Source organism: Micromonospora sp. M42, from assembly GCF_000568915.1.
GTDB lineage: Bacteria > Actinomycetota > Actinomycetes > Mycobacteriales > Micromonosporaceae > Micromonospora > Micromonospora chalcea.
On the sequence record NZ_KK037233.1, the window covers coordinates 1,631,109 to 1,726,001 of the forward strand.

Genomic DNA, 94,893 nt, shown 5'->3' on the forward strand with positions numbered 1-94,893 from the left:
AGACGACCTTCCTGACCTTGCCGGCGGCGCAGAGCAGCCCGACGTCCGGCCCGCCGTAGCTGACCACGGTCAGGTCCTTGAGGTCGGAACGCAGGATCTCGCGCACGAGGGCCATGGGCTTGCGCCGTGAGCCCCAGCCCCCGATGCCGATGGTCATCCCGGATTCGAGCCGCGACACGACGTCGCGGGCGGTCAGAGTCTTGTCGGCCATGTGTCCCTCATCGTTGCGTCTGTCGGAGCACTGCCCGAGCGGTGGTGAGCAGCGCGAAGGGCGAGTCGCGTGCCGGGCATCCACGGCCGGGTCGCCATGTAGCAAGCGCTTGGTTGGTACACTAACAGCCCCAGGGGAAGGGTCAAGACCCTGTGGCCAAGGAGGGCGGAAGATGGACACCGTGGTGCGCGAGCGCGTCGACGCGGTGGGAGTCGTCAGGATCAATCGGCCGCAGGTGCGCAACGCCCTCGATCCCGACACCCTCCTGGCGATGACCGACGCCCTGCTCCGGTACGACGCGGACCCGGGCGTACGCGCGATCGTGCTGACCGGCACCGGCGAGTTGTCCTTCAGCGCGGGGATGGACCTGCGCGCCGCGGCCGAGGGACGCCTGGTCGACGTGGCCCGCAGCCCGCTGACGCTGCTGCGCGGCGGCTACCGCAAGCCGGTCATCGCCGCGGTCAACGGGCCCGCCGTCGGCGGCGGCTTCGAACTCGCCCTCGCCTGCGACCTCGTCGTCGCGGCCGAGCACGCCTACTTCGCGCTGCCCGAGGTGGGGCGCGGCATCGCCGCCACCGAGGGCGGCACCGACCTGCCGCGTCGCCTGCCGGTCGCCGTGGCGCTGGAACTCGGACTGACCGCCGAACCGCTTGCCGCGGCCCGGGCCCACGAGCTGGGGCTGGTCAACGCCGTGGTCCCGGCCGACGAGGTCCTGCCGCGCGCGTTGCAGCTGGGCGCCCGGATCGCGACCCACTCCCCCGCCGCGGTGCGGGCGACCAAACGGCTCATGCACCTGAGCCTGGACCCCCGCGTGGGCGATCTCGCCGCGGTCAACCGGCTCACGACCCTCGAACTGCTCGCCGGCCCGGACGCGGCCGAGGGCGCGGCCGCGTTCGTCGCCAAACGCGCGCCGCGATGGGCGGACGCGCCCTGAGCGCTCAGGGACGCGCCGCCGCGATCTGCGCACGCGTCCACGCGACCGAACGGGTCAGCGCCGGCTCGGCGCCCTCGGCCTCGACGGCCGGGCCGAGCAACTCGACGTCGACGACGCCGGTGTAGCCGGCCCGCAGCACGCTCGCCAGCAGACCGGCCATCGGCAGGTCGCCGTCCCCGGGCACCCACCGGTTCGGGAAGGTCGAGGTGCCGACCCGGAAGTCGGACACCTGCAGAATCTCGACCTGGCCGACCCGGTCGCGGATCAGCTCCGTCAGGCCCCGCTCCTGCCAGCAGCAGTAGAGGTCGAGGCAGATGCCGATGCCGCAGAGGTCGGCCAGGGCGACGGCGTCGCGCGCGGTGTGGGTGAAGCTGAGGTCGCACTTGACCGGCAGCGTGTTCTCCACAGCGAGGCGTACCCCGTGTTCGCGGGCGGTGGCCACGACCGGAGCGATCCGCTCGGCGAACCGGCCGGCCGCCTCCTCCCACGTCAGGTGAGCCGACGGGCCCGAGGTGAGGTAGACGAGGTCGGCCCCGAGCCGGCCGGCGTCCACGACGCCCTGCCGCAACGCCGCGACCTGCTGCGCCCAGCCCGGCTCGTCGTCCGGGTGGGCGGTGAAGCTGTGCACGAGGTAGCCGAGCCGTACGTCGTGCCGGGCGAGCAGGTCACCGAGAGCGGCCACGCCGAAGGAGGCGACCTTGCTGCGCTGCAGGCCGACGAGGTCGGCACCGGTACGCCGGTACATCGCGATCTCCTCGGGCAGGGCCCAGGACATCGCGGCCATGCCGCTGACGCAGACCGGGTTGGTCGTGGCGGACATCGGGCTCCTGTCGGCTCGGCGGTCGTCCGGAGGGTCGGACGTCGGGTCGCTCTCGGACGTCGGGTCGGCCTCGGACGTCGGGTCAGTCGAGGTAGACGATGCGCGCCCGGCGTACCCCGAGGGGCGCCAGGTGCGGTCGCAGCCGCGCTGTGACGGCCTCGGCGATGCGCTCCGGGGTCCACGCCGTGTCCCGCAGCACGGGCTCGGCGAGCGCCGGGTGGGTCGTCAGCATGAGTTCGGGACCGTAGGAGCGCAGCACCTGGCCGGTCAGTTCGGCGCTGAGGTCGGAGAGCAGGTAGAGCAGCAGCGGCACGTTGGCCTCGGGCGCGATGCCCGCGTTCTGCCCGCTCGGTACGCCGCGGAACCGTTCGAGCACCTCGGCCATCCGGGTCTGGGCGTTCGGGGAGATCGCGTTGACGCGGATCCCGACGTCGGCGAGTTCGGCCGCCCAGGCGTAGGTGAGCGTGGCGATCGCGGCCTTCGTCGCCCCGTACACGGCCGTCTCGGCACGGCCCATCTGCTCGCCCGAGGTGACGTTGACCAGGACCCCGCGCCCCTGGGCGCGCATCGCCGCGATGGCGGCGTCGCCCCAGGCGACGGCGCCGAGCACGTTGACCTCGAGCATCCGGCGCACAGTGGCCTCGGACTCGGCGCCGGCGCGGGCCATGGCGAAGACGCCGGCGTTGTTGACGAGGCCGTCGAGCCTGCCGTGCTCGGCGAGGCAGTCACGCACGACGTCGTGCGCGCTCGCCCAGTCCGCGACGTCGGCGACCCGGATCGAGCCCCGGCCGTCCGCCGCAGCGATCTGCCCGCTGAGCCGTTCGAGTCCGTCCGCGTCGACGTCGACCGCGACCACGTGGCCTCCGGCCGCGGCGATGCCGCGCGCGTACGCCGCCCCCAGCCCGCCGGCGGCGCCGGTGACGAGGACGACACGGCCGGCGAGCAGGCCGGCTGCCCGGTCGGGCCGGGCGGCGGGCGGACGCCCGGACGGGACGGCGGGAATCGGGTCGGGCATCGGGCAGCCCCTCTCGGCTGATCGGGATCCGCAGCGAGCTCCGGGCACCGAACGAGCGCTTGGTTGGCCGCCACCCTAGGCATTGCGAGCACCCCGGTCAAGGGAGGCTGGCTTTATCATGCTGAAGGCATCGAAGTGATATAAAGCAAGCGCTTGACCAACACATTGCTCGAGGAACCGGGAGCACCCATATGTCGACGACCCAGGACCGACGCTCGGTCATCCTCGACAACGCCGCCCACCTTTTCGCAGCCAAAGGAATCGATGCCACGACCGTCCGCGAGATCGCCGATTCGGTCGGGATCCTCTCCGGCAGCCTGTACCACCACTTCAAGTCCAAGGACGAGATGGTCAACGCGATCATCTCGGACTACCTGACCGACCTGACCTACCGCTACGGCGAAGTCCTGGCGTCCGAGGAGAAGCCGGCGACCCAGTTGCGCAAGCTCGTCACCAGTTCGCTGGCCAACATCGAGGCCCACCCGCACGCGACCGAGATCTACCAGAACTCGAGCGGCTACCTGCCCAAGATCGAGGGCTACGAGCACATCCGCGAGGCGGCCGCCACGATCCAGCGGGCCTGGATCCAGGTGCTCGAGGCCGGTATCGCCACTGGCGACTTCCGCAACGACATCCCGGTACGCGTGCTGCACGGCATGCTGCGCGACGCGCTGTGGCTCTCGGTCCGCTGGTTCAAGCCGACCCCGTCGTACTCCATGGCGAACTTCGCCGACGACTTCGTCTCGGTGTTCCTCGACGGCATTCTCGCCCGCGACTGAGCGCGGACAAACCAAGCGCTTGCTAGGGTGATGCCCGGAAGAGGAGGCGCCCCCATGACGGCAGCAGGTCACGCCCGGACAGGTCCGGCCCCGATCGAGCCCACCCGGCACGCCGGGCTCCCGGCGGGCGTCGACGCCTGGCTCGGCCGCGCGGTGCCCGAGCTGCAGGGCAACCTCCGGCACGAGGTCATCGCCGGAGGGCGCTCCAACCTGACCTACCGGACCACCGACGCGGCCGGCCACGTCGTCGTGCTGCGCCGTCCACCGCTCGGAAACCACCCGGCCACCGCGCACGACGTCCTGCGCGAGGCGCGAATCCTGCGCGGGCTGCACGGCCACCTCCCGGTGCCCCGGGTGCTCGCGGTCGAGGAGACGGGCGAGGTGGCCGGCGCGCCCCTCGTCGTACTCGAGCACCTCGACGGCGTGATCCTGCGCAGCCCCGCCGACGTCGAGCGGCTCACCACCGAGGCCGACCGCGCGCTCATCGGCCCCACGCTCGTCGACGCTCTCGTGGCCCTGCACCGACTCGCCCCGGAGGTCATCGGACTGGGCGGCCTGGCCCGCCGCCGTGACTACCTCCCCCGGCAACTCGGACGCTGGCACGAGAACTGGCGGCGGAGCAGGATCCGCGACCTGCCCGACCTGCAGACCGCGCACGAGCACCTGGTGGCCGCGGCGCCCGGGCAGTCCCGCTCGGGGATCGTGCACGGCGACTTCCGCCTGGACAACTGCATGCTCGACTCCCGGTGGCGGGTCCAGGGCGTACTCGACTGGGAACTCACCACCGTCGGCGACCCGCTGGCCGACGTCGGCCAGTTGCTCGTCTACTGGGCGCAGGCCGGCGACACGGCCCGCGCGCTGCACGACCCGGCCACGGTCCGGCCCGGCTTCTCGACCCGGGACGAACTGCTCTCCCGGTACTGCCTCGCCACCGGCACCGACCCGGGGCGGATCGACTACTTCGTCGCCTACAACTGGTGGAAGACCGCGTGCATCCTCGAGGGCGTGTACACCAGGGTCACGCAGGGCGCGATGAGCGGCGGCGACCGCACCGCGGCCTCGTTCGCCGAGCAGGCGGCCGCCGTCGCCGGCCGGGCGGCGGCCCTCGCCGCGGCGCTGCCCCGGCACTGATCCGCGCCCGGCCGTACCCACTCGGCGTGGGTGGCATGAACCGGCTGTCGACGTCCCCGGTTCGACCGGGGACGTCGACACACCCGCCTAGGAGAGCCGCTCGATGACCATCGCCATGCCCTGGCCACCGGCCGTGCACATGGTCTCGAGGCCGAACTGGCCGTCCCGCGCCCGCAGCCCGTTGATGAGCGTCGTCGTCATCCGCGCTCCGGTCTGACCGAACGGGTGGCCCAGGGCGATCGCGCCGCCGTGCACGTTGACCTGCTCGGGGTTGGCCTTGAGGTCCGAGATGGAGGGAACGACCTGAGCGGCGAACGCCTCGTTGAGCTCGACGAGATCGATGTCGGCCATCGAGAGCCCGGCAAGCGCGAGGGCCCGCCTCGACGCCTCGACCGGGCCGAGACCCATGATCTCCGGCGAGATCGCCGAGACACCGGTGGACAGGATCCGGGCCAGCGGCGTGACGCCGAGTTCGGCGGCCTTGCGGCTGGACATGATGATGAGGGCGGCCGCGCCGTCGTTGAGCGGGCAGCAGTTGCCCGCGGTCACCGTACCGTCGGGCCGGAAGGCCGGTTTGAGGCCGGACAGCGACTCGGCCGTCACTCCGGCGCGAGGGCTGTCGTCGGTGGCCACGACGGTGCCGTCGGCGAGGGTCACCGGCGTGATGTCGGTGGCGAAGAAGCCCGACTCGATCGCGGCCTGGGCCCGCTGCTGGCTCGTGGCGGCCCACTCGTCCTGCTCGGCGCGGCTCACACCACGGTGGCTCGCGACGTTCTCCGCGGTCTCGCCCATCGCGATGTAGACGTCGGGCAGTTCATTCGCGTCGCGCGGGTCGGTCCACGGGCCGGCGCCACCCCGTCCGCGGGCGGCGGTGCGCTCCCCCGCCGCGGCGAAGATCGGGTTCTTCGTGTCCGGCATGCCGTCGGACTTGCCGGCGGCGAAGCGCGAGACGGCCTCGACCCCGGCGGAGACGAGCACGTCCGCCTCACCGGAGCGGATGGCGTGCAGCGCCATCCGGGTCGTCTGCAGGCTCGACGCGCAGTACCGCTGCACCGTCGTCCCGGGAACCCGGTCGAGCCCGAGTTCGACAGCGACGACGCGCGCGAGGCCCCAGCCCTGCTCGCCGGCCGGCTGCGCGCAGCCGAGCATGAGGTCGTCGATCTGGGTCGGGTCGAGCGCCGGCACCTGGGCCAGGGCCGCCTGGACCATCTGGGTGGCCAGGTCGTCGGCCCGCATCGAGGCCAACGACCCCTTGAAGGCCCGGCCGATCGGCGAGCGCGCCGCGGCGACGATGACTGCGTCCTGCATTGGTGTCCTCCGGTTCTCGGGCTGGCGCCCGTGACGGCGGTGCCGTCGGTGTCAGGTCTGGTCGGGGCGTCGGGCCTGCCGGCGAGCAGGGCACCGGGGCCGGTGCGCCCGCACGAAGCGCAACGCCGGGCTCACCCGGTGAGCTTGAACTTCTGGATCTTTCCGCTCGCGGTTCGTGGCAGCGCCGCAACGACGGTGAAGCTGCGCGGACGCTTGAAGTTGGCCAGCCGCTCCCGGCACCACGCCTCGAGCTCGTCGGCGAGCGCCGACTCGTCACCGGTCCAGGCGGGAACGGTCTGCACGAAGGCGCTGCCGACCTCGCCCATCCGCGCGTCGGGGACCCCGACGACCGCGACGTCGAAGACGGCGGGATGTTCGGACAGCACCCGCTCGACCTCGGCGGGGTAGACGTTGAAGCCCCCGACCATGTAGACGTCCTTGATCCGGTCGGTGATGCGCAGGTAGCCGTCCTCGTCGACCCAGCCGACGTCACCGGTGTGCAGCCAGCCGTCCTCGTCGATGGCCTGCGCCGTGGCGTCCGGGTCCTCGAAGTAGCCCGCCATCACGTTGTAGCCGCGCACGAGGATCTCGCCCGACTCGCCGGCCGGCAGCGGCTGTCCGTCGAGACCGGCGATCCGCAACTCGGTGCCCGGGATCGCCCGCCCGCAGCTGGTCGAGATCCGTTCGAGGCCGGCGTCGGGCGGGCACACGGTAGCGGTGCCGCACGTCTCGGTCAGACCGTAGGCGGTGATGACGTCGCGGAAGCCGAGTTCCTCGCGCATCCGGCGCAGCAGCGGCACCGGCACGATCGTGGCGCCGGTGACGGCCAGGCGTACCGAGCTGAGGTCGTACCTGCCGAGGTCGGGGTGTTCGAGCAGGGACGTGTAGACGGTGGGCGCGCCGGGGAAGACCGTGACCCGTTCCTGCTCGATGAGACGCAGCACGGTCTCGACGGCGAACACGGCGACCGGGATGATCGTGGCGCGTGTGAGGAGGCAGGCCAGGATGCCGGCCCGCCAGCCGAAGCTGTGGAAGAACGGGTTGACCATGAGATAGCGGTCGCCTCGCCGCAGCCCGACGAGTCGGGCCCACTCCCGGTCGACGCGAAGGTTCGAGGCGTGCGAGACCATCGCGCCCTTGGGGTAGCCGGTGGTGCCGGAGGTGAACAGGATGTCGGACACGTCCTCCGGGGCGAGGGCGGCGATCCGTTCGTCCACGACTCCGGGGTCGACCTGGTCGGCCAGCGCGGTGAAGCCCGCCAGGGACCACACGCCGTGATCGGTCTGCTCGCGGCCGGTGGCGGACAGGTCGACGACGGTACGCACCGAGGGCAACAGTGGCACGGGGCGGCCGACCGCCGGTGACGGCCCGTCGCCGCGCAGCGCGGCCAGGTAGTGGGTGTCCAGGAAGGCGTCGTCCAGGACGACCATCGTGGCCCGGACCTTGGCGATGACGGACCGTGCCTCCGCACCACGGAAGCGGGTGTTGACGGGGCACAGCACGCCGCCCGCAGCCAGCACGCCGAGGGCGCTGACGACCCAGTCGGCGCTGTTCGGGGCCCAGACGACGACGCGGTCCCCCGGCTCGAGACCGTGCGCGACAGCGGCCCGCGCGAACCGGTTGACGGCCGCGTCGAGCTCGGCGAAGGTCATCCGCACGTCCCCGTCGACGAGGGCCTCCAGCTCGGCGGCGTCCTGCGCGGCCTGCCGCAGCAGGGCGGGGATCGTGGTCAACACGTCACTCACGCACATCTCCTCACGCGGAGCCGGTCACTTGTCGGAAACGAAGCACAGACTACCAACCAAGCGCTTGCTAGACTAGCGGCAGCGACGCCGGCGGCACCGACCGGTGAGGCATCTGAAGGAAGGGAACCCGGTGGCAGAGGCATACATCGTGGACGCCGTCCGCACCCCCGTCACGCGACGCGGCGGCGCGCTCGCCAAGATCCACTCCGCCGATCTGGGAGCCGCCGCGCTCACCAGCCTCATGAGTTCCTCGGGGATCGACCCCGGCGCCGTCGAGGACGTCGTGTTCGGCTGCGTCGACACCATCGGCCCACAGGCCGGTGACATCGCCCGCACCGCCTGGCTCGCCGCCGGCCTCCCGCAGCACGTACCCGGCGTCACAGTGGACCGGCAGTGCGGCTCGAGCCAGCAGGCGGTGCACTTCGCGGCCCAGGCCGTCATGGCCGGAGTCAACGACGTCGTCGTCGCCGGGGGCGTGCAGAACATGAGTGCCATCCCCATCTCGGCCGCGATGCTCACCGGCCAGCAGTACGGCTTCGACGACCCCTTCTCCGGGTCGATCGGCTGGCGCGAGCGCTACGGCGACGAGCAGATCTCGCAGTTCCGCTCGGCCGAGATGATCGCCGAGAAGTGGGGCGTCAGCCGGGAGGACATGGAGCGCTTCGCCCTGCGTAGCCACGAGCGGGCCCTGCGGGCCATCGCCGAGGGCCGCTTCAGCCGCGAGATCCGCGCCGTCGGCGACGTCGACACCGACACCTGCCCGCGCGCCGACACGAGCCTGGAGAAGATGGCCGCCCTCGACCCGCTGACCCCCGGAGGCCGGGTCACCGCCGCCGTGGCGAGCCAGATCTGCGACGGCGCGGCGGCCCTGCTCGTCATGAGCGAGCAGGCCGTGGCCGAGCACGGCGTGACCCCGCGCGCCCGGATCCACCACCTGTCGGTACGCGCCGACGACCCGGTGCTGATGCTCACCGCCCCGATCCCCGCCACCGCCCACGCGCTCGAACGCACCGGAATGTCGATCGACGACATCGACCTGTTCGAGATCAACGAGGCGTTCGCCTCGGTCGTGCTCGCCTGGCTCCAGGAGACGGGGGCCGACCCGGAGCGGGTCAACGTCAACGGCGGCGCGATCGCCCTGGGCCACCCGCTCGGCGCCACCGGCGCCCGGCTGATGACCACCCTCCTGCACGAGCTCGAACGCACCGGCGGCCGCTACGGCCTGCAGGTGATGTGCGAGGGCGGCGGCCAGGCCAACGTCACGATCATCGAGAGGCTCTGATGACCCACTCCCCCGCGACGCCCGGCGGCGTCGACCTGACCGGCCAGGTCGCCGTCGTCACCGGAGGCACCCGTGGCATCGGCGCCGAGATCACCCGCGCCTTCCTCCGGGCCGGGGCGCGGGTGATCGTGTGCGGCCGCAGCGAGCCCGAGGAACTGCCCGGGATCGACGGACGCACGCCCGTCTTCGTCCAGTCGGACGTACGCGACCCGGAGCAGGCCAAGGCCCTCGTCGCCGCGGCGGTGGACCGGTTCGGCCGGCTCGACATCCTGGTCAACAACGCCGGTGGCGCACCGAGCGCCGACACCGCGACGGTGTCCCCCCGCTTCGTCTCGGCGGTCGTCACGCTCAACCTGCTCGCCCCATTCTACGTCGCCCAGCAGGCCAACGAGGTCATGCAGCGTCAGGGCAGCGGGACGATCATCAACATCGGCTCGGTCGCCGGAGCCAACCCGGCCCCGGACACCGCCGCGTACGCCGCGGCCAAGGCGGGCCTGACGATGCTGACCCGGTGCCTCGGACTCGACTTCGCGCCCGCCGTACGGGTCAACCAGGTGACTGTGGGTCTCGTGCAGACCGAGCTGTCGCATCTCTACTACGGCGACGAGGCGGGGCAGGACCGCGTGGCGCGGACCATCCCCATGCGGCGGATGGCCACCCCGGCCGACATCGCCGCGGCCTGCCTGTTGCTCGTCTCGCCGCTGTCCGCCTACGTCACCGGCACGGAGATCGTCGTCGACGGTGGTGGGGAGATCCCGTCGCGGCACCTGGCCGCCCAGCCGCCCGGCGCCGGTCCGCTCGGCTGAGCGCGCGGGGCATGTACGGCGGAGGGGCCGCACCGGTTCGGTGCGGCCCCTCCGCTCCTGCCTGCCGTGGAGTTCGGCGCCTCGCTCAGAGGCCGGCGAGCGCCACCACCTCGGCGCGGACCGCCGCCGCAGAGCCGGCCAGCAGCTGGGCCGACTTGCCGCGCTTGAAGAACAGGTGTGCGTGGTGCTCGAAGGTGAACCCGATGCCGCCGTGCAACTGGATCGCCTCGGCCGCGACGGTCATCAGCGTGTCGGCGCACACGAGCTTGGCCAGCGCCGCGTCGTGCGAGCGGGTGGCGGCCCCGGTGCGCAACGTCGTGACGAGGTGGTCGGCGGTGGCCCGCGCCCCGGCGACCGCGACGGCGAGGTCGGCGCAGCGGTGCTTGAGGGCCTGGAACGACCCGATCGGGCGGCCGAACTGCTCCCGCACCTTGAGGTAGTCGACGGTGAGGTCGAGGCAGGCGCGGGCGGCGGCCGCCGACTCCAGCGCGAGCATCGCGCGTACGTGGTCCAGCAGCACCCGGGCACCGTCGCCGCCGGGGGCGTCGACCCGGGTGGCGGCGGCCTCGCGCAGGTGCACGGTGCTCAGCCGCCGGGTCTGGTCGAGCGTCATGTGCGTCCGCACGTCCACCCCGTCGGCGGCCCGGTCCACCGCGTAGACGCCGAGCTCACCGCCCTCGTTGCGGGCGGTGACGAGAACGACCCGGGCGGCTTCGGCCCCGGGGACGAGGGTCTTCGTCCCGGTCAGCGCCCACTCGTCCCCGGCGCCGGTGGCCCGGGTGGCGGTCTGCCCGAGATCCCAGCCCGCGCCGTCCTCGGCGAGCGCGACGGCCAGGGTCAGCTGCTCGTCCACGACGCGTGCCAGCAGGGGCTCGGCGCTCGGGCCGAGGGCGCGGGCGGCGAGGATCGCGGTGAGGCTCGTCGCGAGCGCGCCCGGCACGAGCCGGGCCCCGAGCTCCTCGATGACGGCGGTCGCGGCGGGCACGTCCAGGCCGAGGCCGCCGAGGTGCTCCGGTACGACGAGGCCGAGCAGGCCCAGCTCGGCCGTGAGCAACTCGTGCAGCAGCGGGTCGTAGCCCCGCTCCCCGACCATGACCTCGTGGGTTCGGCGCAGGTCGGCCTGCCCGTCGAGCACCTCGGCCACGGAGGCACGGATCTCGGCGAGGTCCTCGGGCGTTCCGGTCATCGTCCTCACCTCATCGGGGCAGGCCGAGCAGGCGCTCGGCGATGATGTTGCGCTGGATCTCGTTGGAGCCGCCGTAGATCGTGTTGGCGCGGCTGAAGAGGAAGTGGGTCTGGGCGTCGTCCAGCTCGTACCCGGGCCCGGTGAGCAGCGCCCCGGCCCCCTCGACGTCGACCGCGAGCTCACCCAGCGAGCGGTTCCACGTGGCCCACTGGAGCTTGGAGATCGACGCCTCCAGACCGGACAGCCCCTCACCGGCGGACGCGAGCAGCCGCACCGCCGAGTGCCGCATCACCTCGAGCCCGATGTATGCGTCCACGAGGCGGTCACGCAGCGCCGGCTCCTGCCAGGCGCCGTTGGAGCGGGCCCGGGCGATGACGGCGTCGAGGCGCCGGCGGAAGCCGATCTGCTGGCCGAGGGTGGACACGCCCCGCTCGAAGCCCAGCGTGCCCATGGCGACCTTCCAGCCCTCGCCCTCGGCGCCGACACGGTGCTCGACGGCGGCGACCGCATCGTCGAAGAAGACCTCGTTGAACTCGCTCGTGCCGGTCAGCTGGGTGATCGGGCGCACCGTCACGCCGGGCTGATTCATCGGCACCAGCAGGTACGACAGGCCCGCGTGGCGGGTCGAGCCGGGATCGGTGCGGCACAGCACGAAGCACCAGTCGGCCAGGTGCGCCAGCGAGGTCCACACCTTTTGCCCGGTGATGACGTAGTGGTCGCCCCGGCGTTCGGCGCGGGTGCGCACCCCGGCGAGGTCCGAGCCCGCGCCGGGCTCGGAGTAGCCCTGGCACCAGATGTCCTCGCCGCTGGTGATGCGGGGCAGGAAGCGGGCCTTCTGCTCCGGCGTGCCGAACGCGAGCAGGGTCGGGCCGAGCAGTTGCTCGGACATGTGCCCGAGCCGGCCGGGCGCGCCGGCGCGGGCGTACTCCTCGTGGAAGATGACCTGTTGGGCGAGGGTCGCCGGGCGACCGCCGTACTCGGTGGGCCAGGAGAGGCCGATCCAGCCGGCCCGGCCCAGGTGGCGCTCCCACTCGCGGCGCAGCTCGTGCGCCTCGTGCTCGCGTCCCTCGCCGCCGGTGCCGACGGCCTCGGCGAACGGTCCGGTGAGGGCCTCCTGGAGCCAGCCGCGGATCTCGGCCCGGAACTGCTCGTCGCTCACCGGCGCACCCATGTCAGGCACCGTAGACGGGGGTCGGCGGCTCGGAGCGGGCGATGAGGTCGGCGACCACGTCGGTGAGCTCCTCCGGTTCCCATCGGCCGCCCTTGTCGGCGGCCAACCCGTGGCGCCAGCCGTCGGCGAGCGAGACCTCGCCGCCGGCGACCTCGAAGACGGCGCCGCTGACGGCCCGCGCAGCGTCGGAGCCGAGCCAGACCACGAGCGGGGAGACGTTTGCCGGGTCCATCGCGTCGAAGCCCGTCGCGGGGGCGGCCATCGCCTCGGCGAAGACGGCCTCGGTCATCGGGGTACGGGCCGAGGGGGCGATCGCGTTGACGACGATGCCGTAGCGGGCCCACTCGGCGGCCGCGATCTGGGTCAGCGCGGCGATCCCGGCCTTGGCGGCGCCGTAGTTGCCCTGTCCGACGCTGCCCATGAGCCCCGCGCCGGAGGACGTGTTGACCACGCGCGCGGCGACCGGGCGGCCGGCCTTGGCCTCGTCCCGCCAGTAGGCGGCGGCGTGGCGCATCGGGACGAAGTGTCCCTTGAGGTCGACCCGCAGGACCAGGTCCCACTCCTGCTCGCTCATGTTGACAAGCATCCGGTCGCGGTTGATGCCGGCGTTGTTGACGAGGGTGTGCAGCCCGCCGAAGGTCTCGATCGTCTCGCGCACGAGGCGCTCACCGTAGGCCCAGTCGCTGACGTCGCCGGTGCTGACGACCGCGCGACCGCCCAGCGCGCGGATCTCGTCGACGACGGCCTGGGCCGCCGCCCGGCTGCTGTCGATGTCGTTGACGACGACGTTCGCGCCCTGCCGGGCGAACTCGAGGGCGTGGACCCGGCCCAGCCCCTGTCCGGCACCGGTCACGATCACCGTTCGTCCTGCGCAGAAGCCGCTCACGGCACGCCCTTTCACTCGAGGTACGGGAAGAAAACCACATCCGGCACTAGCTATGCAAGCAAGCGCTTGGTAGGGTCCCGGAAACGACAGAAGGATGGCGAAAGACGTGAAAATGTTCTCGGCCCTGCAATTCCGAGACTTCCGCTTCGTACTCCTGACCCTGGTGTTGTCCCAGGCCGGCTACTGGGGCTGCAACATCGCCTTCCAGTCGGTGCTGATCGAGAGCGACGCCACCCCGGCGACGATGGGGGCGCTCTTCTTCTGTCTGCTCGTGCCGTTCACGCTCTTCTCCATCCCGGCCGGGGTGCTGGCCGACGCGGTCGACCGGCGGCGGCTGCAGATCGGCGTGCTCCTGGCGACCACCGTCCTGGCCGGGGTCTGCGCGGCGACGATCGCGGCCAGCATCGTCGCCCTGCCCGTGATGCTCGGGCTCGCCTTCCTCGCCGGCACCGGAATCAGCTTCCTGTCCCCCGTGACCCAGGCCCTCGTGGCAAACACCGTCCCGGCCGAGGCGCTCGGCCATGCCGTCCCGATCCAGGCGGCCGGGCTCAACCTCGCCCGCTCGATCGGCCCCGCGGTCGCCGGGCTGATCCTCGTGGCCTGGGGACCGCTGGGCACGTTCGTGATGTACGCGACGCTCACTCTCGCCGCGGCCGCCGCCGCGGTAGCGGTCCGCACCCGGCGCATCCCGCCGGCCGTCCGGGTGGCCCGGGAGAGCCTGGCCACCCAGGTACGCGCGGGGATCCGGCACGCCCGCGAGCGTCCCCCGGCCGCGCTCTGCCTCGTCATCGTCGCGGTGAACGCGTTCTTCGGGTGCGCCTTCACCACCCAGCTCCCCGTCCGGGCGGCCGCGACCACTGACAACCCGGACCCGGTCTTCCCCGTGCTCGTGGCGCTGACCGGGCTGGGCTCGCTCCTCGGCATCCTCGTCGTGGCCCGTCTGTCCGAGCGCATCGCCACCGTGTGGCACGCCGCTGTCACCCTCGTTCTGCTCGGCCTGAGCAACGCCCTGCTCGGCGCCGCCACGACGGTGCCCGTGCTCGCGGCGGCCGCGCTGCTGTGCGGCACGTTCAGCATCGGCGCCATGGTGACCCTGCAGACGGTGGTCCAGAAGGTCGTCGACGACGCGCAGCGCGGCCGGGTGATGAGCCTCTACTTCCTCGGCTGGGGTGGCATGCCGTTCGGCGCCCTCCTGCTCGGCGGGCTGAGCACGTGGCTCGGCTCCACGACCGCGTTCCTGCTGTACGCCGCCGCGTGCCTGGCCACGGCCGCCACGGTGCTCCTGTGGTTGCGTCGCGGACGCGCCGACCCCCTCCCCGCGACCTGACCTCCCCCGGCCCTCCCACCTCCTCAGGAGTTGTCGTGACCGATCAGTCCTCCCCGACCGCACCCGCGGCGGCGCTGCCCGTGCCCGCCGACTTCGTCCACCGCGCCGGCGTCGCGCTCGTCACCGGCGGCACCGGCGGCCTCGGCCGGGTCATCGCCCGCGAGCTGGCGCGCCGAGGGTCGGCGGTGGCGATCACCTACCGCAGCGACGCCGACGCCGCCCGGCAGGTGCTCGACGAACTGCCGCCCGTCGCGTCCGGCACGCACTCGGCGCACCACCTCGATCTCACCGACGCCGAGGCCACCGCCGCGCTCGTGGCGCAGCTCACCGGACGCGGACCGCTGCACACGGTCGTGCACGCGGCCGGGCCGCACGTGCCCATGCGGCACCTGTCCACAGTGCGCCCCGAGCAGTTCGCCACGCAGGTCGCAAACGACACGACCGCCTTCTTCACGCTGGTCTCGGCCTGCCTCCCGGCCCTGCGGCAGAGCCGTGGCAACGTCGTGGCGATCACGACCGCGGCGACGACGCGCTATCCCGCCCGGGACGGCCTGTCCGCCGCGCCGAAGGCGGCGGTCGAGGCGCTCGTACGGGCCTTCGCCAACGAGGAGGGCCGCTTCGGCATCCGGTTCAACTGCGTCGGCCCAGGCATGCTCACCGACGGCATGGCCGAGCGGCTGATCTCCTCGGGGGACCTCGACGAGCGCGCCCTGGCCGTCGCCCGGTCCTCGACTCCACTGCGGCGGTTCGGTAGTGCCCTCGACATCGCCGAGGCCGCCTGCTTCCTGGCCAGCGACCGGGCCGGCTTCATCTCCGGGCAGAAGCTCGACGTCGACGGAGGCTTCGGTGTCTGAACCGTCGCGGTCCCTCCCGGTCGAGCTGGACGCGCTGCTCGCCGAGCGGGCCGTCGAACGGGCCCTGCTGCGCTATGCACGCGGGATCGACCGGATGGACCGGGACCTGGCCGCGAGCGCCTTCCACCCGGACGCCCGGATCACCCTCGGCGGGACCACCGCCGACCGGGACACGATGCTGGACACGGTCTTCGCGCTCGTGGCGCGGCGCACCATGACGATGCACTACCTGACGAACATCCTGGTCGAACTCGACCCGGCCGACCCGGACCGCGCCCGGGCCGAGACGTACGGCATCGCGTTCCAGCGCAGCACGTCCGAACCGCCCCGCGGCAACATCATCAGCGGGTTCCGCTACGTCGACCTGGTCACCCGGCGCGCGGGCGAGTGGCGCGTGCAGGAACGCCGCACCGTCTCCGAGTGGCAGCGGGTCGACGACCTCGCCGGCCAGTGGCCGATCCCCGAAGCGGCACTGCGGGGAGCCCGCGACGCCTCCGACCCGATCAGCAGCCCGTGGCCGCCCGGCGGCCCGGCTGCGGAGGCCGGGCCGGACCCGGCCCGCGAGCCCGGGCGCCCCTGTGGGTGACCCGCGGCCGGGGGTCGGCGCCGGCGCGCCGCGGCTCGGCTTCCGTACGGGCGACGTCGTCGTCGTGACCGGGGCCGGCAGCGGGATCGGCGCGGCGACCGCGGCAGCAGCCGCCGCCCAGGGACTCGTGGTGTCCGCCTGGGACCTCGACGCCGCCGCACTCGCGGCGGTGAGCGCCGCCGTCCGCGCGACGGGCGGGGTGGTCGACCCGCACGTGGTCGACGTCGCCGACGAGGCGGCCGTGCGCGCGGCCCTGTCCGGGACCCGCTCGGCGTACGGGCCGGTGCGCCACCTCGTCAACAACGCCGGCCCGTCCTCGGCGACCGAACTCGACTTCGACCACGCCGTACGGCTGTGTGTCGGCAGCGTACGGTCGGTGACCCGGGCCTGGCTCGAACAGGCCCCGCCCGGGGCGACCCTCGTGAACACCGCCTCGGTCGCCGGCACCGTCGTGGGCACCGCCTCCGACTGGTACAGCGCGGCGAAGGCAGCGATCGTCGGCTACACCCGGCACCTGGCCGCGCACCGGGCCGACGTCGTACGGGCCAACGCGGTCGCACCCGGCATGGTGGACACCCCGAGGTTGCGGGGCTTCGCCGAGTCCCCGACGGGGCAGTCCGTGCTGGCCCGGGTGCCGAGCCACCGGATGGCCACACCGGACGAGATCGCCTGGCCGATCCTCTTCCTGCTCTCGCCGCTGGCCTCGTACGTCAACGGGCGGTGCTCGTCGTCGACGGCGGGTGGAACCGTCACGCAGTGAAACGCGGCCGTCAGCTCGGGTCGGGGCCCGGCCGCCGAGCATCGCCCGCATTCCCCCTGGTTGCCGGCGACGAGGCGGCCCGGTCCGGGCCGGAGCGCCGCGCGGCGGACCTCGGCCTGCTGGCGCACCACGTGCACCGGGCCGGCGCCCAGGGCCGCCAGCCCCTCGGCGGCGACGTCGGCCCGGGTCGGCCGCGCCGGTCAGGTCGAGGCCGGCGCGCGCCATGGCGGGGGTGGCAGTGAGCCCGAGCACCAGGTGCAGCACGTCGACACCGACCTGCCGCAGCTCGAGCCAGAGGCCCTCGGTGAAGATCCGGGTGAAGGCCTTGGCGGCGGCGTAGACGCCGATGTCGGCGTGGCCGAGGTAGCCGGCCGAGGAGCCGACGACGAGGATGCCGCCGCGGCCGCGTGCGGCGAGCCGGGCGCCGAGCTCCCGGCAGAGTTCGAGCGGGCGGGTGACGTTGAGATCGATGACGGCCTGGATCCGGGCGAGGTTCGCCTCGACGAAGCGGCTGCGGTAGGTGTTCGCGCCCGCGTTGAGGACGAGCAGGCCGAGGTCGAGGTCGGCGACGGCCTCGACGATCCGGGCGGTCGCGTCCGCGTCGAGCAGGTCCAGGGCGAGCACGCGGCACGGGACCCCGTGCGCCCGGACCCGGTCGGCGGTCTCCCCGAGCGGCGCGGGCTTGCGGGCGACGAGCACGATGCCCAGGCCGGCCCGGGCCAGCTGCTCGGCGAACGCGGCGCCGACCCCCTCGGAACCGCCGACGACCAGGGCCCAGGGCCCGTAGCGCTCGAACAGTCCGGCGGTGGCCTCGCTCATGCCACGCGGTCCGTCGCCGTGGCGGGCTCGTCGAACCAGTCCCACTCCCAGGGTGTGATGGTGGCCAGGGGCCCGGTGAACAGCGGGGTGGCCGTGCCGGCGAGCGCCGTGGGCGGGGCCGCCGGCGGGTCCGCGGCCAGGGCCCGCGCGAACTCGACCGGGTCGGCTTCGAGGTAGGTGAGCCGGATCCGCACGACGGGTCCGTCGGGGCGGCTGCGGCTCGGGGCGCTGCGGAAGGTCCACACGCCCGCGACGCCGTCGCGCGCGAGCAGGTCGGGCACCTGCGTCTCGTGCTCGAACCGGGACAGGTCGGCCACGTCCGGGCGCTGGGACGTCTCGACCCGGCTCACCTCGACGTACACCCCGCGGTGGGGCCGGAACGGCAGCGCGGCGAGGGTGACCAGGGCCCGGGGGGCGACGTGGCCCTGGACGGGCCGGAACATCCGGGTCATCGGCCGTTCGGTCCAGGCCAGCTCCGGACGCCGGCCCTGGTGGATCGCCCGGTCGCCGAGGTCCGTCCACTCGGCGACCGCGTCCGCGGCCGGCTCGGCGAACCAGTACATCGCCATGTACTGGCTGCCGGCGAGGGCGGGATCGGGGTAGCTGCCGAGCCGCTCGCACGCGGGCGTACGCACCCAGCGGTCGCCGTGCACGACACCGGGCAGGGCGAGGTTCTCGGGGCGGTGGTCGAGCTGATGCCACGCGTTGTAGTCGCGATGGCGGGCGGGGTCGGTCACCTTCGGAAACGAGAAGAAGGCTCGGGTGGCTGTCGCTGGGGTGCTGGGGAGCATCTCGGCCCTCTTCGCGGGTCGGGGCGCTGGTGACGCACGATCGGTCCGGTGTCGCCGCCGGGGCGCGGCCGGTGTTTCGAGCCTTGACCCTAGGGCAGCGCCGGTCATATGGTCAAGCAAGCGCTTGGTTGACACCGTTGTCCGCAAGAGGAGCCCCATGACCGGCAGTGACGCGGATTTCCGCGCCCGACTCGACGCTCTGATCGGCCTCACCGACCCGCCCCGCCGGGCCAAGGACGCGATCACCGAAGCAGCCATCCGCGTCTGGTGCGACGCCGTCGGCGACGAGAACCCCGCGTACCAGGACCCCCGGTGGGCCGCCCGCTCCGTCTGGGGCGGCATCGTGGCCCCGGCGACCTCGCTGAACATGTGGACCCTGCCGGGCAACAGGCGCGCTCACCGCCACGCCGAGAGCCTCGACCGGGTCAACGAGGTCCTCGCCACGCGCGGGTTCACCTCGGTGGCCGCGGTGCAGACGGAGCACACCTACGTACGCCCGCTGCGCCCCGGCGACCACCTGGAGCAGTTCCCCTCCATCGGCGCGGTCTCCCCCGAGAAGTCCACCCGGCTCGGCCGGGGCCACTTCGTCGACCTCGTCAGCGACTACCGCACCGTCGAGGGCGAGCCGGTCGGCCGCGTCGTCCTGCGGATGCTCCGCTGGAACCCGGCGACCCGGACCGAGGGCCCGGCGACATCAGGGGACCGCCTCGCCCGCCCGGTACGCCCGGCCGCCGCCCCGGTCGACCTGCCGCCGGCCGGCACCACCGGCACCCTGACCGCGCACCTGCAACCCGGCTACGCCGCCGCCCCGCTCGACGAGCGCCCCTACCTCGTCGGCAGCGCCGAACTCGCCGACGGGACCCGCTTCACCGGGGATGTCGCGTACCTGCGCCCCGACCTCGTGCACGACGGCATGCCGGTCGTCGTGGCGCACCGGCGCACCCGCGACGGTGCGATCCTGCCGGTGCTCACCGCCCCCCGGCCGCAACGCCGCACGAGCACCCGTACCGGGGCCGAGGTGAGCATCGGGCAACGCCTCGCGCCCTGGCCGATCCCCGTCACCCAGCTGTCCATCGCGGCGCTGGCGACCGCGACCTTCGACTTCAACGACGTGCACCTCGACCGCGACGCGGCCCTGGAACGGGGCGCCCGCGACGTCTACATGAACATCCTCGGCTCCAGCGCGCTGGTCAACTGCTACCTCACCGACTGGGCCGGACCGGAGGCTCGCGTCGTCGACTTCCGCACCCGCCTCGCCGCGCAGAACCACCCCGGCGACACCTGCACGCTCGACGGCGTCGTCACCGGCCTGAATCCGGCGGACGGGGGAACGCACGTCACCGTCGACGTCCGCGGCACCAACAGCCTCGGCGACCACGTCATCGCCTCCGCCACCATCGCCCTGCCCTGAGAGGAATCGCGTGCTCGCCAGCTACGTCGTCGACTCCGGCTCCCCCGACAGCCTGCGCCTCGGCCAACTCGACGCCCCGGCGCCCGGCCCCGGTCACGTGCTCGTGCGGGTCCAGGCGGCAAGCCTGGACCGGGTCGACACCTACATCCGTCGCGGCACCCACGGGATGGCGGTCACCGGCCCGACCATCCTCGGCCGGGACGTCGCCGGCACCGTCGTGCGGACCGGTCCGGGCGTCACCGGCTTCACCGCCGGCGACGCGGTCGTCGGGCTGACCACCGGCGCCCACGCCGAGTACGCCGTCGTCCCGGCCACGCACTGCTTCCCGCGACCGGCCGCGCTCGACGCCGTCCACGCCGCGGCGGTGCCCACCGCCGGACGCACCGCCTACGACGCGGTCGTCAACCTCGCCGGCGTACGCCCCGGCGACCGGGTCCTCGTCGTCGCCGCCGCGGGCGCGGTCGGCACCTTCGCCGTCCAGTACGCCCACCACCTGGGCGCGCGCGTCTTCGGCACCAGCGCCCCGGCGAAGGCCGACGCGGTACGCGCCCTCGGCGCGCTCGACGTCGTGGACCACTACCGCCCCGACGTCGTCGAGTCCCTGCGCGCCGCGCTGCCCGGCGGCGAGGTGGACGTCATCGTCGAGTCGGTCGGCGGCACCCTCTGGTCCGACGTGCTCAAGGTCCTCGCCCCCGGCGGCCGGCTGGTCACCTGCGGCGTCACCGCCGACAGCCACGCCCACCTGCACCTGGGTCGCCTCATGGTCAAGGGCTGGACGCTGCGCGGCATCGGCCGGCCCGGGCCCGAGGCGGTGGCCGGCCAGCTACGCGAGGCGCTCACCCTCTCGGCCGTGACCGCCGCCCCCGCGATCGCCGCGACGTACCCGCTCGAGCAGGCCACTGTCGCGCACGACCGGCTGGAGGCGTCCGAGTTCGTCGGGCGGATCGTCCTCACCACCGGCTGAGCCGCTCAGGCGAGCGGCTCCCCCGAGACGGCGGTCAGGACGACGAGCGGGATCTGCCGCCCGAAGCCGGCAGCCCGTTCGGCGTAGCGTCCCACGTTCGGCTTGCGCGCCACGACGTGCGCGAACAGCTCCGGGTCGCGCTCGCCGTCGGTCACCCGCGCCCGCACCGGGACCGTCCTGCGCCGCAGGACGATCCAGCACAGTTCGTGGTGACGCGCGTTGACCACCCAGGCGGGGTCCTTGGGGCCGCCGCCCTTGGAGCCGACGACCACCAGATCCTTCCCGTACGGCACGTAGGGCAGCGCCGCGTCGCGCAGTTCCCCGGAGCGACGGCCCACAGTCGTCAGCAGCAGCGTGGGGTGGTACGGGAACCTGCCCGCCAGCGCGTACTGCAACGACACGAGCGAGAACCCGGTCCGTCGCACGAGAAAGCGGTCGAACGCCATCCCGCGCGGGCCGCGGATGACGATCAGCCACGACCTGCCGTACGAGGCGAACGACCTCGTCTCCGCGCCGATCCGTCGGCTCACCGCGCACGCGCCAGCAGCGGCGACAGCGTCTCGGTGACGTCGGCGACGTCGTCGATGCCCCGGACCACCTCGACGAGCCGCTCCTGCGCGCCCGCGTCGAGGATCCCGTCGCAGAACGAGGCCAGCTTGCCGGTCACGAAGTCCCAGTCCGCCCGCGTCGTGTCGTCCCACGGGTCGCCCTGGGCGAAGTCCGACTCGACCACGTACTCCCGGCCGCCGGCCCGGATCGTCAGCGCGCCCCGCGTCCGGCGGATCTGGCCGCCCGGGTGTTCCCTGAGGTCGGCCTCCCACTCCGCGTCGAGCACCGGGTCGGGCGCCGTCGTGATCCGGCGCGCCAGGTCCCACACCGCCGGGTCGGCCAGCCGCTCGGGGTCGTACCACTGCGGTCCCGGTGCGTGCCCGAGCAACGCCAGCGCCGCGGCGTACGGCATGTTGAAGGCGCCGTCCAGCGGCGCGACGGCGGTGTCCGGGATCTGCGGGGCCGGCTCCCGGAACTGCAACGTCCGGTAGGCCGCCGGGCTCAGCCGGATCTCCATGGACTCGATCTGCGACACCGGCACCCCGTGGGTGCCCGGGAACGCGCGGATCGCGTCGAGCGCCGCGTGGGTGAAACGGCACGTCGGGTACGGCTTGAGCGACGTCTCGGTGATCCACCACTTCGACCCCAGGCCGGCGACCATCTCGTGCCGCTCGCCGCCGAGGAAGCCCATCGCCTCGATGAAGCCCGGGGTGCGGTCCAGCACGTCCAGGTCGCCGGTGTAGCCCTCCTCGGCCAGCGCCGCGCCGAGCATCCCGGCGTGCGCGATCGCGCCGTACGGGCCGTACTTGAACGCGTTGAACGAGCGCCGCTCGGCCATGTAGGAGTTCTTCGCCGGCGGGGCCAGCCAGGCGACCAGGCCGAGCGCGTGGGTCAGCCGCTCCGGCTCCCAGCCGCCCACGACAGCGCATGCCGCGGCCGCGCCCATCGAGGCGTACCCGTGCGACGACAGCGGCGACCAGCGGAACTGGCCGTCCTCGAAGGCCATGAGCGAGGTCGACAGGTTCAGCCGCGCGTTGATCTCGAACGCGATGATGCTCGCGCGCAGCAGGCTCGCCCCGTCGGCGTGCAGCCGCTCGGCCTCTGCCAGACCGGCCGCGACGCCGAACACCGCGAAGTGCGCCGAGTTGAAGAACGTGTCGTCGGCGTCCAGCGCGTTCATCATGTCCGCGTTGGCGTGCGCGGCGTTGATCGCCGCGACCCGCTGCTCCAGCCCGAACACGGTCGCCTCGGCCGGGCCGCCGAACCGGGCCGCGACCCGCTGGACCATGCGGCTGCGCCGCAACCGCACCGCCGCCAGCCCGCAGACGAGCGAGTCGAGCAGGACGAGCTTGCCGTAGTCGCGTACCGACTCGGGGATCTCCTCGTCGCGCGTCGTCGCGAACCGCGCCAGCAGCTGCGTCCGGGTCGGTTCCGTCGTACCGGTCACCGTTCAGCCCACCCTTCCCGGCGCGACGAGCCGGTTGCCCTGCGCGTCGCGCGGCAGCGGCACGGGGATCGCCGCGAGCAGCTTCTTCGTGTACTCCTGCCGCGGGTTGGCGAAGATCTGGTCCGTCGTGTCCGTCTCCACCACCTCACCTGCGGCCATCACCATGACCCGGTCGGCGATGACCTCGACGAGGGCCAGGTCGTGACAGACGAACAGGTACGCCAGACCCAGCTCCTCCTGCAGGTCCCGGAGCAGGTTGAGCACCTGCGCCCGCACCGACACGTCGAGCGCCGCGACCGGTTCGTCGCACACGATGAGGCTCGGCTTCATCGTCAGCGCCCGGGCGATCGCGACCCGCTGCAACTGCCCGCCGGACAGCTCGGCCGGGTAGCGCTCCAGGTAGCGCGAACCGATGCCGACCTTGTCGAGCAGCTCGACGGCCTCCTTCTCCCGCGTGGCCCGGTCCTTGTCGGTGTGCACGAGGAGAGGTTCGGCGACCGCGTCCCTGATCGTCATCCGCGGGTCGAGCGAGCTGTACGGATCCTGGAAGATCATCTGCATCCGCTGGCGCAGCGCGCGCAGCTGCTTCGGCTTCGTGGCCAGCACGTCGATCCCGTCGAAGGTCACCGAGCCGGAGTCCGGCTCGATGAGGCGCAGCACCATGCGCCCGACCGTCGACTTGCCCGCGCCGGACTCGCCGACGACGGCGAGGCACTCGCCGCGCTCCAGGGTGAAGCTCACCCCCTTGACCGCGTTCAACCATTTCGTACGCCGGCCGAGCCAGTCCCGGCCGGCGCTGAACGACTTCGTGAGGTTCTCGACTTCGAGCAGGCTCATCAGACCGTCACTCCATCCAGAGAGAGCTCCGCGGCCCGCACGCACCGCGCATGGTGCTCGGCGGTGCCGTCGAGACGGACCAGGCCGGGGTGGGCCACGTCGCACCGGCCCGGCACGGCGAACTCGCACCGGCTGCTGAACCGGCACCCGTGCGGCCAGGCGCCTGGCGCCGGGATGCCACCGGGGATCGCGCGCAACCGCCGGTCGGTGCTCAGGCCCGGCTTCGGGATCGAGCCGATCAGGCCGGACGTGTAGGGGTGCCGCGGGTGGAAGAACAACTGCTCCGAGGGCGCGTTCTCGGCCACCTCGCCGGCGTACATGACCACGACGTCCCGGCACAGCTCGGCCACCACCGCGAGGTCGTGGCTGACGAACAGCAGCGCCACCCCGGTCTGCTCCTGCAGGTCGCGCAGCAGTTCGAGGATCCGTTCCTGCACCGTCACGTCGAGCGCCGTCGTCGGCTCGTCGGCGATGAGCAGGCGCGGGTTGCACGCCATGACCATCGCGATCATGACGCGCTGGCACATGCCGCCGGAGAACGCGTGCGGGTAGTCGTCGATCCGCTGCGCCGCCCGCGGGATCTGCACCATGTCGAGCATCTCGACGGCACGGGCCCGGGCTTGCTTGCGGTTCATGCCCAGGTGCTTGCGCACCGACTCGGCGATCTGGTCCCCGACGGTGTACGCCGGGTTGAGGCTGCGGATCGGCTGCTGGAAGATCATGCCCATGCCCGGGCCGCGCAGGTCCCGCCACTGCTTCTGGGTGCCCGCGGTGAGATCCACGCCGTCGAAGACGATCCGGCCCGAGGCGATCCGTCCTCCGGTCGCCCCGGTCAGGCCCATCACCGCGATGGAGGTCACCGTCTTGCCCGACCCGGACTCGCCGACCAGGGCCATCGAACCGCCCGGCTTGAGCGAGAACGAGACGTCCTGGACGGTCGTCTGCCAGCCGCCCGAGGGCGAGGGGAACTCGACGCTCAGGTTCTCCACGCGCAGCAGGTCCGCCGTTCCGCCGGTGGCGTCGGTCCTGGTGCCGGCGGGCGCCGTTTCACGTGCCATGTCAGCTCCTGGTGGTTGCCGGACGGTCAGTTGCCCGAGCGGGTGCGCACGAGGGCGCGACGGACGCCGTCACCGACGTAGGTGAAGGCGAGGACGGCGAGGAAGATCATCACGCCGGGCGGCCACACGAGGTACGGCGCGAGGCGCATGTTCGACGAGGCGGTCGAGAGCATCGAGCCCCAGCTGGCCGCGGGGGCCTGGACGCCCAGCCCGAGGAAGCTCAGGCTCGCCTCGGCCGCGACGGCGGTACCAAGCGACACCGAGATGACGAGGATGATCGGCGGCAGCACGTTGGGCAGCACGTGCCGCACCGCGATCCGCAGGGTGCTGCAGCCCAGGGCGATCGAGGCCTCGATGTAGGTCTCGTGCCGCACGTCCATCGTGCCGGCGCGGGCCACCCGGAAGAAGCGCGGGGCCATGACCAGGCCGATGGCGAGCATCGCGTTGGTGATGCCGGCGCCGAGGACCGCGACGATGGTGATGGCCAGCACGAGCGACGGGGCGCTCATCAGCGCGTCCATGATGCGGGTCAGGATCGCGTCGACCCAGCCGCCGCGGTAGCCCGCGATCATGCCGAGCGGCAGACCGAGGACGAGCGCGACGGCCGCGGCCTGCAGCGCCGCCCACAGCGAGACCCGCGCGCCGAAGATGAGCCGGCTCAGCACGTCCCGGCCGTAGTCGTCGGTCCCCAGCCAGTGCTCGGCGTTCGGCGGCCGGAGCCGCAGCAACAGGTTCTGCACGTCGGGGTCGTACGGTGCCAGGGCCGGGGCGAAGATCGCGATGAAGGTCAGCACGAGCAGGAAGACGCCGGCCGCGATCGTCGCGGGGCGGCGCACGATGCTCTTGAGGATGCCGGGGGCGGCGACCGGCTCCGGTTCGCCCGTGCCGATGGCCGCCGCCGGCACCTCGGCGAGGCCCGAGTCGTTCCCCGGCGCCGGAGCCGAGGGGGTCTGGTTGGCGCTCATGACCGCACCTTCGGGTTGAAGTAGCCGTAGGAGATGTCGACGATGAGGTTGACGAGCACGACGACAGTCGTGCTGAACAGGACGAAGCCGAGCAGCACCGGGATGTCACGGCCCTGCACCGCCTCGATCGCGGTACGACCGAGGCCCGGCATGTTGTAGATCATCTCGATGGTCACCGACCCGGCGAGGACCTCCGCGACGCGGAAGCCGAGGACGGTGACGACGGGGATGCATGCGTTCTTCAGGGAGTGCTTGAACACCACGCTGGATCGCGACAGTCCCTTGGCCTCGGCGTTGAGGACGTAGTCGGACTTCATGACCTGCCCGAGCGCCGAGCGGAGTTGCAGGGTCACCTCGGCCGCGGGTAGCAGGCCGAGGGCGATGCCCGGCAGGACGAGGTGCGACAGCCACGGCCAGAAGCCGTCGGCCAGCGGCTGGTAGCCGAACGCCGGAAACATCTGCAGGCCCACCGCGAAGACCGAGGCGAGCACGAGGCCGAACCAGAAGCCCGGGATGGCGATCGCGATCGAGGCGAGCCCGTTGACGAACCGGTCGACGATGCCACCGGAGCGCAGCGTGGCCACGAGGGCGAGGGTGGCCCCGAGCACGACGGCGAAGATCATCGCGACGAGCACCAGCGACATCGTCGTGGCCATTCGCCGCGTCAGCAGCTCGATGACTGTCTGATCGGACAGGAAGGACGTGCCGAGGTCGCCGCGCAGGACGTCGCCGACCCACATGGCGTAGCGCACCAGGACCGGAGCGTTGAGGTTGAGTTCCTCGCGGATCGCCTCGACACGTTCCGGGGTCGGCTCGTCGCCGGCCAGGACGACGGCCGGGTCGCCCGGAGCGAGTTCGATCAGGGCGAAGACGAGCAGCGGGACGACGAACAGCAGGGGTATTGCCGCGAGCAAGCGCCTGCTGGCGTAGCGGATCATGTCCTACCTCGACTCTGAGCGTGTGCCTGGGACTGCGCCTCGCACGGCCTGGTGCCGGCAAGGCCGGTGGTGTCGCCGCCGGCCCCCGCCGCAGCGGGTGGTCCGGCGGCGACGCCACCGGTGGTCAGGAGCGACCGGTTACTTCTTGACGGCGATGTGGCGCAGGTCCCAGATGCCGATGTTCGACATCGGGATGTTGTCGGTGCCGACGATGTTCGCCTTCGAGACGTTCGCGTTGGTCTGGTTGCACAGCGGCACGAACCAGGCCTGCTCGAGCGTCGTCTTCCAGATGTCCTGGTACAGCGGGGCCCGCTTGTCCATCGGCAGCGTGGGGTTGGCGGCCTCGGCCGCCTTGCCCGCGATGAGCGAGGGGTCCGCGGCGAGCTTGTACGTGTTCAGCATGTAGGTGTTCACCGTCGCCGCCGGGTCGGCCTTCGGGCTCCACGACGTGCCGACCATCAGCTCGAAGTCGCCGGCGATGAAGCGCGGCTCGTTCTCGGTGTTGGGCACGGGGTTGAGCGTCGCGTCGACGCCGGCGGCCCGCAGGGACGCCTGCACGACGTTTGCCGGCTGCTCGGCGTTCGTGCCCGCGGCGAAGGTGACCGACACCTTGGCGCCGCCGGCCTGCTGCACGAGGGCCTTGGCCTTGTCCACGCTGAACTCGTACGGGTAGGTGTAGCTCGGGATGCGGCTCGGGTCCGTCTCCGGCACGACCTGGCGGGTCGGCGTGCAGTAGCCGCTGAAGAGCGCGCTGATCGCCTCCGGGTCGACCGCGTGGGCGATCGCCTGGCGGACCTCCGGCTTGACGAGGTCGCCCTTGTTGGCGCGCAGGTAGATGCCGACGACGTTCTTGAACTTCACCTGGTGCTGCTGGAGACCGCTGCCCGGGGTGACGATCTTCTCCACCGTGGCGATCTCGCCGGCCGAGCTGAGCGGGGCCAGGTCGACCTGGCCGCTCTGCAGGCCGTTGAGGCGGGCGGCGGCGTCGGGCACCCGCTGCAGCTCGATGCCGCCGAGACGGCCGACGTTCGGGTCCCAGTAGTTGTCGGCCCGCTTGAGGACGAGCTTCTCCTGGGGGACGAGCTGGGTGGCGATGTACGGGCCGGACCCGGCGGTGCCGGGATTGTTCTTGATGTCGGCGCCGTCCTTGATCGCCTTCGGGCTGACCATCATGCCGGCCGTGCCGGTGAAGGACGCGGGCAGCTGGACGCCCTTGCCCTTGACCAGCTTGAGGCGCGCGGTCGTCGCGTCGACGACCTCGACCGACTCGATGTCGGCGAGGTCGCTCTTGAGGGTCGAGCCCTCGAGCGTCTTGCCGCGCTCAATGTTGACCTTGACGGCCTCGGCGTCGAACGGCGTGCCGTCGTGGAACTTCACGTCGTCCCGGAGCTTGAGTTCCAGGACGCTGCCGTCCTCGACGAAGTTCCACTCCTTGGCCAGGCCCGGCACGATCTTGTCGTCCTTGTCCAGCGTGGTCAGCCGGTCCCAGACGAGGAACAGGTAGCCCCACGCGCCGTAGCTCGTCTGCAGGGCCGGGTCGAGGTCGCGCAACGGACCCGCCGACGCGAACTTGAGCACTGCCGACGTGTCGATCTCGCCCTGCGCGGCGCTGCTGCCGCTGCCGGAGTTGTCCGGCGAGCTGCAGCCGGCCAGGGCGAGAGCCCCGATGCTGATCAACGCGACCACACGTTTGCGGGCCGTTATGGTGACGCCCATTCTCATCCTTCCTAAACACGAGCCGAGTCGTTCCGGCTGATCAGAGGTGGTGTTGTCCCTTCCGGCCGCTGCCGGGCGGGATCCGTGGGTCGCTGACGGCCTTCGGAGCTGTGGTGGTGGCCGGCGTCTCAGCCCTCCGCGGAGAGGATCAGTGCACTGGTGGGAACGCCGACGCCCGCCGTCACCAGGACGTTGCGGACGCCGTCGGGCTGGTTGGTCGAGGTGCCCCGGACGAGGCGGACGCCCTCCGCGACACCGTTCGTGCCGTGCAGGTAGGCCTCGCCGATCTGGCCGCCGTGGGTGTTCGTCGGCAGCGAGCCGGTGACCTCCAGGTTGCCGTCGGCGATGAAGTCCTTGGCCTCACCGCGACCGCAGAAGCCGTACTCCTCGAGCTGGTTGAGCACGTACGGCGTGAAGTGGTCGTAGAGGATCGCCGCGTCCATGTCGGCGGGACCGAGCCCCGACTGGGCCCACAACTGCCGGGCGCAGAGCTCGACCTCGGGGATCCGGGTCAGGTCCTCGCGGTAGTAGCTGACCATCTGGTACTGGTCCGGTCCCAGGCCCTGGGCCGCGCCCCGGATGTAGACCGGGGTGACGGGCAGGTCCTTGGCGCGTTCGGCGCTGACGACGACCATCGCCTGGCCGCCGTCGGTCTCCTGGCAGCAGTCGAACAGGTGCAGCGGCTCGGCGATCCAGCGCGAGGCCTGGTGCTCCTCGAGCGTGAGCGGCTTGCCGTAGAACCACGCCCTGGGGTTGTTCGCGGCGTGCTTGCGGGCGAGCACCGCCACCCGGCCGTAGTCCTCGCTGGTCGCGCCGTACGTGTGCATGTAGCGGCGGGCGAACATCGCGGTGTGCTGGGCCGGGGTGAGCAGGCCGTACGGGTTGACCCAGGAGCGGTACTCGTTGTCCGAGGTGGCCTGGGTCTTCGCCGGCGGAGGTCCCTGCCCGAAGCGGACGCCGGAGCGCTCGTTGAAGGCGCGGTACGCCACGACGACGTCGGCGATCCCGCTCGCGACGGCCATGGCGGCCTGCTGGACCGGGGCGCAGGCACCGCCGCCGCCGTAGGGGATCCGGGAGAAGAACTTCAGCTCCGGGATGCCCAGGCTGCGGGCGACCATGTTCTCCGGGTTGGTCTCCATGGTGAAGGTCGTCATGCCGTCGACGTCGGCTGGGCTCAGGCCCGCGTCGGCCAGGGCGGCCGAGACGGCCTCGACGGCCAGCTGCAGCTCGCTGCGGCCGGAGTTCTTCGAGAACTCCGTCGCGCCGATGCCGACGACAGCGGTGCGACCCGACAGGAAGGTGGACGTCACGTCACTGCTCCGATCCGCGGGGCAGGCGCACTGTCACCTCGGAGACGACGTGCCCGCCCTTGCTGTTCATGCCACGCACCGCGACGCGCACGGTGTCCTCCTCGACGCCGACGACCTCACCGGTCAGCCGCATCACGTCACCCGGGAAGTTCGGCACCCCGAGGCGGGTGCTCAGGCGCACCATGCGCGCGGCGGGGCCGGCCCAGTCGGTGACGTAGCGGCCGACGAGCCCGTTGGTGTGGTTGATGCTCATGTACGTGTCGGGGGTGCCGCGACGCTGGGCCTGGGCCGGGTCGTGGTGCACGTCCTCGTAGTCGCGGGTCGCGAGCGCGCCGGCGACGATGACGGTCCGGGTCAGCGGGATCTCCAGCTCCGGCAGCGTGTCGCCGGGGCTCACCTGCTCGATGGTGATCTGCGTGCTCACAGCTGCTCCCCCTCGCCCACGAGGTCCGCGAGCTGCTGCAGGTGCCAGGCTCCGGAGCCGGCGGTGTTGGCAAGCTGCGTGGTCCAGAGCATGTAACGGTGGATCGGATAGGTGACGTCGGCACCCATGCCGCCGTGCACGTGCTGCACGGTGCGCGCGACGCGGTCGCCCGCCTCGGCGGCCCAGTACTTCGCGACGTGCACCGCCGCCCGGGACGGCCGCCCGGTCGTCTCGCGCCAGAGCGCGTTGAGGTAGGTGACCTCCATCGCCTCGGTGTCGATGTGGCAGTCGGCGAGCTGGTGGGCGACGGCCTGGAAGGTCGCGATCGGCACACCGAACTGCTCACGGCCCGAGGTGTAGTCGGCGGCCTGGCGTACGGCGGCCTGGCTGACGCCGCTCTGCAGAGCCGCCACCGCGGTCCAGACCTGGCGCAGCAGCCAGTCGAGCCGGTCCTCCTCGGGGCCCTCGGCGAGCAGCGCCGCGGCGGCGTCCTCGAAGTGAACGTCGGAGGCGAGTCCACGGTCGGTGCGCTCGAACGTGTCCCGGCGTACCCCGGGTCCGGCGGTCGGCACGAGGTACAGCCCGACCGCGCCCGCCTCGTCGGTGGCCGGGACGACGATCGCGTCGGCGAGGTGCGCCGAGCGGACGCCGACGGCGGTGCCGCTCAGGGTGACCCCGTCACCGCCGGGCTCGGCGCCGGACCGCGCGCGGACGCGGGCGCCGTACGGCCGGGCGTCGGTCAGGTCGTCGACGGCCACGGTGAGGACCGCGTCTCCGGCGGCCACGCGGGGCAGCCACTCGGCCTGCTGCTTGGCGTTGCCGTAGCGCAGCAGCGGCAGGACGCCGCCGACGAGGGTCTCCCACAGCGGGACGGTGCCGAGCGTGCGGCCCTGTTCGACGAAGACCCCGGCGATCTCCCACAGGCCCAGGCCGGCGCCGCCGTGCTCCTCGGGCACGGGCAGCCCGAGGATGCCGGACTCGGCCAGGTCGCGGTACAGGACGCGGTCGAAGCGGTCCGGCCCGGCCTCGATGTCGAAGAGCCGCTGCGGGTCGCCGTTGCGCGAGAACACGTCGCGCGCCAGGTCGTTGACCGTGACCTGTTCCTCGGCGAGCTGGAAGTCCATCAGTTCCCTTCCTCTTCTGTGGGCTCCGATGCGGAGGTCGCGGCCCGGAAACGCGGCAGCGTGAGGTTCTCGTCGTAGTCGAGCCAGTCGACCTGCACGGGCATGCCGATCTCGACCTCGCCGGCGTCCCCGACGAAGTCGGCGACCAGACGGGTGCCCTCTTCGAGGTCGACGAGCACGACGGTGAGCGGGTAGTCGTACCCGGGCGCCTTCGGGTGGTGGCTGACGACGTAGCTGTGCACGGTGCCCCGGCCGCTCGCCTCCACCTCGTGCCACGCGTACGAGTGGCAGGACGGGCAGATCGGGCCGGGCGGGTGGCGCAGCGTGCCGCAGTCGGTGCAGGCCTGGATGACGAGGCGACGCTGCGCGGCGGCGGCGAACCAGAACGCGTTGTCGCGCAGGATGAACGGCTTGTGCCGCAGCGCCGGGTCGGCGGCGGCCGGCGCCGCGGGCTTGGCGCCGGACGGGTCGAAGCGCAGGATGCGGAAGCGCTGGCGGGCCACGACCTCGTCGTTCTGGTCGGTGTAGGTGCGCAGCGTCGTGATGAAGTGGCCGGTGCCCAGGCCGGTGGTCTTGCGCGGGGAGACGTCCTCGATGACAGTGGTCATCTTGATCTCGTCGCCCAGGCGCAGCTCGCGCACGTACTCGTGCTCGTCGTTCGTCGCGACGACCCCGACGAAGCCGGCGTCGGCGAGCAGCGCGAGCAGCCGGGCCATCGGGGTGTCCGGCGCGGCGCCCGCGGCGGCGGCCGTGTGGGCCTTGTAGCCGACCATGAGCCAGGTGGACAGCATCGGCGGCGGGGCGACGACGCCCTCGCGGCCGGTGTCCCGGGCGGCCCGGTCGTCGACGTAGACGGGGTTCTCGTCGCCCATCGCCTCGACGAAGTGCCGGATCATCGCCTGGTTGACGGCGTCCTGGGCGTAGCGGGTGGGCGTGGCCTCGAGGCCGACGAACTCGCGCAGACGGGCGAGGAAGGCGTCCTGGTCGGTGGCGTCGGAGGCGGGGGCCTGCGTCGTGGTGCTCATGCGGAACGCCCCTTCCTCGGCATGCCGAGACCGGCGACCGCGATCATGTCGCGCAGCACCTCGTTGGTGCCGCCGCCGAAGGTGTTGATGTAGGAGCCGCGGGTGTACGCCTCCAGCTGTCCGCCGAGGACGGCGTCCGGCGCGCCGGATCGCCGGGTCGCGCGGGGCCCGACGACGGAGACGAGGTTGCGGCAGACCCGGTCGTGGGTCTCCGTGCCGTAGACCTTGGCGACCGACGCGGCGGCGGGCGCCGGGTTCTGACCCTCCCCCACGACGGCGATCTTCCAGTTGAGCAGGCGCATCGCGGTCAGCTCGGCGTAGTCGCGGGCCAGTTCCGTGCGCACCCACGGCTTGTCCAGGACGCGGTTGCCGTCGGTGTCGGGCTCGGCGGCCCACGCGGCGACGTCGGTCCACAGCTGCTCGGTGCGCCCGCCCATCGCGGCCAGGCCCACCCGCTCGTGACCGAGCTGGCCGGTGATGAGGCGCCAGCCGCCGTTGACCTCGCCGACGAGGGCCTCGGGGCCGACGCGTACGTCCTCGTAGTAGGAGGCGTTGGTGTGGGTGATGCCGCTGGTGGCGATCGGCGTGCAGCTGAAGCCCGGGTCCGACGTCGGCACGATGAGGATGGTGATGCCCTTGTGCTTCGGGGCGGCGGGGTCGGTGCGCACGGCCATCCAGACGAAGTCGGCCTGGCTGACACCGCTGGTGAACACCTTCTGGCCGTTGATGACCCAGCCACCGTCGGGCGTCGCCTCGGCCCGGGCGCTCAGCGAGGCGAGGTCGGTGCCGGAGCCCGGCTCGCTGTAGCCGATGGCGAAGATGACGTCGCCGGTCAGCATGCCCGGCAGGTAGGTGCGCTTCTGCTCCTCGGTGCCGTAGCGCATCAGCATCGGGCCGATGTTGTTGATGGTGACGAAGGGGAACGGCGCCTGGGCGCGGTTGATCTCGTCGAAGAGGATGTACTGGTCGATCGCCGGGCGGCCCTGGCCGCCGTACTCCGTGGGCCAGCCGAGTCCGAGCAGGCCGTCCTTGCCGATCTGACGGATGATCTCGCGGTAGGCCGGGCGGTCCTCGTTGGTGCCGCCGAGCGCCTCGCGGACCTCGGGCGTGAGCAGGCGCGCGAAGTAGGCTCGCAGCTCCCTGCTCAGCTCTCGCTGCTCGGGCGTGTACTCCAGGTACATGGATGTTCCTCATTCTCGGGGCGTGGGCGCCAGTCGGTGTGCCGGGCGGGCCGGCAGGTCAGGGGGCCGGCAGGAGCGCGGCACGTCCGTTGTCGGCGAACTGCTTCTCGAGGTCCCGGACGTCCGCCTCGGTCAGCGGGCGGTACGCGGTGGACGCGCCGTCGCGGACCCAGACCGGGTCGGTCGTGACCCAGGCGGTACGGCGCAGGATCTGCTTGGCGACCTTGCCGTTGCCGGTGCTGGGGATCTGGTCGACGATCCGCACGAAGCGGGGCCGCCACTTGGTGCCGAGGTCGGCCTGCTCGTCGAGGAAGGCGGTGAACGCCTCGGGGTCGAAGGTGGCGCCGCTGCGCAGCTGGATCACGCACATGACCTGGTCGCCGGTACGCGGGTCGGGCACGGCGAAGACGGGGGCGACCGCCACCCGGTCCCAGCGCTCGATGATCCGCTCGGCGGGGCCGGCCGCGAAGTTCTCGCTGTCGACGCGGATCCAGTCCGAGGAGCGGCCGGCGAAGTAGAAGTAGCCGTCGGCGTCGCGGTAGGCCAGGTCCCCGGACCAGAAGTCCTCGCCGCGGACCCGCTCGGCGGCGGCCTCGGGGTTCTTGTAGTAGCCCTCGAACTTCGCCGCCATGCCGACGCCGACGAGCTGGCCGATGGCCTCGTCGGCGTTGAGCAGCCGCCCGGTCCCGTCGAGCCGGGCCGGCGGGCACTCCAGCCCGGTCTCCTCGTTCATGACCTTGATCTCGGCGCCGGCGACGGCCACACCGAGCGCCTCGGCGGGCGTCTCGGGGGTGCGGTTGATCCGCATGACGCCCTCGCTGGAGCCGTAGCCCTCGGAGATGACGACACCGAAGCGCTCGGCGAAGCGGGCGATGTCGGCGGCCGAGGCCTCGGTTCCGACGGCGCGCCGCAGCGTGCTCGTCGCGTCGCGGGGGTCGACCGGCCGGGCCAGGATGTAGGCCAGTGCCCGGCCGACGTAGTTGAAGTAGGTGACGCCGTGCTCGTGCACGTCGCGTACGAAGCCGGACGCGGAGAACCTGCGGACCATGCAGATCGTCGCGCCGCAGACCATGGCGGGGCCGAGGTTGAGCATGACGGCGTTGCCGTGGAACAGCGGCATCGCCAGGTAGCTGACCGAGTCGCGGGTCAGCTCGGTGCGGGCCAGCAGCGCCTCGGAGACCGCGGCGAGGCGCCCGTGGGAGCAGATGACCGCCTTGGGGGCGCCGGTCGAGCCGGAGGAGAACATGAGCAGCAGGTTGGCGCGCGGGTCGACCTCGTCGGTGGGTACCGGCGCGCCGGCGCGCCGGGCCAGCCAGGCGGCGTACTCCGGGGAGTCGATGTTGCGCACCTGCCCGGCGGGGATGCCCAGGTCGAGCCCGTCGACGAGGCCGGCGAGGCGGTCCTCGGTGAGGAGCAGGTCGGTGTCGGTGTGCCGCACGTCGTGGGCCAGCTCGGCGCCACGCCGGGTCGGGTTGATCCCGACCACTGTGGCGCCGGCCAGCGCGGCGGCACAGATCCAGTACACGTAGTCGGGGGTGTTCTCCAGGAGCAGCCCGATGTGCAGTGGCCTGCCGTCGGGCCGGGGCACGTCGTCCAGTGCCGCGGCCCGGTCGGCGGCCTCCTGCACGATCCGGCCCCAGGTGATGGTGCGGCCTTCGAAGAGCAGGCCGGGGTGGTCGTCGCCCGTGCGTGCCCGCACGATGTCGGCGAAGACGGCGGGTCCCGAGTTTCGGGCCACCGGGGCCTGAGTCGTCATTGACGTTTGCTCCGTCTCGTCCGTCGTCAAATGCGAATCACCAAACAAGCAAGCGCTTGGTCGAAGCGTAGAGTGAGGCTTGCCGCAGGTCAAGGCCTTGACAACGCTTCCCATGGGCTGCTCGCGGCGAGCGCCGAGCGCACCCGGTCGGTGTCCTCACCACGCCGGCGCGGGGCCCGTGGGACCCCCGCGGGTGTACGCGAGAAACGGGGCGTCGGGGCCGGCTGGGCGACCCCCTCGACCTCGACGACGGCGCCCCGGGCCCGCATCTGCGGGTGCTCGGCCGACTCGGCGATGTCCAGCACCGGATGCACGCACGCGTCGACGCCCTCGAAGACGCCGGTCCACTCCCGCCGGGTGCGGCCGGCGAAGACCGACGCGATCCGCTCGGCCCAGCCGGCCCACCCCGACTCGTCGAACTGCGCCGGCCCGTCCTCCGGATCGAGGCCGAGGGTACGCAGGAACGTGCGGTAGAACTTCGCCTCGATGGCCGCCACGGACATGAACCTGTCGTCGGCGGTGCGGTACACCCGGTAGAAGTGCGCCCCGCCGTCGAGGTAGTTCGTGCCACGGGTGAGGTTCCAGGCGCCCCGCGCGAGCATCGAGTGGATGACGACGGTGAGCAGCGCGCTGCCCTCGAGCATCGAGGCGTCCACGACCTGCCCACGCCCGGAGGAGACACGCTCCTGCAGTGCGGCCAGCACGCCGAAGGCCAGCATCATGCCGCCGCCGGCGAAGTCGGCCAGATACATCGGCGGCACGACGGGGCCGGTGTCGGGCAGGCCGATCGTGTCGAGCACCCCGGAGACGGCGATGTAGTTGAGGTCGTGCCCGGCGGCCGCGGCGAGCGGGCCGTCCTGGCCCCAGCCGGTCATCCGCGCCACGACCAGGCGCGGGTACCGCTCGGTGAGTTCGGCCGGGGCCAGGCCGAGACGTTCGAGCACCCCGGGCCGGAACGGGTCGAGCAGCACGTCCGCGTCGGCGAGCAGCCGGTGCACGAGCGCCCGGTCGGCCTCGGACTTCAGGTCGAGCGTGACTGTCGTACGGCCCCTGTCGATCGCGTTGACCTGCGCGCGCTCCCGCCGGTCGGGCTCGCCGGGCGGGTCCACCCGGACCACCTGGGCACCCATGTCGGCGAGCATCATCGTCGCGAACGGCACCGGCCCCTGCCCACCGAGTTCGAGCAGCCGCAGGCCGGCCAGCGGCCCTTCGAACCGCTGGCCGGGGACGCCGCTCACGCCTGTTCCCGGGTGCCGGCCGGCACCGGGAGGCCGGTCACGGCACGGGGGTCGGTGCTCCACGTCCGCGCGGTCACGCCCTCCTCGCGCAGGACGCGCTTGAGGACCCGCCCGACGGCGTTCTTGGGCAGTTCGGTGCGGACCTCGATGTGGGAGGGCACGGCGTACCGCGGGATGCGCGGGTGCAGCCACTCGAAGAGCTCAGCGGGGTCGATCTGGGCGCCGGGCGCGGGCACGACAGTCACCTTGAGGTCGTCCTCGGCCAGCGGGGAGGGGACGGCGTGGACGGCGACCTCGCCGACGGCCGGGTGGGTCGCGACGACGCCCTCGATCTCGAAGCTGGAGATGTTCTCGCCGCCGCGGCGCAGGTAGTCCTTGCCCCGGTCGACGAAGTAGAGGTAGCCGTCCTCGTCGAGGCGGCCGTAGTCACCGCAGTGGAACCACAGTCCCCGGAAGACCTCCAGCGTCTTCTCCGGCTCACGCCAGTAGCCGTTGAACATGATCGCCGGACGGTTGGGACGGGCGACGATCTCGCCGACCTCGCCGACGGGCAGCGGGTTGTCGTGCTCGTCGACGATGCGTACCTCGAAGGAGTCGTTGATCTTGCCGGCGCTCCCGGCCCGGTAGCCCCCGGGTGGGGTGAGGGTGATCAGGCAGGCCTCGGTCAGGCCGTAGGCGCCCGAGCCGACCCGTTCGACGCCGAAGCGCTCCGTCCAGCGAGCGGCGAGCTCGGCGGTGACCGGCGAGCCGGACACGACGCGCAGCCGGCCGAAGGCCTCGCGGGTGGCCTCGGAGTCGGGGGCGCCGGCGATCATCGGCAGCATCGAGCCCATGAGCGCGGCCATCGTCGCGCGGCTGCGCAGGATCTCGTTCCAGAAGCCCCGGACCGAGAAGCGCGACGCGAGGTCGATGGCCGAGCCGAGCTGGAGCGAACCCATCACGTGCCCGACGGCGGCCATGTGGAACAGCGGCATCGCCGTCCAGAGGACGTCGTCGGCGCGGCGTTCGAGGTTCTCGTGCATCTGGCGGGCCATGTTCGCCACGTAGCCGTGGCTGACCATGCACGCCTTGGACGGCCCGGTCGTGCCGGCCGTGTAGATGAGGTGGCTGGTGGCGTACGCGTCGAGGTCCGGGGTGGTCGTCACCGCCGAGCCCTCAGCGACGGCGGCGTCGAAGTCCACGACCTCGGTGGCCCAGGCGGGCGCCGGGCCCGAGGCGGGCCGGATGGGGGCGCCGACGAGGACCGGCACCCGTAGCTCCGTGCCGATGAGGGCGTCGTCCAGGACGGGCACGAACTCGTCCTCGACGATCATCGCGACCGGGTCGGCGTCGAGCACCTGGTGGGCCAGTACGGCGCCGCGGTTGCTCGTGTTGAGCGGGACGACGAAACCGCCGCGAAGCGTCGTCGCCCACCAGGAGAGCAGGGCCAGGCGGCCGTTGCGGGCGAGGACGACGACCCGGTCGCCGGGCGCGACGCGGTCGGCGAGGAACCCGGCGAGGCGACGCGACGCGGCGTCGAGCTCGGCCACTGTGAACGGGGCGCCGGCGAGGGTGAGGGTCAGGTCCGGCTGCTCGTCGAGCAGGCGGGACAGGGCGGGCAGGAGCGGGGTGGCTGCGGTGGGACGGTTCACTGGCTCTGGCTACCTTTCTTCGGGTCGGCCGCGCGCGGTGGCGGACGGCGGGGACCTGACGCTCAGCCCTTCGTCATCGCGACGGTCCGCAGGTCGAACAGGCCGAGGTTGGTCCACGGCAGCTGCTCGGCCCCGACGACCTTCGGGGAGGCGATGGTGGCGCTGGTGAGGTTGCAGATCGGGATGAACCACGCCTCGCTGAACAGCCGCTCCCACAGCTGGTGGTACTGCTTGGCGCGCTCCTCGACGCTGGAGCGGGGGTCGGCGGCCTTGGCCGCGATCGGGCCGATGACCTCCGGGTCGGTGGCGAGCTTGTAGTTGCCGATCAGGTAGTTGTCCACAGTGCCCGCCGGGTCGAGACGCGGATTGAACGTGTTGGACACCTCGAGCTCGAAGTCGCCGGCGATGAAGCGGGCCTCGGTCTCGGAGTTCGGCGTCGGGTTGAGCTTCGCGTCGATGCCGGCCTGGGACATGGCGGCCTGGATGGCGGTGGCGGGCTGCTCGGTGTTGGTGCCGGCGGAGAAGCTGATCGACACCTTCGCCCCGCCGACCTCGGAGATCAGCGCCTTGGCCTTGGCCAGGTCGAACTCGTACGGGTAGGTCGCCGCCGGGTCCTCCCACGGGCTGTTCGGGTAGATGCTGCGGGTGGGCGTGCAGGTGTCGGCGAAGAGCGCGCGGATGGCGGCCGGGTCGACCGAGCGCGCGATTGCCTCACGGACCCGCTTGTCCTTGAGGTCGCCCATGTTGGCGCGCAGCAGGATGCCGAGGACGTTGCGGAACGGGCGGGTGGTCACCTTGAGCTGGCCGTCCTCGCCGAGCTGGCGGGCCTGGGTGATCTCGTTGGCCGAGGAGACGAAGCTGAGGTCGGTCTGACCGCTGATGACGCCGTTGAGCCGGGTGGCGCCCTCGGGGACCCGGGTGATCTCCATGCCGGCGAGGCGCCCGGCGTTGGGGTCCCAGTAGGTGCCCTCGGCGCGCTTGACGACGTACTTCTCGTTCGGGATGAACTCGGTGACGACGTACGGGCCCGAGCCGGCCTTGCCGGGGGCGCGCTTGAGGTCGACGCCGTCGGCGATCGCCTTGGGCGAGACCATCATCCCGGCGGCGGTGGCCAGGGCCGAGGGGAGCACGGCGCCGGTGCCCGGCTTGAGGTTGAGGCGCACGGTGTGCGCGTCGACGACCGTGACGCCGGTGATGCTGGCGAGGTCCTGCTTGATGGTGCTCGTGGGCAGCGTCTGGCCGCGCTCGATGTTGACCTTGACGGCGTTGGCGTCGAACGGCGTCCCGTCGTGGAACTTGACGTCGTCGCGCAGGGCGAGTTCGAGGTAGGAGCCGTCCTGGGCGTAGGTCCACTTCTTGGCCAGGCCGGGGACGACCTGGTCGGTGGAGTCGACCATGGTGAGCCGGTCGTAGATCAGCGTGAGGTAGGGGTAGCCGCCGGGGGCCGGCTGCGCCGGGTCGAGGTTCTGGAACGGCGACGAGGCGCTCACCCGCAGGACGGCGTCGGGGTCGATCTCACCCGTGGTGGCACCGGGGTCGCCGGTTCCGGTGGCGGAGCAGGCTCCGACGACGAGGGTGGCGGCGAGCAGGCTCGCGGCGACGGCGAGGCGTCGGCGACGCGGGAGGCGAGACACAATGGTCCTTTCCTGACCTTCGGCCCGAGAGCGGGAGCGGCTCCGCGGGTCACCCGGCGGGTTCCCGGGGGCGGCCGGGCCGTTCGGCGGCGGCCGTGCGGGCGCGATGGTCATGGAGGTGATGGATGGCGGCGCTGGTGTGGAGCGCCTGCCCGGAGCTGATCGGCATCCGCGCCCGAGACTGGCGGTGTTGCGGCCGTTCGCGATCCAAACAAGCGCTCGATTGGGAACCGTAGGTGGCAGCGTGCGGGCACGTCAATAGGCGATCGGCAGCATGATCGACAAGGGGGCGGCGCGTAGCGGGCAACCGTTGCCAGCACGCGATCAGGTCGCTAAGGTGCGCATCAAGCAAGCGCTTGGTTGATTGATGTCCGGCCGGCCAAAGGAGTCCGCACGGTGGAAGCCCCCCTCGCCACGGCACAGCCCCGCGACACCGGCATCGACGCGGTCGCCTCGGCCACCCGCCGGCTCATCGACGCGATCACCCGCGCGGGCGGCGCCGTCGACCCCGACGCCGACGCGATAGTGGCCGACCTCGACGCGCTCACCGCCCGGATCGACGCCCACGCCCCGGACCTCGCCGAGCGGATCGCGACGATGTGGCGCCAGCCCGGCCCGGGCCGCTTCGACCCCGCCGGCGGCACCGAGAACCCGCTGTCGCCGCCGGTGTCCCTCTGGGTCGAGCCGGACGGTTCCTTACGCGGGGAGGTCACCCTGAGACTTGCCTTCCAAGGGCCACCCGGGCACGTGCACGGCGGCACCTCGGCCATGCTGATGGACCACGCCCTCGGCATCGCCAACGCCCGCGCCGGATACGCCGCGGTGACCGTCGGGCTCGACATCTCGTTCCGCGCGGCCATCCCGATCGGCTCGACGATCACGATCCTGGCCCGGCACGACGGGCGCGACGGACGCAAGGTGCGCAGCTCCGGCGAACTGCGCGTCGGGGACCTGACGTGCGTCACGGCCACCGGCACCTTCGTCCTCATGGACGACCCGTCCACGCGGGAGAAGTTCCGCCGAGCGTCGCGGGAGCAGGCATGAGCACCGATCCCCATCCGAGCAGCGCCGCACCCGGCCCGCTCGCCGGCCGCGGCGCGCTCGTCATCGGCGGGGGCGGCGGCTTCGGCCGCGCCATCGCCGCCGCGCTGGCCGCCGACGGCGCCGCCGTGACGATCATGGGACGGACCGAGGCGACGCTGCGGGCGGCGGCCGGAACGATCGCCGCAGCCGCCCCCGGAGCACCACCGGTACGGATCAGCGCCGGCGACTCCACCCACGAACAGGACATGGCAGCAGCGGTACGCGCCGCCGACGAGACCCCGCTGGCCGCGGTCGTCACCACAGTCGGCGGCGGCACCTTCCGTCCCCTGCTCGCCCTCGACGCCGAGACCCTCGAACACGACTTCCGGCGCAACGTCACCACGGCGCTGCACGCCATCCGGCACGGCGGGCAGGCCCTGGCCGCGCGCGGCGGGGGCGCGATCGTGTGCACCTCGTCGAGCGCGGGCGGGCACTCCTTCCCGTTCATGCCGTCGTACTCGGTGAGCAAGGCCGCGCTCGAAGCGCTCGTCCGGGTCGCCGCCGACGAGCTCGGCCACCTCGCGGTACGGGTCAACGTGGTACGCCCCGGCATCGTCGCCACCGACGGCGAGAACCCGGGCCGGCTGCTGGCCGACCCCGAACTGGCCGCCGCGACGGTCGCCGAGAAGCCCCTGTCGCGGATCGGGCGCGCCGAGGACGTCGCCGCCGCGGTCCGCTTCCTGTGCGGTCCCGGCTCCTCCTGGATCACCGGCGCGTGCCTGCCCGTCGAAGGCGGGGCTCACCTGCGGCGCGCGCCCCGGCTGGAGAAGCTCGCCCGGATCGTCAACGGCGACGAGGTCGTCGACGCCACCCTGGCGGGCCGCATCCCGTGACGGCGTCACAGACACCCGCCACCCGGATGGAGCTGACCACGACGCTGCCGCCGACGACGGCGCTGCGCGAGGTGCCCGCGGTCGTGGCGCGCATCGAACGGCTCGGCTTCGACACCGTGCACATCCCCGAGACGACGCACGACTCCCTGGCGGTCGCGCTGCTCGCGGCCGAGCACACCAGCCGGATCACCGTACGCACCAGCATGACGCTGGCCTTCCCCCGCAGCCCGATGGTGACCGCGTACGCCGCGTGGGACCTCGCGCGGTTCTCCGAGGGCCGCTTCCAGCTCGGTCTGGCCACCCAGGTACGCGGCAACATCGTCGGGCGGTTCTCGGTGCCGTGGGAGCGGCCGGTGGAGAACCTGCGCGACTACCTCGCCTCGATCCGGGCGATCTTCGCCGCGTTCAGCACCGGTGAGCCCCTGGAGCACGAGGGCAGCCACTACCGCTTCACCCGGCTGCAGCCGTACTTCAATCCCGGCCCGCTGCCGACCGCGGCCCCGGCGCTCTACACCGGCGGGGTCAACCGGCGCGTCTGCGAGGTGGCCGGCGAGCTCGCCGACGGCTTCGTCACCCACGCGACGAACTCGCACCCGAGTCACCTGCGCACGGTCGTACTCCCCGCGCTGCGCGCCGGGGCCGAACGGGCCGGACGCGCCGGGATCCCGCGGGTCGTCGTGGTGTCCAAGTCGATCACCGGGCCGACGCCGGCCGCGCTCGCCGCGAGCCGCGACTCCGCCCGCCAGGAGCTGGCGTTCCTCTTCTCCACTCCCGCCTACCGCACCACCCTGGACCGGCTCGGCCTGGGCCGGGTCGGCGAACGGCTCGCCGCGATGGCCGCCTCCGGGCGCTGGACCGGACTCGCCACCGTCCTCGACGACGAGACCCTGGCCGCTCTCATCCCGCACGGCACCTACGCCGAGCTGCCGGACGTGCTCGGGCAGGCGTACGGCGGCATCGCCGACGGGCTCGGGCTCGGGCTGCCGCTCGACCCGGACGACGACGAGGACTTCGGCGCGTTGCTCGAACGCCTCCGGCTCATCCCGACCAGTGCCGCGGCCACCATCCCGCCCGCGAACGCCGGCCCCACAAGCGCGACGCGCGGCGTCGCCGGATCGGAGACCCTGTCATGACCGCACGCATCGGGCTGCTCACCCCGGTCGTCGTCCAGCATCCGCGCACCGCGGCCGCCTGGGAACGGGACGTCCTGTCCGGCCCCGACGTCGGCGGCGCGCTGCTGGCCGTCGCCCGCGCCGCCGACGACCTGGGCTACCACCACCTGACCTGCAGCGAGCACGTCGCCGTGCCCGCCCCGATCGCCGCCGAGCGGGGCGCGACGTACTTCGACCCCGTGGCCACGCTGTCGTTCCTCGCCTCGGCGACGCGCCGCGTCCGGCTCGCGACGAACGTCGTCGTCATCGGCTACCACCATCCGCTCGCCCTCGCCAAGACCTACGGCACCCTCGACCTGCTCAGCGGCGGCCGCGTCGTCCTCGGGATCGGGGTCGGCAGCCTCGAAGAGGAGTTCGACCTGCTCGGCGCCGAGTTCGCCGGGCGCGGCGAGATCGCCGACGAGGCGATCACCGCCCTGCGCGCGGCGTGGGGCAGGGCCGTGCCGCACCACGAGGGGCCCCGGTTCACGTTCACCGACTTCGTCGTCGAACCGCACGCGCCGCGCACCACGGTGCCGATGTGGATCGGCGGGCGCACCCGCCGCTCGCTGCGCCGCGCCGTGACGTACGGCACCGGATGGGCGCCGTTCGGCCTCGGACCGCGGGAGCTGACCCGCATCTGGGAATCCGTGGAACGCCCGGACGGCTTCGACCTCGTGCTGCAGATTCCGCCGCTGGACCCGCTCGGCGACCCGGACGGCTCCCGCGCGCACCTGCGCACGGCCGACACCGTCGGGGCGACCGCTGTCAACGCGAGCCTCGTGGCCACCTCGGCCGCCCACCACCTCGAGCAGATGGCCGCGCTGCGCGAGCTCGCCCCGGAACGCTTCGAGACGAACCCGGCCTGACCGGCCGCCGACCGGTTCATCCGACGAGACCCGATCGAAAGGAACCCACCATGAGCGACTCGCAGCCCGACCGGCTCGCCCTGCTCGAGGCTCGCCTCGAACAGGCCGAACGGCGCCTCGCCGCAGCCGAGGACCAGCTCGCCCTCTGGCGGATCGTGGCCAGCTACGGCCCCGCCGTGGACAGCGGCTCGGCCGAGATCACCGCCCAGTTGTGGACCGAGGAGGGCGTGTACGACACCTTCCCGGTCGTGCTCAACGGCCGGGACGCGCTGCGCGGCATGGTCAACGGTGATCGGCACCAGGCCCTGATCAACAACGGCGCCGCCCACCTCATGGGGCTGCCGCACATCGTCGTCGACGGCGACCGGGCCGTCGTGACGAACTACTCGCAGCTCGTGCTCAGCGCCCCCGACCAGAACGGTTACCGGATCTGGCGTACCGGCTCCAACCGGTGGGAGTTCACCCGCACCGACGAGGGCTGGAAGGTGACCCACCGCTGGAACCGCCAGCTCGACGGCACCGACGAGGGCCGCGACCTCCTCGCCCGCGCCGTCGAATCCGAGGCCTGAGGCCGTGCGCATCGGCCTCAGCTCCCCGGTCCTGGCCGACTCCGGGCCCCGGCCCCCGTGGGAGGCCGAGGCCGGGGTCGCCGAGTTGCGCACCGTCTTCACCACCGCCGACCGGCTCGGGTACGAGTTCTTCACCTGCCCGGAGCACGTCAGCGTGTCACCGGGGCTGGCCCGGGGTGAACGCTTCTACGACCCGGTCGCGACGTTCTCGTACCTCGCGGCGATCACCGAGCGGATCCGCTTCCTGCCGTACGTGCTCGTGCTCGGGCTGCACCATCCGCTCGAGTTGGCCAAGCGGTACGGCACGCTCGACCACCTCAGCGGCGGGCGGGTCGTCCTCGGCGTCGGCGTCGGCAACCTGGAGGAGGAGTTCGCGCTGCTCGGGCGTCCGTTCGCCGACCGTGGGCCACGGGCCGACGACGCCCTGCGGGCGCTGCGGGCGTCCCTGTCGGTACGGCTCGCGACCTACCACGGGGAGTACTACCACTTCACCGAGCAGGTGATCAGCCCGCACGCGGTTCAGCAGAAGGTCCCGATCTGGGTCGGTGGCCACAGCAGGCGTGCCCTGCGGCGCGCGGTCACCCTGGGCGACGGATGGGCGCCGGCCCCCGTCACGTATCGCGGGCCGGACCTGGAGACGCTGCCGCGGATGCTCGCCGAGCACGACCTGCCGGAGGGGTTCGACGTCGTCATCACGCCTCCGGCCCGCCTCGACCCGACCGGCGCCCCCGAGGCCGCGCTGGACCTCGTCGGCCGGATCGGCGAGGCGGGCGCCACCGTGGTCAACCTCGTCGTCCGGCACCGTGACCTGGCCGAGTACCTCGACCAGCTCGCGGCGGCAGCGGAGCTCTTCGGTCTCGACCGCCGCGACTGAGCACTGCCGTGGACGCCGGGACCCGGCGACGAGCCCCGGCGTCCACGGTCACGCCTCGTTCGGCATGTTCGACCAGCCCTTGCGGTCGGCACGCGCGTACCAGCCCGAGGCCGCCAGGGTCCCTCCGTCCACGGGGATCGTGTGCCCGGTGACGAAGCGGGCGTCGTCGCTGGCGAGGAACTCGACCACGGCGGCATAGTCGTCGGGCTCGCCGAAGCGTCCGACGGGGATCCACGTACGGATCAGCTCCGGGTCGCGTCCGCGCAGCATCGCCGCGGCCGGTGTCTGGGGCGTGTCGGCGAGGTCGGGCGCGATGGCGTTGACCCGTACCCCGTGACCGGCGACCTCGACGGCGAGGCTCCTGGTGAAGGCGCTGACCCCGGCGTTGTAGGCGGAGTACGGGGCGCACGCCGGGATGCCCCGGAAGGCCTCGACTGTCGAGTTGTTGACGATGGCGCCACGGCCCCGATCGACCATGCCGGGCAGCAGCGCATGCGTCATCGCGAGCACATGCCACAGGTTGATCTCGTAGAGCGCCTGCCACTGCTGCGGGGTCGAGTGCAGGAAGGTCTTGGCGGCCGGGCGGAAGTCGCCGACGTTGTTGACGAGCACGTCGACCCGCCCCGAGTCGACGGCCGCAGCGGCGGCGACCGCGGCGGCGACACCGTCGGCGGTGCGTACGTCGGCGAGGACGACCTCGACCTCGCCGCCGGCGCTCCGGATGTCGGCGGCGGTGCCGGTGGCGGCCTCCCCGTCGATGTCGACGAGGACGACGTGGGCGCCAGCGGCGGCGAGACGGCGGGAGATGCCGCCGCCGATCCCGAGGGCGCCGCCGGTGACGACAGCGATCCGGCCCTCGAGCCTGCGGGTGGCGCTCATCTGCCGGTTCCTTCCTCGTCGGCCCGGGTCACGGAGACGCGGTGGCGTTCGATCCAGTTGACGGTCACCGCGCGACGGGTGAAGGCCCATCCTTCGCCGGTACGCGCGTACTCGTCGTCGTAGTGCAGGAACCAGACCACGTCCGAGGGCCCGTCGCGACCGGGGACCAGGTGGTGGGCCGTGCCGCGAACCCGGCCACGGGCCCCGGTCGACGTCGGCAGGTAGCGCGCCCCGGCCACGACGTGAGTCGTCGCCAGGGTGCCGGCGAGCGCCCCTAACGCGGCCACGACAGCGGCGCGGCCGACGTGGGGCACGTGCGGGCCGAGGTGCGCCGGCGGCTCGGGAACCACCAGGACGCCGTCCGGGACGAACAGCGCGCCGATCGCTGCCGAGTCGCGGTCGTCGGCCGCTGCGGCGTACGTCTCGGAGAGCGCGCGCAGCGCGGTGAGGTCGGCCGCGTCGAGGCCGGTCACGCCGCGCGAGCGGTCGCCGCGCGGACGACCTGGACGAGCTCGGCGACGGCGCGCTCGCAGTCGCCGCGGGTGTAGCCGAGCAGCGCGGTCTCGGCCGGATCCGGCCCATAGGCGAGGACGTTCCCGCGACCCTGGACGATCATCGAGTCGGGCATGAAGGGGTGCGGCTCGTCGCGCTCGGCGATGGTGCGGTTGCCCCCGGCCGCGTCGACCAGCAGCTGGAAGAACTGCGTGAACGTCAGGTTGGCGTCACCGACGAGGTAGGCCGCGCCCGCCGCGCCACGGTCGAGCGCGCCGCCGATCGCCTCGGCCAGGGACCGGGCCGACATGTAGTTCGTGCCGCCGGCCGGCGCGTGGTCGGGGATCTGCGGCTCGTTGCCGGCCGCCCAGGACACCATGCGGCGGTAGCGCTTTGCCGTGACGCCGGGGATGGCACCGATGATCGAGGGCGGGTTGAGAGTGCAGACCGTGAAGGAGTCGTCAGCCAGCGCCCGGGCACCCTCGTCGGCGTCGCGGCGGGCGGCGACGTAGGCGCTGGAGTCGGCCAGGTCGGGTCGCAGGTGGTGGTAGTAGCTGCCGACCTGGACGAAGCGGGAGACGCCCGCGCTCTTGGCGAGGGCGGCGAAGGCCGGCACCCCCGCGCTCTGGGTCTCCTTCCAGAACGTGGCCTCGTCCGCGTCCCGGGGCAGGTGGCGTACGTCCTGCCCGGCCGCGAAGACGATGGCGTCGAAGGGGGCCAGGTCCTGGCGGGTGAAGGTCTGGCGGGCGTAGTCCCCGCGGAGGACGGGCAGGCCGGCGACGGGTGAGTCCGCGTCGACCGTCCCTCGGGCGGCGACGGTGACGTTGTCTCCCCGGTCGCGCAGGTGAAGGGCGGTGTGGACCCCGATCATGCCGGTTCCACCGACCACGAGTACCTCCATCGCGAGGTCTCCTTGCGTAGTGAGGCGGCTCCCCCGGCGTGAGTCTGGGAGCCGGCATGACGTCCGTATCAACCAACCAAGCGATTGGTAGGTTAGCACGAGCAGGCGCTCGCCGCGCCAGGCGTCGCCGCGCCGACATCGACCTGCGACTCAGGCGCCCGCGACTTCCTCGACATCGATGCCGCCATCAGCGGCCGGTACACCCTCGACCAGCTCTGCGACCTCGCGCACGCCGCCGACGACGGATTCGACCGGAGCGTGTTCGCCGCAATGCTTCGCCACGTCGACCGCTTCGACGACGAAGACTTCACCGACTACGGTCTGGCATCGCATGAGGTCGCCGACATGCGGGCTCGCGTCTCTGCATGGCGGACCGCCCTGCTCCGAGAAGTCGAATAGGTTCGATCACCCTGCTCTGCTGCCCCCGCCTCTTCGGACTGCTCGACTCACGGCACGTCCGGGTCAGGGTGCTCGGTCCGACAGCGGCTCGCGGCAGCGTCATCGATCAGGCATCTGTCGAGCAGCCAGTCAATGGCCCGGCGGGTTGCCCGAGCCTGGTGGAAGGCATGCCAGACCGTCAGCAGGTGCGGATACTCGTCGTGCAGTTCGTCCCTGAACCGCCGGAAGGCACCCCTGCCTTGGACGGCCCGTAAGAGCCTGCGGCCCGCCTGCTCGTCGCTGACCCGCTGGGCAAAGTCGACCATGTCGCGGTGCCAGACGGAGGGCGGCAACGCCTCGATCGGAACCAGATCGAGTTCATCGAGGTCGATCGGCGTCTTCCCGTCGATGCCGCCGTCAGCCGTCCACATCACGATCTTCCCGCTGGCCGGATCGATGAGCCAGCGGTACTCGTACGCGCTCTGGTCCTGCAGCGCCGCGGCGATCTCTTCGAGATCGAGGTGGCGTACGTCGAGCATGATGTCCACTCCCGTTGCCGTGGTCGCCGGCGACCACGGTAGGTGCTCTTCCCTCTCGGCCGCGAACTAGAGCGCGGCAGTGTCCCGGTAGCTGCGGCGACAGATGGACACCCCTGCGGAGATGAGGCCGATGAGGATCGGGTAGACGGCGCAGCGCTCGACGAGGCCGACCAAGACGTTGGCCCCTGAGCCGGCGACGGCGAGGAAAGCCGCCGTGGAGACGAGTCCGAAGGCGCCGAGCATGACCATGGCCTTCCCGGGCTTCCTGCCGATGCGGAGGTCTCGGTACATGCGCCCGAGCACGATGATCAGAATGTTGCCGCCGACGATGGCGGCCATGGCGCCCAGACCGTGGAAGTCGACAGTGCCCTGCCGGTCGGCTTCGCCGTCGCCGGGGAAGAGCGCCAGCACGACGCCGCCGGCACCGACAAGGGCGGCCATGCCGAGCAGGACCCCCCGGCGCCAGCCTCGCAGGCCGTTGAGCAGGGCGACACCGATGAACACCAGGACTCCGAAGAGGAAGAAGCCGGTGTTCATGACCCACCAGAGGGGCGAATACATGTACTGGCCGAACGCGGTCAACGGGCCGTGGACTCCGAGGTCGCTGATGTAGTGGTAGGTGTAGCTGTAGGGCGGGCTCCGCCAGGCCGCGGCGGCGACGAACTCGAGCAGCAGAAAGATCGCTGCTGCGGCGGCGAGCGCTGCCCCGGCGGGCCGGCGCTGGCCGCTCCGGTACGCCGCAGAGACGGTTGCCTTCGGCGTTGCCTTCACCAGTTGTGTCATGGCCGGGAGCCCTTCGGCGAGGTCGACAGGGGCAGAGGAGCCTGGTATCACTACGGAAGTGTAGTGATACCAGTTTTGGTGTCAATACCATCATGGTCAGAGTTGTACGATGACGGCATGGCAAGGGAGCCGAATCGAACTGGGCGGCGCGAGCGCAAGAAGGCCATGACCAGGGCCGCGATCCTGCGAGCTGCGCAGGAGCTGTTCCTCGAGCGCGGCTTCGACGCGGTGAGCGTGCGGGAGATCGCCGACCAGGCGGACGTCTCCCCCACCACTGTCTTCGCCCACTTCCCCCAGAAGGAGGCACTCCTCTTCCACGAGGAAGACGCGCAACGCGAGCGACTCGTCGCCGCCGTGCGCGAGCGGCCGGCCGGCCTCTCGATCTCGGAAGCGCTGAAGGCCCACTACCGCTCCGAATTCGTCGCCATGTGGTCCGGCGAGGAAGCGCCGCTCCGCCGCCGGGTCATGTCGCTGATGGAAGCCACACCGGCCCTCCAGGAGTACGCCTCCCGGATGTGGCTCCGCCATGAGGACGCACTCGTCGCAGCCATCACCGAGGATCTCCGCCTGTCCCAGCCGAGCGACGACATCCGGATCTACGCCCGGTTCGCCCTCCAGATCCAGCTACTCGTGACGAGTGACACCGATCCGATGCTCGACGCGGGATTCCGGATCCTCGATCAGGGCTGGAGTGAGCACGACCCGGCGCGAGGCACGTAGCGTCCACGCCAATGGGCGTATGGAAACCTCACGGCCCCGTCACGGTGACGGGCTTCCCGTTGAGTCCTGGCCCACGTCACCAAAGAGCGCATTGAACCGCCGGTTGAGGTCATCGCCGACCCCGACGACTCCGGGCGGTTCAGTGGGTGGGGTACGCGAACAGCCCGGGCCGTTCGCGGTGCTACGACGCGCCGAGCCGCTCCTGCGCCTCGAACAGTTCGTCGCCATGCTCGGTGACCCAGGCGCCCAGCGCCCGCATCGGGCCGTCGGCGAAGCTGCGGCCGAGATCGGTGAGCGCGTAATCGACCCGGGGCGGCGCCTGGGGGAAGAACCGCCGCTCGACCAGGCCGTTGCCGACCAGCCTGTGTACGGCCTCGGTGAGCGCCTTGTCGCTGATTCCTCCGATGCGTGCCCGCAGTGAGCGGCGGCGGAGGGCGCCCTCGGCCAGCGCGGCCAGCACGACCGCATCCCACGTGTGCGCGAACAGGTCCGTCGCCATCCGCATCCGGCAGTCGGCTACGAGTTCCTCGCAGAGGTCGCCGTCACCCATGCGCCCATCCTGGCACGCCCGACATGCACCATCCGGTGCGCGTCGGCCTGCCTAGCGTGACGGTATGCGTATCGGAATCCTCGGCACCGGCAACCTCGCCACGGCACTGGCCACCGGCTGGGCCCGGGCCGGACACGACATCATCATCGGGGGTCGCTCGACGGCCGCCGCCGAAGCGATCGCGAACCGGATCGGCGGCACCGCGCGGCCCGTGCCGACGGTCGCCGCCGGCGCCGACGCGGTTCTGCTCGCGGTCCACTGGGACGGCGTCACCGAGATGCTGACAGCGGCCGGCGGGCCCGCCGGCGCACTGGCCGGCCTCGCCCTGATCGACCCGACGAACGCCGTCGAGCACGGTGTCGGCACCCTCCGGACGGAACCCGCCCGGTCGGCCGCCGGCCACATCGCCGCCCTCGCACCCGGCGCGCACGTGGTCAAGGCTTTCCATCTCTTCCCGGCCGACCGGTGGGTGACGCCCGATGCCGGACCGGTCACGGTCGCCATGTGCGGTGACGACGAGCGCGCACTCGATGTCGTCGGGTCGCTCGTGCGAGACGTCGGTGGAGTTCCCGCGGTCCTCGGAACGCTCGACCGGGTACGACAGTTGGAGGAGGTCGCCGGCTTTGTCATCGGGCTGGCGTTCGCCGGGGTCGACCCGCAGTCGGCGATTCCGTCGGTTCCCCGCTGACATGTGTCCGACAGGCCGCTCGTGGAGGCGGACGGTCCCCGCCGGGAGCGCCGTCTGCTCTCCCACCCGTCGATCTCCCACTTGCCCGATCCGAATGTGTCCGGCGGGTCGACCTAGACCCGCTCCGGGCCGGGACCGATCCGCCGGGCACTCACCGCTGCGCGTCACAGTCAGTCCAGATCGAGCAGGACCTTGCCCGGCACCCGTCGTTCCCGCAGCGCCTCGATCGCGCCCCCGAGGTGACGCCACGATCCGCGCCAGCCGATCGGCGCCCGCAGCGCCCCCTGAGCCACGAGGTCCACCAGCAGCACCAGATCGGCGGCCGGGGCGGTGGTGTCGCCGAAGGACCGCAGCGTCCGGGACGCGCCCGGGGCGAAGGTCGAGTTCACCGGAAAGACGGCCGGCTCACCGGAGGCCCAGCCAATGCTGTGCAGCACCCCGCCTGGCGCGAGCAGACCCCACGCGGCCACCAGCTGGGCGCCTCCCACGGTGTCCAGCACCACGTCGACCGGGTCGCCGACACCCTTCAGGCCGACCACCACCTCGTCGGCCCCCAGCGCCGCCAGCCCGTCGCCCCGGGACGCCGACCCGACCGCGGCGATCACGTACGCGCCCCCGTGCCGAGCCAACTGGACGGCAACTCGGCCCACTCCCCCGGACGCCCCGGTGATCAGTACGCGACGCCCGGGCAGCGGACCGGACTCACGCAGCGTCCGCAGCGCGGTGAGGCCGACCATCGGCAGCGCGGCAACCTCGGACAGGTCGACATCGGGGGGCACCACCGCGACGCTGTCCAGGTCGAACACCGCGAGTTGGGCCCACGCGCCCGGTCCGAAGGCGAGCACCCGGTCGCCCACCCGGGGACCGGTGCCGCTTTCGGCGGCGCGCAGCACCTCTCCGGCGGCGTCGTGCCCGAGCACCTGTCCGGCCGGCCAGAGGTCGAGGTGACGGATCTCGCCGTTGTTGACGGCGGCATGCCGCACCTCGACCAGCACCTGCCCCGGCCCGCATTCGGGCTCGGGGACATCGGTCACCCGGAACCCGTCGACGGTGCCCGGAGCGGCGACGATCGCACGCATACGACCTCCTTCGGTCCTCGCCAGGTTCCCGACAGGTGGCCCACAGTGGCGACCCTGTCGACGACGACCGGCGCAAGACGCCGGCCCGATGGTCAGGCGGCGGCGCGACGGGCCGTGCCGTCCGGAGCGTCCGCGAGACCGGCGTAGCGACCCCGGTGGTAGAGCAGCGGGGAGCCGACATCGGCGTGCCGGAGCAACTCCGGCTCGGCCAGCACGACCGCGTGATCGCCGACGACCACCCGGTCGACGACCCGGCACGCCAGCCAGGCCAGGGCGCCGTCGAGGATCGGCAGTCCGTTCGGCCCGGGCCGCCAGCGGGTCGGAGCGGCGAAGCGGTCGATGCCGCTCGTGGCGAAGATCTGGGCCAGCTTGTGCTGGCCGTGTGCGAGCAGGTGCACCGCCACGTGCCGGGCCTGCGCCAGCGTCGGCCACGTGGACGAGCCGAGGTTCAGGCAGAACGAGACGATCGGCGGCGTCAGCGACACCGACGTGAACGATGTCGCGGTGAAGCCCACCGGCGGCGCACCGGGGGCGGTGACCACAGTGACGGTGCTGGCCTGGTGGCGCAGCAACCTGCGTAGCGCGTCGGCGTCGGCGTCAATCGGGTCGTCGGCGGACGAGGTCATGGACGTTCCTCCCGAGTGGTGTGGGCGCGGAGCGCTAGGAACGGGCGGCGGCGTCGGCCGCCAGCCGCTCGTACGGGATCTTCTCCCCGGCCTCGACGGCGACCGGCAGCCGGTTCTCCGTCGGTGGCAGCGGGCACGTCGCGAAGTCGGTGTACGCGCACGGCAGGTTGACGGCCCGGTTGAAGTCCAGCGTCACCCGGCCCTGCTCGTCCGGCGTGCCGACGGCCAGCGACACCGACAGGCTGCCGGGCGTCACACCGTTGAACGCGGTCAGGCTCAGCGGCAGCCCGTCGACGCAGAACTCGATCCGGCCGGGCGCGTCGTAGATGTGCTGGAGCCCCTCCACGGCAGCGCCGACCGTGGTGGGCCGGGGACGCTCGAACGGCACGAACCGCCCCTGGAGCACCCACCGCTCGGCGGGCGGGAAGGTGGCGGTACCCCCGTAGCGCGTCCGCAGCGGGTGGTCGGGGCGTCGGGGTCGGAGGATGTCGCGCCCACCCCGCCGGGCCACCTCGAGGACACCACCGTCGATCTCCACGGTGATCCCGGCGCGCTCGGCGATCACCCCGAACTGATGCCTCTTCCGGATGCGCCGGCCGTCGACGACGATCTCCTCGTCGTCGGCGAGGGTCACCACCGGCCCGTCCGTCCCGGTGCGCCACTCCCCGGGCACACCGGGGAACCGCTGCGGCTCCGCGGTGAGCCAGTGCAGTCCGGCCACGGCGAGGAAGCCGTGGCGGTCCGCCCGCGCCTCCTCGTGCCGGCGGTGCCACTCCTGCCAGTCGTCGGCGAACGCGCGGGTGGGTCGTGCGGCGTCGGGGGGTGCGGACGGTGCGGGTTCACTGTTCATGACGGATCCCTCTCGTTGACGTGCGGCCGCTCGGAAACGGGCGCGGAGGTGCCGGACGCGAGCCGGCGGGACGAGGACCGAGAGGCAGCGAGCGCCCGCTCAGGCCGGAAGGGTCGCCACGCGACAGAGCTGCGCGGCGACCCGCATCAGGTCGACGACCCGGCGGGAGGTGAACAGCCGAACAAGCAGCATGGATCAATTTTCCTACTGAGCAAGTAGGATTTCAAGCCCCGGAGCCACTCAGCATCGCGTGGCCATCGCAACGTCTACCGGAATGGGGCGAACCAGGCAGCTGTCGCGCGGCCTGCCTCATCGAAAATGGATGTGCGGGAGCCGGGCAGCCATCGGTAAAGTGGCGTCCATGTCGAGCCCCGAGTCGGACACTTCGGGGGCTTTCGGCCACGCCGTCAGCCCCTGAACCACTGAGGTTCCAGCCTCCCGCCCACTACCGCATGCGTGCGGGCGGTTGTTCGACCCCCGGGTTGGCCGTGGTGACGAGACGCCTTCTGTCCGTTTCATGCCTCGGAGCAACTCGATGCCTTTCGCTCTCCATCTGCTTGCCCTCGCCGTCTTCGCCATGGGCACCTCTGAATTCATGCTCGCGGGCCTTGTGCCCGACATCGCCACGAGCCTCGATGTCTCCGTCGGGTCCGCCGGGCTGCTCACCTCCGCCTTCGCGGTCGGGATGATCGTCGGCTCACCCCTCATGGCTGCCTTCGCACGTCGGTGGCCGGCACGGACCACGCTCCTTGGATTCGTGGCGATCTTCACTCTCTGCCACGTCGTCGCCGCGACAACCCCGTCCTTCTCCGTGCTGTTCGCAACCCGTGTCCTGGCTGCGGTTGCCAACGCCGGCTTCCTGGCCGTCGCCCTCACCACCGCGACCGGTCTCGTGGCCCCGAACCAGAAGGGGCGTGCCTTGGCGGCCCTCCTTTCCGGTACGACGATCGCTGTCGTCGCAGGCGTGCCGGCGGGCGCGCTGCTCGGCACCGCGATGGGGTGGCGAGCGACCTTCTGGGCAGTCGCGCTGCTGTGTGTCCCCGCCGCTGTCGGCATCCTCGCGGGGATCCGGCCCCGCTCGGAGCCGACAGCGGAAGGGCCCGCCGCCGGCGCGTCTCTGGCCTTCGAACTCGCGCAACTCCGAAAGCCCCGACTGCTCGTGGCAATGCTGCTCGGAGCGTTTGTCAACGGCGGGACCTTCGCGGCGTTCACCTTTCTTGCACCCGTCGTCACCGAGACCGCAGGACTGGACGAGGTGTGGGTACCGCTGGCCCTGGTCGTGTTCGGCATCGGATCGTTCATCGGCGTCACTGCCGCCGGGCGGCTCTCCGACCGGCGCCCTCGTCCGATTCTCGGAGTGGCCGCTCCCCTCCTGTTCCTGGGGTGGCTGGCACTCGCACTCGTCGCCACACACCCCGTACTGCTGCTGATCCTCGTCTTCGTCCAGGGCATCCTGGCTTTCGCGGTGGGTAGCACGCTCATCGCGCGGGTGCTCTACGCAGCATCCGAAGCGCCCACCATGGGAGGTTCCTACGCAACCGCCGCGCTCAACATAGGAGCCGCCGCCGGCCCGGCACTTGCGGCCCTGACGCTGTCGGATTCCAGTGACCTCGGCCCCGTGTGGGTGGCTTCTCTCCTGACTGGGCTTGCCCTGCTCATGCTGCTTCCATCGGTGGGGCTGATCGCGCCACGGAACCGGAGTGGGGAGGTCGTCCGGTGACTCACGCGAATGCTCCGCGCAACGTCGACGGCCGTCGGCGGCTCGTCGACGATGTCGAACTCGACCGATCGCTCACGTCGCGCCGACAAACTCGCCGACTTGGGCCGGACGGCGTGTCCATGGGCGTGACAATGACCAAGCCTTGGCCTCAGCCCTGACGGAGGGGGCGCAGGTGGCGGTCGGCCCACTCAGCGAACGAGGTCAGGGGGATGCCGAGGGCGCGCGCGAACTCCGGCCGGGCCGGCTGCCCGGCGACGTTCAAGAACTCGTGGGAGGTGGTGGCCCACGGCGGCATGCCGGCGGCAAGCGCTTCCGCCTCGGTCATGTCGGGAGCGGTGCCGTCGATGCCGAGCGACTCACCGATGATCTTCGCGATTTCCGTCATCGGCAGGTGGTCGCCGGCCAGTTCGAGTTCGACGCGGTGGAAGCGGTCGGGGTCGGCGACGGCAGCTGCGGCCGCGCGACCGATGTCGTCGACGGCGACCAGCGACAGGTGGGTCTGCGGCCGGAGGACCGTCGCGAGCCCGCCCGCGATGCCCCGCGGCAGCAGGTAGGCCAGGTCGGGCAGGAAGTTCTCCATGAAGAAGCCCGGCTTGATCAGCGTCCACCGGTCGAAGCCGGCGGCCCGGACGCGTTCCTGCATGCCGGCCTTGGGCAGGAAGACGCGCTCCATCGCGGCCCAGCGTCCGTCGGTCCAGCCGGGGGCGTCCTCGTGCCGCCCGGCGCCGGACACCGAGGTGTGCACGAACTGCGGGACCTCCGCGGCCAGCGCGGCCTCGATCAGGTTGACGCCCTGGGCGAGTTCGCTCTCGAAGTCCCAGGTGTCGCCGCGCAGCTCCGGCATCTGCACGGAGAAGACGGCGCGGGCGCCCCGGGCGGCCGGGACCAGCGATGCGGGATCGCGGAGATCGCCGGTGACCAGCTCGGCGCCGAGGGCGGCGACTGCGGCGGCCTTGGCGGCAGCAGGGTTACGGACCAGGGCGCGCACCGGGACGCCGGCGGCGAGCAGGGCGCGGGCGGTCGCCCCGCCCTGCTGGCCGGTAGCACCGGTGACCAGTACTGGTGCTCGATCAGACATGGACACTCCTCAACCCAAGAAACGGCGGGGCCCGCCGTTTATGCTTGCTAAGATACGGCGGACCCCGCCGATTAGCAACGCCGAGGTGAGACATGCGAGCAGACGCACGCCGCAACTACGAACTTCTGCTCGCGGTGGCAGCGGAGGCGGTTGCCGAGCACGGGGCCGACGCGTCCCTGGAACAGATCGCCCGGACCGCCGGGGTGGGCTCCGGCACGGTCCGCCGCCACTTCCCGACCCGCCACGCCCTGCTCGAAGCCGTCTTCCGGGAGCGCATCGACGCCCTCTGCGCCCGCGCGGGCGAACTAGTGGGCAACCCGGACCCCAGGGCCGCGCTCGCCGAATTCCTGATCGAGATGACGCGGGCCGCCGCCACGATCCGGGGCCTGGCCGAGGCGCTGAACCGCGGCCGCGTCGAAAGCGTCTACTGCGCGTCCGACCAACTGTCCGAGGCGGGTGAGCCGCTGGTACGCCGGGCCGCCGAGGCCGGAGTGCTGGCGCCCGACGTCACCTTCGGCGACCTGTCGACGCTGGTCACCGGGATCGCCCTGGCGACCGAGAACGACCGCGACCCCGGTACCACAGCGACCCGCCTGCTCTCGCTGGCCATGACGGGGTTCACGGTGACACCGCAGGAACCCGCACAGCACAGCCCGCTTCCGAATTCAGGTGCCTGACCACGCCCCCCGGGCCACGGCCTGATCGCAAGCCGTAGCTCGGGCCGGCTTCGCCGGACCAGATAGCGGTCCGAGCCACGGCTCGCGGGCCTACCCTGCGCCGTCGTGGCCGGCGAACCCCACCGCGCCTTCTACGGCAACCAGTTCAGTCTCACTGTGCCGGCCCAGCCGACAAGGCCGAGGTCTACCGACAACTCGGTTTCCAGCCTGAAACGCAAACGGTGCGCGGTGCGCTCCCCGGCGCGCACAGCGTCGAAACCGAGATCGTCGCGCAGAGGATCAAGCGGGCGGGACCACTCGTCGCCTCCGGAGCCTGAGCGCGGCTTGCTTTCAAGCGCGCTCGAAGCTCTAGTGTCGGGGCCGTGACCACGACAGCCGAGACGAGAACATGGATCATCACGGGCGCGAGTTCCGGCCTCGGTCTGGGGCTCGCCGAGGCGGCACTCCAGGCTGGCGAGCATGTGATCGGCACCGCGCGACGGGCCGACCGCTTCGACGGGCTCAAGGCGCGGTACGGGGATGGGCTCCTCGCCGTCGCGCACGATGTGCGCGACACGGCCGGAGCGGCCGGTGTCGTGCAGCGGGCGCTGGAGGTGTTCGGGCGCGTCGACGTGCTCGTCAACAATGCAGGCGCCGGACAGGTCGGCGCCGCCGAAGAGATCACGGACGCTGCTCTGCGGGCCATGCTCGAGCAGCACCTGTTCGGCCCGGCCGCCTATGTGCGTGCCGTGCTGCCCCACATGAGGGAACGTCGCTCTGGTGCGGTCGTGCAGATGAGCAGCCAGGGCGGGCGGATGTCGTTTCCCGCCGTCGGCAGCTACTCAGCCGGCAAGTTCGCGCTCGAGGGCTGGTCGGAGGCGCTGGCGGGCGAGGTCGCACCGTTCGGCATCCGCGTCCTCATCGTCGAGCCCAGTCGATTCCGCACCGCGTTCAACGCCGCGGACGTGCTCAACACAGCGCAGCAGAGCTCGATCTACGAGGGGGTCACCGGTGCCGTGCGCGCGAACATGGAGGGAGCCGACGGCATCCAGGAGGGCGACCCGGCACGAGCCGCCCGGGTGATCCGGAACATGCTCGACACACCCGACGCGCCACTCCGGCTCCCGCTCGGCGCCGAGGCGGTTCGCAACCTCACCCGCGCCTACCGTGCAGCGCTCGACGACGTCGAGAAGTGGGCGTCGGTGAGCGAGTCGGCGGACTTCCCAGGTATGCCGCCCGCGGTTCGCCCGTTCTGATCGCCGTACGCTGATGGCCGAGACGGCATCCAGTTCGGCGTCGAGCGCTGACTCCGGAACGGCACATCCCGACTGCGGGAGTGCCCGCGACCTATTCGCCCAGCTCTCAACGCCCGGCTCCGCCGACGTTGGGCCGCTTCCAGCATCCGGTCGAACCGGATGCCGAGTCGGTAGGTCACGATGGCGACGACGACACCAATAGCGCGCCAAAACGGCCCACTACCAGCGAAGACTCCGACCCCACCAGGTGCGGCTGGAGTACCAAGCGCGGTTCAGCACCAGAACGCCTGACCCCGCAGTCGAGTGGCGATGATGTGCGTCAACCGCGCGGCGCTCGGTCCGCAGGATCGTCGCGACGCTGAGCTGCACGGCTCGGCTGGGCGGGGATGGTGCCGTCAGTACGAGTCGTGGCCGCCGCGGTCGCAGCCGCAGGCTTGGATTTGCGGCGGTGGAGCGTGAGAGTCATGACCAGCACGACCAGCGCTCCGACGATCAGCCCGAGGATCGCGCTGGCCACCGTGTTGACGAGCCAGCCGACGAGCCCGCCGAGCGCACCCGTGGAGTCGTGGGCGGCGACCTCCACGTGGTGCACGGCCTCGTACAGGAAGTGCAGGTTCAGCTCGTTCGTGCCTAGCAGCAGGATGTGCCCGCCGACCCACAGCATCGCCGCGGTGCCGACCACCGTCAGTACGGTGAGGACTACCGGCATCGCCCTCACCAGACCGCGGCCGAACGTGGCGACGGCCCCGGAACGTTGCGACAGGCGCAGCCCGGCGTCGTCCATCTTTACGATCAGGGCCACCACGCCGTACACCATGACGGTTATGACGACGGCGACGACAGCCAGGATCGCCAGGCGGGACCAGAACGCCTCATTGATCACCTCGTTGAGGCTGATGACCATGATCTCCGCCGAGAGGATCAGGTCGGTTCGTACCGCCCCGGACACCAGTGTCGTCTCGTCCTGCACCTTTTCCTCGCCCGCGCCGTGGGCATCGTGATGGGAGATCTTGGCCCACACCTTCTCCGCGCCTTCGTAACAGAGGTAGGCGCCGCCGAGCATGAGGATCGGAGTGAGCAGCCAGGGCACGAACTGACTGAGCAGCAGCATGGCCGGCAGGATGATGAAGAACTTGTTGCGCAGCGACCCCAGGGCAATGCGCTTGATAATCGGCAACTCGCGCTCGGCCGCCAGGCTCCGCACGTACTGCGGCGTGACGGCAGCATCGTCGACGACGACGCCCGCAGCCTTGGCGCCGGCCTTCGCGGCGCCCGCCCCGATGTCATCGATCGACGCGGCAGCGGCTCGGGCCAGCACCGCCACGTCATCCAGCAGGGCTACGAGTCCACCGGCCAAGGGAGGGTCCTTCCAGGGTTGCGCAGAGTTCGAACTGGCCCATTCTCGCTCAGGTCCTGTGCGCGGCAAGCCACCGCCCGGCCGTATATCGGGCGAGAGCTCGAGGTGAGCGTCTATCGCGCTCAGCCGACGACCCGCCACCACCGCGCCCGGGTCATCAACCTGGCGCCAGCTCAGGCCGAGCCCGTCCGCCGCGGTCGCCGTTAGCCAGGGTCGGCGTAGATGCGTTTCGGTCGCTGTCCGGGTCGGCCGCGGATGCCTTTGATCGGCGGGATCTCGTCGACCAGGGGCAGTAGACGGGCCGCCCTCGGCAGACAGCGACTGGAGCGACAATCCAGTTGCTGAGCAGCCTCGCGGCCTGGCGACACGAGGGGCGACGACAGGGCGTCACCAGATCCACGGCGCCACGGTCCCCCATCAACAGCGCACCCGTCAAAGTCCGGGGCGTCCACCCGGCCGCCGCAGTCGCGACGGTCGAGAACGGCCCACCCCCGTTCATCGTGACACGCTGCTCGCCGGCATGGGGGTTCGTGTCGGTGCGGCGACGGCATCTGGGCATACATGGTCGTCATCAGAGACGATCTGCAACTGGCGCCCAGGTAGCGAACGGCAGCCGGGCTGACGGATGCCGTTGGATTCGGTTCGTGTGTCAGGGGCTACGGCGCAGTGAGCGGAGCGCGGGAACCGCGTTGGTGGCGGCGAGCGCCCAGAGTACGAGCAGCGGCTGGAAGAGCAGGCGGACCGCCCGTGCCGCGTCGGTGTCCAGGCCGAATCCGTCACGCCCTTCGGTGAACTGAGCGATGTTGCCCGGGAAGACCGCGACGAAGAAGGCGGCTACGACCGCTCCGGTGAGGCCGCGTACGGGCTGTCTCCAAGCCGCGAGCAGGGCCAGCCCGAGACAGATCTCGACCACTCCGGAGGCGACGACGACGAGATCGGCGTCGAGCGGGAGCCAGGAGGGCACCTGCGCCAAGAACTCCTGGCGCGCGACTGTCAGGTGGGCGATGCCGGCACCGAGCAGCATCGCGCCCAACGCGACCTGGCCGACCGCGCCCGTCAACCGTCGGGCAAACGTGGAGGTCATGGCACCTCTCCAGTGGCGTGAACGAGGGACCGACGGCCGGCCCGCTGCGGGGGGTGTCCCTATGGGTTTCGTCAAGCGGGGACCTCGACCTGGCGAGCCGTCGGGCTGGGGACATCCGACCATTGGCCGGCTTGATCGAGAAGCGGTCCGAGCTATGGCCGGCTGAGAGTTCGAGCTGCGGGGCGACGATCTCGGCCAGCAGGTCGGCGCGTGTCGCGGAGGGGTCGCGGCGCCCGGCGTTGGCCTTGCCGCCGGGCGGGCGACGCTGGCCGACCGGGCCAACCAGTACTGGTTCGTCGAGGAGCGGATGCGGACGGAACGCCGAACCCGAGTGACGTTGGCGACCAGGCCATCCTCCCACCCGAAGGCGGGTGCTCACCGGGGGACCCGATCGCGAAGCCGCGCGACCAAATAGTCGACCATCTGGGCCGCATCACCCTCGAATTCGACGCCGTCGTCGTCACCGAAGATGACAAACCGTCCGGGACGGCGGACGAACACCGCGACGAGAATGCCGTCGCTGTATTCGTCGACAGACAACGCGAAACGGTGGCCCAGGCGAGGAGAGAATCGATTGAGGACGCTGTCACGCGAGGCCAGGAGAACAAGGCCCCGGAAGATGTGATCCTCTTCTTCAACCGAGGCAAGTAGCGCAGCCCATTGGTACTCGGCAGCAGTCCCTCTCTCATAGGCGAGTTGAAGCCCGGAGAACTTGATGAACGGATGGTCGGCGGCGAGATCCTCTAGACCTGAACCTTCTACCCAGCGCCGTGCCGCGTCGGCGACGTGGGAGATGTCGGAGGTTTGCCCGTGCGCCTGCTGCCGCTCCTTCCAGTTGAATGACAGCAAGTATGAGCCATCGTTATCGATCACGTTTACGAATCGTTCCCCAACCGAAAGGACGGCTACTGCAGTGCCGGCCGAAGCAATGCCCACCGTAAATTTCAGCGCAAGGGAGTGATCCAACTCGCCGTTAAGCGCACCAACCAGATTCTTCTCAGACATTGGCGCATCCGTTCCCATTCCAGTACGCCTCGCATGGCCGAAGTGACATTCGAACCGTTCAGGTACCAAGTTATCCGGCCAGCAAGATTCGGATTTCGGAAGGATTTGAGCATAATCTGTCTCATTTCCCAGTCCGTACCCGCGTTGCCCCTCCAGCCTCCCGGCCCGCTCCCACGCCTTGCCGCCGCCTCGAAGATCTCTCTGGGACCCCAACCCGCCTTCGCGTCGAGCCCACCTAGGTCGACGGCGATGTTCATCCCATCATTACCGAGTGCATTCTGAACTTCGTTCACCCATTGCGGATTACCGTTCTCCCCGATGTTGGCGTATGCCTTGCCATTGAAATGGACTCCATTCAACTTCTCGGCGAGCGGGACTCCCAGCTCCGCTCTACCGAGAACAACCGTGTCTCCCACCTGCGGGTGGTATCCGGTGACAATGCCGGTATCTGCGCATGCGCATGCGCATGTCGCATCATGCCGAGGGCGAGAGCCACCGCAATTGTGCACCAGGACTGGATCATTGAGCTCTTTTCATCGTGATCAAGGGCGGTTGAGCAGGTAGGCGGGGGTGGCGTGTCGATTGTCCGGATAGGACGAAGCTCCCGGTAGGACAGCAGTCGACCAAGACGCACTGCCCAGCACGGGAGCTTCGTTGCTGACCTATCCTGCCAGCATCCCGCTGTCCACGCGCAGCCTGACCCGCCTGACCGAGCTGATCCGCGACCGCCGACGTGCGCTCGGCGGCCGCTGGCGCAGGCTGCCTGCGCAGCAGCAAGCGCTGATGGCCCTGGCCCACCTGCGCAACGGCGACACCCTCACCCGCCTCGCGGCCGGCTTCGAGGTGTCGGTGGCCACCGTGTGGCGGTACCTACGCGAGGCCGTCGACCTGCTCGCCGCCTGCGCCGACGACCTCACCGCCGCCATGCGTCGGGCTGCCCGGTTGGCGTACGCGATCCTCGACGGCACGCTGATTCCCATCGACCGGGTCGCTGACCAGCGGCCCTACTACTCCGGTAAGCACAAGCGCCACGGGGTGAACGTGCAGGTCCTGGCCGACCCGGCCGGGCGGTTGGTCTGGGCGTCGGCCGCGCTGCCCGGCGCGGTCCACGACCTCACCGCCGCCCGCACCCAGAGACTGATCGACGCGCTGACCAGCGCAAACGTGCTGACCTTCGCAGACAAGGGCTATCAGGGAGCCAGCGGAAGCGTGCGCACGCCGTTCAAGCGCCACCGATACCGACCGAATCTGTCCCGCCGCCAGCGGGCCGTCAACCGTGGTCATGCCCGGCTCCGCGCCCGCGGCGAACGAGCCATCGCCACGCTGAAGACCTGGAAGATCCTGACCAAGCTGCGTTGCTGTCCCCGCCGCGCTACGGCGATCGTGAAGGCCATCCTCGTCCTGCACAGCGCCGAGACCAGCCGCTACACAGGATGAAAACGGCTCACTACATCGCCAAGCCGGTACAAGCCCCAGACGTGTCCGGCATCCTCGAACGGCTCGGCAGCCACCCGAGCAACCAAGGACCGCCGCCAGGAGAGAACGATGCACACCGATGACGAACTTGGTTGCCGCACCGCGTAAACGGGGGGTTTTCGGGGGGCGGTTCAAATCTCCATCGAAGAAAATCAAAGCCCTGACCAGTGTTCCCGCTGGTCAGGGCTTTTTCTTTGTCGGGACGGCCGGATTCGAACCGACGACCCCTTGACCCCCAGGACGCTTCGCCACACGTCCACGCACGTCACGCACGCTATCCCCAAGATAAGGCTGTGCGGTCGACGTCGTGCCGCGCGCCATCGTGCAGGCTGTGTGGTCCCCACTTGGTCCCTGGGACGCTGACACGCTCAATGATCGCAACGCACGGCTTAGAAAGCGTGACACCGCCGGAAGTGGCTCGGCAGCGACCTGGCTTGCCCTAAGCTACCAAGCTGGCTGCCACGCCCATTGAGCGACCGCCGGTAGAACTGCTGTGCAACGCAACGGGCACGCGGGCCCAATCACCTGCCACCGAGCATCCCCCAGCAAGTTGTCACGAGCGCTTTCCTCGATGAGCGGCCGAATCGGGAAAGTTTAGGGCTCCTCTGCCTCCGCAACCACAGCCTCGACAATGTCGTCAAGGGTGCTTCTTTTTAGGAATCGGACGAAGTTGCGGATAGCCCAGACGACAGAAACCCCAGACCCGACGATAAAGAGGGCTTTCCAGACATCATCACCAACTCCGAACATCGTCCGAAAGTCAGCGGTCACCAGGCCGACAAAGAGAGCAAGGAACACACCGAGTGGGCCCAGAAAGGAGCCAACGTCGACGTAACTCGGCAAAGTCTTTCGCAATGCGAGCTCTATCTTATCCCTGGTGGTAACATGCACGTCTTGGGATACGTTTACGGTAAGCCGGGTTGTATTAGTGATGCTCTGGGCTACGTCAACCTTTAGTGGAGCATTCCGACTCCTGCGGGGCACAGGAAGGCGTTCCGATTTACTTACGATCTCCTCCGCACCCGACCACCCTGCCTGCTCGCTCATTCTGAATCCTTACCTGCTTCGGTAAAGGTGGGATTGTGGAGTAAATCCAGAACACCCATAGCGTGCTCTGACACATATCCACACCTGACGCAGACTGTCACAGCTACAGGGATGGTCTCGCCACCTAGCGAGAAACTCTGCAAGTCAGACTGCACACCGTGAGCGAATAGACCGTCGGCCACAGAGAAGTCGTGGTTACCACACCGCGGGCAGGGATTTGTAGCACCTCTCTCCGTCAGGGCATCAATTATGAGATCCCGTTGGCGGAGCGTCAGGCGCTTGCGATTAGGCTCGGCGTTCGGCCCAGGTGAGTCAGTCACACCCTCATTATCCAGATGGCGACCCGGGCGCCCCAAGCCACGGTCCCGCAGAAGCCCAGGTTCTAGGCGATCACCTCGTTGGGCAGCCGCCAGACCCCCTGACCAGGACCAGGTGGCGCGCCTACCGCACGAAGGACCTGGTCCCCAACCAGGGGCCCTTAGCCCTTGTGATGCCCGGTGCGCCCCCGTTGATGCTTGCTTAAGGAGAGCCGGGGTTCGGGGGCGGAGCCACGTGGCCGGCGAGGCTTTGGGCATCCCAAAGCCTCACCGGCCTACTGATGGCCGGAGGTCGCCCGCAGGGCCGGGAGCCCGGGCCGCTTGCCGCCCGCATTGGCCACAAGGGAAGGATGCGGCAAACAACCTGGACTGACATAAATTGTCCCCGTGCTAACCGCGTCGAGGGTTAGGCATCTACTAAGCGCCAGAGTGTTCATCATCGAGGGCGCGCTTTACCAGCCTGCCGCCAACGTTCTCCCACGCAGACGGCAGGTCCTTAAAAGTTGCCTTTCTGCCCGCAGTCGCGTCGACAAACGCATCCTCATGAAAGGAATCAGTCCCGGAGAAAGTGGTCGGACCGTTGAACCTTGCACTGGAAAAGTAGAGCGCACCCTTGAATCCCACTTTCATGCGTTCAAACTGTGCTGCGTTAAAAAATCGGCTCGAATTAAACTCTAGGTCATGGTTCCTTGTAACCGAATTAAAGTAGACTCCTCCAACAAAGCTTGCGTCGGCGAAACTTGCCCACGCATCAAATGTTGCTCCGCTAAAGACAACGGAATCCACGAAAATGGCGCCATCAAATCGAGCAGCCCCTACGAACTGGCACCGACTGAAAGATGAGCGGCCATAGAAGACGGCATCCCTGCAATCGAGGTCCGCAAAGGCGCAGTTATGAAATTCTGCGTCTATCAGCGTGGCCCCGCTTAGCATCGCACTGATGTTTGGCCAGGCAGGGTCACCATACTCAGGCGATTGCGCTTCGCGCATATTGGGAATTCGCTTAAGCAATCCTTCCGGGACCCTGACTAACTTTTCCCGACGCAGACGTGAAGCAAACACCTTTTGAACCGCAAGGCGCACTTGAAGCTCTTCATACCCATCGTGCAGTTCGGCAAAGCCCGGGGGTGTAACGATGGAGAGTCGACCCTTCTCATCCCCCGCTACCTCGGATCTCGGCTTATCGTAGGGCCCCAAAAAAGGCATGCGTAGGTAGGCCGCGAGTACCTCGACGCACATCTGCCGACCCTCTGCCCAGTCGTCAGCCAGGGCTTGAAATGCGTATACACCGGATAGGCGAACCGCTGCTTTTTCCGAGCCTAATTGCTCGGCGGCAGCCTTGAACCGCTCATTGAATAGCTTTACATCGTCACGTCGAGAGTTCAGCTCGGCCCTGCGGTCGTCCTCCTCTTGCAACCGCTGTTTGCGATACGCGACGGACAGAGCGACTACGGCACCGACACCAGCTACTACCGCCAGCGCCAACTTGACGCCGTCATAGAACTCCTTCACAGTCGCGGTGCCGCTGTTGGGGAATTTGGGCGACCCTAGACCCAGCCACAATCCATAGGCTGCTGCCGACGCCAGGATTGCAGCACTTCCAAGAAGCATCGTGATGTGTAGCACTAGCCCAAACTTGAAGACACTTTTGCGCGCCACTTCTCCTCTTTCATTCGCCGCGACGCCTGGATCGGCCACCGACGCAGCCATCGGTCCAGCGCCTGCCGGTCGCCAACCAGTAACTGTCTCCAGCACCGTCCGAATATCGAGGAAATTCCGCAGTTCAGGAGTTGCCCGGCGACTGCGACGTCCGGTCTACGATCGCCGCAGGGATGTCGGCCATTCGGATCACCTGGCCGGGACCGATAAAACGCCGGGCAACGAGTAGCCCCGCCTCGTGAGCCTCAGTGCCCGCGTGGCTCGCCGAGGCATCCGCGATCAGCCATGGCGTGAAGTCCTGCTCAAATGCGTCGACGGCCCCCTTTAAGACGCAGCTTTCGGTTGCGATTCCGCAGAAGTAGAACACTTCCCATCCGCGCTGCTTGAATAGAGCCACACCCTCCGGGGTGAAGGGACTATAGATCCTCTTGTCAAGCGTCGTACCTCGATCTACGTATGGGCGCAACTCTGGCACGAAATCAGTGTCGGGTGACGACTGGAGTCGTTGCCAGCCAAAGAAGCGCTCAAAGGGACTGCCAGGGTAGTTCAGATATCTAGTGAAGAGCGTGTCGCCGTCGGCGGCCTGCCAACGGCGCACCAGGTCGACAACGACAGGAACAATGTGCGCTGATTGCTCTCGCACGAAACCGTTCTGCATATCGGTCACGACAAGTACCGGGCGGCCTGACGTCATTGGCTCAACCTCGATCCGTCTCACGGAGGGTTTCGATGGCTTGGTCTAGGGCTGGCATTAGGTCACACGTCCGCAGAATCGCTCGACGCATGGCCTGATGCTGTCCAGGCTCCCGAAGTCGGGAAATAGTGAGTCGGGAGCGCACTCCTCGGAGGTAACGCCATCCATACTCAGGCGGTACCCGTGGGTCTCGACCCTGCTCTACCTGACGGGCGATTGCGTCGCTATACGCCCACATGGATTGGATCGCTAGCTCGCAGGAGATTACCTCAGCCTCCGTCAAGGCACGCTCGGCTGAGATCGGGTGGTAGACGACTCCGGACCATGAGGCGTAACCCACCGAAATTCCCTGCAACCCGAATGACTCGATGCCTACGTGGTCGTACGACTCGGACAGCAACGACAGCTCGATCAGTTCGGCGTGCGCCAAGTGTTCGTCATCCATAGGGCGGTCGCGATGCAGCAACACCTTTGGCGTCGACATGATGCGTAGCGCAGTTCCTAGCAACTCTGCCGGCCATGCTGGCTCAAAGACCCAATGAGCACCAAGCACATACACAGCAGACTCATCTTCGACTGGCGCTATAGGCGCGAGGTAGTCGATAGCCCAATTGATGTTGTCGCCGTAGGACGCCACCCGCCACGCAGCTAACGCCGCGATCGTGGACAACTGCACAGGCTCGACAAGGTGGAAGACCACGGACCCGCATGGCCAGACGTACAGCGTGCAGTCGCCTTCAGGGTGCTCGACGGGTGCCGAGTAGCACGTGTGCCACTCCCCCACCGCTGGCGCGCAGCCTGCGGCCTCCCGCAGTCGGGCAGCGCCGTCAGCGCCGACAAACGCCGTCACGAACTTGTGGGATCGCGCCGAGAAGTGCGGGCGTTCCTCAGCGCTGCTGGTCAGTTCGCCGAACAGATCTTGGGGATTTGCGTCGTACGCCAGGCAGTAGAGCTGTCGGTAGATCGGGTCGGTGACCGCTACGCGCCCGGTCTCGTGGCGGTACATCGCTTTCTCGATGGCCTCGACCGTGGGTGTCTCGCGGATGCCGCGCTGTTGGCCTACGCGGTGCAGCTCTCGCGCAGCGCGCTTGCGCGACTCCCAACCGGCGGCCTTGCGGCGGTTGACCAGCACGAGATTCGGCTTGTACTGCCGTAGGACCTCAGTGGACATAGGCCGTGTCCTTCGTGTCCGTGCGTAGGACCTGCCCGGGCCGCTGCTCGGCGGGCAGTCTCATTGCCAGGCGAGCAAGGTGCCGCCACAGACGGGAGCCGAGGAGAGGAGGCACCAGATGATCCGACCTAGCCGGTGGTGCCTTTACGGGGCCTCTCGGCCTGCCACTTCCGGATGGTCTCGGGCTGCCACGCCGGGGACCGGCCGAACATCCGGTCAGGAGCGGGTGCTTGCCCGCGTGAGACGTAAGAAGCCCAGGTTGCGCGACTGATCGGGGCACCTACCGAAGCCAGGTAGGTACGTACGTGGTCCGTCGTCCACCAGTCGGCGGGCAGGTCAGCGTCAGTCATCGGTACAAGCCTACGCGGTACAGGTGCTTGCACGAATACAACGTGGGGTTGTAGCGTCGTGAATACAACGCCACGTTGTACCGGCCGGATGGCTCGGGGAACGACGGCACGACGTTGCCGCACGCCCACGAGACGCCGGATCAGGCCGTTCATTGAGAACTCCACAGCGACAGGAATGAGCACGCGAGACGCCGCCGAGCGGCATCCCTGCCTTGAACCACGTGTGGTCGACGCCGGTAGGTCCCGGCCGAGCAGGGCGAGCGGAGCGGATATCGCGTGTTGCACGAACCTCGGTGCCCGGGCCGGTGGCGCGCGTACGTCAGTGACGTGACCGGCCCGGTTCCGAGGAATCCCCCGCTGGCACTGACCTGTACTGGAGGTTTCCGTGAGGAAGCGTCTCGCTCTCATCGCCACCGAGCCGACCGCCGCCGACCTGGCCGCAATCGAGACGGAGTGGCCGCTGATCGCCGCCGAGCTGGACGTGCTCGACGCCGAGATCACGATGCTTTACGCCGAGGACCACGGCGGACCGTCGCCGTTGGACTGGCGGCGGTTGCGCCGGGCCGAGGCCCGCGTCACCCGCGCCGCCGCCGACCTGGCCGCCCGCACCGACCCGCACCGCGCGGCCTGATGTCCCGCGTCCGCGCCGCCTTTCACGATCCGGACGGGGCGCGGTACGGCATCCCCACCTACTGGTGGAGGGGTGCCCCGCCCGGCTACGCCACCCGCCGCCAACTGACCGCCGCCGGGCTGCGCCCCGGCGGACAGCCGATCGCCGCTCAGATCCTCTGGGCCGGGGTCGGCGGCACCCGCGCCGCCTACCTGTACCGGGTCGACCTGGCCCGGCCGAAGCGCACCGCCACCCCTGCTCAACTCCGCGCGGTCCGCGCCGCACTGCTCGCCCGCCGTACCTGCCCGACCTGCCGGCACGTCCGGCCCTACTACATCCCGCGCTCGCTGGGTGAATGCCTCGCGTGCGCCTACCCGTTGGAGGACGCAGCATGACCGCCCCCACGATCAACGGCACCCGCTACCCGCAGCCCCTCGAAGACCTGTTGCCCGCCGCCCGCGGACTGGACCTGCCCGAGGGGCAGCGGTTCCCGTCCCGTAACAGGCTGATGCGCGAGTTCCGCATCGGCGCACCCAAGGCCGGTGAACTCCTCGCCCTGCTCAAGGCCGAGCCCACCACCCCGCCGGTCGACAGCACCGCCCCGGACCCCACGGACCCGGCCGACGTACCGACCGTTCCCGAGCCCGTGCCGCCGGTCGAGCCGGACCCGACGCCCGTTCCGGAGATCACGCCGCCGGAGCCGGACGCCGAGGCCACGCCGGTCGGTCGCCCGGACACGCCCACCCCGCCCGCGCCGCCCGCGCCGGTCCGGTCGGCGGTGGTGTGGCCGGTGGTGCTGCTCGCGCTTCCGGCGTTCGTGGCGATCTGGTCTGGGTGGGTCGGACTCGGCGGGCTCACCGGATTCGGCGTGGTGCACCCGCTGCCGGGGATCTGGGACAGCTTCTCCATCAACTCCGCGATCACCCTGCCGATCGGGGTGGAGACCTACGGCGCGTACGCGCTGTACGTGTGGCTGTCCGGCCGCGTACCGCAGCGGGCACGCCGCTTCGCGAAGTGGTCCGCCATCGCCTCACTCCTGGTCGGCGCGCTCGGCCAGGTCGCCTACCACCTCCTGGAAGCCGCCGGCGTCACCGCCGCCCCGTGGTGGATCACCACCGCCGTCGCCTGCCTCCCGGTCGCGGTGCTCGGCATGGGCGCCGCACTCGCCCACCTCGTCCGCACCCACGACTAGCCCCGCCCGGCGGCACGGCCCCTGGCCTGGAAACCGATGCCGTGCCGCCGGTCTCCCCATCCGGCATCACACCCTTAGGAGAGAGCACTGATGTTGTCACCTCTGCGGGCGCTGCGGACAGCGGTAGCCCGCCTGCGGCCCCGCCGCCCCCTCTGGCTCGGCACTCCGTTGCAAGCCACGATCACCGCCGCCGCGTGCGGCGGCTACACCCTGCTCATCGACTACAGCCAGGGCACCGAATGGGTGGACCTGCCGCTTCGCATGGAGGACTACGACCGGCCCGACGAACGGGAGTTCACCGCCGTCGCCGCAGCCCTCGCCGAGCGTGGCCTCACCCGCACGACGCCGTGGCAGATCGACCTGCACGCCCGGCTGTGCGCCGACATCGCTGCCATCCGCACCCCCGCGACCCGCAAGGAGGCCCGCCGTGGCTAGCCCCACCCCCCACGACGACGACCGTTTCGACTGGCAGGCCGCCGAAGCCGACCTCACCGACCCCACCACCCGGCCGGATGCGGAGGTGGTCGATCTGGACGACGCCCGCGCCCGCCGCACGCCCCGCCCGCGTCCCTCGGCCGACGACGACGGCCCGGACGACGCCGACGATGCGGAGAGCGTGGACGACGGGCCGGACCGCGACGGCGGCCCGGTCGACACCGCCGACGACATCCCGCGTGAGGTGCTGGCCCGGCAGCGTGACCGCCGGCCGATCCTGGCCGATTGGGCCAGGTCGTGGCGTGCTCTGCGGGCCGCTGTGCGGCATCAGGTCAAGGATGCCGGTTACGTCACCGCCTACCACGGAGTGCGGTTGCCGAAGTACGCGGCGAAGACGGCGGTGTACGCGCCGCTGGGCCTGTTCCGAGGTGCCGGGCGGGCGCTGCACTGGGCCAGCGCCGAGGAAGGCAACTGGCACCTACGGCAGGCCGCCGCCTCCCGGGGCGACGCGGATACCTGGATGAAGCTCGACGCCCGCCGCCAGCGCCAAACGGTGTGGCGGTGGTGGGTGCTCGCCGCGACGGCCGCCGCCGTCGTGGTCGGCGCGGTGGTGCTGGCTCTCGGCCCGTCGTGGTGGCGTTACGCCGCCCTGCTGGTGGTGGTGCCGTTGCTGGGCACGCTCGGCCGTCCGGCGGACAGGCCGCTTACCGACCGGGTGACCGAGGGCAGCCGCTACCGCAAGCTGACCGCCGACCTGGTGCGCCGGGCGCTCACGTCGCTGCAAATGAGCGGCATCAACTCCGCGGTCGCCAAAGACCCCAAGGCCATCAGCTTCCCGGTGGACATTCACCGCGACGGCCCCGGCCACCTCGCCGTGGTCGACCTGCCCTACGGGGTGGAGGCCGCCGAGGTCGTCGCCCGCCGGGGCAAGCTCGCCTCGGCCATGCGCCTCCCGCTCGACCAGGTGTGGCCCGAGCCCGCACCCGGTCACACCGGCCGCCTGGCGCTGTGGGTCGGCTATGAGCCCGCGTCGCAGATGAAGCAACCGCCGTGGCCGCTGCTGTCCGCTGGCGCGAAGGTGGACGTGTTCAAGGCGTTCCCGTTCGCCACTACGCCCCGCCTGGACACCGTGAGCGTGGATCTGATGTTCCGCAACTTCCTGTTCGGTGGCCAGCCGGGCAGCGGGAAGACGTTCGCGTTGCGGGATCTGATCCTGGCCGCCGCTCTCGACCCGCGCGCCGAGATCCGAGGCTACGAGCTGAAGGGCGTCGGTGACTTCGCCGTGCTGGAGCAGGTGATGGCCGAGTACGGCAACGGCTTCGATGACGAGACCCTTGCCCGCTGCTTCGGCTTCATCGAGTGGCTGTATGAGGAGTGCCGCCGCCGCTCCAAGCGCATCGAGCACTACGCCCGCCTCGGCAAGGCCCCGGAAAACAAGGTCACGCCCGAGCTGGCGTCGCTCAAGGGTTCCGGCCTGCATCCCCTGGTGGCGTGGTTCGATGAGCTGCAAGAGCTGATGACCAGCAAGTACGGCAAAGACGCAGGCGAACTCCTGGAGAAGGTCATCAAGCTCGGCCGCGCCCTCGGGGTGATCATCATGATCGGCACGCAGATCCCCGACAAGGACAGCCTGCCCACCGGCATCACCCGCAACGTCAACTCCCGCTTCTGCCTGTCCGTCGCGGACCAGACGGCGAACGACATGATCCTTGGCACCTCGGCCTACAAGAACGGCTACCGCGCGACCGTCTTCCAGCCGGTCATTGAGGCCGGGTGGGGCATCCTGCGCGGGTTCGGGCCGAAGGCGTCGGCGGTGCGCTCGTTCTACGTCGACACCACCGCCGCCGCCCGCATCGTCACCCGCGCCATCGCCCTGCGCCAGACCGCCGGGACGCTGCCCAAGCCCGATGAGCAGACCCGCGACATCGCGCCCGTGGCGGACGTGCTCGGCGACCTGGCGCGGGTGTGGCCGGGCGACGACAAGGCCGCCTGGAACGAGACCCTGTGCGGTCTGCTCGCCGAGCTGCGACCCGACGTCTACGGCGGGTGGGAGGCGGCGCAGCTCACCACCGCGCTCAAGCCCCACCCCGCCGTGAAGGTCGCCGACGTCGGCCGCCGCATCGACGGCAAGCCGGTCACCCGGCGCGGCATCAAGCACGCCGACCTCCTGACCGCGATTGCGGAGCGTGACCGCAAGCGGTCCGCCGGCTAACCCGGTCTGAGGGTGCTAGCGCTAGCGGCCCGCGCTGCTAGCGCTAGCACCCCCGCTAGCACCCGATCCGAATCATGAGCTGCCCGCTAGTAGCTAGCAGCTCACGGCCGCTCACACCCAAAAACGGCCCTGGGAGGCACTTGTGGACCCCCTGCTCACCCTCGCTAGCGCCATCGCCGCCATCCTCGCCCTGATCACGCTCGGTTACGCCGGGCTGTGCTGGGTCATCCCCTTCACAACCTGCAAACGGTGCGCCGGCACCGGCCACACCACCACCCGCATCCTGCACCGGCCGCGCGCCTGCCGCCGCTGCGACCGAGGCATGCGACTACGCCTCGGACGGCGCGTCTACAACGTCCTCCACCGGCTGCGCGCCGAGGCGCACCGATGAACCGCCGCAACGCTCACACCCACTGGTGCGGGCGGGACCACCGATGCGGCCTCGGCGAACACCGCTCACCCGAAATCGTGGTCGACATCCCCGGCCACGCCCGGGCCGTCCTGGTCCGGGTGCGGACCGCTGCCGGGCGGGAGCACGCCGAAGTGCGCGTCCGGGTCGCCCTCGCCCCGGGCGAGCTGGCCGCCCGCCGCCAGTTGGTGGGGCTGCTCGGCGACCTGCGCGAGGCCGTGACCCGCGCCGCGCTCACCGCGCGGCCCCGGCCGAGGCGGGCCGCGCGGTGACCGGCAGACGGTGGCTCGCCGCGTCCACGATCCTCGGCCGACCGGTCACCGACGCCGAGCCCTACCCGCACATCTGCGGCCGAACGCTGGCCGCCGAAGACAGCCTCAGCGGTCGGCCGGTCTACCTCCTGCGGCGTAACTGCGCCGCCTGCGCACAGGAGCGCCACGAACGCACCCACCAGCAGCCCGATCCGGCGGGCGGGGCGGTGGTCGACCTGGCCGCCGCCCGCGCCCGCCGCACCACCAGGAGGGAGAGGCCAGTTGCCTGACCTGCTCACCGCCGCCCTGCGCTACGCCGCCCACGGGTGGCCCGTGTTCATGCTCGGCCGGTCGAAACGGCCCGTCGCCAACTGCCCCGCCTGCCCTCGGGCAGACGAAGACCCCACTCACGATCAGGAAGCCTGCGGCTGCCTGACCTGCCACGGCTTCTACGCAGCCACCACCGACCCCGCGCGGGTAGCTGCGATCGTCGCCGCCGTCCCGCGCGGGCAGCTCGCCCTGCGCACCGGCACCGCCGCTGGAGTGGTCGTGGTCGACGTGGACCCCGCCCACGGCGGCGCGGACACCCTCGCCCGGCTGATCGCCGCTGACCTGACCCCGCCCACCGCCCGGGTGCTCACCGGCTCCGGTGGGCTGCACCTGTACTACCGCCACCCCGGCGGACGGGTGCCGTGCAGCCAAGGCAAGCCCGATCAAGGGCTCGGCCCCGGTGTCGACGTGAAAGCCGACGGCGGCTACGTGGTGCTGCCGCCGTCTGTACATCCGCGTACCGGCCGCCCGTACCGGTGGGTGCCCGGCCAGGCCGTGAGGGAGATGCCCCCCGCCCTGCTCACGGCCTGCACCCGACCGCCGACACCACCCGTCCCGGCCGTGACCGGACCGGCGCGCGTGCGTGAGGCGGGGGGCATCTCCCACCCCGACCGGCTCCTAGCCGCCCTGCTCGACCGGGTGACCTCAGCCGCCGAGGGCACCCGCCGCACCACCCTCTACGGCGCAGCCCGAGGCGTCGCCCGCATGGTCGCCGCCGGAGCCATCGACCCCGCCGACGCCATCACCGCTCTCACCGACGCCGGACGCCGCGCCGATCAAACCGACCGCGATATCCGCGCCGCCATCCGTGGCGGCTTCCGAGACGAAGGAGTCGCCGCATGACCACCACCAAGCCCATCGACGGGGCAGCCATCCTCGACGCCCTGCACGCCTGCCTCACCCGCTACGTCATCCTGCCCAGCGCCGAAGCCGTCGACGCGGTGGCGCTGTGGATCGCCGCCACCCACGCCCAACCCGCCTGGGCGCACGCACCCCGCCTCGTGATCCGGGCGCCGGAAAAGCGGTGCGGAAAATCGCGGCTGCTCGATGTCGTGGAGGGCTGCTGCCACAACCCGCTCATCACCGTCAACGCATCCCCCGCCGCCGTCTACCGCGCCATCGGCAGCGACAACCCACCCACCCTGCTCGTGGACGAAGCCGACACCATCTTCGGCGGCAAGAACGCCGACGCCAACGAAGACCTACGCGGCCTGCTCAACGCTGGCCATCAACGCAACCGGCCCGCGATCCGGTGGGACGCCGGCACCCAGCGGCTGGAGAAGATCCCCACCTTCGCCATGGCCGCACTCGCCGGAATCGGCGCGATGCCCGACACCATCGAAGACCGCGCCGTCGTCGTCCGGATGCGCCGCCGCGCCCCCGGCGAGACCGTCGCCCCCTACCGGCACCGCCGCGACGGCCCCGCCCTGCGGACCATCGCGCAACGCCTCGGACAGTGGCTCGGCGCGCACCTCTCCACCCTCGAAGCCGCCGAACCGCCGATGCCGGTCGAAGACCGCGCCGCCGACACCTGGGAACCCCTCGTAGCCGTCGCCGACCTCGCCGGCAGCACCTGGCCGCAGCGCGCCCGCCAAGCCGTCACCGTCCTGACCACCGAAGCCGACGAGTCCGGCAACGTCTCCACCCGAGTGCGGCTGCTCGCCGACGTGCGCACCGCCTTCACCGTGCTCGGCGACCCGCCCGCAGCTTCCACCCACGACCTGCTCACCGCGCTCAACGGCGACGAAGAAGCACCCTGGGCAGGGTTCGGACCGACCGGGCTGACCGGCAAGCGCCTCGGCGACCTGCTCCGCGAGTTCGGCATCACCTCGACCACCATCCGATTCCCCGTCGGGCAGGCCAAGGGCTACACCCGAGACGCCTTCACCGACGCATGGAACCGCTACTGCCCAGCACCCGCCGCCGGGCCATCCGTACCAAGCGTCCCAACCTCGTTTCCGCAGGTCATCCCCGGGACGGATTCCCTCACTGGTACGGATCGATCCGTACCAGCACCCCAATCCGTACCGCGCCTGAGCAGGCAAAACGAGCTTGGTACGGATGGGACGGATACCCCCCGGCGACACGTGACCCACCGCCGACCCTGACGCATCTCTCTCGACCGGGACACCGGTCCCGGCTCACGGAAACGGCCCGCTGAGAGCCACACAGACGCAACCGCCCAACGCCCTACACCGGGGCACCCGAAATCTTGCGTCTACGGCGCTCTCAGCGGGCCGTTCTACGCCCTTCTGAGCCGATAACTCCCTGTCTATACAACAGAGTCCAATCACCCCGGAAAGGCGCTCACCGTGCGACTCGTGCCGCAGAATCAGCCCGCAGACGCGATCGACCGCCAGGAAGGAGACAACGTCATCCGCCTCTCGCCGAAGGTGTTCATGTCCACCGAGGAACTTGCCGAGCTGCTCGACGTCGATCCGTCGACCATCCGGCGGTGGCGCACTCTCCACCCGTTGCAGGGTCCACCGTTCATCCAGATCTCCGACCGGGTGGTGAAGTACGCGACGGCCGATGTCGAGCGGTGGCTGTCGGCCCGTCGCGTCTACCCGCAGGCGGCCTGATGACCACGCCTCAGCAACCGCCGATCGGCGTGCGCCTGGCCACCGATGTGGAACACCGGCCCGGCCGCGACCGGCCGTACCGGGCGCGGGTGCGGTGGACCGATCCGACCAGCAAGCGCCGGCTATCCAAGTCAACGACGGTCGCCACGCCGGAAGAAGCGCAAGCCTGGCTCGACGGCATGGCCAGCGCCGCACAGGGTGGCGTCGACCCGCTCGCCGCTACCAAGCGCCTCGCCGAGTACGGCGAGAGCGTGATGACGCTGGCCCTACGCGGCTTGGAGCGCAAGACCCTTGATCCGTACTTGGCGGGTTGGCGCAAGCGGGTGGTGCCGACGCTCGGTCACATTCCCGTTCGGATGATTACCAATGGCGCGGTGGATCGGGCGGTGCACGCGTGGATCGCCGACGAGTACAGCCGATCGACGGTGAAGAACAGTCTCGCCGTGCTGGTCCGGGTGATGGAACAGGCGGTACGGGACGGCATCATCCAACGCAATCCCGCACAGGTGACTGGATGGCAACGCGAATACCAGCGGGCCGCCGACGAGTTGGACGATCCACGCTCGCTGGCTTTGCCCGATTGGGAAACGCTGACCACTCTTGCCGCTGCATTGGTCGACCGCTCCGCGAATCACTTCACCGGATGGGCCGACGTGGTGATATTCGCCGCCTGTACCGCCGCACGGATCGGCGAGGTTTCCGGCGTCCGCGCCGAGGACATCGACCGAGAAACGTGGATGTGGACGGTACGCCGCCAAACCACGCCCGGTCCCGGTGGTCTGATCGACAAGGGCACCAAGGGGAAACGCGCACGCACGGTGCCGCTGATCGAAGAGGTACGGCCGATCGTGGCTCACCGCCTGGACGCCGCGACCAAGCCCGATTCCCGGCTGTTCACCGGGCCGCGCGGTGGCCGGATCAGTACCGCCGTGCTGCGCGACGCGACGCATTGGGATGAGGTGGTCACCACGCTCGGATACGAGCACCTACGCCGGCACGACCTACGGCACACCGGCCTTACCTGGATGGCCGATGCAGGCGTACCGGTGCACGTCCTACGGAAGATCGCCGGACACGGGTCGCTGACCACCACCCAGCGGTACCTACATCCCGACCGGCAGTCGATCACCGACGCGGGAACGGCGCTCAGCGCTCATTTGAAGGCCCGCCGGTCCCCAGGTGGTCCCCAGCTACGCGCCGTCTAGATCAGGAAATCCCCACTGCCCCGATACGAATTAGAGGCCGTTGACCAGGGCTTACACCCCGGCTGACGGCCTCTTTTCGTGCTGTCGGGACGGCCGGATTCGAACCGACGACCCCTTGACCCCCAGTCAAGTGCGCTACCAAGCTGCGCCACGTCCCGATGCCCCCGCCGGGTCTCCCCTGCGGCAGCCGGTACAGCTTAGCGCAGGATCTTCGCACCGTGCGCAGAGGCCCCTCCCGCGCCGCGCGCCACACCCCCTAGAGCATCCTAGGAGGGTGTGGCGCGACAACACCAAGAGCGCCAAGTAGAGCGTCAGCCGTGGGCCTTGCCCCGGCCGCCGGGGCCGAGCTTCTTGCGCGGGCGTACCGAGATCTCGATCGGGCTGCCCTCGAAGCCGAACTCCTCGCGGAGCTTGCGCTCGACGAAGCGCTGGTAGCCAGCGTCCAGCGGGCCGGTGGTGAACAGCACGAAGCGCGGCGGCGCCGCCCCGGCCTGGGTGGCGAACAGGATGCGCGGGGCGCGTCCGCCGCGTACCGGGTGCGGGGTGGCCTGGACCAGCGCGGTGAGCCACTGGTTGAGCTGCGCGGTCGGGATGCGCGTCTCCCAGCTCGCGAGGGCCTTGCGCAGCGCGGGTGCGAGCTTGTCGACGGCGCGGCCGGTCTTGGCAGACAGGTTCAGCCGGATCGCCCAGGGGATGCGCCGCAGCTCGCGGTCGATCTCCTTGTCCAGGTAGTAGCGGCGGTCGCCGTCGACCAGGTCCCACTTGTTGAACGCGATGACCAGCGCCCGGCCGGACTCGACCACCATGGTGAGGATCCGCTGGTCCTGCTCGCTGATCACCTCGCTGGAGTCGATCAGCACCACGGCGACCTCGGCCGCCTCGATCGCCGAGGCGGTACGCAGGCTGGCGTAGTACTCGGTGCCGCTGGCCTTGCCGACGCGCTTGCGCAGACCGGCGGTGTCGACCAGCTGCCAGGTCTCGCCGCCGATCTCGACCAGGCTGTCTACCGGGTCCACTGTGGTGCCGGCGACCGAGTCGACCACCGCCCGCTCCTCGCCGGAGAAGCGGTTGAGCAGGCTGGACTTACCGACGTTGGGGCGGCCCACCAGCGCCACCCGGCGTGGGCCGCGCGGCCGGTTCTCCACGATCGCGGGCGCCTCGGGCAGCGCGTCGAGGATGGCGTCGAGCAGGTCGCCGGAGCCGCGGCCGTGCAGCGCCGAGATCGGGAACGGCTCACCGAGGCCGAGCGACCACAGAGAGGTCGCCTCCATCTCGATGGTGGTGTTGTCGGCCTTGTTGGCGATGAGGATCACCGGCTTGGCGCTGCGGCGCAGCATCTTCACCGCGGCCTCGTCCACGTCGGTGGCGCCGACCATGGCGTCCACCACGAACAGCACCACGTCGGCGGTCGCCACCGCGGTCTCGGCCTGGGCGGCGATGGCCGCGGCCCGGTCCTTGGCGTCGGGCTCCCAGCCGCCGGTGTCCACCACCGTGAACGCCCGGCCGTTCCACTGCGCGTCGTAGGGCACGCGGTCCCGGGTCACGCCGGGGATGTCCTCAACCACCGCCTGGCGGCGGCCGATGATGCGGTTGACGAGCGTGGACTTGCCCACGTTGGGGCGGCCGACCACGGCCACCACGGGCTGCGGGCCGGCCGGCTCACCGGAGTCGACCTCCGGCTCGCGCAGCTCCACCCAGCCGCCGAAATCGTCGCTCATGCGGCACCCCGCTCCGTGAGCATCTCGCGCAGGCGGGCCACTACCTCGTCGATGCCCAGCTCGGTGGTGTCCAGCACCACCGCGTCGGGGGCCTGCTGCAGCGGGTTGACCTTGCGGGTCGAGTCGAGGCGGTCCCGGCGGGCCAGGTCGGCGGCGGTCGCCGCGACGTCGGCGGCGTCCTCGGCGCTGCGCCGCTTCGCGCGCGCCGCCTCGGAGGCGGTCAGGTACACCTTCAGGTCCGCGTCCGGCGCGACCACCGAGCCGATGTCCCGGCCTTCGACCACGATCCGGCCCGCGTCGGCGATCACCCGCCGCTGCCGGTCCACCAGCAGCTCGCGTACGGCAGCGACGGCGGCCACCGCGGACACCGCGGCGGTCACCTCGGCGCCGCGGATGGCGGTGGACACGTCGGTGCCGTCGACTGTCACGGCGTACCCCTGGGGGTCGGTGCCGATGCGCAGGTCGGCCTCGGCGGCGACCTTGGCCACCGACTCGGCGTCGGTGAGTTCCACGCCGGAGCGCAGGACTGCCCAGGTCAGCGCCCGGTACATGGCGCCGGTGTCGAGGTAGCGGGCGCCGAGGCCCGCGGCCAGCCGCCGCGACACGGTGGACTTCCCCGAACCGGACGGCCCGTCCACAGCGACCACACATCGCCCGGCCGGTACGTTCTCCTCCACCGTTGTCCTCCTCAGCCCGTACCTCGCGGGTCGCCCGGATTCCCGGGCGCCGTTGAGCGGATGGTTCTGTCGTCAATCATGCCCGCGCCGCGCGGGCGTCCCGCCGGGCGGCACGCGCCGGCCCGCGGACCGCGTCGAAGCCTACCGGCAGCCGTACCCCGATCGGCGGGTCAGTCACCCACGGCCTTGAACAGGGCGGCGACCTCCGCGTTCGTCAGCCGCCGCAGCCGCCCGGTGCGCAGGTCGCCGAGCTTGATCGGACCGATCGAGGTACGGATCAGGCGGGACACCGGGTGTCCCACCTCGGCCATCAGGCGCCGGACGATGTGTTTGCGCCCCTCGTGCAGGGTCAGCTCCACCTGGGCGGTTTTGCCGAGCGTGTCGACCAGCTTGAACCCGTCGACCTTCACCGGCCCGTCCTCCAGCTCGACGCCGGCGGCGAGGCGCTTGCCCAGGTTGCGCGGGATCGGCCCGGCCACCTCGGCGAGGTAGGTCTTGAGCACCTCGTACGACGGGTGCATGAGCTTGTGGGCGAGGGTGCCGTCGTTGGTGAGCAGGAGCAGGCCCTCGCTGTCGGCGTCCAGTCGCCCGACGTGGTAGACCCGCTGCTCCAGCCGCGCGCCGATGAAGTCGGCCAGCTCGGTGCGGCCCTTCTCGTCAGCCATGGTGGTGACCACGCCGCGCGGCTTGTTCATCGCCACGTAGACCAGGCGGACGTCGGCCTGGAGCCGCTCCCCGTCGACGACGATCACGTCGCGGGCCGGGTCGGCCTTGTCGCCGAGCTGCGCCACCCGCCCGTTCACGGTGACCCGGCGCCGGAAGATCAGGTCTTCACAGGCGCGCCGGGAACCCACCCCCGCGGCGGCGAGCACCTTCTGCAGGCGCTCGGCGCCCTCGTACACGGGGGCGTCGGGCTTCGGGGCACGGTCATCGCGTCGCATCGGCAAGCTCTTCTACGTCGTCGGGAAGGAACGGGGCCAGCGGCGGCAGGTCGTCCACCGAGTTCAGCCCCAGCTTCTCCAGGAACATGGTGGTGGTCCGGTAGAGGTAGGCGCCGCTGTCCGCTTCGGTGCCGCACTCCTCGACCAGGCCGCGACTCACCAGGGTACGGAGCACCCCGTCGCAGTTGACACCCCGGATGGCCGAGATGCGCGAACGGGTCACCGGCTGCCGGTAGGCGACCACGGCGAGGGTCTCCAGCGCGGCCTGGGTCAGCCGCACGGACTGCCCGTCCAGTACGAACCGCTCGACGTAGGTGGCGTATTCCGGCCGGGTGTAGAGACGCCAGCCACCCGCCGCCCGGCGCAGGTCGAACCCGTGCCCGGCGGCGGTGTATCCGGCGGCGATCTCGTCGAGCATCGCGCCGACCCGTTCCGGGGACTGCTCCAGGACCTCGGCCAGGACCAGCTCGCTGACCGGCTGGTCCACCACGAGCAGGATCGCCTCCAGGGCGCCGCGCAGCTCCGCGTCGTCCAGGACCGGCGCGGGCACCGGTTCCGGCGCGGCCCGCCGCCGTCCCCGCTTAGCGGGTACGCCCTCAGCACCCGCTCCCCCACCCGCCCCCGGCGCCGCGTCCCGCGCGGGCAGGCCGACGTCTCCCCCGGCGTCGTCCGTCCCGGCCTCTCCCGAGATCTTGGTACGGTCCCGCCCTCCGAGGGGCGTCCCCGTACCAAGATCCCCCTGAACCGTGGCGATCTTGGAAGGAATGGGCCCCTCTGAGAGCCCTTCGCTTCCAAGATCCGCCGAGGAATCCGGTGTCGCGTCGAGATCTGCTTCCCGGGAATCGGTGGTGTCCGGGATGTCGGGGTCCGGGTGCTCGGCCGGTGCGTCGGAATCGTCCGGGGCTGGCCGGGGCGGGGCGGGACGCTCCCACGGGGGCACCCATGCGGCGGCCTGGTCGGCCAGGGAGTCGCGGCGTTCCTGGTCGCTCATCCGTTCACTCCTGCGTCGGTGCGTGTTCGTCCGCCGTCTCGCTGGGCACGGCGGCGTCGGATGCGGCATCTGCGGCGACGTCGCCCGGCACGGCGGCGTCGCTCACCCCGGCGCCGACGTCGGCCGGAGCAGCCGCGGCGTCGGCCGGTGCGGCGGGGACGGACGTGGTCGTGGGTTCGGGGCTGCCGGCGTACTCGTCGACTGTCAGCTCGGCCTCGCCGTCGACCGGGCCGGTCCAGCGGACGGTCAGCTCCTCCAGCGCCTGCTCCTGCACGAACGCCACGAGACCCTGCCGGTACAGCTCCAGCAGCGCCAGGAACCGGGCCACCACCTCGAGCGTCATCTCACAGTCTGCGCAGAGCAGCGAGAACGTGGCGATCCCGGCGCGGCGCAGCCGATCGGCGATGATGCCGGCGTGTTCGCGGACGCTGACCCGGACCATGTGCACGTGCGCGATGGACACCTCGGGCACCGGTTTCGGGCTCATCGCCTTGACCGCGAGCTTGCGCAGCCGCTCGGGACCGATGCCGAGCACCAGGTCGGGCAGCGCCTCGGCGTACCGGGGTTCGAGCGTGACCGCCCTCGGGTAGCGCCGACCGCCGACCGCCTCCAGCTCGGCGATGTGCGCGGCGGCCTCCTTGTACGCCTTGTACTGCAGCAGCCGCGCGAACAGCAGGTCCCGCGCCTCCAGCAGCGCCAGGTCCTCCTCGTCCTCCACCTCGGCGGAGGGCAGCAGCCGGGCCGCCTTGAGGTCGAGCAGGGTGGCGGCGACGAGCAGGAACTCGCTGGTCTCGTCCAGGTCCCACTGGTCGCCCATCGCCCGCAGGTACGCGATGAACTCGTCGGTGACCTTGTGCAGCGCCACCTCGGTGACGTCCAGCTTGTGCTTGCTGATCAGCTGGAGCAGCAGGTCGAACGGGCCGGTGAAGTTGTCCAGCCGGACGGTGAAGCCACTGGCCTGCTCGCCGGTGCCCGCGTCGGCGGGCACCACACCGTCGACCTCGGCGGCCAGCTCCGCGGCTACGGCGGGGTCGCCGGCGCCGTGTGGCGGGTCGAGGGGCGGTGCGGTCACCGGGAAACCGTAGACGACGCGGCGGGCGGCCGGCGTGCGCCCTACCGGTCCGCCTGGGCGGCGATGACCTCCCGGGCCAGCTGCCGGTAGTTGCGGGCGCCGGAGGAGGCCGGGTCGAGGGTGGTGATCGGGGCGCCGGCCACGGTGGACTCGGGGAACTTCACCGTCTTGGTGATGACGGTCTGGTAGACCTTGTCGCCGAACGCCTCGACCACCCGCTGCAGCACCTGGCGGCAGTGGGTGGTGCGGCTGTCGTACATGGTGGCGAGGATGCCTTCGAGCTCCAGGTCGAAGTTGAGCCGCTCGCGCACCTTGTCGATGGTGTCCAGCAGCAGCGCGACACCGCGCAGGCTGAAGAACTCGCACTCCAGCGGGATGAGCACGCCGTGCGCGACGGTGAGCGCGTTGATCGCCAGCAGGCCCAGTGAGGGCTGGCAGTCGATCAGGATGAAGTCGTACTCCTTGCGGATGGTGCGCAGCACCCGCGCCAGGGCCATCTCCCGGGCGACCTCGTTGACGAGCTGGATCTCGGCGGCGGAGAGGTCGATGTTGGCGGGCAGCAGGTGCAGCCCGGCCACGTCGGTCTTGATCAGGACGTCCTCGGCGGTGACGTCGTCCTGCATCAGCAGGTTGTAGACCGACAGGTCCAGGTTGTGCGGGTTGACGCCCAGCCCGACGGAGAGGGCGCCCTGCGGGTCGAAGTCGACGAGCAGCACCTTGCGGCCGTACTCGGCCAGGGCCGCGCCCAGGTTGATGGTCGTCGTGGTCTTGCCGACGCCGCCCTTCTGGTTGGCCATCGCGATGATCCGCGCCGGGCCGTGCCGATCGGTCGGCATGGGTTCGGGGATCGGCTTGCGCATGGTGTACGCGGCCGGGTCGGCGGGGCCGAGATCGGCGCCGAGCGTCGCCTGCTGCTCACGGAGCTCCGACGTCCAGGTCTCGGCACGGTCACCGTTTCCTGCCATGTCCTCGTTGCCCCCTCCCGACGACCACCCGGCGTCGGAGCCGTCCGACGTCCCTCGCGGCGCCGCTGCGCACCCCCGGTCCGTCGCACCTGGAGGCCCGCGCCGATGCCGACTGTACGCCACCGGCCAGCAGCGCGTTCGGTAGCGGGTCGGCGTGTCGGCGGCCCGTCGGCCAGGGCCGGCCACGTCGGCGCTCAGCGGGCGCGCGGATGCGCTGTCGCGTACACCTCGCGCAGTCGTTCCACGGTGACCAGTGTGTAGACCTGGGTGGTGGTCACCGACGCGTGGCCGAGCAGTTCCTGCACCACGCGCACGTCCGCGCCGCCGTCGAGCAGGTGCGTGGCGTACGAGTGGCGCAGCGTGTGCGGGGAGACCGCGTCGGGGCCGTCGACCGGCAGGCCGGCCCGGGCGGCGGCGGCGCGCAGCACGGCCCAGGCGCCCTGCCGGGTGAGCGGGCCGCCGCGGGCGTTGACGAACACCGCGTGGGTGCCGCGTCCGGCCGCGAGCAGCGCCGGGCGGCCCCGGACCAGCCAGGCGCGCAGCGCGTCGGCCGCGTACCCGCCGACCGGGACCAGCCGGGTCCGGCCGCCCTTGCCGCGCAGCAGCACGGTTCCGGCGTCCAGGTCGAGGTCGTCGACGGCGGCGCCGACCGCCTCGGAGATGCGCGCGCCGGTGCCGTACAGGAATTCCAGCAGCGCCCGGTCGCGCAGCGCGCGGGCGGCGGCGTCGCCGGTGCCGTCGGCCGGGCCGGCGGCCTCCAGCAGCCGCAGGACCGCGTCGACGGGCAGCGCGCGGGGCAGCCGGCGCGGCGGCGCGGGCGGGCGGACGTCGCGGCTGGGGTCGGCGCCGGTGAGCCCTTCGCGCAGCGCGAAGCGGTGCAGGCCGCGTACCGCGCTGGCGGCGCGGGCGGCGGAGGAGACGGCGAGCGGCGGGTGGTCGTCGTCGCCGGCGCGCAGCCGGGCCAGGTGGGCCTCGACCTGCGCGGGCCCGGCGGCGGCCAGGTCGTCCACCCCGGCGGCGGCCAGGGTGGCGAGGTAGCGGTCCAGGTCCCGGCGGTACGAGGCGAGCGTGTTCGCGGACAGCCCGCGCTCGACGGTGAGGTGGTCCAGGTACGTCCGGACCGCACGGCGCAGGGCCGGCGCGGGTTCCGCGCCGACCGCGCGCACGGCGGCGTCGGTCAGCTCAGCACCTCGTCCAGCGGCAGCACGTCCATGCCGTGCGCCTCGGCGACCGGGCCGTAGACGACCTTGCCGGCGTGGGTGTTCAGGCCCAGCGCCAGCGCCGGGTCGTTGCGCAGCGCCGCCTGCCAGCCCTGGTTGGCCAGTTCCAGGGCGTACGGCAGGGTGACGTTGGTCAGCGCGTAGGTGCTGGTGTTCGGCACCGCGCCGGGCATGTTCGCCACGCAGTAGAAGATCGAGTCGTGGACCTTGTAGACCGGGTCGGCGTGCGTGGTCGGGCGCGAGTCCTCGAAGCAGCCACCCTGGTCGATGGCGATGTCGACGAGCACGCTGCCCGGCTTCATCCGGGAGACCAGCTCGTTGGAGATGAGCTTCGGGGCCTTCGCGCCGGGCACCAGCACCGCGCCGATGACCAGGTCCGCGTCGAGCACTGCCCGCTCGATCTCGTACGCGTTTGAGGCGACCGTCTGCAGGTGGCCCCGGTAGATGGCGTCGGCGGAGCGCAGCCGGGCCACGTTCTTGTCCAGCAGCAGCACCTCGGACTGCAGGCCCAGCGCGATGGCGGCGCGTTGAGGCCGGACACGCCCGCGCCGATGACCACGGTCTTTGCGGCGTACACGCCGGAGACGCCGCCGGGCAGCACGCCCCGCCCGCCGCCGGTGCGCATCATGTAGAAGGCGCCCACCTGGGGGGCGAGCCGGCCGGCCACCTCGGACATCGGGGCGAGCAGCGGCAGCGACCGGTCGGGCAGCTCGACCGTCTCGTACGCGATGCCGGTGACCTTGCGGTCGACCAGCGCGTCGGTGCACTCGCGGGAGGCGGCCAGGTGCAGGTACGTGAAGAGCACCTGTCCCTCGCGCATCCGGTGGTACTCCTCGGCGATCGGCTCCTTCACCTTGAGGACCAGCTCGGCGGTGTCCCACACCTCGTCGGCGGTGGCCAGGATCTTCGCGCCGGCGGCGGCGAACTCGTCGTCGGTGATGCTGGAGCCGACGCCGGCGCCGGCCTCGACGAAGACCTCGTGGCCGTGGCGGGTGAACTCGTTGACGCCCGCGGGCGTGATCGCCACCCGGTACTCGTGGTTCTTGACCTCGCGGGGGATTCCGACCTTCACGATGCAGACACCTTCCTCCGGGGCTGCTCACCCCCGACTGCGCGGCGCCGCGCCGGCTCCGTTGCCGGCGCGGTACACCGGTCCCGCCGGCGGCAGTCTAGAGCCGTGGGAAGCCCACGGACGGCGACACTGTGACATCCGGTGCCCGCTGGTGCTGACGGTGTGTCAGGCATGGGCCAGGCTGGCCGGTGGAGACGTCATCAGCCGACAGGACAGAGTTCGGTAAATATCCTTCCACGACCGGGGTGCCGGGGCCGACAGGACGCGAGTCGATCACTATTGTGTCCGCTCATGACCACTCCTTACCAGCAGTACCCGCAGGGCGTCTCGGACAAGAGCAAGGTCGTCGCGGGTGTGCTCCAGATCCTCCTCGGCGGCTTCGGCATCGGCCGGTTCTACATGGGCGACACCAAGACCGGTGTCATCCAGCTCATCGTCACGCTCGTGACGTGCGGCATCGGCGCGATCTGGGGCCTCGTCGACGGCATCCTGATCCTCGTCAACGGCGGTGTCGACGGGCAGGGCCGCCCGCTGCGCGACTGACCACCGCAACGGAAAGGGGCCGCCCGGCGCACAGCGCCGCGCGGCCCCTTCGTCGTCGGTTCCCGATCAGCGCGGCAGCGGCGCCTCCGGCCGGCGCAGCTCGGTGAAGCCGGTCTCCCGGGCGCGGGCCGCGGCGAGCAGCCCGGCCACGCAGGACGCGTTGGTGATCTCACCGGCCAGCACCATCCGCACCGCCTCGTCCAGGTCCACGCGGACCACCTGGAGGTCGGCCTCCTCGTCGTGCCGGTCGTGCCGCTGCTCCGCCGGCACCTCGGCCAGCTCGCGGGCCAGGAACACCCGGACCACCTCGTCGGAGAAGCCGGGCGAGCTGTGCAGGTCCACGAGCACGTCCACGCGCGCCGCGGTCAGGTCGGCCTCCTCGGCCAGCTCCCGCAGCGCCGCGGCGGCCAGGTCCTCGCCGCCGACGTCCATCAGCCCGGCGGGCAGCTCCCACAGGTGCCGGCCGACCGGGTGCCGGTACTGGCGGATCAGCACCACCTGACCGGCGTCGTCGAGCGCCACCACGGCGACCGCGCCGACGTGCCGCACGTAGTCCCGGGTCGCCTCGCCGCCACCGGGCATGGTGACGTCGTCGCTGACCACGGAGAAAATCCGGCCGGACCAGATCTGGCGGCGCGCGGTCACCTCGTACCGGTGCTCGACGCCGCTCACTTGGCCTGGGCCTTGGCGCCGCCGCCGCGGCCGGCCTTCTTCGCCGCGCCGTCCAGGTCCACCGGCAGCTGGTCGGCCTGCGAGTACGCCACGGCGGCGCCGACGAACGCGGCGAACAGCGGGTGCGGGCGGGTGGGGCGGCTCTTCAGCTCCGGATGCGCCTGGGTGGCCACGAAGAACGGGTGCAGGTTGCGGTCCAGCTCGACGAACTCCACGAGCCGCCCGTCCGGCGAGGTGCCGGAGATCGTCAGCCCCGCCTTGGTGAGCTGGTCCCGGTAGGCGTTGTTCACCTCGTACCGGTGGCGGTGCCGCTCGCTGACCTCGGTGCTGCCGTACGCCTCGGCGACGATCGACCCCTCGGCGAGCTTCGCCGGGTACGCCCCGAGCCGCATGGTGCCGCCCAGGTCGCCGCGGCCGGCCACGATGTCCTCCTGGTCGGCCATGGTGGCGATGACCGGGTGCACGGCCTCCTCGTCGAATTCGAGCGAGTTCGCGCCGTCGAGGTTGGCCAGGTGACGGGCCACCTCGATGGTCATGCACTGCAGGCCGAGGCAGAGGCCGAGCAGCGGGATGCCGTTCTCCCGCGCGTACCGGGCGGTGCCGACCTTGCCCTCGATGCCGCGTACGCCGAAGCCGCCGGGGATGACGATGCCGTCGACGCCGGACAGCGCGGCGGCCGCGCCGGCCGCCGTCACGCAGTCGTCGCTGGGCACCCACTTGAGCTTCACCCGGGCGCGGTGGCCGAACCCGGCCGCCCGGATCGCCTCGCTCACCGACAGGTACGCGTCGGGCAGGTCGACGTACTTGCCGACGAGCGCGACGGTGATCGTGTGCCGCGGCTGGTGCACCCGCTCCAGCAGGTCGTCCCAGCGGGTCCAGTCGACGTCGCGGAACGACAGGCCGAGCCGGCGCACCACGTACGCGTCGAGGCCCTCCCGGTGCAGCACCTTCGGGATGTCGTAGATGCTCGGCGCGTCCGGGGCGGCGGTGACCGCCTCCCGGTCGACGTCGCAGTACAGCGACAGCTTCTCCTTGACCTTGTCCGGGATCTCCCGGTCGCAGCGCAGCACCAGCGCGTCGGGCTGGATGCCGATGCTGCGCAGCTGCGCCACCGAGTGCTGGGTCGGCTTGGTCTTCAGCTCGCCCGACGGCGCCAGGTACGGCACCAGCGACACGTGCAGGTAGAAGCAGTTGTCCCGGCCCAGGTCGTGGCGGATCTGCCGGATCGACTCCAGGAACGGCAGCGACTCGATGTCGCCGACGGTGCCGCCGACCTCGGTGATCACCACGTCGGGCACCTGGCCGTCGGCGTCCGGGTCGGCCATGCCGCGGATGCGGGCCTTGATCTCGTTGGTGATGTGCGGGATGACCTGCACCGTGTCGCCGAGGTACTCCCCGCGCCGCTCCTTGGCGATCACCGCCGAGTAGATCTGGCCGGTGGTGACGTTCGCCTTGCCGGAGAGGTCCCGGTCGAGGAACCGCTCGTAGTGCCCGACGTCGAGGTCGGTCTCGGCGCCGTCCTCGGTGACGAAGACCTCGCCGTGCTGGAACGGGTTCATCGTCCCGGGGTCGACGTTCAGGTACGGGTCGAGCTTCTGCATCACCACGCGCAGTCCGCGCGCGGTCAGCAGACTGCCGAGGCTGGAGGCGGTGAGGCCCTTACCCAGCGAGGAGGCGACGCCCCCGGTGACGAAAATGTGCCTGGTCGTCCGTGCTGTAGGGGCCAAGGCCTGCTCCCGTGTCGTCCGTAGCGGTCGTGCGAACCGCCGTGCCGATCAGACAAGTGATCACGCGATCCACGGGATTCCACGGTAACACCATCCGGACCGTGAGCCGGCGTCGCACCCGCTGTCGGCGCACGTGAGGCCCGTGCCGGCCCTCGTGCGGCGCTCTTCCGTGCCCCGTCCGGGCCCTTGATCGACACCACCCCGCCGATGTGGTGCCTTCCACAGGGCCTTGACCCCGCCACCTCCCCGATCTGGCGAGGGCGCGGCGGGGGGCGGCACGCCCGCGCGGGCAGCGCGGGCCGGTCAGCCGGCGGGGACCTCCGAGGAGGCCGGGGTCGGCTGTGCGGGGACCCGCGCCCCGGCGCCGGGCGATGCGTTCGGCGTTTCCGTGCCGGCCGGGCCCTGCCGACCCGGTCCGGCCGGCTCCCCGGCCTCCCCCGGATCGCCCACACCGTCACCGGCCGGACCGTCGCCCGCCGAACCCACCATCACCAGCACCGTCACCGGCCGAACGGAGCACCGTCAGGCGTGCCGCCGGGCAGCGGGGCCGCCTCGGGAAGGGCTGTCCGGGCCGCCCGGTGGTACCGCGTCCGTCTCGCCGCCAGGGCGGCCGCTGTCTGGCAGCGTACGGTCGGTGGAGTGGTCGAGCACCCGCAGCGCCGACAGCGCCGCCATGGGCACCCACGAGCGCCGCCGCCGCGCCGGCCACGTCCAGCGCCGAGCCGCCCAGCACGCCGCCCAGCCCGACGGCCACGCCGGTGCCGGCCATCGCGGCCCGGATCGCCGGGTAGATGCCGAACAGCCGCATCAGGCCGCCCCACGGCTGCAGCAGCGCCAGCCAGACCAGCGCCGCCCCGGCCAGGGCCAGCACGGTGAGCGGGCTGTTCACCAGCGTCTGGATGTTGGAGTCGCCGGAGCGGTGCACGGTGAGCCCGCCGGTGCCGTCGCCGAGCGCGGCCAGGAACCGGCCCAGGCTTCCCCGCTCGTCGGCGGGACGGCCCAGGTCGACCAGGGCGAAGCCGATGGTGACCGCGAGCGCGGCCATGGTGGCCCAGGCCAGTCGGCTCACGGTGAGCCAGCCGCCGGTGCAGATGGCGGCGGCGACGCTGACGCCGGCGGTGAGCGCGATCGCGCCGATCGAGTCGGCGCCCAGGTACGGGCTGCCCACTATCACCACTGCCAGTCCGCCGACGGCCACCATCACCATCGGCCGCCAGCCCTTGCGGAACCGCTGGGCGAGCCAGCCGCCGCACAGCAGTGATCCGGCGACGAACACGCCCAGCCCGACGGTGCCGAGCCCGGCGTACCGGCCGCCCTCCAGCGCGGAGTAACCGACCACGCCGTTGAGCTGCAGCCGGGAGCCGGTGAGCACGTCCACGCCGACCACGAGCGTGGCCAGCCCGGCGACCGCGCCGAGCGGGCCGAGCGTGCGCTCGTGCCCGGGGCTGAACCGGACCAGGGCGGTGCCGCCGACGACGAGCAGCGCGGTCACCGAGGCGTACCAGACGCCGGCGTGGCTGCCGCGCCACCAGGGCACGGCGTCGGCCAGCAGCGCCGCGGGCACGGCCAGCGCGGCGGCGATGAGCAGCAGCTCCACCACGGCGACGACGCGCCGGGACACCGGTTCCGGTCCGTGCGGGCCGGCGAGGCGGCGGGCCCGGCGTAGCAGCGGCAGCACCGCCACCGCGAGGGCCAGCTTGGGCGGCGGCGAGCAGGGTGAAGAACCAGCCGGCGACGCGCCGCTGGGCGGCGGCCTCCCGTTCCGCGTCGGCGACGCCTCGATCGCGGCCCGCAAGGTCGTCGGGCCGGTCGTCGGCGGTGACCGCGGGACGGCCGACGAAGGCCCGTTCCGGGGCCGGCCGGTCGAGTACGGCGAGCACGGTCGGGGCCAGGTCGACCAGTTGCAGGTAGCCGGATCGGGGCGGTGCTCGGCGAGGTCAGCCAGCCGCCCGTCCAGCCGGGCCGTCGGCGATCGCGACGTGCAGCCGCGCCGGGTTGTCGGTGTCGGAGACGCCCGCGACCAGCACCAGTGAGCGCGGCGGCCGGGCGGCGAGGACCCGGGCCAGCCGGGCGTCGGCCTGCCGCGCCTGGGCGGCCCGTACGGCCGGGTCGTCGTCGTCGACGGTGCCGGCGTCGACGATGCTCAGCACGCAGGAGCCGAGCAGTTCCGCCGGGTTCTCGGGCAGCGTGGGCGCGTACCTGTCGACCCGGCCGAACGGACGGGCGGCGGCCACGGCGGCGCCCGGCCCCACCGCCACCGAGCAGCGCACCGACTCGGCCAGCGCGCCGGGCTTGGCGCCCCAGGCGAGCTGTTCCTGGTTGTGCGCCACGACGCTGGGCTGGTCGGGCAGGTTCGCGCCGATGCCGTCGGGCCGTTCCACAGTCACGCCGGCCGCCGGGCAGCCACCGCCCGGACGGGCGCCCGGCCAGGCGGCGAAGTTCCCGGCGCCGAGGGTGAGCCAGCCGTCGACGGGGCAGGTGGGCCGGTGCGCGGACCGCACCGACAGGGAGCCGATCGCGCCCTGCTCGGCCATCCGCCACAGCGTCGGCGTGTTCTCCGGGTCGACGTCGTCCCAGCGCAGGCCGGCCGCGCCGACGAGGACCACGAAGTCGGCGCCGGGCCGGTCCGCGCCGCGGTCCGGCCGGGCGGCCAGCGCGGTGATGCCCAGCGCCACCACGACCAGGGTGAGCAGGACCGGGGTCAGTCGGCGCAGCATCAGCGGTTCCCGGCGGAGTGCTGCGGTGTCAGCTCGGCGTAGAGGTCGGCGAGCGCGGCCACGGTGTCCGCCTCGGTGGGCCAGGTCGCGGCCCGGGCCAGGCCGCGCCGGCCCACCTCGGCCCGGCGTACGGGGTCGTCGAGCAGGTCGCGCACCGCCGCGTCGACGGCGTCCACGTCCCCGGGCGGCACCAGCACGGCCCCGTCGCCGACGAGCTCCGGCAGCCCGCCGACGGCGGTCGCGACGAGCGGTACGCCGGCCCGCAGCGCCTCCTGGGCGAACAGCTGCCGGGCCTCCCAGTCGCTGGTCACCACGGCGAGGTCGGCGCCGGCCAGCAGGTCCGCCACGTCGGTGCGGTGCCCGAGCAGCGTCACCGGCGCGCGGGCGGCCGAGATCCGGGCGGCCAGCGGCAGGTACGCGGGTCCGCTGCCGGCGATCACCACGACCGGGGCGGGGGTACGGGTGCGCCAGCGGGCGGCGGCGTCGATGAGCACGTCGTACCGTTTCTGCGGGTGCAGCCGACCCACCGAGAGGATCAGCGGGCGGTCGGCGGTGACGCCGAACTCGGCGCGGACGGCGGCGCGGCGGCGGCCCGGCGGCGGCAGCGTGGGCGCGGCGACCGGGGCCAGGCGCGCGTCGGCGGCGCCCAGCGCGGCGGCGCGGTCGACCAGGTCGGCGGAGGCGCCCAGCGCGACCCGCACGGACCGGGCGACGATCCGCTCGACCAGCCGGGACGCCGCGCCGCGCAGCCCTTTCGCGAGGACCGCGTTGTGCCAGGTGACGACGAGCGGCGCGGTGGGGCGGGCGAGCGCCGCGACCAGGCCGGCGCGCAGCCCGTGCGCGTGCACCACGTCGACGGGTGTGTCCGCGAGCGCCCGGCGCAGCGCGGTGACCGCGCGCGCGTCGCCCGGCGTGGGGCTGGCCGGGATCTCCACCGGGGTGAACCGGGCGCCGACGCCGGTGAAGCCGAACTGCTCCTCGGTGGCGGCCGGTCCGCACACCAGCACCGACGCTCCGGCCTCGGTGAGTCCCCCGGCGATCGAGCGCACGTGCTGCCCGACCCCGCCGGTGCTGGAGGCGAGCACGAGCCCACCGACCCGGGCCAGCGCGGTGCGGGCGAGGCGTCCGTCATGAGGAAACGGTCTCCTTTCCGTCGCCCCGCTCGCCGGGGTGCTGCTGCGCCGGCGGGCCGTCGTCCCCGCCGGCCGGGCGTCGCCGGCGCAGCCGGCGGGTCACGGTCGCGAGCAGCGGCCGCAGGTCGCGGGCGTCGGTCAGCCAGGCGACGGCGAGGAACAGGACACCGACCACGACCCCGGACAGCATGCCCTGCGCGAGGGCCTGCGGTGTCGTCGGGGTGCCGTCACCGAGCCCGGCGAGTCCCGCCGCGACGGCCGCCCCGCCCGCTCCGGCGACCACCGCGGCGAGCAGCCCGGCGGCGCCGGCCCGGCCGATTCCGGCGAGCGCCTCGCCGCCGGCGGCACGCCGGACCGCGACGATCAGCAGCGCGCCGAGCAGCACCATGCCGGCCGACGTCGCCAGCGTCACCGCGAGGACCCGGTCGGCCAGCGGCAGCGCCTGGGCGAACAGGAGGGCGAACGCGGGCACGCTGAGCCATCCGAGCGCGGTGGCGACGGTGGCCGCGCGGGTCTCGCCGCGGGCGTACAGGGCGCGGGTGAGGACCGCGAACAGGCCGTAGCCGAGCAGGCCGGGCGCGAACCCGGCGATCCCGGCCGCGGCGGTACGCGCGTCCAGCGGGTCGGCGAAGAAGAAGTGCCCGACCGGGATCGCGGTGCCGACGAGCGCGGCGGCGCCGAGCAGGCTGAACAGCACCACGCCGCGTACCGCCGGGGCGAGCGTGTCCCGGTAGGCGCGCTCGTCGCCGGTGGCCCGGGCCGCGACGAGCGTCGGGTACGCGGCCACCGCCAGCGGCACGGCCAGCACCGCCCAGGGCAGGAAGTAGACGGTCTGGGCGAGGTTGTAGACGCCGACGTCGGCGGTCCGGCCGTAGGTGACCTGGTTGAGCGCTACCACCAGGGCGATCTGCTGGGCGGCGACGGTGACCACCCCGGCGACGGCCAGGCCGCCGACCCGGGCCCGGGCGTCGGCCGGGAACCGGTAGCCCGGCCGGATCCGGAGCTTCAGCCGGCGCAGCGGGATCAGCAGCGACAGCGAGAGCACCACCACGCCGAGTGTGGTGCCGGCGGACAGCAGCAGCTCGCCGCCGCGCCCGGCCTCGCCGATCGTGGCCAGCCGCCCCTCGGTCGCGGTGAAGGCGAGGTAGACGCCGATCACGCTGATGCTCGACAGCAGCGGCGCGATCACCGGCCAGGCGAACCGGCGGTGCGCCTGGAGCACACCGGTGAGCACGATGCCCACGCCGTAGAGCGGCAGCTGCGGCGCGAAGACGCGCAGCATCCGGGCCCCGGACGCCTGCTGCGCCTCGCTGAGACCGTCTCCGATCAGGCCCGGCAGCGGGTCGGCGAAGATCGCCACCAGCACCGCCAGCGGCACCAGCAGCGTCAGCGTCCAGGTCAGCAGCGCGCCGGTGGTGGCGGCCACCGCACGCCGGTCACCGGCCTCGACCGCGCCGGCCAGCAACGGTACGACGAGACTGGCCAGCGCCCCGCCCGCGACGATCTCGAAGATGAAGTTCGGGACGTAGTTGGCCACCAGGTAGGCGCCACCGAGGTCGCTGGTGGACAGCGTCCAGGTGAACACGGCGGTGCGGCCGAAGCCGGCGAGCCGGCTGACCACGGTGAGCACGGCGATGAGGGCGGCCGCCCCGGCGACGCGGCCGGCGGCGGCGAGAGGTGCCGGTTTCGTCACGTCAGTCGGGCAGCCGGCCCAGTTCGTCGAGGTGCCGCAGCCCCGGCGTGGACGCGATGACCTGGGTGAAGCTGACCTTCTCGCTGGCGGCGGTGAGGCGGCGAGCACGGACAGCACGCCGGCGCGGCCCAGCGGCCCGGTACGCGCGGCCAGGCTCACGCCCAGCAGCGCAC

General features: G+C 71.5%; 92 protein-coding genes, 1 tRNA gene and 3 pseudogenes (1 of these 96 cut by a window edge). 36 read left to right on the forward strand and 60 right to left on the reverse strand.

Going from position 1 to position 94,893, the window contains the following annotated elements; translation table 11 throughout:
- A protein-coding gene (locus MCBG_RS07250; RefSeq protein ID WP_043324819.1) for a CoA transferase subunit A crosses the window boundary here: on the reverse strand, positions 1-211 show its beginning. The gene continues 650 nt to the left of window position 1, outside the view; the window shows 211 of its 861 coding nt (coding positions 1-211); the start codon lies at positions 209-211; its stop codon lies off the left edge, out of view.
- Between the two features lie 172 nt (positions 212-383).
- Here MCBG_RS07250 and MCBG_RS07255 point away from each other — a divergent pair, with 172 nt between their 5' ends.
- Positions 384-1,145, forward strand: a complete 762-nt coding sequence (locus tag MCBG_RS07255) for an enoyl-CoA hydratase/isomerase family protein (protein WP_043324820.1) — start codon at positions 384-386, stop codon at positions 1,143-1,145.
- Positions 1,146-1,149: 4 nt separating this feature from the next.
- On the opposite strand, the gene MCBG_RS07260 is transcribed toward MCBG_RS07255, so the two are convergent.
- Together MCBG_RS07260 and MCBG_RS07265 are read right to left on the reverse strand one after the other, a co-directional pair.
- Positions 1,150-1,965 carry a sugar phosphate isomerase/epimerase family protein gene (locus MCBG_RS07260; protein ID WP_051611030.1) on the reverse strand — a complete coding sequence of 272 codons (816 nt, stop codon included), beginning with the start codon at positions 1,963-1,965 and terminating at the stop codon, positions 1,150-1,152.
- Between the two features lie 82 nt (positions 1,966-2,047).
- Positions 2,048-2,980 carry an SDR family NAD(P)-dependent oxidoreductase gene (locus MCBG_RS07265; RefSeq protein ID WP_051611032.1) on the reverse strand — a complete coding sequence of 311 codons (933 nt, stop codon included), beginning with the start codon at positions 2,978-2,980 and terminating at the stop codon, positions 2,048-2,050.
- Between the two features lie 191 nt (positions 2,981-3,171).
- On the opposite strand from MCBG_RS07265, the gene MCBG_RS07270 reads away from it, so the two are divergent.
- Together MCBG_RS07270 and MCBG_RS07275 are read left to right on the forward strand one after the other, a co-directional pair.
- Positions 3,172-3,759, forward strand: coding sequence for a TetR/AcrR family transcriptional regulator (locus MCBG_RS07270; protein WP_043324821.1), 588 nt, complete (start codon positions 3,172-3,174; stop codon positions 3,757-3,759).
- 54 nt (positions 3,760-3,813) lie between these two features.
- Positions 3,814-4,890, forward strand: coding sequence for a phosphotransferase family protein (locus MCBG_RS07275; protein WP_051611034.1), 1,077 nt, complete (start codon positions 3,814-3,816; stop codon positions 4,888-4,890).
- Positions 4,891-4,977: 87 nt separating this feature from the next.
- On the opposite strand, the gene MCBG_RS07280 is transcribed toward MCBG_RS07275, so the two are convergent.
- Together MCBG_RS07280 and MCBG_RS07285 are read right to left on the reverse strand one after the other, a co-directional pair.
- Positions 4,978-6,198 (reverse strand): acetyl-CoA C-acetyltransferase, encoded by a 1,221-nt coding sequence (locus MCBG_RS07280; RefSeq protein ID WP_043324822.1) that lies wholly within the window; start codon positions 6,196-6,198, stop codon positions 4,978-4,980.
- Positions 6,199-6,329: 131 nt separating this feature from the next.
- Positions 6,330-7,934 (reverse strand): FadD3 family acyl-CoA ligase, encoded by a 1,605-nt coding sequence (locus tag MCBG_RS07285; RefSeq protein ID WP_223201424.1) that lies wholly within the window; start codon positions 7,932-7,934, stop codon positions 6,330-6,332.
- Between the two features lie 139 nt (positions 7,935-8,073).
- Here MCBG_RS07285 and MCBG_RS07290 point away from each other — a divergent pair, with 139 nt between their 5' ends.
- On the forward strand, positions 8,074-9,225 hold the full coding sequence (locus tag MCBG_RS07290) for an acetyl-CoA C-acetyltransferase (RefSeq protein WP_043324824.1): 1,152 nt from the start codon (positions 8,074-8,076) through the stop codon (positions 9,223-9,225).
- Positions 9,225-10,031 (forward strand): SDR family oxidoreductase, encoded by an 807-nt coding sequence (locus tag MCBG_RS07295; protein WP_043324825.1) that lies wholly within the window; start codon positions 9,225-9,227, stop codon positions 10,029-10,031. The genes MCBG_RS07290 and MCBG_RS07295 overlap by 1 nt, the downstream gene beginning before the upstream one ends.
- 85 nt (positions 10,032-10,116) lie before the next feature.
- Here MCBG_RS07295 and MCBG_RS07300 read toward each other — a convergent pair whose 3' ends face one another.
- From MCBG_RS07300 to MCBG_RS07310, 3 genes are read right to left on the reverse strand one after another with little or no spacing between them, the layout of a single operon-like run.
- Positions 10,117-11,217, reverse strand: a complete 1,101-nt coding sequence (locus tag MCBG_RS07300) for an acyl-CoA dehydrogenase family protein (RefSeq protein ID WP_043324826.1) — start codon at positions 11,215-11,217, stop codon at positions 10,117-10,119.
- Positions 11,218-11,227: 10 nt separating this feature from the next.
- Complete coding sequence (locus MCBG_RS07305; protein WP_043324827.1) at positions 11,228-12,388, reverse strand: acyl-CoA dehydrogenase family protein; 1,161 nt, start codon at positions 12,386-12,388, stop codon at positions 11,228-11,230.
- Position 12,389: 1 nt separating this feature from the next.
- Positions 12,390-13,247 (reverse strand): SDR family oxidoreductase, encoded by an 858-nt coding sequence (locus tag MCBG_RS07310; RefSeq protein ID WP_247301377.1) that lies wholly within the window; start codon positions 13,245-13,247, stop codon positions 12,390-12,392.
- Positions 13,248-13,368: 121 nt separating this feature from the next.
- Here MCBG_RS07310 and MCBG_RS07315 point away from each other — a divergent pair, with 121 nt between their 5' ends.
- The 4 genes from MCBG_RS07315 to MCBG_RS07330 are packed head-to-tail and all read left to right on the forward strand — an operon-like array spanning position 13,369 to position 16,801.
- Positions 13,369-14,601, forward strand: coding sequence for an MFS transporter (locus tag MCBG_RS07315; RefSeq protein WP_083297141.1), 1,233 nt, complete (start codon positions 13,369-13,371; stop codon positions 14,599-14,601).
- A gap of 35 nt (positions 14,602-14,636) precedes the next feature.
- A complete protein-coding gene (locus tag MCBG_RS07320; RefSeq protein WP_198033282.1) occupies positions 14,637-15,455 on the forward strand; it encodes an SDR family NAD(P)-dependent oxidoreductase in 819 nt (272 codons plus the stop codon).
- Complete coding sequence (locus MCBG_RS07325) at positions 15,448-16,041, forward strand: nuclear transport factor 2 family protein (protein WP_051611036.1); 594 nt, start codon at positions 15,448-15,450, stop codon at positions 16,039-16,041. Before MCBG_RS07320 ends, MCBG_RS07325 begins: the two co-directional genes overlap by 8 nt.
- A complete protein-coding gene (locus MCBG_RS07330; protein ID WP_051611038.1) occupies positions 16,034-16,801 on the forward strand; it encodes an SDR family oxidoreductase in 768 nt (255 codons plus the stop codon). Before MCBG_RS07325 ends, MCBG_RS07330 begins: the two co-directional genes overlap by 8 nt.
- A gap of 228 nt (positions 16,802-17,029) precedes the next feature.
- On the opposite strand, the pseudogene MCBG_RS35070 reads toward MCBG_RS07330, so the two are convergent.
- A pseudogene (locus tag MCBG_RS35070) lies at positions 17,030-17,620 on the reverse strand (SDR family NAD(P)-dependent oxidoreductase); the annotation flags it as partial.
- Positions 17,617-18,357 (reverse strand): hypothetical protein, encoded by a 741-nt coding sequence (locus MCBG_RS07340; RefSeq protein ID WP_051611041.1) that lies wholly within the window; start codon positions 18,355-18,357, stop codon positions 17,617-17,619. The gene MCBG_RS07340 and the pseudogene MCBG_RS35070, both read right to left, overlap by 4 nt.
- A 211-nt stretch (positions 18,358-18,568) precedes the next feature.
- Here MCBG_RS07340 and MCBG_RS31570 point away from each other — a divergent pair, with 211 nt between their 5' ends.
- Entirely contained in the window at positions 18,569-19,822 is a 1,254-nt protein-coding gene (locus tag MCBG_RS31570) for an FAS1-like dehydratase domain-containing protein (RefSeq protein ID WP_084789445.1), read from the forward strand.
- A 10-nt stretch (positions 19,823-19,832) separates the two neighbouring features.
- The gene (locus MCBG_RS07350) at positions 19,833-20,786 is read left to right on the forward strand and encodes a quinone oxidoreductase family protein (protein ID WP_043324832.1); all 954 of its coding nucleotides are present in this window, start codon (positions 19,833-19,835) and stop codon (positions 20,784-20,786) included.
- A 5-nt stretch (positions 20,787-20,791) separates the two neighbouring features.
- Here MCBG_RS07350 and MCBG_RS07355 read toward each other — a convergent pair whose 3' ends face one another.
- From MCBG_RS07355 to MCBG_RS07430, 16 genes are all read right to left on the reverse strand, one after another.
- The gene (locus tag MCBG_RS07355; protein ID WP_051611044.1) at positions 20,792-21,316 is read right to left on the reverse strand and encodes a nitroreductase/quinone reductase family protein; all 525 of its coding nucleotides are present in this window, start codon (positions 21,314-21,316) and stop codon (positions 20,792-20,794) included.
- Entirely contained in the window at positions 21,313-22,782 is a 1,470-nt protein-coding gene (locus MCBG_RS07360; protein WP_043324833.1) for an MmgE/PrpD family protein, read from the reverse strand. The genes MCBG_RS07355 and MCBG_RS07360 overlap by 4 nt, the downstream gene beginning before the upstream one ends.
- A gap of 3 nt (positions 22,783-22,785) precedes the next feature.
- Entirely contained in the window at positions 22,786-23,619 is an 834-nt protein-coding gene (locus tag MCBG_RS07365; protein ID WP_051611046.1) for an ABC transporter ATP-binding protein, read from the reverse strand.
- On the reverse strand, positions 23,619-24,677 hold the full coding sequence (locus MCBG_RS07370; protein WP_051611048.1) for an ABC transporter ATP-binding protein: 1,059 nt from the start codon (positions 24,675-24,677) through the stop codon (positions 23,619-23,621). The genes MCBG_RS07365 and MCBG_RS07370 overlap by 1 nt, the downstream gene beginning before the upstream one ends.
- A gap of 26 nt (positions 24,678-24,703) precedes the next feature.
- Entirely contained in the window at positions 24,704-25,642 is a 939-nt protein-coding gene (locus tag MCBG_RS07375; RefSeq protein WP_043324834.1) for an ABC transporter permease, read from the reverse strand.
- The gene (locus MCBG_RS07380) at positions 25,639-26,580 is read right to left on the reverse strand and encodes an ABC transporter permease (RefSeq protein WP_043324835.1); all 942 of its coding nucleotides are present in this window, start codon (positions 26,578-26,580) and stop codon (positions 25,639-25,641) included. The genes MCBG_RS07375 and MCBG_RS07380 overlap by 4 nt, the downstream gene beginning before the upstream one ends.
- Before the next feature lie 138 nt (positions 26,581-26,718).
- A complete protein-coding gene (locus MCBG_RS07385; RefSeq protein WP_043324836.1) occupies positions 26,719-28,296 on the reverse strand; it encodes an ABC transporter substrate-binding protein in 1,578 nt (525 codons plus the stop codon).
- A 128-nt stretch (positions 28,297-28,424) separates the two neighbouring features.
- Positions 28,425-29,606 (reverse strand): lipid-transfer protein, encoded by a 1,182-nt coding sequence (locus MCBG_RS07390; protein WP_043324837.1) that lies wholly within the window; start codon positions 29,604-29,606, stop codon positions 28,425-28,427.
- 1 nt (position 29,607) lies between these two features.
- The gene (locus MCBG_RS07395) at positions 29,608-30,030 is read right to left on the reverse strand and encodes a MaoC/PaaZ C-terminal domain-containing protein (RefSeq protein WP_223201125.1); all 423 of its coding nucleotides are present in this window, start codon (positions 30,028-30,030) and stop codon (positions 29,608-29,610) included.
- A complete protein-coding gene (locus MCBG_RS07400; RefSeq protein WP_043324838.1) occupies positions 30,027-31,154 on the reverse strand; it encodes an acyl-CoA dehydrogenase family protein in 1,128 nt (375 codons plus the stop codon). The genes MCBG_RS07395 and MCBG_RS07400 overlap by 4 nt, the downstream gene beginning before the upstream one ends.
- Positions 31,154-32,179 (reverse strand): bifunctional MaoC family dehydratase N-terminal/OB-fold nucleic acid binding domain-containing protein, encoded by a 1,026-nt coding sequence (locus tag MCBG_RS07405; RefSeq protein WP_051611050.1) that lies wholly within the window; start codon positions 32,177-32,179, stop codon positions 31,154-31,156. Before MCBG_RS07405 ends, MCBG_RS07400 begins: the two co-directional genes overlap by 1 nt.
- The gene (locus MCBG_RS07410) at positions 32,176-33,360 is read right to left on the reverse strand and encodes an acyl-CoA dehydrogenase family protein (protein WP_043324839.1); all 1,185 of its coding nucleotides are present in this window, start codon (positions 33,358-33,360) and stop codon (positions 32,176-32,178) included. The genes MCBG_RS07405 and MCBG_RS07410 overlap by 4 nt, the downstream gene beginning before the upstream one ends.
- Before the next feature lie 58 nt (positions 33,361-33,418).
- A complete protein-coding gene (locus MCBG_RS07415; RefSeq protein WP_051611052.1) occupies positions 33,419-35,116 on the reverse strand; it encodes an AMP-binding protein in 1,698 nt (565 codons plus the stop codon).
- An 89-nt stretch (positions 35,117-35,205) separates the two neighbouring features.
- The gene (locus MCBG_RS07420; protein ID WP_051611054.1) at positions 35,206-36,354 is read right to left on the reverse strand and encodes a CaiB/BaiF CoA transferase family protein; all 1,149 of its coding nucleotides are present in this window, start codon (positions 36,352-36,354) and stop codon (positions 35,206-35,208) included.
- On the reverse strand, positions 36,351-37,985 hold the full coding sequence (locus MCBG_RS07425) for an AMP-binding protein (protein ID WP_043324841.1): 1,635 nt from the start codon (positions 37,983-37,985) through the stop codon (positions 36,351-36,353). Before MCBG_RS07425 ends, MCBG_RS07420 begins: the two co-directional genes overlap by 4 nt.
- Positions 37,986-38,047: 62 nt before the next feature.
- Complete coding sequence (locus tag MCBG_RS07430; protein WP_051611055.1) at positions 38,048-39,619, reverse strand: ABC transporter substrate-binding protein; 1,572 nt, start codon at positions 39,617-39,619, stop codon at positions 38,048-38,050.
- 396 nt (positions 39,620-40,015) lie between these two features.
- On the opposite strand from MCBG_RS07430, the gene MCBG_RS07435 reads away from it, so the two are divergent.
- Genes MCBG_RS07435 through MCBG_RS07460 form a run of 6 tightly spaced genes read left to right on the forward strand, consistent with a single transcriptional unit; the run spans position 40,016 to position 44,998 of the window.
- Complete coding sequence (locus MCBG_RS07435) at positions 40,016-40,663, forward strand: PaaI family thioesterase (RefSeq protein ID WP_051611058.1); 648 nt, start codon at positions 40,016-40,018, stop codon at positions 40,661-40,663.
- Positions 40,660-41,535: an SDR family NAD(P)-dependent oxidoreductase gene (locus MCBG_RS07440; protein ID WP_043324842.1), complete on the forward strand. Its 876-nt coding sequence runs from the start codon at positions 40,660-40,662 to the stop codon at positions 41,533-41,535. The genes MCBG_RS07435 and MCBG_RS07440 overlap by 4 nt, the downstream gene beginning before the upstream one ends.
- 26 nt (positions 41,536-41,561) lie before the next feature.
- Complete coding sequence (locus tag MCBG_RS07445) at positions 41,562-42,668, forward strand: TIGR03617 family F420-dependent LLM class oxidoreductase (RefSeq protein ID WP_043330306.1); 1,107 nt, start codon at positions 41,562-41,564, stop codon at positions 42,666-42,668.
- Positions 42,665-43,555: a TIGR03619 family F420-dependent LLM class oxidoreductase gene (locus MCBG_RS07450; RefSeq protein ID WP_043324843.1), complete on the forward strand. Its 891-nt coding sequence runs from the start codon at positions 42,665-42,667 to the stop codon at positions 43,553-43,555. Before MCBG_RS07445 ends, MCBG_RS07450 begins: the two co-directional genes overlap by 4 nt.
- A 50-nt stretch (positions 43,556-43,605) precedes the next feature.
- Positions 43,606-44,124, forward strand: a complete 519-nt coding sequence (locus tag MCBG_RS07455) for a nuclear transport factor 2 family protein (protein WP_051611060.1) — start codon at positions 43,606-43,608, stop codon at positions 44,122-44,124.
- Between the two features lie 4 nt (positions 44,125-44,128).
- Positions 44,129-44,998, forward strand: coding sequence for a TIGR03619 family F420-dependent LLM class oxidoreductase (locus tag MCBG_RS07460; RefSeq protein ID WP_043324844.1), 870 nt, complete (start codon positions 44,129-44,131; stop codon positions 44,996-44,998).
- 48 nt (positions 44,999-45,046) lie between these two features.
- Here the strand turns inward: MCBG_RS07460 and MCBG_RS07465 are convergent, their stop codons facing one another.
- The 6 genes from MCBG_RS07465 to MCBG_RS07490 all read right to left on the reverse strand — a co-directional run bounded on the left by MCBG_RS07465 (position 45,047) and on the right by MCBG_RS07490 (position 48,970).
- Positions 45,047-45,877, reverse strand: coding sequence for an SDR family NAD(P)-dependent oxidoreductase (locus tag MCBG_RS07465; RefSeq protein ID WP_043324845.1), 831 nt, complete (start codon positions 45,875-45,877; stop codon positions 45,047-45,049).
- The gene (locus MCBG_RS07470; RefSeq protein ID WP_051611063.1) at positions 45,874-46,350 is read right to left on the reverse strand and encodes a nuclear transport factor 2 family protein; all 477 of its coding nucleotides are present in this window, start codon (positions 46,348-46,350) and stop codon (positions 45,874-45,876) included. The genes MCBG_RS07465 and MCBG_RS07470 overlap by 4 nt, the downstream gene beginning before the upstream one ends.
- On the reverse strand, positions 46,347-47,270 hold the full coding sequence (locus tag MCBG_RS07475) for an NAD-dependent epimerase/dehydratase family protein (RefSeq protein WP_043324846.1): 924 nt from the start codon (positions 47,268-47,270) through the stop codon (positions 46,347-46,349). The genes MCBG_RS07470 and MCBG_RS07475 overlap by 4 nt, the downstream gene beginning before the upstream one ends.
- Positions 47,271-47,420: 150 nt before the next feature.
- Complete coding sequence (locus MCBG_RS32360; RefSeq protein ID WP_140946077.1) at positions 47,421-47,603, reverse strand: hypothetical protein; 183 nt, start codon at positions 47,601-47,603, stop codon at positions 47,421-47,423.
- 113 nt (positions 47,604-47,716) lie between these two features.
- Entirely contained in the window at positions 47,717-48,187 is a 471-nt protein-coding gene (locus MCBG_RS07485) for a UPF0158 family protein (protein WP_043330312.1), read from the reverse strand.
- A 66-nt stretch (positions 48,188-48,253) separates the two neighbouring features.
- Positions 48,254-48,970: a DUF998 domain-containing protein gene (locus MCBG_RS07490; RefSeq protein ID WP_043324847.1), complete on the reverse strand. Its 717-nt coding sequence runs from the start codon at positions 48,968-48,970 to the stop codon at positions 48,254-48,256.
- Positions 48,971-49,072: 102 nt separating this feature from the next.
- On the opposite strand from MCBG_RS07490, the gene MCBG_RS07495 reads away from it, so the two are divergent.
- Positions 49,073-49,690, forward strand: a complete 618-nt coding sequence (locus MCBG_RS07495) for a TetR/AcrR family transcriptional regulator (RefSeq protein ID WP_223201126.1) — start codon at positions 49,073-49,075, stop codon at positions 49,688-49,690.
- Positions 49,691-49,871: 181 nt separating this feature from the next.
- Here MCBG_RS07495 and MCBG_RS07500 read toward each other — a convergent pair whose 3' ends face one another.
- Positions 49,872-50,240, reverse strand: a complete 369-nt coding sequence (locus tag MCBG_RS07500) for a winged helix-turn-helix transcriptional regulator (RefSeq protein WP_043324848.1) — start codon at positions 50,238-50,240, stop codon at positions 49,872-49,874.
- Between the two features lie 64 nt (positions 50,241-50,304).
- Between MCBG_RS07500 and MCBG_RS07505 the strand changes: the two genes are divergently transcribed.
- Positions 50,305-50,928, forward strand: coding sequence for an NADPH-dependent F420 reductase (locus MCBG_RS07505; RefSeq protein WP_043324849.1), 624 nt, complete (start codon positions 50,305-50,307; stop codon positions 50,926-50,928).
- 170 nt (positions 50,929-51,098) lie between these two features.
- Here MCBG_RS07505 and MCBG_RS07510 read toward each other — a convergent pair whose 3' ends face one another.
- The 3 genes from MCBG_RS07510 to MCBG_RS07520 all read right to left on the reverse strand — a co-directional run bounded on the left by MCBG_RS07510 (position 51,099) and on the right by MCBG_RS07520 (position 53,483).
- Complete coding sequence (locus MCBG_RS07510) at positions 51,099-52,007, reverse strand: zinc-binding dehydrogenase (RefSeq protein ID WP_082930949.1); 909 nt, start codon at positions 52,005-52,007, stop codon at positions 51,099-51,101.
- 92 nt (positions 52,008-52,099) lie between these two features.
- Positions 52,100-52,633 (reverse strand): flavin reductase family protein, encoded by a 534-nt coding sequence (locus MCBG_RS07515; RefSeq protein WP_043324850.1) that lies wholly within the window; start codon positions 52,631-52,633, stop codon positions 52,100-52,102.
- A 34-nt stretch (positions 52,634-52,667) separates the two neighbouring features.
- Positions 52,668-53,483, reverse strand: a complete 816-nt coding sequence (locus MCBG_RS07520; RefSeq protein ID WP_043324851.1) for a DUF1684 domain-containing protein — start codon at positions 53,481-53,483, stop codon at positions 52,668-52,670.
- A gap of 535 nt (positions 53,484-54,018) precedes the next feature.
- On the opposite strand from MCBG_RS07520, the gene MCBG_RS07525 reads away from it, so the two are divergent.
- The gene (locus MCBG_RS07525) at positions 54,019-55,203 is read left to right on the forward strand and encodes a Cmx/CmrA family chloramphenicol efflux MFS transporter (protein WP_043330318.1); all 1,185 of its coding nucleotides are present in this window, start codon (positions 54,019-54,021) and stop codon (positions 55,201-55,203) included.
- A 148-nt stretch (positions 55,204-55,351) separates the two neighbouring features.
- Here MCBG_RS07525 and MCBG_RS07530 read toward each other — a convergent pair whose 3' ends face one another.
- Positions 55,352-56,281 (reverse strand): NmrA family NAD(P)-binding protein, encoded by a 930-nt coding sequence (locus MCBG_RS07530; protein WP_043324852.1) that lies wholly within the window; start codon positions 56,279-56,281, stop codon positions 55,352-55,354.
- A 92-nt stretch (positions 56,282-56,373) separates the two neighbouring features.
- Here MCBG_RS07530 and MCBG_RS07535 point away from each other — a divergent pair, with 92 nt between their 5' ends.
- A complete protein-coding gene (locus MCBG_RS07535) occupies positions 56,374-56,958 on the forward strand; it encodes a TetR/AcrR family transcriptional regulator (RefSeq protein WP_051611065.1) in 585 nt (194 codons plus the stop codon).
- Between the two features lie 362 nt (positions 56,959-57,320).
- On the forward strand, positions 57,321-58,193 hold the full coding sequence (locus MCBG_RS07540; protein ID WP_043324853.1) for an SDR family NAD(P)-dependent oxidoreductase: 873 nt from the start codon (positions 57,321-57,323) through the stop codon (positions 58,191-58,193).
- Between the two features lie 319 nt (positions 58,194-58,512).
- On the opposite strand, the gene MCBG_RS07545 is transcribed toward MCBG_RS07540, so the two are convergent.
- The 4 genes and pseudogenes from MCBG_RS07545 to MCBG_RS07555 form a co-directional block, all read right to left on the reverse strand.
- The gene (locus MCBG_RS07545; protein WP_043324854.1) at positions 58,513-59,550 is read right to left on the reverse strand and encodes a DUF808 domain-containing protein; all 1,038 of its coding nucleotides are present in this window, start codon (positions 59,548-59,550) and stop codon (positions 58,513-58,515) included.
- 206 nt (positions 59,551-59,756) lie between these two features.
- Positions 59,757-59,849 (reverse strand): annotated as a pseudogene (locus MCBG_RS32365) (IS5/IS1182 family transposase); the annotation flags it as partial.
- A 350-nt stretch (positions 59,850-60,199) separates the two neighbouring features.
- Positions 60,200-60,634 carry a DoxX family protein gene (locus MCBG_RS07550; RefSeq protein ID WP_043324855.1) on the reverse strand — a complete coding sequence of 145 codons (435 nt, stop codon included), beginning with the start codon at positions 60,632-60,634 and terminating at the stop codon, positions 60,200-60,202.
- 375 nt (positions 60,635-61,009) lie between these two features.
- Positions 61,010-61,639: a hypothetical protein gene (locus MCBG_RS07555; protein WP_124778910.1), complete on the reverse strand. Its 630-nt coding sequence runs from the start codon at positions 61,637-61,639 to the stop codon at positions 61,010-61,012.
- Between the two features lie 654 nt (positions 61,640-62,293).
- Here MCBG_RS07555 and MCBG_RS07560 point away from each other — a divergent pair.
- Positions 62,294-63,076 (forward strand): IS5/IS1182 family transposase, encoded by a 783-nt coding sequence (locus MCBG_RS07560; RefSeq protein ID WP_043324857.1) that lies wholly within the window; start codon positions 62,294-62,296, stop codon positions 63,074-63,076.
- Positions 63,077-63,709: 633 nt separating this feature from the next.
- Here the strand turns inward: MCBG_RS07560 and MCBG_RS32375 are convergent.
- The 4 genes from MCBG_RS32375 to MCBG_RS07575 form a co-directional block, all read right to left on the reverse strand.
- Entirely contained in the window at positions 63,710-64,162 is a 453-nt protein-coding gene (locus MCBG_RS32375; protein ID WP_140946078.1) for a hypothetical protein, read from the reverse strand.
- A 734-nt stretch (positions 64,163-64,896) separates the two neighbouring features.
- Entirely contained in the window at positions 64,897-66,234 is a 1,338-nt protein-coding gene (locus MCBG_RS31580) for a pentapeptide repeat-containing protein (RefSeq protein ID WP_140946079.1), read from the reverse strand.
- Positions 66,235-66,262: 28 nt separating this feature from the next.
- Complete coding sequence (locus tag MCBG_RS07570; RefSeq protein ID WP_043324861.1) at positions 66,263-66,832, reverse strand: cysteine hydrolase family protein; 570 nt, start codon at positions 66,830-66,832, stop codon at positions 66,263-66,265.
- Positions 66,833-66,836: 4 nt separating this feature from the next.
- Positions 66,837-68,003 (reverse strand): hypothetical protein, encoded by a 1,167-nt coding sequence (locus tag MCBG_RS07575; protein WP_043324863.1) that lies wholly within the window; start codon positions 68,001-68,003, stop codon positions 66,837-66,839.
- Between the two features lie 735 nt (positions 68,004-68,738).
- Here MCBG_RS07575 and MCBG_RS07585 point away from each other — a divergent pair.
- The 12 genes from MCBG_RS07585 to MCBG_RS07640 all read left to right on the forward strand — a co-directional run bounded on the left by MCBG_RS07585 (position 68,739) and on the right by MCBG_RS07640 (position 77,579).
- Entirely contained in the window at positions 68,739-68,984 is a 246-nt protein-coding gene (locus MCBG_RS07585; protein ID WP_043324867.1) for a DUF6284 family protein, read from the forward strand.
- Positions 68,984-69,358, forward strand: coding sequence for an RRQRL motif-containing zinc-binding protein (locus tag MCBG_RS07590; protein WP_043324869.1), 375 nt, complete (start codon positions 68,984-68,986; stop codon positions 69,356-69,358). Before MCBG_RS07585 ends, MCBG_RS07590 begins: the two co-directional genes overlap by 1 nt.
- Entirely contained in the window at positions 69,355-70,155 is an 801-nt protein-coding gene (locus MCBG_RS07595) for a hypothetical protein (protein WP_043324871.1), read from the forward strand. The genes MCBG_RS07590 and MCBG_RS07595 overlap by 4 nt, the downstream gene beginning before the upstream one ends.
- A 90-nt stretch (positions 70,156-70,245) precedes the next feature.
- Entirely contained in the window at positions 70,246-70,590 is a 345-nt protein-coding gene (locus MCBG_RS07600) for a hypothetical protein (protein ID WP_043324873.1), read from the forward strand.
- On the forward strand, positions 70,583-72,802 hold the full coding sequence (locus MCBG_RS07605) for a cell division protein FtsK (RefSeq protein ID WP_043324875.1): 2,220 nt from the start codon (positions 70,583-70,585) through the stop codon (positions 72,800-72,802). Before MCBG_RS07600 ends, MCBG_RS07605 begins: the two co-directional genes overlap by 8 nt.
- 142 nt (positions 72,803-72,944) lie before the next feature.
- The gene (locus MCBG_RS07610) at positions 72,945-73,193 is read left to right on the forward strand and encodes a hypothetical protein (protein ID WP_043324877.1); all 249 of its coding nucleotides are present in this window, start codon (positions 72,945-72,947) and stop codon (positions 73,191-73,193) included.
- On the forward strand, positions 73,190-73,483 hold the full coding sequence (locus MCBG_RS07615; protein ID WP_043324879.1) for a hypothetical protein: 294 nt from the start codon (positions 73,190-73,192) through the stop codon (positions 73,481-73,483). The genes MCBG_RS07610 and MCBG_RS07615 overlap by 4 nt, the downstream gene beginning before the upstream one ends.
- Positions 73,480-73,752: a hypothetical protein gene (locus tag MCBG_RS07620; RefSeq protein ID WP_043324881.1), complete on the forward strand. Its 273-nt coding sequence runs from the start codon at positions 73,480-73,482 to the stop codon at positions 73,750-73,752. The genes MCBG_RS07615 and MCBG_RS07620 overlap by 4 nt, the downstream gene beginning before the upstream one ends.
- Positions 73,745-74,635, forward strand: coding sequence for a bifunctional DNA primase/polymerase (locus tag MCBG_RS07625; protein ID WP_043324883.1), 891 nt, complete (start codon positions 73,745-73,747; stop codon positions 74,633-74,635). Before MCBG_RS07620 ends, MCBG_RS07625 begins: the two co-directional genes overlap by 8 nt.
- A gap of 521 nt (positions 74,636-75,156) precedes the next feature.
- Positions 75,157-75,900, forward strand: coding sequence for a DUF3631 domain-containing protein (locus MCBG_RS35075; protein WP_369799357.1), 744 nt, complete (start codon positions 75,157-75,159; stop codon positions 75,898-75,900).
- Between the two features lie 291 nt (positions 75,901-76,191).
- Positions 76,192-76,374, forward strand: coding sequence for a helix-turn-helix transcriptional regulator (locus MCBG_RS07635; protein ID WP_043330322.1), 183 nt, complete (start codon positions 76,192-76,194; stop codon positions 76,372-76,374).
- Entirely contained in the window at positions 76,374-77,579 is a 1,206-nt protein-coding gene (locus MCBG_RS07640) for a tyrosine-type recombinase/integrase (RefSeq protein ID WP_043324887.1), read from the forward strand. The genes MCBG_RS07635 and MCBG_RS07640 overlap by 1 nt, the downstream gene beginning before the upstream one ends.
- Before the next feature lie 84 nt (positions 77,580-77,663).
- Here the strand turns inward: MCBG_RS07640 and MCBG_RS07645 are convergent.
- The 9 genes and pseudogenes from MCBG_RS07645 to ald all read right to left on the reverse strand — a co-directional run bounded on the left by MCBG_RS07645 (position 77,664) and on the right by ald (position 86,235).
- Positions 77,664-77,737, reverse strand: a tRNA-Pro gene (locus MCBG_RS07645).
- 153 nt (positions 77,738-77,890) lie between these two features.
- Complete coding sequence (gene der, locus MCBG_RS07650) at positions 77,891-79,297, reverse strand: ribosome biogenesis GTPase Der (protein ID WP_043324888.1); 1,407 nt, start codon at positions 79,295-79,297, stop codon at positions 77,891-77,893.
- Positions 79,294-79,974: a (d)CMP kinase gene (gene cmk, locus MCBG_RS07655; RefSeq protein WP_043324890.1), complete on the reverse strand. Its 681-nt coding sequence runs from the start codon at positions 79,972-79,974 to the stop codon at positions 79,294-79,296. The genes der and cmk overlap by 4 nt, the downstream gene beginning before the upstream one ends.
- A gap of 170 nt (positions 79,975-80,144) precedes the next feature.
- Positions 80,145-80,915 carry a pseudouridine synthase gene (locus MCBG_RS07660; RefSeq protein WP_043324891.1) on the reverse strand — a complete coding sequence of 257 codons (771 nt, stop codon included), beginning with the start codon at positions 80,913-80,915 and terminating at the stop codon, positions 80,145-80,147.
- The gene (gene scpB, locus MCBG_RS31585; RefSeq protein WP_084789453.1) at positions 80,902-81,906 is read right to left on the reverse strand and encodes an SMC-Scp complex subunit ScpB; all 1,005 of its coding nucleotides are present in this window, start codon (positions 81,904-81,906) and stop codon (positions 80,902-80,904) included. Before scpB ends, MCBG_RS07660 begins: the two co-directional genes overlap by 14 nt.
- A 4-nt stretch (positions 81,907-81,910) precedes the next feature.
- On the reverse strand, positions 81,911-82,978 hold the full coding sequence (locus MCBG_RS07670) for a segregation and condensation protein A (protein ID WP_043324893.1): 1,068 nt from the start codon (positions 82,976-82,978) through the stop codon (positions 81,911-81,913).
- Between the two features lie 41 nt (positions 82,979-83,019).
- The gene (locus MCBG_RS07675) at positions 83,020-83,943 is read right to left on the reverse strand and encodes a ParA family protein (protein WP_013285595.1); all 924 of its coding nucleotides are present in this window, start codon (positions 83,941-83,943) and stop codon (positions 83,020-83,022) included.
- A gap of 194 nt (positions 83,944-84,137) precedes the next feature.
- A complete protein-coding gene (locus MCBG_RS07680; RefSeq protein WP_043324894.1) occupies positions 84,138-85,109 on the reverse strand; it encodes a tyrosine recombinase in 972 nt (323 codons plus the stop codon).
- Positions 85,110-85,120: 11 nt separating this feature from the next.
- Positions 85,121-86,235, reverse strand: a pseudogene (gene ald / locus MCBG_RS07685) (alanine dehydrogenase).
- Between the two features lie 171 nt (positions 86,236-86,406).
- Between ald and MCBG_RS07690 the strand changes: the two are divergent.
- On the forward strand, positions 86,407-86,778 hold the full coding sequence (locus MCBG_RS07690) for a TM2 domain-containing protein (protein WP_082930962.1): 372 nt from the start codon (positions 86,407-86,409) through the stop codon (positions 86,776-86,778).
- Between the two features lie 66 nt (positions 86,779-86,844).
- On the opposite strand, the gene MCBG_RS07695 is transcribed toward MCBG_RS07690, so the two are convergent.
- The 6 genes from MCBG_RS07695 to murJ form a co-directional block, all read right to left on the reverse strand.
- Positions 86,845-87,450: an NUDIX domain-containing protein gene (locus MCBG_RS07695; protein WP_043324895.1), complete on the reverse strand. Its 606-nt coding sequence runs from the start codon at positions 87,448-87,450 to the stop codon at positions 86,845-86,847.
- Positions 87,447-89,177 (reverse strand): CTP synthase, encoded by a 1,731-nt coding sequence (locus tag MCBG_RS07700; protein ID WP_043324896.1) that lies wholly within the window; start codon positions 89,175-89,177, stop codon positions 87,447-87,449. The genes MCBG_RS07695 and MCBG_RS07700 overlap by 4 nt, the downstream gene beginning before the upstream one ends.
- Before the next feature lie 454 nt (positions 89,178-89,631).
- Entirely contained in the window at positions 89,632-90,861 is a 1,230-nt protein-coding gene (locus tag MCBG_RS35080; protein WP_369799280.1) for a hypothetical protein, read from the reverse strand.
- A 253-nt stretch (positions 90,862-91,114) separates the two neighbouring features.
- Positions 91,115-91,894 carry a hypothetical protein gene (locus tag MCBG_RS35085; protein WP_369799281.1) on the reverse strand — a complete coding sequence of 260 codons (780 nt, stop codon included), beginning with the start codon at positions 91,892-91,894 and terminating at the stop codon, positions 91,115-91,117.
- Positions 91,894-92,979 carry a glycosyltransferase family 4 protein gene (locus MCBG_RS07710; RefSeq protein WP_369799282.1) on the reverse strand — a complete coding sequence of 362 codons (1,086 nt, stop codon included), beginning with the start codon at positions 92,977-92,979 and terminating at the stop codon, positions 91,894-91,896. The genes MCBG_RS35085 and MCBG_RS07710 overlap by 1 nt, the downstream gene beginning before the upstream one ends.
- A 43-nt stretch (positions 92,980-93,022) precedes the next feature.
- Positions 93,023-94,720 (reverse strand): murein biosynthesis integral membrane protein MurJ, encoded by a 1,698-nt coding sequence (murJ, locus tag MCBG_RS07715; RefSeq protein WP_043324898.1) that lies wholly within the window; start codon positions 94,718-94,720, stop codon positions 93,023-93,025.
- Positions 94,721-94,893 lie beyond the last annotated feature (173 nt).

Bases quoted from the DNA above. Each gene is read 5' to 3' on its own strand.
- MCBG_RS07255 (WP_043324820.1), top strand. From the start codon at position 384: ATGGACACCGTGGTGCGCGAGCGCGTCGACGCGGTGGGAGTCGTCAGG.
- MCBG_RS07260 (WP_051611030.1), bottom strand. From the start codon at position 1,965: ATGTCCGCCACGACCAACCCGGTCTGCGTCAGCGGCATGGCCGCGATG.
- MCBG_RS07265 (WP_051611032.1), bottom strand. From the start codon at position 2,980: ATGCCCGACCCGATTCCCGCCGTCCCGTCCGGGCGTCCGCCCGCCGCC.
- MCBG_RS07270 (WP_043324821.1), top strand. From the start codon at position 3,172: ATGTCGACGACCCAGGACCGACGCTCGGTCATCCTCGACAACGCCGCC.
- MCBG_RS07275 (WP_051611034.1), top strand. From the start codon at position 3,814: ATGACGGCAGCAGGTCACGCCCGGACAGGTCCGGCCCCGATCGAGCCC.
- MCBG_RS07280 (WP_043324822.1), bottom strand. From the start codon at position 6,198: ATGCAGGACGCAGTCATCGTCGCCGCGGCGCGCTCGCCGATCGGCCGG.
- MCBG_RS07295 (WP_043324825.1), top strand. From the start codon at position 9,225: ATGACCCACTCCCCCGCGACGCCCGGCGGCGTCGACCTGACCGGCCAG.
- MCBG_RS07300 (WP_043324826.1), bottom strand. From the start codon at position 11,217: ATGACCGGAACGCCCGAGGACCTCGCCGAGATCCGTGCCTCCGTGGCC.
- MCBG_RS07305 (WP_043324827.1), bottom strand. From the start codon at position 12,388: ATGGGTGCGCCGGTGAGCGACGAGCAGTTCCGGGCCGAGATCCGCGGC.
- MCBG_RS07315 (WP_083297141.1), top strand. From the start codon at position 13,369: ATGGCGAAAGACGTGAAAATGTTCTCGGCCCTGCAATTCCGAGACTTC.
- MCBG_RS31570 (WP_084789445.1), top strand. From the start codon at position 18,569: ATGACCGGCAGTGACGCGGATTTCCGCGCCCGACTCGACGCTCTGATC.
- MCBG_RS07365 (WP_051611046.1), bottom strand. From the start codon at position 23,619: ATGAGCCTGCTCGAAGTCGAGAACCTCACGAAGTCGTTCAGCGCCGGC.
- MCBG_RS07370 (WP_051611048.1), bottom strand. From the start codon at position 24,677: ATGGCACGTGAAACGGCGCCCGCCGGCACCAGGACCGACGCCACCGGC.
- MCBG_RS07375 (WP_043324834.1), bottom strand. From the start codon at position 25,642: ATGAGCGCCAACCAGACCCCCTCGGCTCCGGCGCCGGGGAACGACTCG.
- MCBG_RS07380 (WP_043324835.1), bottom strand. From the start codon at position 26,580: ATGATCCGCTACGCCAGCAGGCGCTTGCTCGCGGCAATACCCCTGCTG.
- MCBG_RS07385 (WP_043324836.1), bottom strand. From the start codon at position 28,296: ATGGGCGTCACCATAACGGCCCGCAAACGTGTGGTCGCGTTGATCAGC.
- MCBG_RS07400 (WP_043324838.1), bottom strand. From the start codon at position 31,154: ATGGACTTCCAGCTCGCCGAGGAACAGGTCACGGTCAACGACCTGGCG.
- MCBG_RS07405 (WP_051611050.1), bottom strand. From the start codon at position 32,179: ATGAGCACCACGACGCAGGCCCCCGCCTCCGACGCCACCGACCAGGAC.
- MCBG_RS07410 (WP_043324839.1), bottom strand. From the start codon at position 33,360: ATGTACCTGGAGTACACGCCCGAGCAGCGAGAGCTGAGCAGGGAGCTG.
- MCBG_RS07415 (WP_051611052.1), bottom strand. From the start codon at position 35,116: ATGACGACTCAGGCCCCGGTGGCCCGAAACTCGGGACCCGCCGTCTTC.
- MCBG_RS07440 (WP_043324842.1), top strand. From the start codon at position 40,660: ATGAGCACCGATCCCCATCCGAGCAGCGCCGCACCCGGCCCGCTCGCC.
- MCBG_RS07445 (WP_043330306.1), top strand. From the start codon at position 41,562: ATGGAGCTGACCACGACGCTGCCGCCGACGACGGCGCTGCGCGAGGTG.
- MCBG_RS07450 (WP_043324843.1), top strand. From the start codon at position 42,665: ATGACCGCACGCATCGGGCTGCTCACCCCGGTCGTCGTCCAGCATCCG.
- MCBG_RS07455 (WP_051611060.1), top strand. From the start codon at position 43,606: ATGAGCGACTCGCAGCCCGACCGGCTCGCCCTGCTCGAGGCTCGCCTC.
- MCBG_RS07465 (WP_043324845.1), bottom strand. From the start codon at position 45,877: ATGAGCGCCACCCGCAGGCTCGAGGGCCGGATCGCTGTCGTCACCGGC.
- MCBG_RS07475 (WP_043324846.1), bottom strand. From the start codon at position 47,270: ATGGAGGTACTCGTGGTCGGTGGAACCGGCATGATCGGGGTCCACACC.
- MCBG_RS32360 (WP_140946077.1), bottom strand. From the start codon at position 47,603: ATGCGATGCCAGACCGTAGTCGGTGAAGTCTTCGTCGTCGAAGCGGTC.
- MCBG_RS07485 (WP_043330312.1), bottom strand. From the start codon at position 48,187: ATGCTCGACGTACGCCACCTCGATCTCGAAGAGATCGCCGCGGCGCTG.
- MCBG_RS07490 (WP_043324847.1), bottom strand. From the start codon at position 48,970: ATGACACAACTGGTGAAGGCAACGCCGAAGGCAACCGTCTCTGCGGCG.
- MCBG_RS07500 (WP_043324848.1), bottom strand. From the start codon at position 50,240: ATGGGTGACGGCGACCTCTGCGAGGAACTCGTAGCCGACTGCCGGATG.
- MCBG_RS07505 (WP_043324849.1), top strand. From the start codon at position 50,305: ATGCGTATCGGAATCCTCGGCACCGGCAACCTCGCCACGGCACTGGCC.
- MCBG_RS07510 (WP_082930949.1), bottom strand. From the start codon at position 52,007: ATGCGTGCGATCGTCGCCGCTCCGGGCACCGTCGACGGGTTCCGGGTG.
- MCBG_RS07515 (WP_043324850.1), bottom strand. From the start codon at position 52,633: ATGACCTCGTCCGCCGACGACCCGATTGACGCCGACGCCGACGCGCTA.
- MCBG_RS07520 (WP_043324851.1), bottom strand. From the start codon at position 53,483: ATGAACAGTGAACCCGCACCGTCCGCACCCCCCGACGCCGCACGACCC.
- MCBG_RS07525 (WP_043330318.1), top strand. From the start codon at position 54,019: ATGCCTTTCGCTCTCCATCTGCTTGCCCTCGCCGTCTTCGCCATGGGC.
- MCBG_RS07530 (WP_043324852.1), bottom strand. From the start codon at position 56,281: ATGTCTGATCGAGCACCAGTACTGGTCACCGGTGCTACCGGCCAGCAG.
- MCBG_RS07535 (WP_051611065.1), top strand. From the start codon at position 56,374: ATGCGAGCAGACGCACGCCGCAACTACGAACTTCTGCTCGCGGTGGCA.
- MCBG_RS07550 (WP_043324855.1), bottom strand. From the start codon at position 60,634: ATGACCTCCACGTTTGCCCGACGGTTGACGGGCGCGGTCGGCCAGGTC.
- MCBG_RS07555 (WP_124778910.1), bottom strand. From the start codon at position 61,639: ATGTCTGAGAAGAATCTGGTTGGTGCGCTTAACGGCGAGTTGGATCAC.
- MCBG_RS32375 (WP_140946078.1), bottom strand. From the start codon at position 64,162: ATGAGCGAGCAGGCAGGGTGGTCGGGTGCGGAGGAGATCGTAAGTAAA.
- MCBG_RS07570 (WP_043324861.1), bottom strand. From the start codon at position 66,832: ATGACGTCAGGCCGCCCGGTACTTGTCGTGACCGATATGCAGAACGGT.
- MCBG_RS07575 (WP_043324863.1), bottom strand. From the start codon at position 68,003: ATGTCCACTGAGGTCCTACGGCAGTACAAGCCGAATCTCGTGCTGGTC.
- MCBG_RS07590 (WP_043324869.1), top strand. From the start codon at position 68,984: ATGTCCCGCGTCCGCGCCGCCTTTCACGATCCGGACGGGGCGCGGTAC.
- MCBG_RS07595 (WP_043324871.1), top strand. From the start codon at position 69,355: ATGACCGCCCCCACGATCAACGGCACCCGCTACCCGCAGCCCCTCGAA.
- MCBG_RS07600 (WP_043324873.1), top strand. From the start codon at position 70,246: ATGTTGTCACCTCTGCGGGCGCTGCGGACAGCGGTAGCCCGCCTGCGG.
- MCBG_RS07615 (WP_043324879.1), top strand. From the start codon at position 73,190: ATGAACCGCCGCAACGCTCACACCCACTGGTGCGGGCGGGACCACCGA.
- MCBG_RS35075 (WP_369799357.1), top strand. From the start codon at position 75,157: ATGCGCCGCCGCGCCCCCGGCGAGACCGTCGCCCCCTACCGGCACCGC.
- MCBG_RS07635 (WP_043330322.1), top strand. From the start codon at position 76,192: ATGTCCACCGAGGAACTTGCCGAGCTGCTCGACGTCGATCCGTCGACC.
- MCBG_RS07640 (WP_043324887.1), top strand. From the start codon at position 76,374: ATGACCACGCCTCAGCAACCGCCGATCGGCGTGCGCCTGGCCACCGAT.
- der (WP_043324888.1), bottom strand. From the start codon at position 79,297: ATGAGCGACGATTTCGGCGGCTGGGTGGAGCTGCGCGAGCCGGAGGTC.
- MCBG_RS07660 (WP_043324891.1), bottom strand. From the start codon at position 80,915: ATGCGACGCGATGACCGTGCCCCGAAGCCCGACGCCCCCGTGTACGAG.
- scpB (WP_084789453.1), bottom strand. From the start codon at position 81,906: ATGAGCGACCAGGAACGCCGCGACTCCCTGGCCGACCAGGCCGCCGCA.
- MCBG_RS07675 (WP_013285595.1), bottom strand. From the start codon at position 83,943: ATGGCAGGAAACGGTGACCGTGCCGAGACCTGGACGTCGGAGCTCCGT.
- MCBG_RS07690 (WP_082930962.1), top strand. From the start codon at position 86,407: ATGGGCCAGGCTGGCCGGTGGAGACGTCATCAGCCGACAGGACAGAGT.
- MCBG_RS35085 (WP_369799281.1), bottom strand. From the start codon at position 91,894: ATGCTGCGCCGACTGACCCCGGTCCTGCTCACCCTGGTCGTGGTGGCG.